Here is a 115,343-nt window from a genome sequence, read left to right as displayed (position 1 = left end):
AGAATGTCCACCCACTTATGGAGTAAGTGATGATATGGTGCAGGGAATGATAGCAGGAGGACAAACAGCCATATTTAAGGCAGTAGAAGGAGCAGAGGATAGTAAAGAGCTTGGGGAAAGGGATTTGATTCAAAATAACTTAACAAGTAAAGATGTAGTTTGTGGAATAGCTGCATCGGGAAGGACACCTTATGTAATAGGTGCTATGGAATATGGGAAAAAAGTTGGTGCGGCAGTGTTATGTGTAACTATGAATCCTGAAAGTGAAATGGCAAATATAGCAGATGTACCTATAGCAGTTGTGGTTGGTCCTGAAGTAATAATGGGTTCTACAAGAATGAAATCTGGTACAGCTCAGAAACTGATACTTAATATGCTCACTACGGGAACTATGATAAAACTCGGTAAAGTATATGAAAATTTGATGGTAAATGTACAGGCAACAAATGAAAAACTTGTAGCAAGGGCAAGAAGAATAGTAAAACTTGCAACTGGTGCAGCATATGAAACCATAGAAAAAGTACTTCAAGCTACTAATAATGATGTGAAGCTCAGTATAGTAATTATAAAAACAGGACTTCAAAAAGAAGATGCAGAAGAACTTTTAAAAAAGGCGAATGGATATGTAAAAAAGGCACTAGATCTAATGTAATACTTCAAGCTGCTGACAAATAATGATGTCAACAGCGTATTTTTTATATAATATTTTTAGATTGAGAGTGATATATATGTTAAGAAAAGATAGAATATATGAACATTTAAAAAAACTCTGCACTAATCTAAAATTCTTAGAAAATAATATGGAAGATGATATAAAAGATGTTGGGTTTTCTGCAAGTAAGATAGCAGCAGATCTTAATATTATAAGAAGTAATGTTTCAGCAGATTTGAACAAATTGTATAAAGAAGGTAGTGTATTTAAAATTGAGGGGAGACCTACTTTGTATGTAGATAAAGAGTGGGCATTAAATAATAATTTTTATAACAAAAAGCTGGATTTTAAGGAAAACAATTATAGAAAAACAAAAAGAATTGCTAATTGTTTTATATCGCTTATTGGTTATGATGGTTCCTTAAATTCTCAAGTAAAACAGGCTCAGGCAGCTATTTTATATCCTCCTCATGGATTATCCACATTGATATTAGGAGAAACAGGCACTGGTAAAACTATGTTTGTAGACTATATGTATAAATTTGCTCTAGAAAATAAAGTTTTAAAGGAAAAGGCACCTTTAGTGTCTTTTAACTGTGCTGATTATTCTAATAACCCGGAACTTCTTATGTCAATTTTATTTGGAAGTGTGAAAGGGGCTTATACAGGAAGTGATACAAGCAGATGTGGATTAGTTGAAAAAGCTGATGGTGGCATCTTATTTTTAGATGAAGTTCATAGGCTTCCGCCAGAAGGTCAGGAAATGTTATTTACACTTTTGGACAAAGGTAAGTTTAGAAGACTTGGTGGTACTGAAGAGAAAAGTGTAAATATACTTACAGTAGCCGCTACTACAGAGCCCCCTGAGTCGGTTTTTTTAGGAACGTTTTATAGAAGAATTCCTATTGTAATTAAGATGCCAGGTTTAGGTGAAAGACCTGTAGGAGAAAGGTTGAAGTTAATATCTCACTTTTTCAACAAAGAATCAATGAGAATTCAAATGCCGATAAAGGTAAGTAGTGATGTACTTACAGCTCTGGCAATGTATTTGCCTCCGGCAAATGTAGGAGATATAAAATCTTGTATTGAACTGGCTTCTTCAAGGGGGTATATGGAATATCTTATAAATCAGGACAGTATTAGAATAGTATTAAGCTATTTACCAGAAAATGTTAAAGGTATTTTACTCAACAATAAAGCGAGAAGAGAAGAAATTTTAAAAATTATAGGTTATGAAGATAAAACATTTTTTCAAGGAAAAAAGCAAAGATTCAATATTGATTATAATGAAGATGATTTTTCCAATAATGTATATGTTTATCTTGATGAAAAATTTAATAAATATAAGCACACAAATATGGAAAAAGAAAAACTGAAAGATAATCTATACAAAGATTTAGAAGAATATTTTATTGCATACAATAGGGGATTGATGTCCCGGGGACTTAAAGAATCTGAACTATCTAAATTTATAGATGATAAAATAGTTAGCAACCTCAAGCTATTATGCATGGAAATTAAAACAAAGTTTAAGTTCTATATATCAGAAAATACATTTGTGGCACTGGCTTTTCACATAAATTCCATGTATGAGAGGAGGGCACAGAGCAGTTCTATAAAGATGTTAGATGTAAAGGATAAAAACCCTATTGAATACAAAATAGCTATATATATATATGAGAGGTTATCATCAATAGCTGAATATAAAATACCAAAAAATGAAATAGAATTTATAAGTATGATACTTCATCTTACAGGAGAGGAAAAAAGTGAATTAAAGAAAATTCCAATTGTAGTCATAGCTCATGGTGACAATGTTGCTACAAATATGGTAAGTGTAGTTAATACCTTATGGGATACAAATCATGTAGTGGGTATAGACATGAGTCTCCAGGATGAACCTTCTGATGTATTGAAAAAAGCAATTGGTATATGTAAACATATAGATGAAGGAAAAGGTATACTTCTGATGGTGGATATGGGATCTTTAAAGACATTTGGAAGTGAAATTACAAAAGAGACTGGAATAAGTGTTATAACAATTGATAACTTAAGTATGCCAATTTTAATGGAGGCTTCACATAAATCAATGCTTCCATATTCAACTTTAAAAAATGTGGCATTATCAGTGATTGAGATAGGTAAAAATCTTTTAATTAATACTGAAAATGAAATTACAGATTCTAAGGATAAAGAAAAAGTTATTTTTACTACTTGTAGTACAGGAAAGGGAACTGCAATTTACCTGAAAAAACTTATACTAAAAGCATTCAAAATAAATTACATAAGGAATGTAGAGGTTTTTGAAATAAATATTAGCAATAAAAAAGAAGATGTTGAAAAGATCAAAAGGCTGGCGGGAAATAGAAACATTGCAGCTATAGTTGGAAGTATAAATCCAGGAATGACTGATATACCATTTATAAATCTTATGGATTTTGTAACAGGAAGCGGATTAAAGAAAGTGTTAAGCATTGTAAGTGAAAATCAGATAGTTGACTTTGAAGAAATGGTTAATGATAGAACTGTAGCCTACGGTGCAATAAGCAGTGTGCTAGATGAAAATTTAAAATTTTTTTCTGGTAGCAAAATAATGATATATGTGGATAGATATATAAAAGAAATAGAAGAGGAAAAACGTACTAAGTTTAACAATCAGATATATACTTTACTTGCAATTCATATAGCATATGCAATAGAAAGGCTTAAATTTAACGAGAAGCAAGAAGATAATGTTCATATTATTAAAAGTAAATTTGCTAAAAGTGTCTATAAAGACTTTGGAATAAAACTTAATAATGAAGAAATAAAAAATATAAATCTAATAATAAATGAAAGTTTAGAAAAGTAACTAAGCTATTTTTACATTCATAGTGGAGTTCACAAATAGAATATAGAAGTAGTGACAGCTAAATTAGTGTATTAAAGTGTTTCAAAAGTAAGAATACTATAATGGTTTCATTATTAAAGTGTATTCTTACTTTTTTAAACCCCTGAAAACACTAGTGTATATTGATTAAAAAATTATAAACATCTTTGGTATTAGTTTTGCTATAAACAGTTATACAGGTAATATGAAAGGAGGATTTTATGAAGGACACAGTATTAATACTTACAAGTCATGGCAATATGGCACGTGAAACTTTAAAAAGTGCAGAGATGATTGTTGGCAAGATAAAGAATGCATATGCTTTAAATATGGAAGCTAATGATGGTATGCTGGGGACGAGTACAAAATTAGATGAACTAATGAAAAAAATATCATCAAGATTCAATCATATTGTTGTTATAGCAGATTTATTAGGTGGTACACCTTGTAATGTAGCTGTAGAAAAGTTGATTAAAAGGGATGATGTTACTTTACTTAGTGGGTTAAATTTAATTATGGTGGTAGAATTTGCTATATGCAAGTATGATGACTATGAAAAATTGAAAGAGCATCTTATTGAGGTGGGAAGAGACGGAATTAAGGATATTAAGGATGACATTAAAAATAATTTAGATGAATAATAAAAATAAGGAGTGATTTTAATGCATGGATTAGCTTTATGGCAGATTTTAATACTAACTATATATGCATCTTACTCAATCATTGATGGACTAGGAATTTCCACATCAGCTTCAGCCCCGTTGTTTGCTGGATTTTTTACAGGATTTATTTTAGGAGATATTAAAATGGGACTTGTTGTAGGAGCTACATTACAATTAATGGTTTTAGGTGTTGCAACTTATGGTGGATCATCAGTACCAGATTTTATGTCTGCTGCAATTATTGGAACGGCATTTGCAATTATATCACATCAAAAGGTTGCTTTTGCTATTGGAGTAGCAGTTCCTATAGGATTATTACTTACTCAGATGGATATACTTGCTAGGTTGTCTAACATATTTTTTCAGCATAAAGCAGATAAATATGCTGAGGATGGAAATGTAGATGGAGTATCAAGGATGAATCTTCTATGTATAGCAACATGGGCCATAAGCAGAGGATTACCTGTATTTTTAGGACTTTTCTTTGGTAATGCAGTGGTTAAAGCAATAAATTTATACATTCCAAATTGGCTTATGGGTGGACTTAAAGTATCAGGTGCCATTCTTCCAGCAATGGGTATTGCAATCTTAATGAGATACTTATCACTTAAAAAATATTATCCATTTTATATATTGGGATTTGTTTTAGTAGCTTATGGAAAGATTCCAATGATGGGTGTTGCTCTAGTAGGATTTGCAATTGCAGCAATTTATCTCATGCTTAAAAAGGAAATTAAACCAGTTTTATCTGATGGAGGTGACATAGATGACTGATGAACTTAAAGTTGTAAATCAAAATGAAAGTGATAAAGAGATTCAGGATAGCGGAACTAAAAAAATAGAAAAGAAAGATATAACTAAAGTTTTTTGGAGAGCATTATTTGGATTACAGATTGGATTCAATTATGAAAAAATGCAGGGGCTTGGTTATTGCTTTGCTATTATTCCTGTATTGAAAAAGTTATACAAAAATAAAGATGATATGAAAAAGGCACTAAAGATACACCTACAATATTTTAATACAACTCCAGCCATGTCACATCTTATATTAGGTGCAGATATAGCAATGGAAGAGCAGTACGGATTAAAGGATGAGGATGCAATAAGTTCATTTAAAACAGCTTTAATGGGACCGCTTGCTGGAATTGGTGATACAGTATTTGTTGCTATATATAGAACAATAGTATTTAGTATAGCAGCATATATGGCTATGCAAGGTAGTGTTTTTGGAGTAGTAATACCATTTATTCCTGCCTTTGCGATGTGGTGGGTTAGGTACAAATTTACTCATATAGGTTATAATCAAGGTAAGAAAATAATAACAGGTGTTGGTGGAAGACTCAAGGAATTAACTGAAGGGGCATCCATACTAGGTTTGATAGTAATTGGCGCGTTAGCACCTTCTGTTATAAATGTAAAGGTTCCATATGTGTTCAAGTCAGGAAGTGTAAAACTTGTGGCACAGGATATGCTGGATAAAATAATGCCAGGTCTTATTCCACTTGCCATAGTCCTTTTATCATATTGGCTTCTTGGAAAAAAGAAAATGACTTCTACAAAGCTTATATTATTTTTAATCGCACTGGGAATTGTTTTGTATAACCTTAAGATACTAGGATAATGTTTTTCTATAGGCAGTATTAGTAGTAAAATACTGCTTATGTTATTTATCCGATGACTACTTGCTCTAATACTCCCACTTCTCCAAGTTGGAGTAAAGAGCAGCTACGTCCCTGGATAACGATTTCTAAGCATCAGATGGAGTTTAAAAACTCCATCTGATGCCAAGAACTCTGTTTATTAAGATATATGAAAGAAAGAGGGTAATATTAATGTCAATTATTCATGTGAGAATAGATGAAAGATTAATTCATGGTCAGGTTGCTACTGTTTGGACTAATACACTAGGATGCAGCAGAATAATGGTAGTTAACGATGAAGCTTGCAACAGTGAAACACAAAAATATGTTTTGAAACTTGCAACTCCACCTAGTGTACATCTGTCTGTGCTTACAGTAGAAAAAGCTGCTGTAAGAATTAAAGAAGGAAAGTATGATAATGACAAGGTATTTGTAATTTTCAAAAACCCTAAAGATTGTGTTAGACTTCTGGAAAAAGGAATAGAACTCCCTATGATTAATGTAGGAAATATGGCTCCTAAAGATGAAAGTACAAATGTTAAAAAATCAGTAAATGTATCAAAGGAAGATGTTGAGGCTTTTAAAAAATTGAGTTCTATGGGATTAAAAATTACAGCAAGAATGGTTCCAGATGAACCTGAAAGTAATTTTATGAATTTGATAAAGGATCTGTAGCTGTATGATTGATAAAAATAGATTTAAATATTTAAAACAATATATTAAAAAGTGCGTAAATAATGGAGTATTTCCAGGAGCATGCTTTGGAATAGTAACTAGGGAGGAAAGTCAATTTGGTGCAGAAGGTTATTTGCAATTACTTCCAACAAAAGAGTTGGTAGATATAAATACTATTTATGATTTGGCCTCTTTAAGCAAAGTTATTTCTACCACTACTATTATTTTAAAATTAATAGAAGATGGACAAATTACTTTGTGTACAAATGTATGTGATATTTTACCGAATTTTAAGCATAAGGATGTTACAATATATAACTTATTAACACATACATCTGGGTTACCTGCTGATATAGATGATTATAAGATACTATGTAAAAATAAACAGGATATTATAAAAAGTGTATTTTCTATGGAATTGGAGTATAAAACAGGTCAAAAAGTTCTGTATTCCGATATAGGATATATTTTATTAGGACTTATCATAGAAAGGGTGGCAGGTCCTATTGACGTATATTTTAGCGAAAATATATCTAAACCACTTAATATGAAGGACACTTGTTACAATCCAAAGGATAATTTAAAAAATAGATGTGCAGCTACTGAATATAAGAATTCAAGAGGATATATTAGAGGAACAGTTCACGATGGGAAGGCGCATATTCTTGAAGGAGTAAGCGGTCATGCAGGACTATTTTCTACTGTAAAGGACTTAGGAAAGTTTTGCAGGATGATGTTAAATAAAGGCATACTCAATGATAAGAGGATTCTTAGCGAAAATTCAATAAAGATGATAATGGAATATAATACTGATGGGCTTAATGAAAAACGAGGTTTAGGGTGGCAGGTTAAAAATAATCTAGGATATATAAATAGTATGGGGGACTTATCATCAAGAAAAAGTATATTCCATACAGGATTTACTGGCACTTCAGTGCTTATAGATTTTGAAAACCAGTTTGCGTTTATATTACTTACAAATAGAATTCATCCTTCTAGAGATAATATAGGTCTTATAAAACTTAGGAGAAATATAAATAATATTGCTGAAACTGTAGTTTTTAAGAAGGTATAATTACAAAAATTTATTTGGATGGGGATGAGCATAGATTTGTATAAAAATAAATCTATGTTCATCCCCTAAATTTATGGAGTATTGACTAGTCATTTTAATATATAAAAAGTATATGTCATTTTGAAATATATGAACTGATTTAAACACAGTAAACTTTTGTGACATATCCCAAATTGAAATAAGTTATTTAATATTTCAAGTATGGTATTTCAGTAAAATAGCCATTTCCTTATAATTAATTTTTGGCATGGATATTGCTAAATAGTTATGTGAGAAAACTTTTACAAGTAGTAATAAAAAATTCATAACAAAACATTAATTTTTAGGAGGAAGAAAAAATGGCAGTAAAAGATTTTATAGATACAAATGATTTTACAAAGGAAGAATTAATGGATATTATTAACTTATCCTTAAAGTTGAAAAGATGTATCAAAAATGGATATTATCCACAGTTACTTAAACATAAAACATTAGGAATGATTTTTCAACAGAGTTCAACTAGAACAAGGGTATCTTTTGAAACAGCAATGGAACAACTTGGTGGACATGCCCAGTATTTAGCTCCAGGTCAGATTCAATTGGGAGGACATGAAACTATCGAGGATACAAGCCGTGTTTTATCTAGATTAGTAGATATTCTTATGGCACGTGTAGACAGACATAAAAGCGTAGTTGATCTTGCAAAGAATGCTACAGTACCAGTAATTAATGGTATGTCTGATTACAATCATCCAACTCAGGAAATGGGAGACATTTGTACTATGGTAGAACATTTACCAGAAGGAAAGAAGTTGCAAGATTGTAAAGTTGTATTTGTAGGAGATGCTACTCAGGTATGTGCTTCTTTAATGTTTATTACAACTAAATTAGGAATGCATTTCGTTCAATATGGACCAAAAGGTTATCAGTTAAAGAAAGAACTTACTAAGATTGGAGAAGAGAACTGTAAAGTATCTGGTGGATCATTATTGATTACAGATAATGAAGATGAAGCATTAAAGGATGCAGATTTTGTTTATACTGATGTTTGGTATGGTTTATATGATGCTGAACTTTCTAAAGAAGACAGAATGGCAATATTCTATCCTAAATATCAAGTAACTAAAGAGATGATGGCAAAAGCAAGCCCTAATGTAAAATTTATGCATTGCCTACCTGCAACAAGAGGAGAAGAGGTAGTAGATGAAGTAATAGATGCTGATTATTCTATCGTGTTTGATGAAGGCGAAAACAGATTGACAGCTATGAGAGGATTACTTGTATATTTCTTAAACCAAAATGCAAAAAAAGAAGATAAAGTTGCACAAATGAAGTCTAGAGCTGAATTGGAAGTAGTTCTAAATTCTATTGGCTAATAGGAACAATTATCTATAGAAATTTGTACAAATAAAGGAGAAAGAATATGTCAAGAATTGTAATTGCCCTTGGGGGAAACGCTTTAGGAAAAACTCCAATAGAACAACAAAAAATGATAGATAATGCAGCTCCATCTTTAATTGGGTTAATCAAACAGGGGCATGAAATAATTATAAGTCATGGCAACGGTCCTCAAGTAGGAATGATTAGTCTGGCACTTGATATTGCTTCAGCTAACAATGATAAAGTTGCAAAATTTGAGTTACCAGAGTGTACGGCTATGAGTCAGGGATATATAGGATACCATTTGCAAAAGGGATTAAAAAAAGAACTAAAGAAGCAGGGAATGCCATGGCATGTGGCAACTGTAGTAACACAAATGTTAGTAGATAAGAATGATAATGCTTTTAAATGTCCGACAAAACCAATTGGGGGATTTTATTCAAAAGAAGAAGCATTAAAGATGATGGAAGAAGACCCTAAATTAGTAATGAAAGAAGATGCGGGAAGGGGTTACAGGCAAATGGTTGCATCCCCTAAGCCAGTTGATATTATAGAAAAAGATTCTATATTAAATTTGCTTGACCATGAATTTATAGTAATTGCTTGTGGCGGCGGCGGCATTCCTGTTGTCTTAAATGAAAATGGTGATTATGAAGGAATTCCAGCAGTTGTTGATAAAGATTTTGGTTCTGCGAAATTGGCAGAACTTGTAGATGCAGATTATCTGTTTATTTTAACAGCAGTTGATCGTGTTGCTATCAATTATGGAAAGCCAAATCAGAAGGAACTAAAAGAAATATCCGTAGAAGAGGCAAAAAATTTAGCTAGTAAAGGTCATTTTGCTCCAGGAAGTATGCTCCCTAAAGTAGAGGCTGCAGTTCAGTTTGCGACTAGCAAAGCTGGAAGAAAATCAGTAATCGCTTCTTTAGAAAAGGCACCACTTGCTATGAAAGGCCTTAGTGGTACAGTAATTACTTTATAATAAAACCTATTGAAATATTTGTTAGATTAAAAGTACCATATAAAATTCCAGGTTGGAAATTTATATGGTACTTTTTAATATTATCTAAATATAATTATTAGCTTTTCTTATAGTAGTTAATTTTTTTAAGGTTCTTATTTAAATTATTTGAAATCTCTTTTAAATTTACTATCTCTTCGAGAATTCCTTCAATTGCTTTTGCCTGATCGTTTATGCCATCAGATATATAAACATTAGCACTATTGACTTTGTCAAACTTTTCAATTATTTTATTGTTATAATTAAATAGTTCGTTTTCTGACAATTTATTATTTCTTATATCATTGGCATTTAGTTCATGCAAAACATCTAATGACAGATTAAACATACTATTTATCTCTTCTAATTCGCTATCAAGATTATCCATATACCTTTTAATAAGTTTGGTGTCAGGGTTTTTGGTATTATTTAAGCATACAAGTTTCAACTTATTAAAGTTGTCAGTAACTTTTTTAATTTCTTCATTAAAATTGTCAACTAAATTTTTAAAACCAGTATAAGTTTTTTCAATGTTTGTTGTATAATTAGTTTTATTTTTTCTTATAGTTTCTATAGTAAAGTTTCTTATATTTTCATAGGTATAAACCATTTCTTCAACTATTGATGTAATTACTTGCGCAGATAAATTTACTTTATCTACTAAAGAGTTCAATTTATCAGCTTTTAATTCAATCTCTTTGGAATTTTGAGAAATTATTTTTATTAGAAAGCTTATATTCTTATTCATAGTGTTAATAGTATGAGTAAAATCTTTTATTTCCTTGATTTTAATAATAGATTCATCAAAGTCTAAGGAGAAATCACCCTCTGAAACTTTTAATACAAGCCAATTTAATGATTTTATAACCTTATTTATAGGTTTAACAGAGAAATAACTAATAAGTATTCCAATTAAACAGGTTAGTAAAAACAATAAAATAAATGTTATAAATATTTTATGTTTTAAATTTATTATTTGTTGTGCTGATATATCTACTCCAATTAAAGCTACTACTTTTCCTTTGGAATTATAAAGAGGAGCATATGCTGAATAAAATGTGCCCTCAAGGTCAGTAATAGGAGTATCTAAAACTGTAACTTTCCCATTGTAGTATGCCGACTTCATTTTATCATTAAACATATAGTCTTTCATAAAGGTTGATTGTGCATCATAGGAAGCAAGTATGAACTTTGTATGGGAGTCATCTGATTTTATCATAGTATATACATCAGACACATTACTTTTACGTCTAAATTCTGTAAGAATATTACACATGTCTTTATATTGCTTTGAGGTATCAGTAGTTATTTTTTCGTGTTCGTCTCCATTTATAATATATTGAGATGCTACTGCAACCTTTTTTAGGGCATCTTTTGTATCATTTATCATTATGTTTGTACAATATACATAATAAATTACTGATGTCAATGCTACACATAAAATTGTTATTAATAAGAATCTTTTCATTATGTATTCATAAAATGTTATTACTTTATCAGATTTTAACTTTGATTTTTTCATTCTATCCCTCCGGATCCTCTAGTGTATTTAATATTGTGATACTCTTATAATAATGTTAAATGTAGTTATTTTCAATAAGAATATAGTCCCATTAAGAATAGAATAAGTAAATGTTATGAGTTAAATACTCATAACATTTACTTAAAAAAGGTATTCAATTTAGGAAATACTTTTAAAGCGTTTTTATAAAAAATATACTCATAAAATTTTTCATCAAAAAGGGACTTTATAAGTTCAATATAACTTTTTATAGGTACTAACGGCCAGTCTGTTCCAAATAGAAATTTTTCATACCAATTTGGAATAACTTTAATAAATGTAATTCCTCTTTGAATATGCTGGATAAAATATTTATCGTTTTTAAATCCATCAATATCATTTTTATTGCCTACTAGAAGTCCTGAAAGATCAGTGTAAACATTGGAATTTTTATATATCACTTCAGCAGCACTCATTATCCAGGGGTTTCCAAAGTGAGCAATAACGAAGTTTATGTTTCTATGTTTTACTGCAAGCTCATCTATGTGTATGGGATGAGAATATTTTACAAGGGCTTTGCTTGAATAGGGATCACCACCATGGATGACAACGGGTATTTTATAAGATGAAGCTAATTTATATATAGGGTCGTATATTTTATTCCAAACATAATAAGGGTAATACCCCGGATAAATTTTTAATCCTACTACTTTACTATTTTTAATTCTTTCTTCAATTCTTGATAGTTCTTCATCATTCAATTTTTGTGGATTAATTCCTAAACAGTAAACTAGATTATCAGGTACTTTTTCCTCAAGATCTAAATCCATAGGATTATGAGAATTTGAATCAGGAAATCCTCCAATTTGTTTTTCTGTTAATCCCATACCTATGCCCATGATTATGTGGTTTTTTTCAAATTCCTCCTTTAATCCTGTACTGGAGTAGTTTACTTTTGATAAATTTAAAGCTGCTTCTTTAAAACTATTAATATTTGAAAAATGTAAATGTGAATCAATTATTTCCATTTAAATCACTCCTTCAAATTAAATAGTGAAGCATAAATTATACCAAATGATTAAGTAAGATATAATTAAAAATTCAATTTTAATATTTGTAGAAGTTTGTAGAAATTTATGATATTATAAAGCTAATTATAAGAAAAGAGTGATTGTATATGTTTATTTTGAAGTATTATGATGAAAACAATGCGTTTAATAACAGTATTCTTGATAAATATATCAATATCATGAATATGTATGATAAAGGCGTAATATTTTTTGATTTAATTAAAAATACAGCTTACTTCAATGAAAAATGCAAGAATATTTTTAATACTGATAGTGATATGAGTGAAATTGAAAAGTTTATAAATGGTATAGAAAAAGATTTTTGTGAAGGTGATAGAGAAAATAAAGAAGTAAGTTTGATAGGTCTAGAAGCTGATATTACATATACAATTAAACATTTAATAGAAGGAAAAAAAGTAAAGTATGTTTTATGTACTATTGAAAGGAAATCCAATAAAAGAAACATCGGAAAAAGTGCTTATATTTCTGAAATCATTGGTGAAAGCGATGTCATGTTAAATCTCAAGGCAAAGATTAAAATAGTTGGAAGATACGATTCTACCATTCTTTTATTAGGAGAGACAGGTACGGGAAAAGAACTGTTTGCAAGAGCTATTCATGATATTTCACCAAGGAGGAATAAGAAGTTTATAGTAGTTAACTGTGGGGCTATACCTGATTCACTTCTTGAGAGTGAACTCTTTGGTTATGAAAGGGGAGCCTTTACAGGTGCAAACTCCAATGGAAAAGTTGGAAAGTTTGAAGAAGCTGATGGAGGAACAATTTTTTTAGATGAAATAGAAAATATGACCCAGTTTATGCAAAATAAAATATTAAGAATTATTGAAGATAGAAAAATATGCAGAATAGGCTCAAATAAAGAAGTTAATGTAAACGTTAGAATAATAGGGGCAACAAATATAGAGCTTAAAAAGATGGTAGAGGAAGGTAACTTTAGAAAAGACCTATATTATAGGCTAAATGTAATATGTTTTAAAGTTCCCAGCTTGATAGAGAGGAAAGATGATATTTTTCTTATAAGTAATTATTTAATTGAAAAGTATTGTAAGATGTTTGAAAAAGATATAATTGATTTAAGCGATGAAGTTAAAAAGTTATTTAAAACTCATAAGTGGGATGGTAATGTAAGGGAACTTAGAAATGTAATTGAATATGCAATGAATTTTGAAAACAGCAATTACATAACTGAGGCAAGTTTGCCAAATGAGTTTATAGGAGAAAATGAAGTAAAAATAGAGCCAAAAGATATTATATCAATTGAAGAAATGGAAAAAGAAACACTTAGAAAGACGCTAGACTGGTTTGGATGGGATGAAGCTGGAAAGATTAAAGCCGCAGAAGCTCTTGGAATAAGCAGGTCATCAGTTTACAGAAAAGTTGTAAAGTATGGTCTTGAATACAGTGTAAACGATATTTCAAATTGAGATGTCAAATTGAGATGAATTTATAATTTAATATAATGAAAAACCCTTTAAATCATATATTTATAGGGTTTTTTTATTTGGTATAAATGTTGCTTATAAAAAGTATTATTAGTTTACAAATTGAAAAAATTAAGTTAAAAAAGGGATGTTGTATATGGTCATTTTGAAATATTATGATGAAAAAAATACTTTTGGTAACAGTATTCTTGATAAGTATATCAATATCATGAATATGTATGATAAAGGCGTAATATTTTTTGATTTAATTAAAAATACAGCTTACTTCAATGAAAAATGCAGAAATATTTTTAATACTGATAGTGATATGAGCAAAATTGAAAAATTTATAGATGGTATAGAAAAGGATTTTTGTAAAGATGACGGAAAAAATAAAGAAGTAAAGTTGACTGATCTAGAAGATAATATTACATATACAATTAAACATCTAACAGAAGAAAGAAAAATAAAGTATGTTTTATGCACTGTTGAAAAGAAACCAAGTGTAGGAAATAGTAAAGAGAGAGAGTATCTTTCTAGAATTATTGGTGAAAGTGATGTTATGCTAAATCTCAAGGAAAAAATTAAAATAGTTGGAAGATACGATTCTACCATTCTTTTATTAGGAGAGACAGGTACGGGAAAAGAACTGTTTGCAAGAGCTATTCATGATATTTCACCAAGGAGGAATAAGAAGTTTATAGTAGTTAACTGTGGGGCTATACCTGATTCACTTCTTGAAAGTGAGCTCTTTGGTTATGAAAGGGGAGCCTTTACAGGTGCAAACTCCAATGGAAAAGTTGGAAAGTTTGAAGAAGCTGATGGAGGAACAATTTTTTTAGATGAAATAGAAAATATGAGCCAATTTATGCAAAATAAAATATTAAGAGCTATAGAAGATAGAAAAATATGCAGAATAGGTTCAAATAAAGAAGTTGGTGTAAATGTTAGGATAATAGGGGCAACAAATATAGAGCTTAAAAAGATGGTGGAGGAAGGTAAATTCAGAAAAGATCTATATTATAGACTAAATGTAATATGTTTTAAAATTCCCAGCTTGATAGAAAGAAAAGATGATATTTTTCTCATAAGTGATTATTTAATTGAAAAGTATTGCAAGGTGTTTAGAAAAAATATAATTGGTTTAAGTCCTAAAGTTAAAAAATTATTTAAAATTCATAAGTGGGAAGGGAATGTAAGGGAACTTAGAAATGTAATTGAATATGCAATGAATTTTGAAAATAGCAATTGTATAACTGAGGCAAGTTTGCCAAAGGAATTTAAAGAAGAAGATAAAGTAAAAATAAAGCCAGAGGGTATTGTGCCAATTGAGGAAATGGAGAAGGAGGTGCTTATAAAAACACTAGATTGGTTTGGATGGGATGAAGCTGGAAAGATTAGAGTTGCAGAGGCTCTTGGAATAAGCAGGTCATCAGTTTATAGAAAAATTGCTAAATATCACCTCGAGCCCCCCGACATGATTAATATTTCCTGATAAAGATTAGTATGTTATTATATTTAAAATTAGCATGAAAAATATAATAACATACTAATTTTAATTTTTTGTACAGTAAAATACAATTAGATGATATTGCATTTTATATTTAAAGTATATAGTTTTATCATATATTTCAATATGAAATATATTTTTGATTCCAGAAACCTAGATATAATATGATGTTTATATATTTTTATGTCACTTTGACATAATTTTTTAAATTAGTATAAAAAAAAGCCTTGAATTGGCACAATTCAAGGCTTTTTTTTATTGGCACAAGGATTGCTTAATAAAAATATTGTAAACATTTAAATGTAGTAATATGGAAAATAAAATTTAGGCCCTAAAAATAATCTAAATTATGCTATTTCCGGAATGTAGTGTAATGAATAAAGGTTATATAAGACAACATGTAAACAATTTATAAGAACAAGAAGTGAAAAGAAAATTAAAAAATTAAAGTAGGAAAGGAGAAATTTAAAATGGATAGTGATAAAAAAAAGTTTAGGATGTTTGATGTAATTTTAACAGTTATATGTGTAGTATTTGTAGCAGAAGCAGCTGCTCCTGTAGCTGCAATTGGAAATCAGCAGTTTTTTTGGTGGATATTACTTATAGTGGCATTTTTATTACCTTATGGATTAATAGCAGTAGAACTTGGTACGACTTATGAGGGACAAGGAGGTATGTATGATTGGGTAAAGAGAGCTTTTGGAAATAGAATGGCATCTAGGACAGCCTGGTATTACTGGCTCAATTTTCCACTATGGATGGCTTCTTTGGCCGTTATGATACCTCAAATTTTACAAATAATTACAGGTGCTGCAATACCAACATTGCCAACAATTATAATAGAACTTGCATTTATTTGGATTGTTGTATTTATTAGCTTTTATCCAGTAAGTGATAGTGTATGGATTCTTAATGGAGCAGCAGTTCTAAAAATGCTTTTGGCACTCACACTTGGAGGTCTAGGAATTTATGGCGCTATGACACATGGTGTGGCTAATCCATTCACTGTAAGGTCCTTTTTACCAACTTTGGATATGAAGAGTATATCACTTATTTCAGTAATAATATTCAATATGTTGGGATTTGAGGTTGTATGTACTTTTACAGATAGCATGGAAAACCCAAAAAAGCAAATTCCACAGGCAATTATTATCGGTGGTATTGTTATAGCTGCAATTTATATATTTTCAAGTTTTGGTATTAGTGCTGCAATACCTACATCTCAAATTAGCACAAGCAGTGGAATGATTGATGCTCTCCAGATATTGACAGGTCAAAAAACTGGGATGTTTATTGGAGTTATGGCTTTTATATTTATGCTTACATTGTTCGGAAATATGATTTCATGGTCATTAGGTGTTAATAATGTAGTTCAATATGCGGCAGAAGATGGAAATATGCCAAAAGTATTTATTGGAAAAAGTAAAAAAAATGGTATGCCTATAGGAGTATCTATAATGAATGGTATTGTTGCAACTGTTGTTGTTGTAATTGCACCATTTATACCTAATCAAGATTTATTTTGGAGCTTCTTTGCTTTAAATTTAGTTATGTTTTTGTCAAGCTATGTACCAATGTTTCCAGCTTTCTTAAAGCTTCGTAAAATTGATCCTGATAAAGAGAGGCCGTTTAAGGTTGGTGGAAGTAATTTTGTTATTAAACTAGCAGCATATGCTCCAATGACAATAGCTATAATAGCTATCATCTTGACTGCTGTGCCATTATCTGCAGATGATATTGGAGCGAAATTGCCAATTACAGTAGGAGCTATTATAGGTTATGGAGTTGAAGAAATTTTTATAAGAGTGAAAAAAATTAAAAATGAAGAACTAGTAAAGCAAAATCAATAATTAACATTAACATAAAATATTGATCTAAAATTAGGAGGGTTATAATTATGACAAAAAGAATTGAAGGAACAACACCAAAACAGGATGGATACAGAATGCCTGGAGAATTTGAAAAACATACAAGGACTTGGATGTTATGGCCAGAAAGACCAGATAACTGGAGAGATGGAGCAAAACCTGCACAGAAAGCATACGCTGAAGTAGCAAAAGCTATCAATAAGTTTGAACCAGTTACTATGTGTGTTTCTAAAGAACAATATGCAAATTGCCGTGAGCAGTTACCATCAGAAATTAGAGTAGTTGAAATAGCAAGTAATGATTCTTGGATTCGTGATTGCGGTCCTTCTTTTATAATTAATGATAAGGGTGGAATTAGAGGATGTGACTGGGAATTCAATGCATGGGGTGGCCTTGTAGATGGACTTTATTTCCCTTGGGACCAGGATGATTTAGTAGCACGTAAGGTATGTGAAATTGAAGGAATTGATACATACAGGACTACAGGTTTTGTATTAGAAGGAGGTTCAATTCATATAGATGGAGAAGGTACAGTAATAACAACTGAAATGTGTTTATTAAGTGAAGGTCGTAACCCTCATATGAGTAAAGAAGAAATAGAGAAAAAGCTTTGCGATTATTTGAATTGTGAAAAAGTAATTTGGGTTAAAGATGGCATTGACCCAGAAGAAACTAATGGACACATTGATGATGTAGCTTGTTTCATACGTCCTGGAGAAGTAGCCTGTATTTACACAGATGATAAGAAAAATCCATTCTACGAAGAGGCACAGGCAGCATACAAGACTTTATGTGAAGCAACAGATGCAAAGGGACGTAAATTAAAGGTTCACAAATTGTGTTTACCAGAGAAACCAGTTACAATTTCAGGTGATTTTGCTATAGATGCCATTGAAGGAACTATGCCAAGGGAAGACGGAGACATTTGTATTGCTTCATATATGAATTTCTTAATTGTAAATGGTGGGGTTATTGTTCCTCAGTATGAAGATGAAAATGATGCATTAGCATTGAAACAGGTTCAAGCTATGTTCCCAGAACGTAAGGTAGTTGGAGTTAATACTCGAGAAGTAGTATATGGTGGAGGAAATATTCACTGTATTACACAACAACAACCAGCAGTTTAAAATGTATTAAGAGTTTATGATACTACAATCACAAATGTAGAAAAAATGTAAAATAGAATATAGTCTTTTGGAATTGACCCAGTGAAATGATTTAGATTTAAAGTTTCACTGGGTATTAATTTAAAAAAGTACATGAAATGAACTTAGTCCGTTAAGGAGGAAGGTCTTGAGTTGAAGAATAAAATCATAACAAAAATAGTTTCTACTATAGTAGTTTGTTTTATTTTAGTTGCTATTATAGTAGGCGGTGTTAGCATTATAAAATCAACGCAGGTAATTAAATCGGAAGCAATTGACAAACTGTTGAATATAGCATCCAGTAAAGGAAATGAGTATTCTATACAACCTGCCAAAATGGAGAATACAGTTAGTGAATTGTCAAAAGCAATTCTGCAGAGTATTGACGTTTCAAAAATTAATGATACAAATTATATGAATAAATATGAAAATAATATAGGGTTACTAATGAAAAGCCTAGGTGAAAATAATAAAAATATCGTAGATTTATATATAAATTTTGATCCGAAATTTACAGGAGGACATGAAACTTATGATATAGGGTATGAATATGACGATGTGAAAAATCAAGGTAATGTTAAATTTAATTTATACACACTTGCAGACTATAAAAAAGGCGATAGTAAAATGTCCTGGTATTATGATCCTATTAAGTTAAGAAAAGGACTCTGGTCTAAACCCTATGTTGATTCTTTAAGAAATATAAATGTGATATCATATACTGCACCTATATATCTTAATAATGTACTAGTAGGGGTAGTAGGAGCAGATATGTCTTTTGAGGATTTAAAAAGCTTGATATTAAATACAAGAGTGTATGATACTGGCAGGGCATTTTTGTTAAGCAGCGACTATACTTTTATAGTTGATAAAAGCATAACATCTAAATATAATTTAGGTACTATGAATGGTGGAAAATATAAAAATGTAATAAGTAAAATAAAAAATAATAAGTCATCAGTTATTGAAATAAACTTTGAAGGGCAAAAAATGTTATTTGCATATTATACCGCATATAATGGGCAAATTGTGGGGATTATTGTTCCTAGTAAAGAAGTACTTAAGAGTTTAAATAATACAATATATACAATTTTAGGAGCTATTATAATAGGAATAATATTTTCAACAGTTGCTGCATTATGTATGGGAAAAAGAATATCTAAACCAATAGAAGTGGCAACTGATTTTATTACTAAAATGGCCAAGTTAGATTTAACAAAAAATGATTGTTCTAATTTAAATATTATAATATCTAATAAAAATGAAATAGGTATTATGGGAGGTAGTTTGGAGTTACTTAGGAAGGAACTATTAGAAACAGTTCAAACGATAAAGCAACATTCCACAGAAATTGTACAATATTTGGATTGTATGGCTGTGTCTTCATCACAGACAACGTCTTCTATTGCTGTTATTACGAAAACTATTAATGAACTGGCCAAAGGAACTAGAGAACAAGTAGATAAAATACAAAATAGCTTTTCCAAACTAAATTTACTTGCTAGTGATATAGAAAAATCCGTTTTAAGTATTTCTAATCTTGGAAAGTATTCAAAGGAAATGAAAAAAATGCAGGGGCAAGGTTGTGAATCTATTGAAGTACTTAATGAGAATTTGAACAAAAATGATAAGATCTCAAAAAATTTAGGTGATAATATAGATAAGTTATGCAAAAAATCAAATTTGATAGGTGAAATTATGTCTACAATTAATTCTATTGCGGAGCAAACAAATCTCTTAGCTTTAAATGCGTCTATTGAGTCATCTAGGGCTGGAGAAAGTGGTAAAGGGTTTGCGGTTGTTGCAGATGAAATTAAGAAACTTGCAGACAGTTCTCTTGATGAAACTCGTAAAATAGGTAAGATATTGAACGAAATACAAGAAGAAATAGCTTTAAATAAGGATAATATGGATGAAGCTAAAATTACCGGTAAGGAAGTGAATAAGTCAATGGTATTATGCATGAAATCATTTCAATTTATCGGTAAATCAAATTCTAATACTATGCTTCAAATTGAAGATTTAGAATGCAATATTAATGAGGTTAATGAAAGCAAGGATCATTTGATTAGGTCTAATGAAGAAATATCTACAATAATAGAAAAATCATCATCATCAACAGAAGAAGTTGCAGCAATAATGGAGGAGCAAGAATCAGCTGTTGAGAATGTAGTTGAATCTATAGAGAAAATAAATACATTGGCAGTGACTTTAGATGGAATAGTTCAGAGGTTTAAAATCGTTTAAAAAATTAAATGTGCAACCTTATAAGATTTTTAATGTAAAGTTAGGTGTTAATTTGACAGAGAAAAATTACAGGTTTTAAATATAGAAACATCCACTTGTCTATTGTAGCAATATTTACAGTAGACTAGGGATGTTTTTTGTGTCACAAAAAGTAATAAGAAGAAATTAAATAGAACAAACTAGTATATGGACTTATACATGAGAGGTGTTTTGTTTGAAATATAAAAAGAACAAGATAATCCATTTTTTTATATTTGGAAGCATTTATTTAAATGTAGAGATAATTTCTAGAGCATGCTGCGGTGCATTAACAGGTTTTAGTGGTATCTGTAAATGGAGTTTATGTGGGTGGACTTCCCTTTGGATGTTTCCTATAGGAGGATTATGTGCTGCATTAATTGGAAGTTTGAATGATAGACCTGAATATTATAATTTGAAAATGTGGCAGCAGGTTATAATGGGAGGTTCCTTAATTTGTATAGTGGAGCTACTTACAGGAGTATTTTTTAACCTATATTTGCATTTTAATTTGTGGGACTATTCACAAGAGAAATTTAACTTTATGGGACAAATATGCTTAAAAAACAGTATTTACTGGTATGTATTAAGTATTGTAATAATATGGTTTGACGATGTTCTATCTTACTATTTTTATGAAGGAGAAAAACCATCCAGCTTACTAAGTTATTTTGTTAAGTTGGTTAAGTTGCAATAAAACAAATTTATCAAGGTTTTTGCAAATGAAATTAATTTATTAGAATTAAACGTATTTATAGAGGAACTTAATTCTAATGCTGAAGAATTATTACAAACTGATAAGGAGATAATTATATAAAAAATATTTATATAGGATTTTTAACTTAATATATATAATATCAGAGAAGAATTTTCACTTTGTATATAATCAAAATCTCAAATCTTCAATATATTTTTAACATTTCTTATGCATTTTTTAAATTGCATAAGTTTAATTACTTTTTTAAGGATTTCTATTGCTTCAGAGGAATATATTGGTTTAACAATGTAATATTCAATTCCAAGAGAATATGATTTGGCAATAACTTCTTTATCCTTTATTTGTGAAACTATGATGATTTCCCCGCTAAATAAATTAGTTAATTTGTGCAATCTTCTAAGGCTGCGATTAGCAGGTTTTGCTAGTTCCATAATAAGTATATCTGCTTTTTCGTAGTCCAACAAATGATTGCTTTGAATAATTTTACCTAAGTCATTATTCTCAATAATTTTAGCTAATGTACAATAAGTTTCTTTATCATTACTTATAATAAGAAAATTCATAGTAACACCTTCTATATTACCATATTATAAAGCAGTTTAACCGCTACAGATAGGGACATGGTAACAAATATAGGTTTTATAAGCCTAGAGCCCTTTATTAGAGCCATTCTTGTCCCAATATTTGCACCTACTATCATACATATCGCTATTGGAATACCTATCTTATAGTTAATTTCTCCTCGCATTGCAAATATAAGTACAGAAGCAATGTTACCTACAAAATTCATTACTTTACAATTTCCGCTGGCTCTTACAAAATCAAATTTGTATATGCTTACAAGTCCGAAAATTAGGAAAGTACCTACACCGGCACCTAGAAAACCATCGTAAAATCCTAAAGATAAAGCAAGAATAATGCCTAAACATATATTCTTTGATGAGATATGCTGAAATTTATCTTCAAGCCCTATATTTTTAGAAAATAAGCTATACAATCCTACAAATAATAATAATATAAGCACGATTACATTAAGGTAACTTGATTTTATGCTAAGTACAACATTTACACCTAAAGTAGCTCCGATAAAACTAAAGGGAAGTAAATACTTTAGTATTTTAAAGTCTACTTTTTTAGAGCGAGCAAATTTAATTGAGCTAGAAAGTGTTGAGCAGCAAGAAGTAAATTTATTTGTCCCTAATGCTAGGTGAGGAGGAATACCTATTAGTAAAAAGGCAGGCAAACTTATTATTCCACCGCCGCCGGATATAGAATCTACAATAGCTGAAAAAAAACAGGCTATACATAAAAAGGTTAAGTTGTTAGTCATAGATACCCTCCTTAGAATGAATAAATGGTAGTTTAGTTTTAGATTTTTTACAAAGTAATATGGTTAAATCTTCATGTACAATTATAACAGAGAAGATTACATATAAAAAATATATAAAAAGTATTACAATTATATTAATAAAATATAACTGTAATTTGGGAAGTGATTATTTATATGGATATCAAACAACTTAAATATTTTCTTGCAATTGCAAAAGAGAAAAATATAACGAAAGCTGCTGAAAAACTATATATGGCTCAACCTCCACTTAGCTATCAATTGAAATTACTTGAGGAGGAGTTGGGTGTTAAGCTTATAGAGAGAAATACTCATAAAATACAGTTAACAGATGTGGGTAAGAGATTGCAATACCGTGCTGAGCAGATGTTAAAATTAATGGAAACTACTGAAAAAGAATTAAAAGATATAAATGAAGGTCTCCAAGGAACATTATCAATTGGTACAGTACCATCTTCAGGAGCAGCCCTTTTGCCAGATAGAATTCAGAAGTTTTATAAAAAATATCCAGATATTGATTTTCAAATATGGGATGGAAATACTCATAGAGTATTAGAACTACTAAAGAGTGGGATAATAGAAATTGGAATTATACGGACACCATTTAATGGAGAAATTTTTGAATCTATATGTTTACCAAAGGAGTCAATGGTAGCTGCTAGCAGCAATTTGAATTGGAATGAAAAACAGAATTATATAGGGATGACTGAACTTGCAAACAAATCTCTAGTAATAGACAGGAGATTTGAAGATGTCATAGTTAAGGCATGCCGTAAGGAAGGATTTGAACCTAAGATTATTTGCAGAGGAGACGATGTCAGGTCAATATTATTGTGGGCGAGTACCGGAATAGGAACAGCTATTGTACCTGAGGCTGCTATTGGGCTTATTCCTAATTCAAATTTAAATTATAAGAAAATTAAATTAGTTTCTGTGGAAACACAGACAGCTATAATATGGATGAAAAATCAGTATTTGTCCTCAGCAGCCAGACACTTTTTAAAAACTTTTAAAGTAATTTAATGTTTTACTACAGTTAAAAGCATTTTAAATTTTTCTACAGCTTTTAATCCGTGGGGAATATCAGAAGGCATTATTATAGTTTCACCTGATTTTAAAATAAAAACGTTATCGCCTATTGTAATTTCAGTCGTGCCATCTAATATCTGAACCATAGCGTCACCGGAAGTTACATGTGTGCTTATACCTTCACCTTTGTCTAGTGAAAATAAAGTAATATTTGAAGTAGGTATTTGTGCTATAGTTTTGCTTATAACTTGACCTTCTTGGTAAGAGATAAGATCTTTCAAATTAAGCACCTTTGAAAATTCTATGTTCTTCATTAAATTGTTCATAACGTTACCTCCTAGAAATTTTAATTATAGTATAAGCTTGTTTTTGGTAAAAATACGTACCATAAGATACCATATATAATAATTATTTTTTAAGAGATTATTAAGATTAATAGACTAAAATCATCTATAATCAATACTTATTTTGTTTGAAAATTAAACAATAATGAATATGGTAGGGGTATAAGATGATTTTAAATTTATTAGGTAGGAAAAAACAATTTATAAAATATGCTGCTTCAGGAACCTTAAATACGATTATAACATTGGTTATTTATAATTTACTCATTAGGGTTAAGGTTGACTATATAATTTCAAACACCATGGCGTATATTTTTGGAGTTGCCAATGGATTTGTCTTAAATAAGATATGGGTATTTAAAGCCGATGGAAGAGTAAGTTCTTTACTTACGAAATTTATTATTGTAAATTCAATTTCACTTATTTTTAGTACTGCAATTTTATTTTGTCTGGTAAACAATTTATATCTCAATGAAATATTAGCTCAGATGATGGCAACTATTATTACTGGAATAGTTAACTATATATTAAATAAGTTATGGACATTTTCTTAAGCACATATTAATAATTTGCTCATTTTAATGAGCAGATAAGTAAATTTAAATGTTAAAATAAATTATATAAAAAAGGTTTTTGGAAAATCCAAAAACCTTTTTAGCTAGATAAAGTATTATAGATCATAAAATTTATTAAAGGATTCTAGAGCATACACATAATCTTTTATGCCGCCTAATTCTCTTACAGAATGCATGGATAATATAGCTAAGCCCATGTCTAAGGATGTCATGTTTATATGACTTGAAGATATTGGACCTATAGTTGAACCTCCTCTTTCATCTGATCGGTTTACAAATACTTGAACAGGAACATTAGCTTCTTTACATATATTTTTATATATGGCACTGGATACAGCATCTGTGGTATAACTCTGGCTGGCACTTATTTTTATAATAGGACCTTTATTTATAATAGGTCTATTTACAGGATCAGATTTCTCTTCATAGTTTGGGTGCAGTGCATGGCCTAAATCACAGGATATTATAAATGATTTTGATATAGCTCTGTAAAAATCATCCTTGTTTTTACCAAGATTGAAAGCTATTCTTTCTAATATAGACAAAAGCATAGGTGAATTTGCACCTTGTTTTGTGGTGCTCCCTACTTCTTCATTGTCAAAGCATACCATTACATTTGTAGTATTTTTAATCTTGCTATTTGAAATTGCTTTTATACCTGAATAAACCATACTTAAATCATCTAGTCTCCCTGAGGATATAAATTCCTGGTCAGCTCCTATTATGCTGCCTTTTTCAAATTCATATAGGAATAAGTCAAAATCTAATATGTCTTCTTCGGATACTGAAAGTTCTTCACTTATAATTTGAGTAAGGTAATGTCCCTGTTTCAATTTATCATTTACTAGTGCTAAAAGAGGGAGCATATGCTTTTGTCTGTTTAGTTCAATACCTGAATTTATATTCCTATTCATATGTATTGCTAAATTTGGTATTATCATGAGAGGTCTTTTTATATTTAAAAGTTTTATCTCAGGATGAAAGGAGTCTTTGCCTTTTAAAACGATTCTTCCTGCTAGTGAAAGAGGTCTGTCCATCCATGTATTTAATATTGGTCCACCATATACTTCTGTATTTAACTTTACATAAGCACCTTCTACTTCTATGTCTGAATTTGGTTTTACTCTAAAGCTGGGTGAATCAGTATGAGCTCCTATTATTCTGAATCCTTCTTTTTCAAGTTCACCTTTTCCAACTGTAAAAGCAATAAGGGCAGATTGATTTTTAGTTATAAAATATTTACCACATTTTTTTATTTTTAAAGCGTCTCCCTCTTTAATTTCTACAAATCCAAATTTTTTAAGTTCAGATACAGCATTTTTTACTGCATGAAAGGAAGTTGGACTTTCATAAATATAATTTATAAGTTCCTCTGCCTGTTCAATTTCATAATTTTTCATAATGTCCTCCTTAAAATTCAATAGATAATTTATCTATGCTAGTTTGCCATTTTAAAATTTTTATTTAAATCAGAAAATTTATCTTTAAACTTTGATGATGTGTAAACCTTATTATCTTTAGTAGTAACTTCGCAAGATATACCAGGTGTTTTGTTTACAAAATCAATACCTTCCTTAGGGCCTAATTCAAATACAAGTAGAGACATGATGTCGGCTATAGTATTACTATCAGAGACATTATTGTCAACTATGACAGTTACACTCATAACTCCATTATCTACAGGATATCCTGTTGCAGGATCGAGTATATGGTGATATCTTTTACCATTTTTTATAAAATATCTTTCATAATCACCTGAGGTAGATAATCCTTCGTTTGATAGTTTAACTGTACCTAACATATCATCGCCTCTAGGGTTCTTAATTCCTATTCCCCAAGGGGAATTACTTTCATTTTTACCAACTGCATATATAGAGCTTGAGCCTAAATCTATAAGACCGTTTTTTATATTATATTTTTTGTAAATCTTTAATACTTCATCAGCAGCGAAACCTTTGGCAATGCCGCCTAAATCTAAGGCCATGCCGGGCTGCATTAGCATAACACTGCTATTTTTTTCATCAATTTTGATCTTATCATATCCCACCAGTGGCAATTTAGATTTAATTTCTGAATCAGATGGCAGTCTTGCTTTGTCAGTACCTATTCCCCATAGGTTTACTATAGGACCTACTGTAATATCCCACTTACCATTACTTATTTTTGAATATTTTTGTGAGAGTTTTATCATTTTAATTATTTCAGGATTAACCTTTACATAATTTTTGCCTGAAGCATTGTTAATTTTCATAATATCGCTGCTATTTACAGTAGTACTTGCCATATCATTTAGTTGATATAATTCTTTAACACTTTCGTCTACTGCTTTCTGAGCATTAGGCCCATAGGCTTTTAAATCCATTGGTGTATCCATCGTTATTATATTTTTTTCATAAAGCTTATTATTAGAAGTATTATTGTAAGAACATGAACTAAGTAGTAAAATGAATGACAAACAAACTATTAGTTTTAAAACATGGAATTTTATTTGTGAACTGTATTTTTCACCATTTCTTAACATTTTACATCACCTCATATGTTATATTATATATGACTCACGTTTGTGCAGCAACTAAAGTGAAAACTGTATAAATAAATGTGGTGTATATATAAAAATAGGAGAATAAAAATATGAAAAAGAAGAATAAGTTTCTATTGATATTGAGCATAATTGGTCCTGGATTAATTACTGTAAATGCAGGGAATGATGCAGGTGGTATTACTACTTATGCGACTGTTGGAGCATCTTATGGTTACAGCATGCTGTGGGGACTGTTATTAATAACAGTCAGCTTATCTGTTATACAGGAAATGAATGCTAGAATGGCTGTTGTGACAGGGAAGGGGCTTTCTGATTTAATTAGAGAAAATTTTAGCGTTAAGCTTGCTTTTTTTGCAATGATAATTTTATTTGTTGCTAATTTTGGTGTTTGTGTAGGTGATTTTGCTGGTATAGCTGCTAGCATGGATATGTTTGGCATAAATAAATATATTTCGGTTCCTGTAATGGCATTTGTTGTTTGGTTCCTTATTACAAAAGGTTCTTATTCAAATATAGAAAAGATATTTTTAGCTTTTACATTTGTGTTTTTTTCTTATATAATAACTTGTTTCATAGAAAAACCAGATTGGAATCATGTAATAAGAGCAACTTTTACTCCTACTTTAAAATTTGACAGTGGATTTATTTTGGCATTTATAGGAATGATAGGTACTACAATTACTCCATATATGCAATTTTATCTTCAATCCTCTGTAGTAGATAAGGGACTACAAATAAAAGACTATAAATATGAAAAATTGGATGTATATTTAGGCTCTATATGGGGAAATTTGGTTGCATTTTTTATAATAATATGTACTGCTGTTACTTTATACAAAGCAGGGATAAAGATAGATAGTGCCAGCCAAGCTGCACAGGCACTTAAGCCGCTAGCAGGAAACTATGCGTCGATCCTCTTTGGAGTTGGACTTTTTGGAGCATCTGTGCTTGCATGTATGGTTATTCCATTGTCTACCTCATATGCAATATGCGAATGCTTTGGACTTGAAAGCGGATTAGACCATAAGTATAAGGAATCGCCTGCTTTTTATGGTATTTTTACTTTTATGATAATATTTAGTTCAATAATAGTATTGATACCTAATGTGTCATTAGTAGGGGTTATGCTTGTTACCCAACAGCTTGCAGGAATTTTATGTCCTATTATATTAATATTTATGGTATTACTTACTAATAATAAAGAACTTATGGGAGAATATGTTAACAATGGATTACAAAATGTTATCATATGGGTAACTGTAATATTTATAATTGTTCTTTCATTAATTCTTTTTGTTTCACCCTTTATTAAAATCTAGTATATAAACAGAGTTCTTGGCATCAGATGGAGTTTTGACTCCACCTGATGGTTATTAACAGGATTCTTAGTGCTTCAGCACTTAGAAGGCGTTATCCTTTAGGGGAAATCGTTATCTAGGGACGTAGCTGCTCTTTACTCCAACTTGGAGAAGTTAGAGTATTAGAGCAGGTAGTCATCGGATAAAAGAAATTGGCAAGAAAAAATCAGCGGGGAAATTACAGCCGCTGATTTTTTTAGGTCAATTTTCATCATCCCATGCCATTTTAGCTAGTGGAAATGGTTTTAAAGCTCTATCTAGTATACCTTGGACATATGCAATAAGTATGCCGTAGTTTACAATAGGGACATTAAATTCTTTTGCAGTATTTATTCTATAAAGCATTGCGGCTCTATTTAACATGCAAGCACCGCAGTGAACTACTAAGGCATATTTTTTGATTTCTTCCGTAAAGGAAACGCCAGATGAAAATTCAAAATCTATTTTTTTACCTGTAATCTGTCGTATCCATCTAGGAATTTTTACTTTGCCTATATCATCAGATTGTCTGTGGTGAGTACACCCTTCTGCAATAAGCACTTTGTCTCCATCTTTTAATTTCTTTACAGCGTTTACTCCTTTTATAAGTTCTACTAGATCTCCTTTACATCTTGCAAATAGTATGGAAAAGGAAGTCATCAATATATCTTTTGGGGTATCTGCTGCTACTTTTAAAAATGCCTGAGAATCTGTAACTACTATTTTAGGTTTTTTCCCTAGGTTTTGTAAGGTTTCTCTAAGCTCAAATTCTTTAGTTACCACCGCAGTAGCATCACTTTCCAGTATATCTCTTATGGTTTGCTGCTGAGGGAGAATAAGTCTTCCTTTAGGAGCTGCTTTATCTATTGGAGTTACAAGAACCACAAAGTCTCCCGGGTTTATTAAATCACCAATTATTTTAAATTTATCTTCACTTTGAGGCTGTGCAGCTATTATTTGATTTTTTAACTCAAGTATACCTTTTCTTTTAAGTGCAGATACTTTTATAATTGGTATTTTAAGTTCTTTTTTCATATGTTCTATGTCTAGATCTTTTATATCAGCAGCATCGATTTTGTTTAAGACTCCTATAAGGGGAATTTTTTTATTTTTTATTTGATTTATTATAGATTCGTCATAATCTGTAATTCCAGCAGTTGAATCTATTACAATTATTGATATGTCAGTTTTATTTAAAACGCTTAACGTTTTTTCTTTTCTAAGTTCGCCGAGCTCGCCTTCGTCATCAAGGCCTGCAGTATCTATTATTACACAGGGTCCTATGGGAAGTATCTCCATAGATTTATAGACTGGATCTGTAGTAGTACCCCTTACATCTGATACAATGGCTATATCTTGTCCTGTTAAGGCATTTATAATACTTGATTTGCCTGCATTCCTTTTGCCAAAGAGAGCTATATGTGTTCTTACTGAGCGAGGTGTTTCATTTAAACTCATAAGTAATCTCCTCCAATATTTATTTGCCAGGTATACCTGGTTTTGTCAGCTGATATGGATTTATTATTTCATCTATTTTTTCCTTAGGCAGTATTTTTCCTTCATATAGAATTTCTCTTATAGTTTTATGATTTTTCAAGGCTTTCCTTGCAAGTTCACTAGCCTTATCATAACCTATGTAATGTACTAATGCAGTTACCAGTGCTGTGGAATTTTCAAGATTTTTTTTACAATTTTCTTCGTTTACTTTGATTCCGCTAATGCACTTTTCCCTAAATAGTGTAACTGTTCTTTCTAAAAGTTCTAGTGATTCAAGTAGACATTCTGCAATGAGCGGAGTGAATGCATTTAACTCCAATTGACCTGAACTGCTGGCCATAGTAATTGCTGTGTCGTTTGATATTACTCTCATACTTACCTGTGCCACCATTTCAGCTATGACTGGATTAACTTTTCCTGGCATAATAGTTGAACCTGCTTGTACCTTTGGAAGAATGATTTCTCCTATTCCTCCCCGGGGTCCCGAATTTAAAAGCCTTAAATCATTTGAGATTTTTAAGAGATTGCAGGCTAGGGACTTTAAAAGTCCTGAGACCTCAACAAATACGTCGCAATTTTGAGTAACGTCCATAGGGTAATCGGAACGGGCAATTCCAAGGCCGGTTAAGTCTTGAAGTATATCGGTTATCCTATATATAAATTTATTAGTTGCATTAAGACCTGTACCTATAGCGGTACCGCCTATGTTGATTTCCCTGAGTCTTTCTTCTACTTTATATATTCTCCATCTGTCTCGGGCGATTGCCTTTGCGTAAGCCCCAAAACCTTGTCCTACCATCATGGGAAGTGCATCCATTAGCTGGGTTCTACCTAATTTCAATATATCTGAAAAATCGTTTTCTTTAATTTGAAGCTCTTCTTGAAGATCGGACAGACAACTGCTTAACTTTCTTATGCGTCGTATAGCTGCAATTCTAAGAGCAGTAGGATAAACGTCATTTGTGGATTGAGACATATTAATGTCATTTAAAGGATGTACTAATGAATAGTCTCCCTTTTCGCCCCCTAGTATTTCTATAGCTCTATTTGCTATGACTTCATTTACATTCATATTTGTGGATGTGCCGGCTCCACCTTGAAATGCACTTAATTTAAATTGATCGTCAAATTTGCCGTCGATAACTTCTTCACTAGCTTTAATTATGGCATCAGCCTTTTCAATTTTAAGTTCTCCTAAATCTTTATTGACTAGGGCAGCTGCTTTTTTTATGAGTGCAATTTCTTTAACTAAATTTAAATTAATAGTTTTGCCCTGTAAATTAAAATTTTCTAAAGCTCTTTCAGTATTAATACCAAAATAGGAAGAGGTTTTAATTTCCTTTTCTCCAAGTAAATCTTTTTCTACTCTAAAGTTCACATTTTACCCCCCTTAAATAAGTTACTAACTAAAATTTAACTTATTAATATTTTATAACAAAAAAGGTAAAAATAAAATAGAATGCAATTTTGAAGGAAAATATAAAAATAAGCACTTAAATTTAACTAAGTACTTATTTTCAAGAGGTATAGAAGTATTAAGATTTACTAATCCCAGTCGTCAAAATCAATTGGAAATACAATCGGGAATATGAATGGAGAAAATGGGAATCCGTGTCTACGTCTGCGTCTACGTCTTCTTCTCCTTCTCCTTCTTCCACGTTGCCTGTATAGATCATCTCCTGATTCAGCAAAATCATCCTCTTCGTCCATGATTTCTGGATTGTAGGGGCAGTCATATACGGGGCAGTAATAATTAGGAGAAGCATAAGTATCTTCATCAGCACGATCATAATACTGGATGTTTTCTTCCTTATCCTTTGCGTTATTTTGACTGGTATTCATTTAATGCCTCCATAAGATTTATTATATTATCATAGTATGATGGAATAAAAAATTTGTTACCAAAAGTTTTATTATAGAGTTTTACGAATTTTATTATTATATTAATAAAAATTATTCGTACTTTTCTGTTGACTGTAACATGCAATTTTGATACCATATTGTAGGAGGGATGCTACTTGAAAGAAAAATATGATGTAATAATAGTTGGAGCTGGTCCTGCGGGAATATTTACTGCTTTAGAAATTACAAAGCTTAACAAAAATCTAAGTGTACTTATAATTGATAAAGGCAGAAATATAGAGGATAGAAAGTGTCCGGCTAGGATAAATGGAAAGTGTGTAAATTGCAATCCATGTGGTATCACTTCCGGCTGGTCAGGTGCAGGGGCTTTTTCTGATGGAAAGCTTTCTTTAAGCCCAGAGGTCGGAGGTAGAATTTTAGAGTATTTTTCAGAAGATGAATGTAAAAAATTAATAAAATATTGTGATGATATATATTTAAATTTTGGAGCTAACAAGGTTGTATATGGATTAAACAATGAAAATATAGATAAGGTAAAGTATGAAGCAAGCAAATATAATATTCGTCTTATACAGTGTCCTGTTAGGCATCTGGGAACAGAGTTAGCCTATGAAGTACTGAAAAAAATGTATTATCATCTTTTGGATAACACAAACACTGAATTTAGTGAACTTACTACAGTAGATGAGATATTAGTAGAAGGTGATAGTGTAATTGGAGTTTGTGTGGAAAACAAGGATGGTAAGAAAAAGGTTTTAGCGGATCATGTAGTAGTTGCTCCAGGCAGGGGCGGTGCAGAATGGTTTTCAAATCAATCCCAAAAGTTAAAATTAAAAACTACAAATAATGCTGTAGACATAGGTGTTCGAGTTGAGGTGCCAAATTCAATAATGGATCACTTGACTAAAGACTTATATGAAGCGAAACTTGTATATTACTCTGATACTTTTGATAATAAGGTTAGAACTTTTTGCATGAATCCAGGTGGTGTAGTATCAGAAGAACATTATGATGGTACCATAGCAGTTGTAAATGGACATAGTTATGAAGAAAAAGAATTGAGAACAGAAAATACAAACTTTGCAATGCTCGTTTCTACATCCTTTACGGAGCCCTTCAACCAACCTATAACTTATGGTAAGTATATTGCAAAGCTTGGAAATATGCTTACTGGAAATGGCATAATGGTGCAAAGACTGGGTGATTTATTAAATGGAAGAAGAACTGATTATTCAAGACTTAAAAAATCCACTACTATTCCAACTTTGAAATCAGCAGTACCTGGAGATTTAAGTTATGTTTTACCTCAGAGATATCTTACATCTATAGTTGAGGCACTAAAAGCTTTTAACAATGTAGCACCAGGACTTTATAGCAAAAATACACTTTTATATGGCGTGGAGGTAAAATTCTATTCTAGTAAATGTGACACAAATGATAAGTTTGAAACTTCTATAAAGAATCTATATGCCATAGGAGATGGTGCAGGTATTACAAGAGGACTTATGCAGGCCTCAGTAACAGGTGTAGTAGTTGGAAGGGATATAGTTAGCAAATAATTGTAAATTATTATATATTATTTTGAAAGATTTGGGTTATACAAAAAAAGGGGAGGAAATTCTCATGTCAGCATTTATTGTTTTAGGATCCCAATGGGGTGATGAAGGAAAAGGGAAGATGACAGATTATCTTGCAAAAGAGGCAGATGTTGTTGTTAGGTTTCAAGGAGGAAATAATGCAGGTCATACAGTTGAAGTAGGTGATAAGCAATATAAACTTCATCTTGTACCATCTGGAATATTGTATAAAGATAAGGTGAATGTAATAGGAAATGGAGTAGTGCTTGATCCAAAAGCATTATTTGAAGAAATGGATTATTTGAAAGACCTAGGAGTAGACATATCACCTGAAAATTTAATAATAAGTGATAGGGCTCAACTTATTATGCCGTACCATAAGGTATTAGACGGTATAAAAGAGAGAGCAAGAGGTAAAAAAGATATAGGAACTACAGGAAAAGGAATTGGACCGTGCTATACGGATAAAATGGAAAGAAGCGGCATAAGAGTTTGTGACCTTATGCACCAGAATATATTTGAAGAAAATCTAAAAGAAAATTTAAAAATAAAGAATGACATAATAACTAAGGTTTATGGAGAAAAGGCTCTTGACTTTGATACTATATACAATGAATATATTGATTATGCAAAGAAATTAGCTCCTTATGTTAAAGATATATCTGTAGAAGTATATAATAGTATAAAAGGTGGAAAAAAAGTATTATTTGAAGGTGCACAGGGTACTTTGCTGGATATAGATTATGGTACTTACCCTTATGTTACATCTTCAAGCACTATTGCTGGTGGAGTATGTATTGGTTCAGGAATAGGACCTACTATGATAACAGGAGCAGTAGGTATTGCAAAGGCCTATACTACAAGAGTTGGAAAAGGACCTTTCCCTACAGAGCTTTTTGACAAAACAGGAGAATGGATTAGGGAAAATGGGCATGAATATGGAGTTACTACAGGAAGAGCTAGAAGATGTGGATGGCTAGATCTAGTAATACTTAAGACTAGCAGCAGGGTTTCTGGACTTACAAGCTTTGCTATCACAAAAATAGATACTTTAGCAGGACTTGAAAAGGTAAAAGCATGCGTAGGATATAAATTTAATGGAAAAGTTATAGACTATGTACCTGCAAGCTTAGAGGATTTAGCTAAGTGTGAACCTGTATATGAAGAATTTGAAGGCTGGGGCAGAGAAATAGAAAATGCCAAAACTTATGACGAGTTACCACAGAATGCTAAAAAATATTTAAGTAGAGTAGAAGAATTTACGGGAACAAAAGTATCTATAGTATCTGTTGGACCAAGAAGAGATCAGACAATAGATGTAAGTGAAATATAGGGTTTCCAAACGAAAAATCAATTTATACTCCGGATATTTTTTACAACATTCAGCTCGTTAAATATTTTGATAAGGCTAAGCAAAAAATTTTGAAAAAATACTGAGAACTTTTGAAAACTCGTGCCTCAAACAATTCAAAAGTTCTAGATTTTTCAAAAATTTTTCCCTAAGCCTTATATACAAAATATTTAAAAGAGCTTCACTATTGTAAAAATATGCCTGCGTATAAGTCGATTTTTAAGTTAGAAAACCTATATAAAATAGATAATTGAAGTTATCACCCTTAAATAAATTTATTAAATTAAGTTTATTTAAAGGTGAATTTTTTATGTTTGGCAATTTTATTATACAGAAAAATGAAAATTATATTATAATATAGATGTGGTGAAAATACATAAGGTAAGGAGGGTAAATAAAATTGGAAAAGTTAGTTACTGAAAAAGAATACGAAGTCCAATACTATGAAATAGATTTTAGAAAGAAATTGCTTGTAACAAGTCTTATGAACTATTTTGAAGATGTATCTACAAAACAATCAGAAGACATAGGAGGAGGACTTGATTACTTAAAACGAAAAGGGGTAGCCTGGGTACTATATAAATGGGATATACATATTAATAGGCATCCTAATTATGGTGAAAAAATAGCAGTTCAAACTAAAGCATATTCCTTTAGAAAGTTCTATGGATATAGGACCTTTAAGGTTTTAGATGATAAGGGAAATGTCATTGCATCAGCCAATTCAATATGGCTTCTTATAGATAAAGAAAAACGTAAAGTAATTAGGATAACTAAAGATATGTATAAAATGTACGGTGTAGCTGAAAATGAGATAAAACCGTTGATTATTAAAAAGATAAAGTTACCAGAACAGTTTGACATAGAAAAGAGTTTTAATGTAAGGTATAGTGACATAGATACTAACAGGCATGTCAATAATGTTAAGTATGTAGATTGGATTGTAGAAACTATACCTCTTGATATAGTACTTAATTTTACTATAAAAAATTTAAATATAACTTATGAAAAAGAAGCGTTATATGGAGAAAAAATAAAAATATATACTGAACTGCAAAAGAAAGATAATAGTTATATATCTCTGCATAAGATAGTGGATCAAGAGGAAAAAGAATTATCAGTAATAGAAGCGGTTTGGAATAAAAATGAAGAATAAAAAGCAGAGAGAAAGGCTGATGAATTATGCTTCAGCAGCACTTTTCCCTGCGGTAAATCCTGAACTCCAGGCCCATTGTAAATTAAAACCACCACAGTCACCATCCACATCCAAAATCTCTCCTGCAAGATATAAGTTTTTTATTTTTTTCGATTCCAAAGTAATGCTGTTTACTTGAGAGGTGTCTACTCCTCCACAGGTAACTTGAGAATTTTTAAAGGAATTAGTATCATATACTGTAAATTCCCAGGATTTGAGCAAGTGGCATATATTCTTTTTCTCCTGCCAGTTTAATTCACTACATGATTTGTGAATATCTTCAACGGAGGATTCCTTTAAAAGTATAGGTATGATTTTTTTATTTATTACTCCTATGAAGGAGTCGAATATACTTCTGTAACCAAAAGTTCCCCAACGATTTTCTAAGAATTCTACTAAATCCTTTTCTTCAAAATCTGGAAGCATGTCAATTTTAATCTTAACGGACTTTTTACTAAATAAATTACAGGAGGCTATACGACTTATATCAAGTATAGGCGGCCCTGATATTCCATAGTCTGTAAATAATATTTCTCCATATTCTCTTTTTTGTATTGTATTATCCACAACTATGTATACATACCCATTGAATTTTACTCCTGATAGGGCTTTTAAATGATTATAGTTTAATTTCAACTGTACAAGGCCAGGAAGGGGAGGTATTATACTGTGGCCAAGGTTTTTACATAGAGTAAATCCTGAACCGTCAGATCCTGTATTAGGGGCAGATTTGCCACCTGTACATAATATTAGTTTATTACATTCATAAATTTGATCATCGCAGTATATTCTAAAGGATTTTTTATTAAAGGATATATTACCGACTTTTGAATTTAAATAAACAGGTATATTTCGATCTTCAATAGCCATTTTTAATATATCTAGTACGGAAGATGATTGAAGAGAGAGGGGATACATCCTTCCGTTTTCCAAAGTTGTAATTGGAAGACCTAGCGAATTAAAAAAGTTTATTGTATCGTCAAGGGAAAAACTATTTAAGACACTTTCAAAAAAATGAGTATTTTTACTGTGATATCTGCAAAAATTTATATTTTTATTAGTTATATTACATCTACCATTTCCAGTTGATAATATTTTATTTCCTATTCTACTTTTAGATTCTAAAATTGCTACGTCTTTTCCTCTGTCTTTTGCCGTAATTGCAGCCATGATACCAGAAGCACCTGCACCAATTACTATGATTTCATGAAACATGTAGACACATCTCCTATTTAACAAAATTCATTTATCCGATCGCTATCATTGCTAACACCCCCATCTTTATCAAAGTGGGGGATAAGCACTGTTACGCGCCTGGATAAGTTTTTCCCCTAAAGGATAACGTATTCTAAGTGCTAAAGACACTAAGAATACTGTTAATAAGGTTCAGCTGGAGAAAGTCATCCTTATAAGCAAGCTCCATCCGAACCTAAGAATCACTTGATAGTTATATTTTAACTTACTTGTACTTTTTTTAATACAGTTTGCAAAAAAATATATATTTAACTGCAGTTTGTAATATAATAAAGACAACATTATAAATATGAACGAGGTAAAATTTAATTTCTATAACCTTATATATTTTGTAAAAAGGAGTGTTGTCCAAATGGAAGCTGCTAATTTTCTATACTATAAGAACTGGGTGGTAGTTGGTGATGTGTCTAATGAAGAAAAATATGCTTTTAAAATATTAAGTTCTCTTAAGGGTGCAATGTATAATGCAGAGGGAGTGAATCCTAGAGATGCTAGTGGGAAGGTATACAGATCTTTAAGTGAAATACCTTTTAAAGTAGATGTACTTGATTTGTGCATAAATCCTAAGACTGGCATTGATATAGTTAAAAAAGCTTTTGAGATTGGCATAGACAAAATATTAATACAGCCAGGTGCAGAAAGTGAGGAAATATTAAATTTCTGCAGTAACAATGCAATTGATGCAGTAAAAGGATGTGCACTTGTAGAGCTTACGAAAAAACATAAAGCTTAGGGGGTTTTTTATGCTTAAAATATATGCAGTTTCTGACTCTATAGGTGAGACCGCAGAACTTGTTGCTAAAGGTGCTGCTAGTCAATTTTATTCAGAGATAGAAGTACACAGGGTACCTTATATAAAGAGTTATGAGGATGTAAATGAATTTATAAATGGGTTAGAAAGCAAAGAAAATATAATGGTTATATCTACAATAGTCCTTGTAGAAGTAAGAGAATTTCTGGTTCAAAGGTGTGTAGAATGTGGTATTCCTATAAATAATATTTTAGGACCTTGTATAAGTATGGTATCAAGGATACTAAATAAAATACCTGAATATAGGCCAGGTGCTGTATGGGAAATAGATTCTGAGTATTATAAAAAGGTAGAGGCAGTAGAATTTGCAATAAAGTATGATGATAGCAAGGATAATTCAGGAATAAAATATGCGGATGTTGTTCTTTTAGGTCTTTCTAGAACTTCTAAAACGCCACTTTGTATGTACCTTGCAAATAAGGGAATAAAAGCTTTGAACATACCGCTTATGCCAGAGGTGCCTGTGCCAGAGGAGCTGTTTGACATTGATAGAAAAAAGATTGTAGCCCTTACTATAGATCCAGTGCACTTAATAGAAGTAAGAAAACATAGAATAGATAGATATAATACTACATCTAATAGGTTTAAGTACGCAAATGAAGAAAGGGTTCTTCAGGAGCTGGAATTTTCAGATAAGATTATAAGAAGATTAAAGTGTAAGGTAATAGATGTGACAAAAAGGGCAATAGAGGATACAGCATTAATTGTAATGGAATATATAGGATACATGGAATCAAAAGGTTATTAAAGTACAAATTTTATTATAAGAAAGCTGTTTTTTGCTTTTAGATTCAAAATTATATAAGAAATTTAAAATTGTAAAATTGACCTAATGCGTTGATACATAAGGAATTGTGAAGAAAAGCTTAAAGATGTCCAATAAAATATCACAAAAAAGTATTGACACTTTATAAAAAATTTTGTATTATAGTGTATGTCAGGTCGTCAGGTACGACTTAATAAAACAGTATAAGGCCCCTTGGTCAAGTGGTTAAGACACCACCCTTTCACGGTGGTAACAGCAGTTCAAGTCTGCTAGGGGTCACCAAGAGTAAGTATATGTGGGCGCATAGCTCAGCTGGGAGAGCATCTGCCTTACAAGCAGAGGGTCACAGGTTCGAGCCCTGTTGTGCCCACCACATATGGCTCAGTAGCTCAGCTGGTTAGAGTGCCGGCCTGTCACGCCGGAGGTCAAGGGTTCGATCCCCTCCTGAGTCGCCATATGTGCTGGCATGGCTCAGCAGGTAGAGCAACTGACTTGTAATCAGTAGGTCGTGGGTTCGATTCCTACTGCCAGCACCAAAAATAAGAATGTATTTTTAAATACATTCTTATTTTTTTATTTAGATATTTTATTTGAAATTTTTATTTTGTATATTTTGTTTTATTCTTATGTCCTCTCCGAAAAACTTATATAAGGTAAATTCTCCAAGCAATCTAGATGAAATTCTCTCTGAATAGCATTTTAAAATTTCTTCTAAGTCATAATTTGTTGATACAAGCATTTTGCTTTGTTTCAATAGCTTTTTGTTTAAAAAGTTAAACAATTCAGTTTTAGAAAAATCGGTTATTTGTTCAGATCCTAAATCATCTATTATAAGTAAATCACAATTCATTAAAATATCTTCTAATTCTATGCTATTATTGAACCTTATATCCCTTAGGTCTTTAATCAAGGATTCAGAGGTTCTATAAATTACTAAAAAACCTCTGTCTATCAATTCTTTTGCTATACAATTTGATAAGAAGGTCTTTCCAGTTCCGGCAGATCCATAAAATAATAAATTTTCACTGCAGTTAGAAAAGTTTTCTATGTATTTCCACGATGTGGATGCTATTATTTCTATATTTTTTCTAGGACTTGTAGGGTTTCCCTCATTTTTGGTGGAGGAATATAGCTGGAAGTTAAAGTTATCGAAGTTATTCTTAGCTAACATATTTTTGAAGTCAGAATTACTGTAGTAAAGTTCAATAAGTTTTTGTTTGTAGCAGTCGCATTTTTTGTTCCCAATGAATCCAGTATCTTTGCATTTATCACATTTATATGACATATCTAAATAATTTACAGGATAATTATTAGATGTTAAAATATGAGCTTTTTTTATCCTTAAATCTGAAATTTTTTGGTGAAGTTCTTTTAAGTAAATATCCTTGTTTGAGACATTATTTAATATATTTATTGATAATTTTAAGGAAAGTCTACCTATTTGATTTTGTATGCTTAATACTTCAGGTAGTTTTTTTTTAATTTCTTCCTTTCGAAAGCCTAAAGCTTTTCTATCATCGTCTCTTATTTTTTCATATATTTTCATTATATTAGAGTGATAGCTCTTAATCATTCTTATCCCATCCTAGTAGTTTTTTCTCTAAGTCTTTAAAGTCATAGTTTCTCTGTTTAAAATTGTTGAAAGTTCCTTTTGAACTTTTATTTTCTGTAATGCTTTTTACATTTTTAAAATTGCCTTTGTTTACTTTCTTTAAATCCTTTTTTTCTATATCTTCTAATGTTTTAATTTTATCTTTATTCCAGCTTGTTAATATTCCGTCAATATATTTAAAGTCAGCCTTATTTATTCTTTGAAAGCATATGTCACAAGCCTTATATATAATCTCAACTGAGAAATTGTAAGCTTGAATCCATTTAGAAAGTAAATCCTCTTGAGGCTTCATTATTTCTCCATCTTTTATACCAAGATATCCTAAAATTTTTCTTATTTTAATCCATTTATCTTCATGTTTTTTTATAAAAGCCTGGGCATCATTTATATCTTTTATTTTAGCGTCAAACCAAGATATTGCAGTTTTTTCTATATATCTGCTGTTGGTTTTTCCCTTTAAAGCACAATATTGAACTAAAAGTAGTATAATCTCTGGAGAAAAATTAAAATCATTTAACCAACTTATGTACATAGTCATTTCTTTTGAAGATAAGGTCCTACCTAAGGATTTTTCTATATCTTCAAGCATATCTTTAATAGAAGTTTTATTTAATTCTTCAAGTAAATTTATATCATCTTCTTTTTCATTGTCTCTATCTGATAAATCTAAGAATTCTATATTATAGTTTCCCATATTGTCAATGGGTACCATTTTAATAACATTTTCGTCATTCCAGTAGTTCCAAGCGTTTAATACATCCGTTTCTAAAAGATGCAAAGCACTTGCAACAATTTGAGAGCTAACTCCTAATTCGCCTGATTTGCAATATTTTAGCCCAAGCAGGTATACTTTAACAAATTCCCCTCGGGCTTTAGGCATAAACTTATCTATAAAAACGTTGCTTACAGGAGTATAATTAGCTTCAGAAGTCTTAAATACAAAAGTACTCATACATTTTTTACCTACCTTTATAAGCTTTGTTTTAAAAAGCTATCATATAAATATTATAACAAAATATAAAAAGTATAACAATGTAATACTTTTGGAATTATTTTCTATATTTAAGTTTACTAACTTTTCAATTTATTATATTATAAAGATTAAAGGCATAGTTTTAAACTATTTTGTTTTAATATTATATCAAAATTACTTGATTATACTAAGGCAAATAGGATAAAATTAGGTTTTAGGATATAGTAGTCTTTAATCTTAAAATTTTAAGATGCTGGACAGTTAAAAGTTTTTAATATATACTTTGAATATCAAAATATTCGAGTATCAAAAATTATTTGAAGGAGGGGGTCACATGAAATTACCTCCATTAATCATAGGAGATCTAAAAGCTAAAATACCTATTATACAAGGTGGAATGGGTGTAGGAATTTCCCTACATAATTTAGCACAGGCAGTAGCAAATGAAGGTGGTATAGGTATAATTTCTACAGTACAGATAGGATATAGAGAACCAGATTTTGAAACTAGCCCAACGGAGGCTAACCTTAGAGCATTGAGAAAGGAAATACAAAAAGCTAAAGAATTAAGCCCCAAAGGTATAATTGGAGCAAATATTATGGTGGCTATAAATGATTATAATGATATGGTAAAGACTTGTATCGAGGAAAAAGCTGATATTATAATATCCGGAGCAGGACTTCCACTTAATTTACCTAAACTTGTTGAGGGAAGCAGCATAAAGATAGCACCTATAGTTTCTTCAGGAAAAGCAGCTTCTCTTATAATTAGACACTGGTTGAAAAAATATTCTAGACTTCCGGATTTAGTAGTAGTAGAAGGACCTAAAGCTGGGGGACATTTGGGATTTCATTTAGAACAATTGCAAGAAGGAAAAGAATGCTTAGAAGATATAGTGTGTGAAGTAATCAAAGTAGTTAAATATTTTAGAGAAAAATATAATAAAAATATTCCTGTAGCAGCAGCTGGTGGAATATATACAGGAGCGGATATTGCAAAATTCTTCAAATTAGGTGCAGATGCAGTACAGATGGGAACACGTTTTGTGGCAACTGAAGAATGTGATGCTAGTATAAACTTTAAAAAGGCATACATAGATTCAAAAAAAGAGGATATAAAAATAATAAAAAGTCCTGTAGGGCTTCCTGGAAGAGCTTTAAGAAATAAGCTTATAAGGCAAGCTGAAGAAGGAAGAATTGCGCCTAAAAGGTGTTACAATTGCTTGAAGAAGTGTAATCCTAAGGAAACTCCTTATTGTATATCCAGAGCACTGATCAATGCTGCTAAAGGAAATATAGATGAAGGGCTTATTTTTGTTGGAAGTAACGCTTATAGGGTAAACAAAATTGTAAAGGTTAAGGAACTTATAAAAGAGCTAGTTTTAGAAGCAGAAAGTATTTGATATAAGTGGCTTAAATTAATTGTCAAAGTGGTGATCTAGTGAACAAAGGTATAAATGTTATAAATGAATTGTTAGTAGATCTTTTTAACGATATTCTAGTAATAGAACAAAAATCCCTTCAATATGCAACATTTAAAGATTTATCTGTTACGGAGGTACACACTATAGAAGCTATAGGCATGTATAAACCAAATAGAATGAAAGATGTTGCCTGTCAACTAGATATAACTCTGGGAACCTTAACTACGGCCATAAATCGTTTAGAAAAAAACAATATGTTACACGAATAAGGAGTAAAGAAGATAGAAGAATTGTATACATACAGTTGACCCAAAAAGGGAAACTTGCATTTAGAGTTCACCATAGATTTCATTCTAATATGGTTGAAGAAATCTTAGGAGAGTTAACGGAAGGAGAAGAAGAGGTTTTAATTAAATCACTGGAGAAACTCAATAATTTCTTCAGATCAAAGTATAATCTAAAAATTGGATCAAAGGAGAAGAATAATGAATAAAGTAGAAATTACAGGTACAGGAAGCTATGTTCCTCCCAAGATTGTGGATAATAATGATCTGTCTCTCATAGTAGATACCAGTGATGAATGGATAACAAGCAGAACAGGGATAAAGGAGAGAAGGATATCTCAAGGAGAAGATACCTCAGATATGGCAACAAAAGCAGCTATAGAGGCAATTAAAGATGCTAAAATAAGTGTAGAAGATATTGAACTTATAGTACTTGCAACTGTTACTCCAGACAGCTTTATGCCTTCTACCGCTTGTATAGTTCAGAAAAATATAAAGGCAGTAAATGCCACATGTTTTGATGTATCGGCAGCTTGTTCAGGTTTTGCATATGCAATGGATATTGCAGTTCAATTTATAAGGGCTGGAAGGTTTAAAAATGTTCTTGTCATAGGAGCAGATACATTTTCTAAAATACTTGACTGGAAAGATAGAAGCACTTGTATATTATTTGGTGATGGTGCGTCAGCTGCATTTTTGCAAAGTGGAGAAGAAGATCAGATACTTTCAACTTATACTGGATCAGATGGAAGTAAGGGAGATTCATTAACATGTCCTGCGGTAGCTGTAAACAATCCTTATGTTGATGGTGTTATAAGCCCTGTTAAGAGTGTAGTTGGAATGGAAGGAAGAGAAATATTTAAATTTGGAGTAAAAGTTTTAGAAAAATCAGTTAAAGCTCTGCTTCAACAGGCTGATTGTACTTTAGAAGAAATTAAATATATAATTCCTCACCAGGCAAATTATAGGATAATAGAATGTGCAGCAAAAAAACTTCAAATAGGTATGGATAGGTTTTACATAAATTTAGATGCTTATGGCAATACTTCCGCTGCAAGTATAGGGATAGCTCTAGATGAAGTTCGCAAAAAAAACTTAGTTAAAAAAGGAGACAAAATACTTATTGTAGGTTTTGGAGGAGGATTAACCTATGGAGGATTTATATTAAAGGTAAATTCATGATTGATATAAAACTCTGGAGGTTAAGAATGATATTAGGAAAAATTAAAGAGGATAAAGGGAGGTTAATTTATGATTAATTCTGTATTTTCAAATATGGTAGGAATAAAGTACCCAATTATTCAAGGAGCAATGGCTTGGATTGCAGACAGCTCTCTAGCAGCTGCGGTGTCAAATGCAGGAGGACTTGGAATAATTACTGGAAATGCACCACTTGAATGGGTAAGAGATGAAATACGAAAGGCGAAAAAACTTACAGATAAACCTTTTGGCGTAAATATAATGCTTTTATCAGAAACAGCTGAAGCAGTAGCTAAGATGGCATGTGAAGAAAAGGTTAAAGTTGTAACTACTGGAGCAGGAAATCCAGGAAAGTACATAGATATGTGGAAGGAAAATGATATAAAGGTTATACCTGTTGTGGCATCTGTAGCATTAGCTAAAAGAATGGAAAGGGCAGGAGTGGATGCAGTTATTGCAGAAGGTTGTGAATCTGGGGGACACGTAGGAGAGCTTACTACTATGGCATTAGTACCTCAAGTAGTAGATGCTGTAAGTATTCCTGTAATTGCAGCAGGTGGTATTGGAGACGGAAGAGGTGCAGCAGCTGCTTTTATGTTGGGGGCTCAGGGGATACAGCTTGGAACTAGATTTTTAGTTGCAAATGAATGTACAGTCCATAAAAATTATAAAGAGAAAGTTTTGAAAGCAAAAGACATAGATACTCAAGTTACAGGCAGAGCTACAGGTCACCCTGTTCGTGTTCTTAGAAACAAACTAGTTAGAAAATTTCAGCTTTTAGAAAAAAATGGGGCATCTATGGAAGAATATGAGAAATTAGGAAGAGGAGCTTTATCAAGAGCAGTTCGTGAAGGAGACGTAGATAACGGTTCTGTTATGGCAGGTCAGATAGCAGGACTTGTATTTAAAGAACAAAGCTGTGATGAGATTATTCAGGAAATATTTAAAGAAACTCAAGAGAACTTAAAAAGAGTTCAAAATATGTTTTAAAAATAATATTTGGAGGTATATATGGGTAAAATAGCTTTCTTATTTTCGGGACAGGGAGCCCAGTACGTAGGTATGGGAAAAGACCTTTTTGAAAATATAGATGTATGTAAAAATGTGTTTAAAGATGCGGATGAGGTATTGGATTTTTCAATAAGTAATCTGTGCTTTGAAGGTCCGGAAGAAAATCTAAACAAAACTGAAAATACCCAACCTGCAATTTTAGCTACAAGTATAGCAGCTTTAAGAGCATTGGAGGACTTTGGAATTAAGCCTGATATAGCAGCAGGTTTAAGTCTTGGTGAGTATTCAGCTCTTGTATGCAGTGGTGTTATGGGATTTAAAGAAGCAGTTTCCCTAGTTAAAAAGAGAGGAAAGTATATGCAGGAGGCAGTGCCTGAAGGTATTGGTACAATGGCTGCAATACTAGGATTAGATTATGCAAAAGTGGAAAAAATATGTGAGGATAGTTCTACTTTTGGTATAGTTGAAACTTCAAATATGAACTGCCCGGGTCAGGTAGTAATTGGAGGAGAAATAGAAGCGGTAAAAGCTGCTTGCAAGCTAGCAAAAGAGCAAGGAGCTCGCAGAGCTATAGAGCTTTCAGTTAGCGGACCTTTTCATACTTCTATGTTGAAGCCAGCAGCAGAAAAGTTAGAAGGAGAATTAAGTAAATTATCCCTTAAGGAATTTTCTATTCCAGTTGTAACAAATGTTACAGGGGAGGTAATTGAAAAACTAGATAAGGTAAAACCTTATTTGAAAAGGCAGGTTATGAGTACCGTACTCTTTGAAAAAAGTATAAATACTATGCTTGAAGCAGGGGTAGATACTTTTGTAGAAATAGGGCCTGGAAAAGTTTTGAGTGGATTTGTAAGAAAAATAGACAGAAAAGCCCTTATATTAAATGTTCAGGATATTAAATCATTAAATTCTACTGTGGAAGAATTAAAAAATAGATAGGAGAACTAAAATGGATATTGTTAGTAAAAAGGTAGCGGTAGTCACAGGTGGAGCTAAAGGCATTGGAAGAGCCATTGCACTTAAATTAGCAGAAGACGGATTTAATATAGTAGTTAATTATAGAAGCAGCTTAAATTCAGTAGAAGAAGTAATAGGTGAAATTAAGGAAAGAGGTTCTGAAGCTATTGCAGTGCAGGGTGATGTAAGTATATTTGAAGATGCAAAAAATATTATGAAGCAAGCAGTAGATACTTTTGGTAGAATAGATGTACTCGTAAACAATGCAGGAATAACTAGAGACGGACTGATACTTAGAATGAAAGAAGAAGACTTTGATAAGGTAATAGAGGTAAATTTAAAAGGAGCCTTTAATTGTATAAGACATGTAAGTCCTATAATGGTTAAACAGAGAAGTGGTAAAATAATAAGTATATCTTCAGTAGTAGGAGTTACAGGGAATGCTGGCCAAGTAAACTATTCTGCAGCAAAAGCTGGAATAATAGGTATTACAAAATCTACAGCTAGAGAATTAGCATCAAGAGGAATAAATGTGAATGCTGTAGCACCTGGTTTTATAAAAACCGATATGACAGAAGTTCTTTCAGATAAAGTTAAAGATACTACATTGAATAATATACCTTTAAAAAAATTTGGAAGTGCTGAAAATGTAGCAAACGTAGTAGCTTTTTTAGCATCCCCTAGTGCAGATTATGTAACAGGTCAGGTAATAAACGTAGACGGTGGAATGGTAATGTAAAAAATTTTTAAGGGTTGGTGAAAGATATGAAAAAAAGAGTAGTAATTACAGGGCTCGGGGCAATTACACCAGTAGGAAATGATACCGATACATTTTGGAATAATATAAAAAATGGAGTTTGTGGAATAGATTTTATTAAGGCTTTTGATGCAGAAAATTATAAAGCAAAAGTTGCAGCTGAAGTTAAAGGATTTGATCCACATGAACATTTAGACAGAAAAGAATCAAAAAGGTTTGACAGATTTTGTCAATTTGCTATGGTTTCAGCAATGGAAGCTGTAGAAGATTCTAAACTTGATATTGAAAGCGTAGAGAAAGAAAGATTTGGAGTAGTTATTGGTTCAGGTATAGGTGGAATAGGAACTATAGAAAAACAACATTCTGTGTTAGAGGAAAAAGGACCTAATAGAATAACTCCTTTATTTATACCGATGATTATAAGCAATATGGCTGCTGGAAATATAGCTATAAAATTTGGAGCTAAGGGACCATGCAGCAATATAGTTACAGCTTGTGCCACAGGTACAAATTGTATTGGTGAAGCTTTTAGAATGATTAAAAATAATCTTGCGGATGTAATGATAGCAGGTGGAACTGAAGCATGCATTACACCATTGTCTATGGCTGGATTTGCTGCAGCAACTACTTTAACTAAGAGCACAGATCCTAAAAGAGCATCTGTTCCTTTTGATAAGGAAAGGGATGGATTTGTAATGGGAGAAGGTTCTGGTATATTGATATTGGAGTCATTAGAACATGCTCAAAAAAGAGGAGCTAAAATATATGCGGAATTAGTTGGATATGGTTTTACATGTGATGCATATCATATGACATCACCAGCACCAGGTGGTGAAGGTGCAGCAAGAGCTATGAGCCTTGCTATAGAAGAAGCTGAAATTGAAAAAGAAGAAGTATCTTATATAAATGCTCATGGAACAAGTACAAAGATAAATGATAAAGTTGAAACAGAGGCAATTAAAAAAGCTTTTGGAGATTATGCTAAGAATATACCTATAAGCTCTACAAAATCAATGACTGGACATTTGCTTGGAGCTGCAGGAGCAATAGAGGCTATAATAAGTGTTAAGGCTTTAGAAGAAGGAATTATACCTCCTACAGTAGGATATAAAGTTCAGGATGAGGAATGTGACTTAGATTATGTTCCAAACAAGGCAAGAGAAGCTGAGCTTAAATATGTTATGTCTAATTCTTTAGGATTTGGTGGACATAATGCAGTGATTTTATTAAAAAAGTGGAGTGAGTAAATATGGACTTTAAAGCAATTGAAAATATGATAAAAACTATGGATGATTCAAAGCTTGGATATCTAGAAGTTAATTGGGATAACGTATCTATAATTATGAAAAAGCAGGGCGAAGAAGGAAACATAAAACAGGTAAACATAGTAAAAGAAAATGGAGAAAATGTAAAACCTGTTTTTGAAAAACAAAGTGACAAAATTGAAATAAAAGAAGATAATATAGATAAGGTTAAAAAAGCTGAGGAAAAAAAAGATGACAATATAGAAGATAACAGTATAAAAGAAGTAAAGTCACCTATAGTAGGTACTTTTTATAATTCGTCAGGACCTGAAAAACCTGTTTTTGTAAATGTAGGATCTAAAGTAAAAAAAGGAGACACTCTGTGTATAATAGAAGCTATGAAACTTATGAATGAGATTCAAAGCGAGGTAGATGGAGAAGTAGTGGATATTTTAGCTAAGAATGAACAGATGGTAGAGTATGGTCAGCCACTATTTAAAATAAAAACTGAAGCTTAATAGATGAGGGAGGAGAATACTTATGGAACAAGATGAGTTTAATGTGAATTTTGGAATAAATGAAATAAAACAAATTATTCCTCATAGATATCCATTTCTTTTGTTAGATAAGGTAACATATATGGAGCCAGGTAAAAAAGTTATAGCATATAAGAATGTTACTGCTAATGAATATTTTTTTCAGGGACATTTTCCAGAAGAACCTGTAATGCCTGGAGTACTTATAATAGAAGCATTAGCTCAGGCTGGAGCTGTAGCTATTTTAAGCAAAGAAGAATTTAAAGGAAAAATAGCTTTCTTTGGAGGAATAAATAAGGCAAAATTCAGAAGAAAGGTAGTGCCTGGGGATACACTTAAATTAGAAGCAGAGATTGTAAAAATTAAAGGACCTGCAGGAATTGGAAAGGCAGTAGCCTATGTGGAAGGTAAAAAAGCTGCTGAAGGTGAATTGTTGTTTATGATAGGAGACAAAAATTAAATTGTCAGGAGTTGAATTTTAAAAGTGTTTAATAAGATTTTGATTGCCAATAGAGGAGAAATAGCAGTTAGGATAATTAGAGCTTGCAGGGAAATGGGAATAGAAACTGTAGCAGTGTATTCAGAAGCAGATAGGGATGCACTTCACACTCAGATGGCAGATGAAGCCATATGTATAGGACCGGCGTCTCCTAAAGAAAGTTATTTAAACGTACAAAATATAATAAGTGCCACAGTTTTATCAGGAGCGCAAGCAATTCATCCTGGATTTGGTTTTTTATCTGAAAACAGTAAGTTTGCAAGCATATGTGAACAGTGTAATATTACTTTTATAGGACCTACTCCGGAATGCATTGACAATATGGGCAATAAGTCTAATGCCAGAGATATAATGGGAAAGGCAGGAGTTCCTATCGTTCCAGGGTCAGATGGTGCTATAAAAACAAATGAAGAACTTTTGGAAACTGCAAGAAAAATAGGATATCCTGTTATGATAAAAGCCTCTGCAGGCGGTGGTGGACGTGGTATAAGAGTTGTATATGATGAATCCGAGATTATAAAAAATTATGAAAATGCTAAAGCTGAAGCTAGTGCAGCCTTTGGAGATGATACTATATACTTGGAAAAGTTTATAGAAAGGCCAAAGCATGTAGAAATTCAGATACTTGGAGATAATTTTGAAAATGTAGTTTATCTGGGAGAAAGAGACTGTTCCATGCAGAGAAGAAATCAAAAAGTAATGGAAGAAGCACCCAGCAAGGTAGTTACGGAAGAACTTAGAAAATCCATGGGAGAAACAGCTGTAAGGGCAGCAAAGGCTGTACATTATAATAATGCTGGAACTGTAGAATTTCTTTTAGACAAAAATAATAATTACTATTTCATGGAGATGAATACTCGTATTCAAGTAGAACATGCTATAACAGAAATGGTAACAGGTATAGATCTTGTAAAAGAACAGATAAAAATTGCAGCAGGTGAAAAGTTGGATTTTTCTCAAGAGGATGTGAAAATAACCGGCCATTCTATAGAATGCAGAATAAATGCAGAAGATGTAAAAAGAGGTTTTATGCCTTCTCCAGGAAAGATAAAAGACTTATATGTACCTGGAGGTTTTAATGTAAGAGTAGATAGTGCAGTGTACTCGGGATATAATATTCCTCCCTATTATGATTCTATGATAGCAAAGCTCATTGTATATGGAAAAGATAGAGATGAGGCTATATGTAGAATGAGGAGAGCCCTGGGAGAATTTATTATAGAAGGAGTTAGTACCAATATAGACTTCCAATTTGAACTCATAGATAGTAAGGAATTTATAGAAGGAACTTATGATACAAAGTTTATAGAAAATAATTTCAAGTATTAATTCCTTCCTTTATTTGTAGTAAAATAGTTATATTGCTTTACTATAAAATAAATTGACTATTTACGATTTGGTGGTCAATCTTATAAGAGAGGTGATAAAGCTTGTTAAATAAATTCTTTAAAAAAACAAAATATATTACAGTTAGTCAGAGGGCTTTAAATAATATCCATGAAGATTTAGATTCAAAGCCAAGTATACCAAATGGAATGTGGGTAAAATGTGATGGATGTGGTAAGGTACTGTATAAGCAAGATTTGGAAAAAAATAATAGAGTATGCCAGTATTGCAAGCATCATTTTAGGATGAATGCTAAAGAAAGAATAGATCTTATAACAGATAAGGATAGCTTTTGCCAATTTGATGAAAACATGACATCTACTAATCCTATAGGATTTAAAGGATATGAAGATAAAATCAGCAATATGCAGAAAAAGACTAATCTCAAAGAAGCTGTAATTACAGGAAAGGGTACCATAGGAGGAGAGTCTGCAGTAATTTGTGTTATGGATAGTAATTTTATGATGGGAAGTATGGGTTCTGTAGTAGGAGAGAAAATTACCAGAGCTGTAGAAAAAGCTATTGAGTTAAAAATACCTCTAATTATTTTTACAGCTTCTGGAGGAGCCAGAATGCAGGAAGGTATTTTTTCATTAATGCAGATGGCAAAGATAAGTGGAGCTATAAACAGGTTGAATGATGCAGGACTTTTATATATATCGGTTCTTACAGATCCTACTACTGGTGGAGTTACAGCAAGTTTTGCTATGCTTGGCGATATAATTTTAGCAGAACCTGGAGCACTTGTGGGATTTGCAGGAAAGAGAGTAATAGAGCAGACCATAAAGCAAAAACTTCCTGAGGGATTTCAAAGTGCAGAATTTCTATTAAAACATGGATTTGTAGATAGTATAGTTTCAAGGGAAAATTTAAAGAGTACCTTGAAGAAGATATTGTATATTCATAATAGGAATAGGTAAATTTTCTAAATGAAAGGAAGCTCTTATATGGAAAAATTGGAAAAGGTTCAAAAAATTTTTAATAAAAAATTTGAGAGTAAAAATGCGTGGGATAGAGTTACTTTAGCTAGAATGATAGAAAGGCCAACTTCACTTGATTATATAAATAGAATATTTGACTCTTTTATGGAGCTTCATGGAGATAGATATTTTAATGATGATCCTTCTGTAGTAGGAGGCATTGGATTGTTAAATGGTGAGCCTGTAACCATTGTGGCCCAGCAAAAAGGTAGGAATACACAGGAGAATATAAAGAGAAATTTTGGTATGCCGGAGCCTGACGGATATAGAAAAGGATTAAGACTCATGAAACAGGCAGATAAGTTTGATAGGCCTATTATATGCTTTGTAGATACGCCTGGAGCCTTTTGCGGCATGGAAGCAGAGGAAAGAGGACAGGGAGAGGCAATAGCCAAAAATCTGATGGAGATGTTTAATTTAAAAGTACCTATAATATCTATAATAGTTGGAGAAGGTGGAAGCGGAGGTGCTCTTGCTTTTGCTGTAGCGGATTCAGTTTGGATGCTGGAGAATTCTATATATTCTATTTTAACCCCGGAAGGTTTTGCAGGTATACTATGGAAAGATGCTTCCAAAGCTAAGGAAGCAGCTGAGATTATGAAAATTACAGCTCAAGATTTAAAAAAATACGGTATAATAGATAAAATATTAAAGGAACCTGCAGGAGGGGCACAAAAAGATGTAGATAAAATGTCCGACACCATAAAAGAAGAACTTATAGAAAAAATAGGTATACTTAGGAAAAGATCTAAAGAAGAGTTACTCGAGGAAAGGTACAATAAATTTAGAAAAATGGGTAAGTTTATGGAATAAGTGGATTTTAGCTATTTAATTTTATAGGGGTGAGTCTTATGGAAATTAAATTACTGTGTACTCGTGATTTTGGAAATAAAAGTATCAGCGGCATACAAAGATTGGGATATGACATAGAAGTAGTTGAAGATGACAATTTGTATTATAAGGATGAATTTAAGGATGCAGAGGTTTTGTTATGCTATGATCCTTTTAAAACTTTAGATATAGGTAAAATGAACAAGCTAAAATGGATACAGCTTTTTAGTGTTGGAATAGATCAGGTTCCCAAGGATGATATTAGGAAGAAAAATATAATTTTGACTAATAATAAGGGTGGATATAGCATACCTATGGGAGAATGGATAGTATTAAAGATATTAGAAATGCTAAAGCACAGTCAGAAGTTCTATGAAAAGCAAAAAAATAAGATCTGGAAAATGGATATGGGAATATTGGAATTGTGGGACAAAACGGTAGGATTTATAGGTACAGGTAGTATAGCTAAAGAAGCGGCAAGTAGATTGAAATCATTTGGTGTAAAAATTTTAGGCTTAAATACAAAGGGCAGTGATGTGGAACATTTTGATAAGTGTTTCTCTTTGGAAAATGTAGAAGATATGTTAAAGTTATCTGATATAGTAGTAGTGTCTATTCCCTATACTAAGAAAACCAATCATTTAGTAAATGAAAACTTATTTAAAAGTATGAAAAATGGAGTTTACATAGTGAACATTGCTAGAGGATCTATATTAGATGAAAAGGCTTTACTAGAGAACATAAAAAATGGGAAAATAGCAGGAGCCGCTTTAGATGTGGTAGAAAATGAGCCTTTAGATGAAAGTAGTCCTTTTTGGAAATTTGAAAATGTAACTATAACGCCTCATAATTCTTGGGTATCGGATCAAGTGGACGCTAGGAGATTTAATATGATATATGATAATCTAAAAAGGTATGCATCAGGAGACAAGTTAGTAAACATAGTAGATATAAATAAGGGTTATTAGAATTAAATTATATTTTGTTAAATGATAAACTACAAAGAATAGATCAAACTATTCATTTGTAGTTATTTTATATTTAAGGCAATAATTTATTTAAATCCAACATACCAGAACCTTGACACCATTTTGGTACGTTGAGCAGGCTGCAGGATATTTTTAAAAGAGAACTTAGATCATTGAAAGTGAGGTCAGGATTATTTTCATACATTAAGGCACATACACCACTTATATAGGCTGCGGCGCAGGAGGTGCCAGTATAATATACATATGGATTTTCAAGTGGTTTTGGATATAGTTTCGCTCCATTTCGCTGGGGTATATATTGTGTATTTGAATTTATAGAACATATATTTACGCAAGCAGCGCTCAGGTCAGGTTTTTGAATTTTATTAATAGGACCGCAGGAAGAGTATTTATAGGGCTTAAGATCTTTAAGAGTTGTATCAATACCTGCAGCAGTTATACAATTGTTTAAAGTGGCAATGCCTTTTATGCTACCTTGAAGGTTACCTCGGTGACCAGCCGGCACTATAATTGTTATGTTTAATTTAACAGCTATTTCAAACATTTTTTCAAATAAGGATAGTATGAAATGATTATCCATATCTAGTTCAAAGGGAAGGCAAATTATTTTTATTTTTTCATCTGAGCTTTCATTCAATAATAGCTGAAGTGAAAATAATATATCTGATACATAGCCTTTACCTAGAGCATTAAAGGCTTTTATAGAGTAAATACTGCTGTTTTCTGCAATACCTTTATATAGCCCTTTGGACTCAATACCGCTGCCGCACATAATTCCACTCATAAAAGTACCATGTCCATTGTCATCATAGGGATATTTATATGAGTTTATTAAATCCACAAATTTTGTTATCTTATTTTTAGGATTCAAAAGATCTGGGTGAGGGTAAGAACCTGAGTCTATTAACCCTATACATACATTTTTACCTGTGAGCTTGTAGTTATCCTCAAATACTATACCATTTGAAGCAAGTACGCTATTATTACCGCATAGTAGAGCACAGCAGTCATTTGTCACGTAACGTACTTGAGGAAATTCTATTATCCTGTTTATAGAACGAGAGGTTAAGGTGGCACATATGCAATTTATAATTGGAATTGAACGTATTATTTTACCGTTGTACAGCTTTACTTTTTTTTCTATAGTTTCCACAAGAGAATTACATTTTATTATAACTCTGTAGGTTTTATACAATCCCTTGTCCATTGATAATTTTAGGTTAAGTTCCAATTTGCTTTTTATGGAAAACATATTATTCTCCTTAAAATTTATTACAATATATTATAATGCTTATTACAGTATATGTGCTATAGTTAAAATTTTATGTATAAGTTAATTTACGGAAAAAAACCCCTATAGCATACTAATCTATCTTAAAACATTTTTTACAAAAGTTAAAAAATGATTTTGATGTTGGAGTAAGAGATCTTTTAGAACTTATAATAAGATATATGGATCTAGTTAGTGGAATATCCTTTATAGTACTTTCCTTTATAAGTCCCAGGGATATATAATTTTTAAGTACTTGCTTTGAAACTACAGCTATACCAAATCCCTTTCTTACAAATTGTATAAGAGTGCTTATATTATTTACTTCTAAACATGAAGTTATGTGGGAAGTGCTATATCCATTTTTTATTAAGGCATCTTCAAAGGTCTTTCTTGTAGCAGAACCTTTTTCCCGTAATATAAAATTGTATTTAAAAAGGGAAGGCATGTCTATAATATCAGGAAAGTTAAAGGAAGGATGAGATATAATCACTAGCTCATCTTTAGTTAATTCATAACTTTCAATTTTTTCATCGTCTATAGGTTCTCCTATTAATCCAATTTCAAAATTAAATTTTATTATGTTATCAATTATTTTTGAAGAGTTTAATTCTAATACATCGAAGGTTACATCAGGATGTATATTATGAAATTTTTCTATTAGGGAAGGAACTAAGGTGTTACAGGGAGTAGTACTAGAAGCTAATTTTAAATTACCAGTTATAGTTTCATTAAAATTAGTTAACGTATATATGGCGTTGTCACGGATTTCTAAAAGTTCTAATGCAAAGTTTAGAAAAGATTCTCCTGCAGGAGTAAGACGTATCTCTTTAGAAGTCCTGTCAAATAAGTATACTTTTAATTCTTTTTCTAAAATAGAAATGTGAGAACTAATGGCAGGCTGAGATAAAAAACTGAAATTTGCAGCCTTTGAAAAGCTTTTAAATTTAGCTACATTTATAAAAGCCTCTATTTGTTTAAAATCCATTAAAAATTCCCCCTCAAAATGGTAACTTTAATCTTTTAACATATCCTGTATTAATTATATATTTATTTAATTAATTAGTCTAATATATTAGAAATGACTAGCCCCTCCATTTAAGTATTATTATACCTAAAACCATCATAATTAATCCTACTATTTTATTTGTCGTAAAACTTATTTTCTGGGAATCAAACAGTCCCCAAAAATCAATTAAGGCTGCAGTAGCAAGTTGAGCAACTAAAATTATTGCAATAGAATGAGTTGGTCCTAGAAATTTAATGCCTTGTATTACAGTTACTGTTATGATTATACCTAAAATACCACCTAAAAGGTATAACTTTTTACAGCAGCCTATGTTTTGTAAGGTGTTTTTTTTGCTAAAAAAAGTTAACAGGAGCGCTATTACAAACCCAGTACCTTGAACTATTGTAGTTGTGATCCATAGTCCTAATTTATCGCTTAATCTAGTATTAAATACACCCTGAATGCTCATGCTTACTCCTGCTAATATTGAATAAAGTATACCAAACAATTTGTATCGCCTCCTACAGTAGTTTAACCATAGGAGATCTATATTATTAAAACTTTGTTTGTAAAAAATATTCTCAAGGCTATGCACTTGAGAATATTAGAAGTTAAGTTTATTTACATAAGAACAGAATGTTTAGAATAGTAAGCATTTTCTATAGTTTTAGTGGAAAATCCTAGGCTGTATCCTAAACTCAAAAAATCTTCGAATAAAGTTATGTAATGATCTTTAGATGAACAGACGATAAAGTCGTTTATATCAATATATAAATTTAAGAATTGAGATGTAATATCTCCATCGTTGGTTTTTACGTTTATTTTAATATCAGTAAATTTTTTTTCAAGTCCTAGAGTCAGTATAAAATTTAAAGAATTTATATACTCCTTTAAAATTAAATCATTGTTTGCAGTTACATCATTACTCCAAAAATTAAAACACTGGGTTTGATTAGCCAGTTCAGCCATCTTTACTTGAAGTGCAAGAGTTTCCTTTGAAATTAAAGAATCTTTTTTTATAGAAATGTTATTTCTAATTCTGCTATTTAAATTTTCTTGTAATTCAAATAATTTTACTATATTCATGCATAGGCCGCCTTTCTCTATATATAATTATTATAAAATTTTTTTACAATGACTTTTCCTACATATTATATTTTAGCGAAATTTAATAAATATTGAAACAATGTGCAACCGGTTACAATGAAAAAAACTATAAAAATTTATAAATTTTTATAATTTTTCGTATAAGGTAATTTTGATGTCAAAAATAAAAGGTTTACAAAGTAATTCTATTATGTAAGGATATTTTGAACACAAAAATAAGACTTCCTTAATTTTATGTAAATTTTAGAAGTCTTATTCTTATTTAATAAAATTATTTTTTGGTTATAGCAGTTTTTACCGTTATTCCATCTAGCTTACCTAACTTCCCAGTCATGGAACTTATTTCATCTGAGGTACCGTCTACTATTACTGATATAACTGAAACGTTTTTTTCTCTGTATGGAATACCTAATCTTCCTACTATGATATTTGAAAAAGAATGAAGTATAGTATTTACTTTTGGAGAGTTTTCAAGGTCGTTTACTACTATACCAACTACGCCTATTCTTTTTTCCATACAATATTACCCCCTTAAGAATTAGTGCATTAAAATTCAGCAGAACCAGTTGTTCTAGGAAATGGAATTACATCTCGTATATTAGACATACCAGTTATATACATTAGTATTCTTTCAAACCCAAGGCCAAAACCGGAATGTTTAGTTTCTCCATATTTTCTAAGTTCCAAGTACCACCAATAATCCTTTTTATTAAGTCCAAGCTCTTCTATTCTTTTTTCAAGAACTTTATATCGTTCTTCTCTTTGGCTTCCTCCAATTATCTCTCCTACTCCTGGTACTAAAAGATCTGCAGCTGCAACTGTTTTACCATCTTCATTTTCCCTCATATAGAATGCTTTTATGGCTTTTGGATAATCGGTAACAAATATAGGCTTTTTAAATACTTTTTCAGTTAGATATCTTTCGTGTTCTGTTTGAAGGTCAATACCCCACTCTACTGGATATTCAAATGATGCTCCACTTTTCTTTAATATATCCACAGCCTCAGTGTAAGTTATTCTACCAAATTCTGAATTAGCTACATTATCTAATCTATTGAATAAAGTTTTATCTATGAAAGAATTGAAAAAGGCCATTTCTTCTGGTGCATTTTCAAGCACGTAATTTATTACATATTTTACTAGTTCTTCTGCCACATCCATATAATCTTTCAATTCAGCAAAGGCCATTTCAGGTTCTATCATCCAAAATTCAGCAGCATGTCTAGCTGTATTTGAATCCTCTGCTCTAAAAGTAGGACCAAAAGTATATACATTTCTAAAAGCAAGAGCCATAGTTTCTGCGGACAATTGACCACTTACAGTTAAATTTGTTTCTTTACCAAAGAAATCTTTTGAATAGTCTACGCTGCCATCTTCCTTTTTAGGAATGTTATTTAAATCCATGGAAGTTACTTTAAACATTTCTCCAGCACCTTCACAGTCACTTCCAGTTATTAAAGGTGTGTTTGCATATACAAATCCCCTTTCCTGGAAGAATTTATGAACTGCATAGGCTGCTATAGAACGAACTCTAAATACTGCAGAAAAAGTATTGCTTCTTGATCTCAAGTGAGCGATGGTTCTAAGATATTCTAAAGTATGTCTTTTCTTTTGAAGAGGGTAGTCTGAAGATGAATTACCTTCTAATGTTATTTTCTTGGCCTGTATTTCAAAAGGCTGTTTTGCATTAGGTGTAAGAACCAAGGTGCCCTCTATAGATAATGATGAGCTGATAGCTAATTTTGTTAGCTCTTTAAAGTTAGTCAATTTTTCATCAAAAACTATTTGAATGTTTTTGAAAAATGATCCATCATTTAATTCTATAAAGCCGAATGATTTAGAATCTCTTAGGGTTCTAATCCAGCCTGAAATTTTAACATCTTTGTCTACAAATTTTTCAGTTTCTCTATAAAGAGATTTTATCAATGTGCTTTCCATAATTTTCCTCCATAGGTACGTTGTATTTTAAATTTTGATAACTGCTTTAAAATATTGAATTAACTGAATACACAGTTTTTAAGATTAGCATGAACTTTATAAATAGGTTCTTGGTATCAGAGGGAGTTTTAACTCTATCTGATGCTTAGGAATCGTTATTTAGTCACATTCTATTATATTATACAATAATATAATAGGTATGCAAACGAAAAATTTACATTAAACATATGTACAGCGGTGTTTTTAGTTACTTCGCACTTCAACTTCATCTATAAAAGTATAATAATTAGGTTTAGTAACAGAAGTTAGTTTTACATATCTTGCATTTATAGGCCTGGACAAAGTTAAATATAGTGGATATTTGGAACCATATCTATCCGAAAAAGGTACAGAAGGAATCCTAAAAAGTCCTACAGGGGTAAAATTTACACCATCTTCAGATACGGCAATAGAAGCTCTATCGGGAAGTTCAGCCCAAGAAATTGTGTCTCTAAAATAACTTACCATGAATTGTTCCACTTGTTTTGAACTTCCTAGATCTATAGTTATATCTATGGGTTTAGTGTACCAACCTACCAAAGCTTTGTCTTTTACTGAATTTACAGAAGCAAACTTTCCGTCAGTAAGTTTTTTAAGCATTGTATCATTGTAATTTTCGTGGGGCATAGGAAGCAAGGTGTAAGTACAATTTCTTGAAAGCAAGTTTGGAAGCTTTTTTATAGAATCCACTGCAGCTACTGCAGACTTTGAAGGTTTTGATACATTGCCCGAAAAACCTAGAGATCTTACTTCATAAGTACAATGTTTTGTATCTCCCCGTAGTAAAGGTATATCTGTAATGGCTTTAGTAAAAGATTGAGGATTACCTCCATATTTCCTTTGGGTCATAATACGAGAAATTAGGGTACCGTTTCTGTAAACTTCATAGCCGCAAATATTATTAGAGTTTTTAGGTGCCGACCAGGCTATTTTAAACTTATTTTTTTCTATAGTTGATACAGTTAAATTTTGAGGAATATCTAATTTTTTTATAGGAAGCTTGCCTTTTTTTACATAATAAGAATATGCCTCATTAAAGCCACTGTCTATATTATTTGGACTATAATAATGGCTGTAAGAAAAACATATTATATTATCCACGCAGGGCTGTTCCAAAGTGAGTTGTTTTAAAAACCTGTCTAAAGGTGCACTGGAGTTATTGGCATAATCAAAGTTTTCAACGTTGGCCCAAAATAACATGCCAGGTTTGCTATCTACAGCTTTTCTAAGGGCAGTATACCATGAATTAACTTCTTCTAGTTTTAGTCTGCCACTTCCTACGCAATCTTGAGGGCAAAATATATCTCCTTTTCTAAAATTTGTTTTTGAAAAAACATATTTCCAATCTGCTTCATATTCTTTGGCAGTACCTGCAGATGAATTCATGAAAGGGGATAATAAAATAGGAAGACGCTCTTTTCTTTCACTAAGAGTTTTAAGGTGAACATTTATAGCGTTTATTAGATAGTCATATTTATTGAACTTATTAAATTTAGCATTATCTACTTCATAGGGAAAGTACCATCCATAAAAGGCATTAGGATATTTACGGTGATAGTTCTTATATAAATCATCAGCTATAAGACTGCTTCTTTCCATTTGAGAATTTAACCAGACGGAGTTTTCCGGAGATACTTGCCACCACTCATTGTTATAGTTGGTATCCACAAAAACTTTTATGTTTAATTTTTCAGCATTTTTTAAGCATAAATCCACAGGATCAACGTTAGGATATAACTTCGGGTAGTTTGTGTTTGAATTTTTATATGAAATCTTAGTAACGTTGCCATTAGTTTGGGAGACACCAGATAGCACCAAATACTTCATTTTGTCTTGCTTTAGATATGTTAGTTCCTTCTTCCAATCACTATCTGACCAATTTTGAGTTAGATCTAACTGGATAAATGACCCGGTGACTATGGGGTGATTTTTATTAGACTTGAGTGGGCTATTAAAATAAATAAACGTAAAAAGAGCAATTGCTAAAATTGAAACTATTAGTATAGCTTTTTTATTTTTCATATTTATAAAATCCCTCCTTTATGAAAACTTAAGTTTCATTTGATAATAATACATACAATATAATAATAAAAATGGAGCAAACTTTAAAAAGCTTACTCCAAATTAAACATGAAAATCATATGCTTATTTTTTGCCACAGCACTGTTTATACTTTTTACCGCTGCCGCATGGACAAGGATCATTTCTACCAACCTTAGTTTTATTTACTATGGTTTTAGAAGAAACCCATTGTTTATGTATTTCTCTTCTTTTTTGATTTGAAAATATAGACTCCCACTGAGGAAGATCATACAGATAATCAGCTTTGGCATCTAACATGTTAAAGTACAATTTTTCAAAATTAATTTCTATAGCAATTTTTGAATCTACCTTTAAGTCTTCAAGAACTAAAGGTTTTTCAAGACTGTCATTTATTCCATCTAAAAATCCCATAAAAAATACTTCTGAAGTTTCAAATTTTTTTGCTAAATTTTTTATAGCTCCATCTATAGTGCCCTCATGTTCAGATAAAATTTTTGTATAAATATTTTTTTCAATTGAGCCATATTCTTTCCAAAAGGCAGCCTCACCTTTTGCCTTTACAAAATTTACAACCATATTTGTCCAATCTTCATACAAACTCATAATTTATCCTGCTGTATACATTTTTTTTACAGCAGTACCTCCCTTCAAACTACAGATAAATATATAGGTGTTCTAACTTAAGGGCTGATTTGTATTAATACAATGCCAGCCTTTGTCTAAAGTCACCACATTTATCTTCTATTTTAAATATTTTGTCTAAGTTAAAAATCTTTTTAATAAAAAACCTATACTGACGTATTATAATAAAAATTATTATATTTTGCAATTCCTTTTTAAGGTTTTGATTTTAAGGCGTAAGTGGCTTCTCTGCTGCAATAAGTACACTTATGACCTGTTATATTTACCAAATAGGGAAAAGTTTCATTATCCACCAAAAAGTCATCAAAAGCTATGTCAATATGATGATCACAGCAATATGTAGTTTCTCTTTCCATCTTATATCACTCCTGACAGTTTTCACAAGGCAAAATTAACTGTATAAAATCTTCCCATACTTTTAAAAGCTTATATAATTGCTGGGTTGATCACGTCTTGCCATGGATATGCTTACATCAGTATTTAATTTAATTCCACATTCTCTTAAACTATTTGTTACAGTTTCATAGGCCAATTCAGGATAATTATTTATTTTACTTAAATGTCCTAAAATAATTTTTTTGAATTTTCCATTTAAAATGTCTGGGATGACCATTCCACAGTCATCATTAGATAAGTGACCTACTTTACTTAGAATTCTCCTTTTTAAATCATAGGGATAAGGTCCAAACTTTAACATTTCTACATCGTGGTTACTTTCTAAAAGAATTAAATCTGAATCTTTTAATATATCCTTGATGTCATCTGATATAAATCCTAAGTCTGTTGCTACACATGCTTTCTTGTTCTCACAGTTAATTGCATATCCATAAGGATCTGCAGCATCATGGGATATACTATAACTTACTATGTCCATGTCTTTTATGTTTATATAATTGTCATAGATTATTTTAATATTATGCTCTTTTATCTTGCCTATAGATTTTAACATGGCTTTCCAGGTAAGGTTATTTGCATATATAGGTATATCATATTTCCTAGATAACACACCTACACCTTTAATATGGTCACTGTGTTCATGGGTAACTAGTATGGCGTCTATATCATTTGGCTTATGTCCAATTTTTAAAAGAGCATTTTCTATACTTTTACCAGAAAGTCCTGCATCTATCAGAATTTTAGCATTATCAGATGCTATAAATATGGAATTTCCACTGCTGCCGCTGTATAAAGGACAAAAAATCATAATAAATCTCCCTATTAATAATATTTGTATTACTCAGAATAAGATACTCTCTTTATATCGGCACCTAGAGCTCTAAATTTATCTTCTATATTGGGGTATCCTCTATCAATGTGCTTAATACTCAAAACTTCAGTAGTACCCTCGGCAATAAGGCCAGCTATAACCATTGCAGCACCAGCTCTCAAGTCTGTTGCTTTTACAATAGCTCCACTGAGCTTACTTACGCCATCTATAATAGCGGTTCTACCTTCTACTTTAATATTAGCACCCATTTTTTTGAGCTCATCTACATGCTTAAATCTACTTTCCCATATACTTTCATTTATAATGCTTCTTCCTTCCGCTACGGTTAAAAGAGTACTTAAAGGTTGTTGTACATCTGTAGGAAATCCAGGGTAAGGTTGGGTTTTTATATTTACGCCCTTTAATTTTCCACTTGATTTTACAGTAACAGAATCACCATCTTCTATTACCTCAGCTCCCATTTCTATAAGTTTTGCTGATATAGACTCCAGGTGCTTAGGTATAACATTTTGGACAACTACTTCTCCACCGCAGGCTGCGGCTGCAATCATATATGTACCAGCCTCTATTTGATCTGGTATAACACTATAGGAGCAGCCTTTTAGTTCTTTAACCCCTACTATTCTTATTATATCAGTGCCTGCACCTTTTATATTTGCTCCCATGCTATTTAAGAAATTTGCTACATCTACTACGTGGGGTTCCTTTGCTACATTCTCTAAAGTAGTTACGCCTTCTGCAAGGGCAGCAGCTAACATTACATTTATAGTGGCCCCTACGCTTACTACGTCAAAAAATATACTTGTTCCAATCAACTTTTTAGCTTCTACTAGTACACAACCGTGTTTAATTTTAACTTGAGCACCCAAAGCTTCAAATCCTTTTATATGCTGATCTATAGGTCTAACCCCTATAGGGCATCCTCCTGGTAGTTCAACCCTGGCTTTTTTAAATCTGCCCAGCAGTGCGCCTATTAGATAATAAGAAGCCCTCATTTTTCGTACATCATCAGTGTTTGCATCTATACTATTTATAGTAGTACTATTAATTACTACTGAATTTTTACCTGTTTTTATTTCGCAGCCTAAACTTTCAAGAATTCTTTCTATGCAGTGGACGTCTTCTATATTAGGTATATTATCAATTGAGCATAATCCTTTACTGGCCATTATTGATGCCGGTAATATTGCTACAGCAGCATTTTTTGCACCGTTAATTTCTATAGAACCGGAAAGAGGCCTTCCACCATTAATTACCAATTTATCCATTCACGTATCCATCCTTATCACAAATTTATATTTATATAAAGTTTAGAAAATCTCAAATTTAATTCATATTACACAAAATTTATTATATCATAATTTTGTGTTATTTTAACATAAAATTTGAAAATATGAATGATACTCTTAAATTATAATACAAATGAAATTAATTATTTTTTAAATTAAAGCCCAGCTTTAATGACAAAGCTGGGCTGGTGGAATTGTTTTAAGTTTTTATTGTTTCAGGTAGATACTGTGGAGAATAATTATTCTTGTTTCATAAAACTACCACAGTCAGTACATTGTACGTCTTTAGCCATAGATTCATGCTTTGTAACTTCTATTTTGTCGAGAGTGCAATAATTTGTATTCTTTGCATGAAATCTGCATTCGTTTACTATACATCCAATACTATTATTTTCAGTATTATTCATAATATACCTGCTTTTAAAAGATAAATATATTTTAAAGCAGGATTTCACCTCTTTCTTTTTGTAAATTTTATAACATTAGTATTTTTACACTTAGACATATTTTATATACCTATAATTACTGGTAATTTTTAATGCTATAAGAATAATAATTATGTGATATAATGTTAGTTACATACTATACATTTTTGTAAAATTAATTTGGGGGATTGAGAAAATAATGAAATATTATTTAGTAGCTTTGTTTGATAAGGATTCCTATTCTTATATTGAGCATATACAAAGGAATATATGTAGAAAGTATAGATTGTATAAGAATATACCACCTTTACATATAACTCTTGGAGCTGTGGAAAATCCAGATATAGAGAAATTTACTAAGATTGTTTCTGATATATTAAAACCTTATAAGAAGTTTAAAGTAAAAGTGAATGAAGCTATTTGTTTTAATCAATCTTATAAGTCTGTTAATTTAAAGGTAGAAAATAAAGGATATGTAATAAGGCTTGCAAGACAGATAAATGAAACTTTAAAACTTTATAAGTTTGATGTTAGAGAGAATGGAAACGATTGGGGCTTACATACTGTACTTGCAAATACGAATTACTCCATTAAGGAATTGGCATCCAAAGAGTATGTTTCAGCTTGTAATAATGGAAAAAAAGATGAAATTTATAAAATGGCTCGAATAGATAGAATAGCACTTTGGAAGCCTATAAGCAATAGAAAGGAAACACTTATAAAAAATTTCCCTTTAAGGGATTTTTAATATAATTTGATTAAAAAGGTAGTAAACTTTAAGCTTACTACCTTCTTTATCTGATGGCTACCTACTATAACACTCCCACTAAGTAAGATTCATTGATATTTAGATATCCAATAAATTTTTCTTATAACTTGAGTATAAATCTTTGAGTTCACTAATTTTTTCTTCAGCTTCTATTTGAAGTTTAGATACTTCTTCGTAATCTCCAGCTTCTGATGCAAGTTTTATTCTAGTGAATAAGCTTTTTTTAGAATATGAATCTTTCATTAAGTAATATCTTAAGTCATTTATTTTTTGCCAATTAGCTACATCTAGGTCTAAAGCTTTATCTATGGAATGTAACATCTTACAATCTCTTATTTCATTGGAGTAATCATTTAATATTCTATGATTTAGTTCTATTAGCCATCTAGTTGTAGCTCCTAATCTAAAGCTGTTTATTAATTTATCGTCCAATACACCTTCTGCAGTTAGGACAGCTTTTTTCTCTGGGTATTTATCAAGAGCACTGAGATTTTCATATACAGTTGCAGGGGCTGTACCAAATAATCTTACTCTTTCTTCATCAGTAAAGGATTCAAATACATTTTCCTCACTTCTATATGCCCTTCCCTTTTCCAAATAATCTGCATCATCTTCAGCTTTCTTTGAAAGTTCCTTTAATAAGTCATCTTCTGTTTTTTCATTTGTAACCGCATATTTTATTCCGTCCATCATAGCTAAATATAATGTAGTTACAGCTAAATAGGTATTTGTATGAGGATTTGGAGCTCTTAATTCAAATCTTGTAGCTAAAGGATTTGCAGAATCTCTTATAACTCCTATAAGTACAGTTCTGTTTCTTGAAGGAATCTCTGCAGAATGACCTAGGGAAGTTACTATACATATAGGTGCTTCAAATCCAGGTTTTAATCTTCTGAGGGAATCAGTAGTGTTAGAAACAAAAGGATTTATAACTTCGTAGTTTTTAAGTATTCCCATTACAGAAGCATATCCAAAAATACTTAAGAAGTGTTCTTTAGTAGAAGAAAATAGATTTATAACTTTACCATCTTTAAGTTTTAATGCTATTCCTATATGGGTATGTTCTCCGCTGCCAGCTACCCCTTCAATAGGCTTAGCAAGGAAAGTAACATCTAATCCATTGCTTCTAAAAGTTTCTTCAACTATATTCTTTACAAGTAATTCATTATCTGCTGCTTGAACAGCAGTACAGTATTTCCAGTCTATTTCTAATTGTTCCATTACATGATTGAAGCTTCCTGATTTATCTACTTTAGCTTTTACACCGCCGACTTCTTTATGTCCCATTTCAGGCTTTAAACCGTATAAGTTCATATTTAATAGAGTTTCTTCTAAGGCTGTTTTTACTATACCTTTTGTTCTAGTCCAATATTGTTCTTGAAGTTCCTGAGATGTGAATAATTCTTCAGTGTGTGCTTTATCGTTAGGTGTCATTACCCAAAATTCTAGTTCTGTAGCACAAGTAGCAATTACATCATCTATATCCTCGTATTTTATTCCAAAAGATGATATGGTACTAGGGTATTTTTTAAATAAGTCTAAGAGATTTGATGTGAAATGTTCTACACAATTTTTTAAAGCATATCTAGAATCTACTGCTTTGTTTTCATGATATAGGAAACAAGGAATTCTCAGTGTTCCAACAGGCTTATTTGTTTCAAGGTCAACATTTTCTTCATTGTATTCTATATACCAATTTACATCAAGATCAGGCAACATATCTACTTTTGCATTGTTTAGTGTTGCTATTCCTGGAAGAACTACAGATGAACCGTCAGTTTGAATTGCTCCATTTAAAAAGCCATTTATATCTTTCAAAAAGACCTCAATAGGGATTTTCTCATCAGTGTTGTTACCAGAAAGATCTATACCTATAAGGGACACAAATTTTATTTCTGAATGTGCAGTTAGCATTTTCTTTAAATTTTCCTCTGAGTGCGTTTCTTTAGGCACTACATACACTAGATCTTTTAACATAATTCCATTCCTCCTATAAATAATTAGAAGAGTATCTCATTTTTAATACTCTAATATTTTTACACCTAATAAATTGCTACTTTCGTTATTTTAATAACTTAATTTTATATATCTATGATTTTATAATTAATATTGATATATGTCAATAGAATTTTGAAGGAATTTATAATTGTAATTGCAATATTAATAAGAAAGCAAGAAATTTATAACATACTTATGTTGTAGATTTAAACGATTAATTATACTCATAATTTGGTTTTTTAGATTTTTTTTGTATAGTTTAAATGTATAATATATAATAAACATAGAAAGTTTTTTGATTAGAATAATGAGGTGATAGAGTGGATTTAGAAGATAGACCTATCGGTTTTTTTGATTCTGGAATAGGTGGAATAAGTGTTTTAAAAGAAGCAGTTAAAATCTTATCAAATGAAGATTTTGTGTATTTTGGAGATTCTAAAATGGCTCCTTATGGGGTAAAAACTGCAGAAGAGGTAAAAAGACTTACTTTTAATGCAGTAGAGCTTCTATTAACAAAGAATATAAAGGCATTGGTTGTGGCCTGTAATACTGCAACTAGTGCAGCAATAATAGATTTGAGGAAAAAATATAGCAAATCTATGCCTATAATTGGCATAGAACCAGCTTTAAAACCTGCAGTAGAATTTAATAGAAAAGGTAAGATAGTAATAATGGCAACTACTATGACCCTTTCAGAAAGAAAGTTTAGTAATCTTATGAAAAAGTATGAAAGTAGATCATCGATAGAACCACTGCCATGTCCTGGCTTAGTAGAACTTATTGAGCAGGGTAAGATAGAAGGAGAGGAAGTAGAAGGCTATTTAAAGGAAAAACTAAATTCACTGAAAGATGAAGGAATTGCAGCAGTGGTATTAGGATGTACTCATTACCCGTTTGTAAAGAAAAGCATACGTAAAATTTTAAATGAGGACATCCCTATAATAGACGGAAGTAAAGGTACTGTAGAACAACTTAAAAGACAGCTTGTTAAATACCATATAAAAAACAATAAAAATAAAGCAGGGAAAGTAACAATATTTAATTCCATGGACAGTGAATCTATAATACAATTGAGTTATAAACTTTTAAAAGAGGAAAGCGTATAGAAAGTTTAAAGTTAAAATATCAAAGTTCAAATAATGACTTCCTTCTTGCATTAGGAAATTTATAATTTTAATATTTTCTGACGTTAGGAGAAAAATTATCATTATCTATTAAATTAGGAGGAGAAAATGAATAGAGTAGGACAAAAAATAAAATTAGCAAGAACTGAATTGGGTATTAGTCAGAAGCAGTTAGCTAAAAAGTTAGGAGTTTCAGAGGGATTTATAAATGAAGCGGAATCTGGAAAGAGAATAGTAAATCAAAATATAATTGATAAACTTTCCAAAATATTAGGTAAAAGTATAAATGATATAACTATGTCTTTTGAAGAGGAAGTATATAAAGAAGATAAAACTCCAAAATCTTCTCCAATAGCTAAGAAGGAGAAAGTACAAGACGTTTGGAGTGAAGCTTTTGGATCTGTTTTAAAAAAGGTACCTGTTTATAAATATGATATGAGAACAGCAGTAGGATTTAGGCAGCTTCCGTTGATTGATAATAAAATAGAAGGATATGCTCAGGATAAAGTTATGTATTTGCAAGTAGAAAGTGATGATATGGAGGGATTTAGAATACAAAGGGGAGATTTAGTTTTTGTACATAGTACAGGAGAAATTTATAATAACTCCATATATCTAGTAGAGTATAATGGGAAAAGGGAATTGAGACAAATAAAGAAGCTGGATAGTAATAAGGTGCTTCTTATTAGTAGTAGAAGTGGTATAAGAACAGAAACTATTGAGATTAAAAGTTTAAAGATAATTGCTAAATTAGATAGACTTGAAATAAAACTTTAATTTGGAATTAAAGATGAATATTTAGGATATAACTAGGCAAATAAAAGATGTGGTGAAATTGGCTGGGATAGGAACAGGAATTCTATTCTAGCCAATTTTTAATTTAAATTCCTTCTAAGTTGAAGTCAGGTACAAAACTTTTAGAAGAACTTGTACTTTCTTGAATAAATGCGTTTTTTATTCCTAGAGATAGGCAATAATTTATAAATGAATCATAGTGCTTGGGGCTTAAAGGCCTATTTATTTCAGGAAACTTATAAGAATTATACATAGGTGTATACTGATTCATTATGCTTATGTAAACTGAATCTCCAAAGGTATTATATATATAATCTATTATTTTTTTTGAGTCAAATAATAAACCGGGCAGCATGAGGTGCCGTATTATAACGCCTTTTGTTACCATGCCGTTTTTATCAAATTTTATAGTGCCTACTTGGTTAAACATTTTTTCTATGGCTTTTGAAGCATAGCTAAAATAGTCGGGGGCATGAGAATACTTAACTGCATATTTGTTATTAAAATATTTTAAATCAGGAAGATACACATCTATATATCCTTTCAGGTCTTTTAAAGTAGCTGCATTTATATAGCTGTTAGTATTGAATAATACTGGTAGCTGAAGACCTTTTGATTTAGCTATATCCAGGGCTTCAATTATTTGTGGAATATAATGGGTTGGAGTAACTAAATTTATGTTGTGAGCATTTCTATCTTGTTGCTCTAGAAAAATTTCACTAAGTCTTTTTATGGATACTTCTTTTCCTATGTTTTCAGCACTTATAGTGTGATTCTGGCAAAAAACACATCTTAGATTACAATTAGAAAAAAATATAGTTCCTGAACCATTAATACCAGAAATGCAGGGTTCTTCCCACTTATGTAAGGATACTTTGGCTATTTTTATATTTTTGCCAGCATTACAAAAGCCAGTTGAGCCTTTTAATCTGTTTGTTTTGCAGGATCTAGGACATAAGATGCAATTTTCCAAATAGTTTTGCATAAAAGCACTTCCTTTAAAGTTTAGATAATTAAAAATTAATATGAGTACAGCTTTTTAATTATAACATAAGGAAGTAATTCATTTATTATAATTTCTAAGATAAAAAACAATACATTGTACTATAAATATAAGACTTACTAAACCAAAAGCGGGATATAAAAATGAAATTAGTTTTACAAAACCAATTTGTGATACAGGAATTGTAATTAATATTATTATAATTACTGATGTTTTATAGGATATATTAAATACTTCTTCAAAATTCTTTCCCACACTATATATATTAGATACTTCTGTAGAAAACATCTCCAACCAAATTATAGCAAGCAGTATTATTTCTAATATTTTCCCAAAACGATTTGCTATGTAGAGGAGAGGAATTTCATATTTGAATATATAGGGTATATTCAAAATTAGCATGAAGTTTATTATAAAAACCAGTATTGTAAGGATTAAGGAGCCGATAATAGAACCTGCAATAAGACTTTTCTTCTTGTTTATGGAAAGACTTAAAGGTACTAAAACGCCACTGCAAGATAACACATTAAAACTGGAGTACATTAATGAAGAAAAAAACCAGCTCTGTTTACAGCAGTTTATGTTTTTTAAGCTAGATATATTTAGATTTTTATAAAAAGCTAAATACAATATAAATAAGGTTACTATTACTAGTATAAGTGAAGGAACTATGACTGAATTTATTTCAAGTAGCCCTTTAGTATCTCTAAATAATATAATTATAGCTATAAATATCATAAATATTATACCTATCCACCGTGATATTCCAAAGTATTGATGAATTAGGGCACCACTTCCAGCAAGTATTATAGCTGATCCGCCAATTAAGAAAAAAGTAGTTAGGGAATTGGTAACTATACCCAAAAACCCAGGGCTTACTAAGGATATGAGTCCATCATAAGAGTTTAAGTTATATTTTTTGCTTATGTTAATTATTATAATTGACATTACTATGTATATAATGCAGCAGATCAATATGCCTATGAAGCTTTTGTAACCATATTGGGTAAAAAATTGGCTTATTTCTTGCCCTGATGCTAAGCCAGCACCAACTATTGTACCTATAAATACAGCGGCTACTTGGAAAATCAAAACAATCTCTTTACTCAAAAATATCCCTCCAGTAATATAATTTTTAATTTTACTTATGTCCACTTTTCCGAAAAGGCAGCCATCGGCTAAATATGTCCTATATATAAATATATAAATAACATATAAAAATAATGAATTATAAATTAAAATTTTATTTACGGGAAAAATAAAGTTTAAGTGAATTAATTAAGGCATTTGAAAGAAAATAGGTTGGCATGCTGACTAGTTATTTCTTTGAAAATGACTTAACTTAGTAGAAGGAGGTGGATTTCTACTACAGAGTAAAAACTGGGAGTAGGAAGTATATGAGAAAAAGAAGTATAATTTGTACCATATTATTTATAATTTTTTCGTGTAGTTTAATATGCGGGTGCAGTTTGAATAAAAAAGAAGATACTAAAGAGTCAAATGAAAGTTTCGATATGAAAGCAGCAGGTAATACGGTAGATACTTATATGAAATATCTCATGAAAAGCGATGTTGAGAATATTAAAAAATTATATTCCAAGGAACTCCTGAAAAGTCCTATAAAGAGTGAAAATCAAAATTTAAAAATTGTTGGATATAGTTTAAGTGATAGCAGTGAAATTGGAAAGTCGGGGCAATTTAAGGTAAAGGTGGCAAGAGTAGATTTAAGCAAACCTTTTGCAGTGTTAGATGAATATTCTATAAAAATAGTAAAGGAAGGTAATGACTATAAGATTGATAAGACTAGTGATGTTGTGGATAGGGAAGCATTTATTGAAAAAGATAAAATAAAAATGAGAAATAAAAATGATGTAAAGACAAATATAGTAATAGACATAACAAATGTACCTAATTATGTATTCCCAAAAGATGATAAGGTAAATATAGATAAGGCTGCTGTACCCAAAAATAACTTTGGTATAATTGATTTTTCCTATACGGGAGATAACATGGCAATGGTTACTTATAACAAAGATTCGTATATAGGTGTAATAAAAATAGATGAAAGCATGTCAACACAATCCCAGGATTCTGATGGACAGCAGGGCGATGGCGGTGACAGCAAGGATGGAGGAGAAGGCGGTAAAAAGGGTGAAGTCGAGAAAACAGTAGGTAAAAATATAACTAATTTAGATCTTCTAAAGGATTCTAAAGTAGAATTTGTAACATTTTCTCAAGATGAAAAATTTGTTATGGCACAATATACAAATGAAAATATAGGTCATTGTATAAGGCTCTATAAGGCAAATTCAGGAGATATAGTGGATTACAAGTTTGAAGAAAAATTTCCTCTTGATAAAGTGGATGTAGTTTTTTCCTCTTTTGATGAGGATATATTAAACTTTGATGTTATATCAAAAAATAATAGTAGTGAATCACTTTCTAAACTAACTGGTAAGTGGAAGTTAAGTCTAAAAAATTTTAAAGCAGTGAAAATGTAATATTGTGATATAATGACAATGTATTATTTATTGGGAGATTGAGAGGATGAAGGGTTAGGATGTTGTGGGGAGACAAAACATACTATAGTTTGAATTATTATTTGAGGAGAAAATTTGGATGTAAAGTATTTAAAATATCTTTGGATGGAGGATTTTCTTGTCCTAATAGAGACGGTACTATAAGTACAGGTGGATGTATATTTTGCAGTGAAAAAGGATCTGGGGATTTTGCAGGAAATAGGAATGTATCTATATCAAGTCAGTTTCAGGGTATAAAGCAAATGATGAACAAGAAGTGGAAAGATGGAAAGTATATAGCCTATTTTCAAGCATATACAAATACTTATGCTCCTGTAGAAATACTAAAGCATAAGTATGAGGAAGCTATAAATCAAGAAGGTGTAGTTGGCCTTGCAATAGCTACTAGACCTGATTGCCTTGAAGATGATGTGCTGGAATTACTTGAGAAATTTAATAATAAAATTTATACTTGGGTAGAGCTTGGCCTGCAAAGTTCTGATGATTTTACAGCAGAAAAAATAAACAGGGGATATAAATTAGAAACGTTTGAAAGATCTGTAAAAAATTTGAGAAAAATAGGAATTGAAGTGGTAGTTCATTTAATAATGGGACTGCCCTATGAAAATAAAGACATTATGATGAATACAGTAAAATATGTATCAAGTCAGGATATACAGGGAGTAAAGTTCCATTTGCTTCACTTAATGGAACATACTCCTCTTGTAAAATTGTATAACGAAGGACAGTTGAAGCTTATGAGTCAAGAAGGCTATGTAGATGTAATATGCTCAGCACTGTCAAATACCCGGCCAGATATTGTAATTCACAGGTTAACTGGAGATGCACCTAGAAATTTACTTATAGGACCTAAATGGAGTCTTAAAAAGTGGGAAGTTCTAAATGACATAGATAAAACTATGAAGGATAGGAACATCTATCAGGGAATATATTGTGAGAATAATATGAAATAGTTAATTCATAATTGTTGAGATATAAATAATATGTGATTACTTTTAGAGGGGGAAATTGAAAATTGAAGATAGATGTAATAATATCAGCAGATGATATAAAAGATGAGAAAATTGCGGACAAGTCTGTGGTAATAGTGGATATGCTTAGGGCAACTTCAGTAATTACTACCGCTATGGACAATGGATGTAAGGCAGTGATACCTGTTCTAACTGTAGAAGAAGCTCTAGAAATAGCAGGGAGAGATAGGAAAAAATATATACTTGGAGGCGAGAGAAATGCCTTAAAAATACCAGAATTTGATTGCTCGAATTCTCCACTTGAGTATACTAGAGAAGTTGTAAAAAATAAAATTCTTATAATGACTACAACTAATGGAACTAGAGCAATAAAAAGAAGTGTTACAGCAAAAAATATGCTAATAGGAGCCCTTATAAATGGAGCTAAGGTGGCAGATAAGATAGTAAGCTTAAGAAATGATGTAACGATAGTTAATTCTGGAACAAGTGGACAATTTTCTATGGACGATTTTATATGCAGCGGATATATAATAAAGTGCATCTTGGAAAAGACAGAGGTAGAACTTACAGATATATCCAAAACTGCATTATATGTTTATGAAAAGAATCCAGATATTGTAGGATTTATACAAAATGCATCTCACTATAAAAGGATACAACAGCTAGATTTATATGATGATTTAAAATACTGCTGCAAAAAAGATATAATAAAAGGCGTTCCCGAATATTTAGATGGAGTTATCAAATTATTATAGAAATGTTAAAAAGCCCTAGTTTTAAGTAATAAAGGGCTTTATTCAATTATCCTTATATAATTAGATTTTATCCATCCTTTAGAATTCAACCTGTTGTCTCCAGGCAAAAAAACTTCATACCAAAGTTGACTTTGAATTTGAGCACTATCTTGAATTTTTAAAGAAGTATTTTCTTTTAAAGTATTAACTATGCTGGAGTTTGAAATAGGTGAAAGATGAAGAGTTCCACTTATAGTAACTACTGCATTTAAAAATTGAGGAGTGACGTATTTGATGTCTATTTTCTTAGGAGTTTGTTTTGATAATTTTGATTTCAAATCATCATTTTCATACTTTAAAGAAAGTATTTGTCTTCTCTGAACTGAGACCTTATCGTTGAATTTGTATAGAATAACAGCATTTCCTGCTATAATTAGAAGGAATAAAAAAGCTAGCATTTTAAATCTCCTCATTTAAGTACTTTTATATTAGTATATTCAATAAGGTGCTTAAAAATGAAAATTATATTGCCTTCATTAATTCGTTATAATTAGATATATGCATGTCCGAATAATTTATTATTTCATTCCATTGGTACTCAGAATATAGGTCATGTACACCTATCACAGTCATACCTGCTGATTTTGCACCTTTAACGGCACACAGCATATCTTCAAAAACTACACAATCCTTTGAATTTAAATTTAACTTTTGGGCAGCACAAATATATATATCGGGGAAAGCCTTACTTTTTGAAATTTCATCACCTGTAATTATTGAGTCAAATAAATCATATATCTTATTCTTTTTGAGACATGCGTTTGTTATTTCTCTATAATTGCTTGTGGCTAAAGCTATTTTAATACCCTTTTTCTTTAATAAAAGTAAAAACTCTTTAGCTCCTGGTTTAAGTGAAATATTATGAGAATATTCATAAATGGCCATATCGTACCATTCTTTTTGAATTTCTTCTATACTATCATGAATATTAAATTTATTTTTAAAATACTCGGCAGTTTCATAAAAATTCATATGTTCTATATCACTTTTTAAGTTTGCGGGAACCGTTAGCTTTTTTCTTGCCAAATAGTTTTCATCAATGTTTTCCCACATCCACATGGAGTCAATAAGAGTGCCATCCATATCAAAAATAGCACCTTTAATGTTTTTAAGCATTTATATATCACCTCATTTTAAGTATAACATCAAAATGATTTTAGATAAATGTTCTAAGTATATTCAGATTAATTGGGATTAATAGTTAAAAACTTCAGCCTAAAATTAAGCTGGAGTTTTTTATTTTCATAAACTTTATATAAATTTGAGAAAAGGTGGACGAAAGGTGGGTATTACTAAAATATTAATAAGCTTAAATCATATTTAGTCCATTTATATCAATGGTCGGAGTGACAGGATTTGAACCTGCGGCCTCTTGCTCCCGAAGCAAGCGCGCTACCATCTGCGCTACACCCCGCTCATATGCTATTTTATACCATATATAAAAAAAAGACAAGATACTTGTAAACTGCAGTGCACAATGCAGGATAATTTAAGTTAAGAATTAATAATGAAAAATTAATAGTGAAGGATGATTTTTAGCTATCGCAAAAAATCTTTAAATTTATATGAGTCACCTCTTAGTAATGTTTTGCTTTAGCAAGACGAGTGGTAAAAACTTAATTAAAGATTTTTTGTAGTGTAACGAAAAAAAATCCACATTAACTATTAATTCTTCATTCTTAACTATTAATTAAAAATAAAATATCATATGCTCATTTTATCCTCATTATCGCCTTCGCCTCTTGTAGGAACTGTAGACATGAGAAATCCAACTAGTACTGATACTAGGGCTGGTGATATTATATTTATATAAGCTATGTAAGAGGTTCTATATAATATTAGTGCAGTTATGCCTGTTAAAAGTATGCTGATTATAAAAATATAAATTACAAATTTAGCAAAAGAACTAAAGAACTTTTTATATAGTTTGTGTCTTGTAGGGCCACTTATTATTTTTTGAAACAAAAAATATGATAATAGAATTAAGATTACATCTACTGAAGCAGATATTAAAAAATTTTTCAAATAAAACACCTCCAATAGGTTTATTAATCTATAGTATTACCTTATTGGAGGCATTTTACACTCAAATTATTCGCTTAAATACATTTCGCCTACTTTAAATACATCTCCTGCACCTACAGTTAGAAGGAGGTCTCCATCTTTTAAATCGGTTCTTAAATAATCTACTATGGATTTAAAATCTGGAATATTAGTGCACTTTATACCGCGCTTTGCAATTTCTTCAGCTAGCATAGCAGAACTTACCTTGCCGGTGTCTTTTTCTCTTGCAGGATATATATTTGCCAAAATTAGCTCATCTACGTTGTCGAAAGCCTCAGTAAATTCTTTAAATAAGCTTATAGTTCGTGAAAAAGTATGGGGCTGGAATACACAAATTATTCTCTTATGAGGGTAATTTATAGCAGCATTTAAAGTTGCTTTTATCTCAGTAGGATGATGAGCATAATCGTCTATTACTGTTATGCCTTCTTTTTTACCCTTCAACTCAAATCTTCTGTGAGTACCTTTAAAGTTTTCCAATCCCATTTTTATGTTATCAGTGGATATATCTAAGATTAAAGATACAGCTGTACTTGCCAGTGCATTTAATATATTGTGTTTACCTGGAACATTTAAATGTAAAGATGAGATTTTAACATCATTTTTATATATATCAAAGGATGCACAACTTTTTTCATCAAAACGTATATTTTTAGCTGTAATGTCACCAGTATTAATTCCATAAGTTAATACGCTGCAGTTAACGTTTGATATAACATTTTTCATCCTTGCATCGTCTGCACAACCAACTAAATATCCTTCTTTTGGAATTAGATTTGCAAATTTTATAAAGGCATTTTGTATATCTTCTATGTCTTTATAATAATCAAGATGATCAGCATCTATATTTAAAATTACGCCTATGGATGGGAAAAATTTCAGAAAAGATCCTTTGTATTCACAAGCTTCAGTAATGAAATAAGGACTGTTTCCTATTCTTACATTACCATTTATATTGTCCAAGTTTCCCCCTACTAATATGGTAGGATCTAAATCTGCTTTAAGGGTAATACATGACAGCATGGATGTAGTTGTGGTTTTACCATGGGTACCTGCTACAGCTACATTATACTTATGACCTTTCATTATATGACCTAAAAGCTCAGCTCTGGACATTAGAGGAAGGTTCAAGGTTTTAGCTTTTAAAAATTCCTCATTATTTTTTTGGATTGCGGCAGTATATATAACTAAATCTATATCTGGTTTTATATTTTCACTGATTTGTCCTATATAAATTGTAGCTCCTTTTGATTTTAATTTTTCTGTTGCAGGAGAAGTTTTTATATCTGAACCAGATACTTTAGAACCCTTTTCTAATAAAATTTCAGCTAAAGCACTCATGCTTACTCCACCTATACCTATAAAATGTACTCTCTTATTTTTTATAAAATCAAATGACAACTAAATCACTCCTTTAATTTAACTAACTCATCTAATAATTATATACAAAAATTGATTAAAAAACATAACTTTATAGATATAATTTTTAATCTGCAATATTTGAACTTTAAACTTTTTAAAAACTTTGAAGCGATAAATTCTTAAGTTACTAGTTGAGCTTGTAGTAAATAGGTGTTGATAAATAACATTTTTTAGAATACAATATGAATAATAGAATAAAATAATAACATATTATTCGTAAAATTATATAGATGGGTGATAGAATGCAAAAGTTTAGTAGAAATCAGAGAATAGCTGCAGTAACAAAAATCTTACTTGAAAATCCTAATAAAATAATGGGTTTGAATAACTTCACAGAAATGTTTAATACTGCAAAGTCTACTGTGAGTGAAGATATTGTAGTAGTGAAGGATACTTTAAATAAATTGGACATGGGAAAAATAAATACTGTATCAGGAGCAGCAGGGGGAATTAAATATGTATGTGGTATGTCCAATGAAAAGAAAAGGGAATTTGCTGAAAAATTATGTATTATTTTGAAAGATAGAGAAAGAATAATACCAGGGAATTTTTTATATATGACAGATATAATGTTTAACCCTAAGATAATATACACTGCCGGATTGATATTGGCATCTATTTTTATAGAAAAGGATATTGATTGTGTAGTTACTGTTGAGACAAAGGGAATTCCACTAGCTTATGAAGTAGCTAGAATGCTCGGAGTCCAACTTGTAGTTGTAAGAAGGGAAACGAAATTTACTGAAGGCTCTACTTTAACTATAAATTATGTATCAGGTTCTACAGGAAGAATTCAAAATATGTCTTTGTCTAAGAAAGCATTGAAGAAAGGAAGTAAGTGTATTTTTATTGATGACTTTATGAAAGCAGGAGGAACTGCTAAAGGTATAGTAGATCTTTTGAAGGAATTTGAAAGTGAACTTTTAGGAATAGGAATTTTAATAGACAATATAGGAATATCTAACAAATTGGTTGAAGACTATGTGTCACTAGTTGATTTTAAAGGCATTGATGAAAGTGGGAATGCAATTCTATTTCCTTCTGAAATGTTTAACTAATAAAATTTTCAAAAAATTTTATTTATTTTTAATAAAATAGGAAGGAAAAATACAAAATATAGAGAATAGTATATACATAAGCATCTTGGAGGTGGATTTATATGCAAATTACAGACGTTAGGGTAAGAAAAATTGCAGCAGAGGGTAAGATGAAAGCTATTGTTTCAGTAACCTTTGATAACGAATTCGTAGTTCACGATATAAAAGTTATAGAAGGTCAAAATGGTCTTTTTATAGCAATGCCAAGTAGAAAGACTCCTGATGGAGAGTTTAAAGACATTGCTCACCCTATAAATACTCAAACAAGGGAGAAAATACAAAAGGCAATTCTTGATGAGTATGAAAAAGTAAAAAGTGAAGAAACTGTTACCGAAGAAAAGGTTAAGGAATAATAAAAGGGAGTATTTATACTCCCTTTTATTATTCCTTAATTATTTCTATTTCAAGATACATTTAAAAATTATTATCCGAAAGTTATTTATAAGGTTGCAAATAATTTTCATATAAAATATAATATTATAGGATGTTTTAATAATATAATGTATAAAATTGAAGCTTATAACCATAAAGAGGTGTTAAAATGTATAATTGTGCTATAATATTGGCGGCTGGAGAAGGAAAAAGGATGAAATCATCTAATCCTAAAGTACTCCATAAGGTTTGCGGAAGAGAAATGGTGAATATAGTTATTGATACTGTAAAGAAAGCACAAATAGAAAATATAGATGTGGTAATCGGCAAAGGTTCGGATGAGGTAAAAAAACATACTGAAAGCAGGAATGTAAGTTATTCTTTTCAGAAAAAACAATTGGGTACAGGAAATGCAGTTTTATGTTCGACAAGTTTTTTAAAGGATAAAAAGGGAACTGTAGCTATATTTACAGGAGATGCACCTTTAATAAAAGAGGATACTATAAAAAAGATGCTAAGTTTTCATAATGAAGGTGGATATAAAGCTACTATACTAACTTCTTTAGTGAAAGATCCTTCTGGATATGGAAGAATTATTAGAGAAAAAAATGGAGAAGTATCTAAAATAGTTGAGCATAAAGATTGCTCAGAGGAAGAGCTTAGAGTAAATGAGATAAATTCAGGAATGTACTGTTTTGATATAGAGAGCTTAACGGAAAGCTTAGATAAAATACATAATGATAATGCTCAAGGAGAATATTATTTGACTGATGTTATAGAAATATTGAAAGGTCAAGAAAAAAAAGTTGGAGCATTACCAATTCCATTTGAGGAGACTATGGGAGTTAACTCAAGGGTTCAGCTTTCAGAAGCTGAAAGAATTATGAGAAGAAGAATAAATAGAAAACATATGGAAAATGGCGTTACTCTTATTGACGCTGATAATACTTACATAGAGTTAGACGTTAAAATAGGTAAAGATACTATATTATATCCTGGGAATGTACTTCAGGGTAATACTGTAGTGGGCGAAAATTGTACATTGTATCCTAATTCTAGAATACAAAATAGTATAATACAAAATAATGTAACAATTCAAAGTTCAGTAATACTAGACAGTACTATAGGGGAAAGTACTACTGTAGGACCTTTTGCATACATAAGGCCTGAAAGTACAATAGGTAAGTCTGTAAGAATAGGTGATTTTGTGGAAGTAAAGAAGTCAACTATAGGGGACAAGACAAAAGTGTCTCATTTGACATATATAGGAGATGCTGAAGTTGGAAGTGGATGCAATTTTGGCTGTGGAACTGTAGTAGTAAATTATGATGGAAAGAAAAAGAATAAGACGTTAATTGGAAACAATTCATTTATAGGATGCAATACAAATTTGATCTCTCCAGTTAAAGTTAATGACGATACTTATATAGCAGCAGGTTCTACAATAACAGATGAAGTTCCAGAAGGAGCGTTAGCAGTAGCTAGGGCACGACAAATAAATAAGGAAAATTGGGTATATAAAAAAGGATTAAAGAAATAAAATTTTAGGAGGGCTTTACATAATGATAACCCATGGTAAAAACATTAAAATTTTTGCAGGCAATTCTCATCCTGAATTAGCTAAGCAAATAGCGGATATTTTAGGAACTAAAGTTGGAAATTCTAAAGTTTCTACATTTAGTGACGGAGAAATATCTGTAGATATTAATGAGACAGTTAGAGGAATGGACGTATTTATAGTTCAATCAACAAATGACCCTGTAAATGATAATTTGATGGAACTTTTAATTATGATTGATGCATTTAAAAGAGCATCAGCAGGGAGAATAACTGCAGTAATGCCTTATTACGGATATGCTAGACAGGACAGAAAAGCTAAGGCAAGAGATCCAATTACAGCAAAACTTGTAGCAGATATATTAACTGCTGCTGGAGCAGACAGAGTACTTACAATGGATTTACATGCAGCACAAATTCAAGGATATTTCAATATACCTTTAGATCATCTTTTGGGAGCACCTATTCTTGCAAAGTATTTTATACAAAAGGAATTTGACAAGAGAGATGATATAGTTGTAGTTTCACCGGACCTTGGAAGTGTAACAAGGGCAAGAAAATTTGCCGACAAGTTAAATGCAAGTATAGCTATTATTGATAAGAGAAGACCAAAAGCTAATGTATCAGAAGTAATGAATATAATTGGAGATATAGAAGGAAAAACAGTTATATTAGTGGATGATATGATAGATACAGCTGGAACAATAACAAATGGTGCCAATGCTCTCATGAAACGTGGAGCAAAAGAAGTTTATGCTTGCTGCACACATGCAGTATTATCAGGGCCAGCAATAGAGAGAATAAAAGATTCTGTTATAAAAGAACTAGTAATGTTGAATACTATAAACTTACCTGACAGCAAAATGTTGGATAAATTTAAGATACTATCTATAGCTCCAGTATTTGCGGAAGCTATAAAAAGAATATATGAAGATGTTTCTGTAAGTAAATTATTTGAAGATTAGAATTAAAAGGCATGTAGAAAATGTATTCTACATGCCTTTTAATTGGAAATATTAAAGTGTACTTAGTATTTATGACTTATTTGTAACTTTTGATAATATATTATTATTTATACAAAAATATGTGATAAATTTAATATAGGAAATCTGTTTATTACAGATAAGATGATTGATGAGGTATTCATATATCAATATTTATTTAGGAGGGTAAAATTATGGAAGGGTCTATAGGTAAAATTTTAATAGTAGATGATGATGAAAATATATGTGAAGTAATAAAAATGTACGTAGAAAGTGCAGGATATGAGACAAAGGTGGTTAATGATGGTAGGACAGCGGAAGCTATGTTTTTAGAATATAAACCAGATTTAGTACTTTTAGATATAATGCTTCCCAATATAGATGGAATAGATGTACTTAAGTGGATAAGAAAAGAATATGAAACTCCTGTAATTATGCTTACTGCAAAAGGAGAAACTTTTGATAAGGTTTTAGGCCTTGAATTGGGAGCAGATGACTATATAGTTAAGCCTTTTGAAGCCAAAGAAATGCTAGCTAGAATTAAGGCGGTACTTAGAAGGTATAGTGTGGATAACGAAAACAAGGAAGTACTAAAATTTAATCAGCTAACTATTGATATAAATTCATATACAGTAGTTTATAAAGATGATGAAATAAAAATGCCACCTAAAGAGTTTGAATTACTACATTATCTTGCAAGTAATAAAAACAGAGTATTTACTAGAGAACAACTTTTATGTGAAGTTTGGGGTTACGATTATCCAGGAGATTCTAGAACTGTAGATGTACATGTTAAGAGATTAAGGGAAAAGCTTCAAGGAGGACCAAATTGGCAAATAGAAACTGTGTGGGGTGTAGGATATAAATTTGAGGTGAAGTAAATGAAAAAGGGGTTATTTTCAAAACTTATGGTTGCATTTACTGGAATCATTATAGTTAGTTTTGTAATGACATCAGGTTTTTTATCCTATTGGTTTGAAGGTTATTATTTTCAACAGAGAAAAGTAGAGATGCTTAGAGAATCTCAGCTTATAGAATATAAAGCTATACAGTATTTAAATGGGAATTTGACTTCAGATAATATAAATGAAACTTTAAGTTACATAGGAAAGTATTTATCAGCAGATATATGGTTAGTGGATAATTATGGATATATCTATTCTGTATCAAAAAGTGAGCATAAAAAACTGATAGCTACTTCTAGACAAATAGTTACTAAAGATTTACAAGATCTTAGAGAGAACAAAACAGTTAATAAGATACAAAATTACCCAGGCATATTTACAACTCCAGTTCATACATTTGAAATACCTATTTTTTCAAATGGAGTTTTCAGAGGTGCTATAATGATGCATACTTCTATAAGTGAATTAAAGAGCCCTCTAAAGAGAGTGTATGAAATTATATGGATATCAGCTGTTTTGGCCATTATAATATGTTGCATTGTAATTTACTATTTATCACAAAAAATAATAATAAATCCCCTTAAAAAAATAAATTATGTAGCAGATAAGATCTCTAAAGGAGAAGTTGAAAAGAGAGTTCATATAGAATCCAAAGATGAAATTGGAGAACTTGCGAAATCCTTTAACATTATGGCAGATTCATTAGAAAAAGTAGAAAAGCATAGAAGAGAGTTTATATCCAATGTATCTCATGAGATAAGGTCTCCAATAACTTCTATAAAAGGATTTATTGGGGGAATGATTGATGGAGTTATTCCAGCGGAAAAACAGAACTATTATCTATCAGTTACTTATTCAGAGATACAAAGACTTACAAGGCTTGTAAATGATCTTTTGGATTTGTCTGCAATTGAAGCCGGTGAATTTAAACTTAGAATAGAAGAAGTAGATATAAATGAGATTATAAGATTATGTGTTATAAAATTTGAAACTAAAATAAATAATAAGAAATTAAAAGTAGATGTATTGCTGGAAGATAATAAGTTGTATGTAGCTGCAGATAAAGACAGAATAACTCAAGTGGTTACAAATTTAGTGGATAATGCTATAAAATATTCAGATATTGGTGGAAATATAAAAGTTTCAACTAAAGTTAAAGGTGAAAAGGCAGTTGTATCTGTTTATAATGATGGACCAGGTATACCGGATTCAGATTTAAAACATATATGGGATAGGTTTTATAAGGTTGACAAATCCAGAACTTCAAAAGTGAGTACAGGGCTTGGACTTTCTATTGTAAGAAGTATACTTACTCAATTAGGTGAAGATATATGGGTTGAAAATAAGGAGCCTAAGGGAATTGTATTTACTTTCACTTTAAAGAGGGTTTAAGGAATCATTACATTCTGTTCATATTTGTGTAAAACTTTTTTATTATAATTACTCTAAGTTTAGAGATTATGAGGTGTAATTAATGAATGATGATAACATAAAAGATGCTAATTGGGAAAATGTAAAAGATGATCAGGCAAAAATAAAGTTTGTAAATAGTAAGAAAAGGTCAAATATAAAAAAAATAGCCAGTTTATTTTGTGTTATACTAGTAGCTGCAGTTTCTGGAGGTATATCTGGAGCATATGTAATTAATAAAAAACAAGCCTCTAAAATGTATACACCTGATAATCAAATGTTAGTTGAACCAAAGCAAGATAAAAGTGAAGTAAAAGATAAATCTGAAAACACGAAAGAAAATTCTATAACAGAAGTAGCTGAAACTGTTGGGCCTGCAGTAGTAGGAATAAGTAATAAATCAGAAGGGTATTTTGGACTGCAGGATGCAGGAAGTGGATCTGGAGTAATAATTGATTCCAATGGATATATAGTTACTAATTATCATGTAGTGCAGGGAGCAGATAAAATTACTGTTAAGCTTTCAAGTAATAAGATATTAAATGCTTCTGTGTTAGGAACAGATCAAAGATCCGATTTAGCTGTAATAAAAGTAGATGCAAAAAACCTTCCCGTAGTTAGGCTTGGAGATTCTTCAAAAGTGAAGGTTGGCGATACTGCGATTGCCATAGGAAATTCATTAGGAGAGCAGTTTGCGGGATCTGTTACAGCAGGAATAATAAGTGCATTAAACAGGAAAATAGAGTACAATGGATCGATATATAAAGTTATTCAGACAGATGCAGCTATAAATCCAGGAAACAGTGGCGGACCTCTTTGTGATTTACAAGGTAATGTTATAGGTATAAATAGTTTAAAAATAGGTGCCAATTTAAATGCAGAAGGAATGGGCTTTGCTATAGATATAAATGAAGCAAAGGGTATAATAAAATCACTTATGAACAGTGGAAAAGTATCGAGGCCTTATCTAGGTATATCTGGAGAAAGTGTAGTGTCAGAGGATGATAAGATTCAGGGCGTTTATATTGAACAGGTAGAAAAAAGTAGTGGGGCTGCTGTTGCTGGTATAAAGCCTACGGATATAATAATGCAGGTAGATGGTAAAAAGGTAAGGGATGCATCAGATATAGAAGAAATAATAGAAAGTCATAAAGTTGGAGAAAAGGTTGAGGCTCAAATTTGGAGAGACGGTAAGACTATAAAAGTGGAAGTAGTTCTCTCTGAATTTAATGGAAATAAATAAAGAGACTTTTGGTCTCTTTATTATTTATGTCTTTTAGTATAATATATATTATGTAATGGATTTAACATAGTATTGAGATTGGAGTGAAATAATGTTTTTAATAGTTGGATTGGGAAATATAGGAACTAAGTATCAGCATACAAGACACAATATAGGATTTGATGCTGTAGATTTAATAAGTAGTAAGTATAATATTCCTATAAATAGGGAAAAATTTAAAGGAACTTATGGAGAAGGCATAATAGCAGATAATAAAGTAATGTTATTAAAACCGAGTACTTATATGAATTTGAGTGGAGAAAGTGTAATAGAGGCTGCAAATTTTTTTAAGATAAAAAGCAGCAATATAATAATTATATACGATGATATAGATCTTGAAATTGGAAGGATTAGAATAAAAAAACATGGAAGTGCTGGAGGACATAATGGCATAAAGAGCGTAATAGCAAATTTAGGTACAGATGTATTCCCAAGAATAAAAGTAGGGATTGGACAGCCTAAAGGGGATCTTGTATCTCATGTTTTGGGAAAATTTGACAAAAATGAAAGAAATGATATAGAAAAAGTTTTAGAAACTAGCGCAGGTGTATTGGAATGTCTCATAAATTGTGGAGTAGAAGAAGCTATGAATAAGTTCAATGGATTAAGAATATAAAGCTTATACAAAATAATTCAATTGATACCGTATAATCTCTTTAAACAAAGAGATTAACGGTTGTTGTGCGTTAAATTAAAAAACTTAAGTGAAATATTTATCTAGAGTCAGATGAATAAAATTTATAGGGTGGTTGTTAAAATGAGATTAGATGGACTTATAAAACCTATGAGGGAAAGCAGAGAATTTAGAAATATTATTGATGGAATAAGCAAAAAAAAATTCCCTATAGGGGTATTTGGACTTTCAGAGTCAGCTAAAAGTTACTTAATATATGGAGTGTATAACGAAATAGACAAGCCTTTCCTAATTGTTACTCATAGTGATGTAGAAGCCAGAAAACTATATGAAGATCTATCCCTTTATTTAGCAGAAGTATATTACTTTCCTACTAAAGAGATGGTATTTTATAATATAGATGCCATATCGGGAGACCTGAGGTGGGAAAGGTTAAAAGTAATAAGGAAAATGATAGATACAGGTAGAAAAATTATAATAACTTGTGTGGAATCTCTAGCATCTACATATATACCTGTAGAGTTATATGAAAATTATATAATTAACATATCTGTAGGCAACGTTTTAAATTTAAAAGATATAAGTGAGAAATTGGTTCAAGGTGGTTATGAAAAAAATGAAATTGTGGATTCAAAAGGCCAATTTTCCATAAGAGGTGACATAATGGATGTATACTCACCAATAGCTGCAGAAGCATATAGAATAGAGCTATTTGGGGATGAAGTAGAATCTATTAGAACTTTAAATTTAGAATCGCAGAGAAGTATTGATAAAATAGACAGTATAGAAATATTTCCTGCTAAAGAGATTATACTTGATAAGGATAAGATTCAAAAGGGAAGAAAAAGTATAGAAGATGACGCAGCTCTAGTAGAAAAGAAATTAAAAAAAAGCAAGAATAAGGAAGCATTAGATAGAATAGATGAGTTAACAAAGAAAAACTTAGAGAATTTAGAGGAGAACTGGAGTTTCGAAAATATTGATAGTTTTCTTCCATATTTTTATGATAAGCCTGCTTCTTTCCTTGATTATGCTAAGGACTATTTTATAGTTATGGATGATGTACAGAGGTGCTCTGGGAAATTAAATAGTGTATATTTTGAATTTGAAGAAAATTATAAAAGCCTTTTAGAAAAGGGAAATATACTTCCCAAACAGAGTAAAATGTTATGTGCAAAATCTGATTTACTTGAAGAACTTAAAAATAAGGAAATTATGACATTAGATGCTATTGCTAAGTCCTCTAAAGTTATTCAACCTAAAACTATAACTAATTTTTCTCAGATAACTTTAAATAGTTACCAAGGACAGATGGATCTACTTATTGAGGATATAAAGGATAAGAAGTCTAGAGGTTATAAAATTTTGATTTTATCTGGAACAAGACCTAGAGGAGAAAGATTGGCAGACACTTTACGGGAAAGAGGCATAGAAAGTAGCTATAGAGATGTTATTCATGAGATTAAATCAGGGGAAGTTGTTATAACTTTTGGAAGTCAACTCAAAGGCTTTGAATATCCAGATTTTAAAGTAGGAGTTATATCAGATAAAGAAGTTTTTGGTAAAGCAAAAAAGAAGAATACAAGGAAGGCTCTCAAAAAGGGAGTAAGCAAAATAAAAAGTTTTACAGAACTTAAGCCCGGGGATTTTGTAGTACATGTAAATCATGGTATAGGAATATACAAAGGAATAAAGCAGCTGGAAGTTCAAGGTCACAAGAAGGATTATTTGGAACTCATATATGACTCTGAAGATAAACTGTATGTACCTGTAGAACAATTGGATATGGTACAAAAATATATAGGTTCTGAAGGAAAGAGTCCCAAAATAAGTAAATTGGGAGGATCAGATTGGGCTAAAGCTAAGAAAAAAGTAAAGAAATCAATAGAGGAAATAGCTGAAGATTTAGTAAAATTATATGCAATTAGGTCTACTTTAAAAGGTTATAAGTATTCAAAGGATACAGTATGGCAAAAACAGTTTGAGGATGAGTTCCCCTATGAAGAGACACCAGATCAACTTACAACCATACAGGATATAAAGCAAGATATGGAATCAGATAAGGTAATGGACAGATTACTTTGTGGGGATGTAGGATATGGGAAAACAGAAGTAGCAGTAAGAGCTGCTTTTAAGGCTGTTATGGATGGAAAACAAGTTGCATTTTTAGTTCCAACTACAATACTTGCACAACAACATTATAATAATTTTGTTCAAAGGTTTTCTGACTTTCCTGTAAAAATAGATATGATAAGCAGGTTTAGAACAACAGCACAGCAAAAAGCATCCATAAAGGCAGTTAAAGTAGGAGACGTTGATATATTAATTGGTACTCACAGAATATTACAAAAGGATGTACAATTTAAAGATTTGGGGCTTCTTATAATAGATGAGGAACAGAGGTTTGGAGTAAGTCATAAGGAAAAAATCAAAAAGATTAGAAAAAATGTAGATGTACTTACGTTAAGTGCTACACCGATACCTAGGACCCTGCATATGTCTCTCGTAGGGGCTAGGGATATAAGTGTTATAGAGACACCTCCAGAGGAAAGATATCCAATTCAAACTTATGTAGTGGAATATAATGATCAATTAATAAGAGACGCCATATTAAGAGAAATAAATAGAGGAGGACAGGTTTATTTTGTCTATAATAGAGTTGAGAGCATAAAAGAAATGGCTTCTTATATAGCCAAACTAATTCCAGAAGCAAAAGTGGCTGTAGCTCACGGACAAATGCAAGAAAGGGAACTTGAAAATATAATAGTTGATTTTATGAAAAATGAGTATAATATTTTAGTGGCAACTACTATTATAGAAACCGGTATGGATATACAGAATGTAAATACAATGATAATATATGATGCTGATAAAATGGGCTTATCACAACTATATCAACTAAGAGGAAGAGTTGGAAGAACTAATAGAATGGCTTACTGTTACTTGAGTTATAGAAGAGATAAGGTTCTTACGGAAGTAGCAGAAAAAAGGCTTAAAGCTATTAAAGAATTTACTGAACTTGGATCTGGGTTTAAAATAGCACTAAAAGATTTGGAAATAAGAGGTGCAGGTAACATGATGGGAGCATCACAGCATGGTCATATGGCTGCCGTAGGATATGATCTCTATTGTAGAATGCTGGAAGATACTATAAAGCTTATAAAAGGAGATATAGACAAAGAACCTGTAGAAACTACCGTAGAATTGAAAATAGATGCATATATACCTGATAATTATATAAAGAGTGAAGTTCAGAAAATAGAAATATATAAGAAAATAGCAGCTATAAGTTCCTATGATGATATGCTTGATATAAAAGAGGAATTGGAAGATAGATTCTCTGATATACCAACTTCAGTATACAACCTGATGGATATAGCCTATATAAGAAGTATGAGTAAGAAAATTGGAATAGAGGAGATAAAAGAAGTAAAGGACGAAGTTGTTTTTTCATTTCAAGATCAGGATAGGGTTGACAAAAATGTGCTTAGGGAACTGTTTAAAACTTATCCACATGAGTTTATGCTGAAGATGAATAAAAAACCTGGGTTTGGATATAAATTAAAAAATGTAAAGAGAGAAGATATTTTGCATCATATTAAGGAAATTGTGAAATATATGCTAAAAATATATGAACAAAAATAGCTTTGTAGTAAAAATAGTTTTGTGTTAAAATTAATTTATATTTTGTAAAACACAAAAAGAGTGGGGGAATAAACCGTGAAGAATATAAAAAGGTTGGTGGCTGCTGCATTTGTAACAGTGTTCGCATTTTCAACTGTAGGATGTAATATGATAGAAAAAACACCAGAAGCTATAGCCAATAGTACTGTGGCAACAGTTAATGGAGAAAAAATCACAAGAGGTGATTTAGATAAAGATCCAAATACAATTCAATTGCTAAGTCAAGCTAAACAACAATATGGTTCAGACTATGCAAAAAATGATGAAGCTACTAGTGCTATTAAAACCCAAAAAGAACAGATACTGGACAATATGATTACTACTAAAGTAATTGAACAAAAAGCTAAAGAGTTAAAGCTTCTGCCAGATGAAGGTAAATTAAAATCAGACATGGATAAAAAGATTGATGATATTAAAAAGCAGAACTTTAAAGGTGATACAAGTCAATTTGATGCAGCATTAAAAGCACAGGGATTTACTGAGGAATCATTTAAGACTATGTTTTTAGCACAATTGAAAACTCAAGCGATAGAAACAAACATAAGTAATTACCTTGCAAAAAGTGTAAAGATAACAGACAAACAGGTTAAAGACTATTACAATGCAAATAAGGATAAGTATACAGAGCAGCCTGATAAAATGCATTTAGCTCATATACTTGTAAAGACAAAAGATGAAGCACAAAAAGTGAAGGCAAGATTAGATAAGGGAGAGGATTTTGCAAAGGTTGCAAAAGAAGTTTCTCAGGATGCCGCTACTAAAGATAAAGGTGGAGACTTAGGATTTGTAAATTATAACGATTCAGGATATGATGCTCAATTTATGGCAGGAGCAAAAGCATTAAAAGAAGATGCTATATCAGATCCAGTTCAAAGTAGTTTCGGGTATCATATAATCAAGTGCATAAAAAAGCAAGAATATCCAGTTAAGGATTTTAACAAAGTTAAAGATGATATAAAGAAGCAGCTGGAAAGTGATCAAAAGAGTAAACTAGTTTCTCAAAAAGTTCAAGAATGGAAAAAGGCCGCAAGTATAACTAAAAAAGAAAATAATATTATGTAAATTAATTTTTATTTAAATAGGTATAAAAGAACTGTAGCAATTGTGCTGCAGTTTTTTTATTTTTTCTAATTTAAATAACAATTGTGTATAAAATTGCATATTTAGAAAAATAATAATAATACAAGTTATATATTATATTTTATAGGAGGAATTATAGTATGAAAGCAACAGGAATTGTTAGACGTATAGATGACTTAGGTAGAGTTGTCATACCAAAAGAAATAAGAAGAACTCTTAGAATAAGAGAAGGAGATCCTCTTGAAATATTTACTGATAGAGAAGGTGGGGTTATATTAAAAAAATATTCCCCTATTGGAGAACTTAGTGATGTTTCAAAAGGGTATACAGAATCACTTCAACAAACTATAGGAAATATAATTATGATATGTGATAAAGACAGCATGGTGTCAATTAGCGGCATACCTAAAAAAGAATATATGGGAAAAAAGATAAGTAATGAACTAGAAAAATTAATAGATAATAGAAAAACGGTTTCCATAGCTGGGGATAAGGAGGAAGATGGAATTATTCCTTTGTATGATGATGAGGATGTACAGGGTAAATACTCAGCCCAAATTATATGTCCTATAATAGCAGGAGGTGATGCAATTGGAGCTGTAATGATAGTATCTAAAGAAAAAGCTAATTTTGGAGATATGGAAATAAAGCTAGCTGAAACTGCATCATCATTTTTAGGTAAACAAATGGAACAATAGATAATGGCAGCATTAGCTGCCATTTATATTCTGTTGACATTATTGACTATAATTTAAAAAATATTCATTTAAAGTAATAATACCTTCGAGTTTTAAATAATTATAAACATGGAACAAATTGTTTGCAATTATAGCATTCGGAGGTATTTTTATGAAAAAACAATCTCTTATAAAAGGCACTTTTGTATTAGGGGCAGCGGGTATACTATCAAAATTTTTAGGACTATTTTTTAGATGGCCACTTCAAATGCTCATTGGAGATGAGGGAGTGGGTTACTATCAAATGTCATTTCCACTTTATATGTTCTTTATTGCTGCAGCTTCAGGTATACCTGTAGCGGTGTCAAAGATGGTATCAGAGAGAAATGCCGTTGGAGATCATGAAGGGGTAATTCAAGTACTTAGAAAATCTATACTCTTAATGGTTATTTTGGGAACAGGTTTTACAGCTATACTACTTATATTTTCAAATCCAATTATACATTTTTTGAAATGGGATAGAAAATCCTACTATTCTTTAATTGCCATTGCATTTGCACCTATATTTATATCCATAATGAGCGCTTTCAGAGGATTTTTTCAAGGCCTTCAAAATATGAATTATACAGCTGTATCTCAAATTATAGAACAAATAGGCAGAGTAATAGTAGGAGTGGGACTTGCATATTTGCTATTGCCTAAAGGTATAGAGTATTCTGCAGGAGGGGCAGCATTAGGGGCGGCAGCAGGAGGACTATTTGGAGGAATATATTTAATAGCAAAGTATATGTATGTAAGAAAAGAAATAAGCGTATTTAAAGTTGCAGATAATAAGGATGTACTGAGCAAACTGCTTTATATAGCTATTCCAGTATCTTTAGGAGCAGCAGTTAGCAGTATAATGAGTCTTATAGATTCGGCTTTGGTGCCTCAGAAGTTATTGGAGGCTGGATTTACATATAGGGAAGCTGCTATATTATATGGACAGCTTACTGGAAAAGCATTTGTGCTTATAAATATACCACTAACAATATCTTCAGCACTATGTGCTTCTTTGATGCCAATAATTGCAGAATCGTATATATTAAATAGAAAAGTTGATGTCATAAATAAGGTGGATTTGTCTTTTAAAATTTCTATGGTTATTGCAATTCCATCTACCATTGGATTATATGTTCTAGCACACCCTATTCTGGATTTAATTTTTCCAGGTCAATCTGCAGGATTTGATATACTTCAATATTCAGCATTGTCTATTCCTTTTATCGTACTTGTTCAGACATCTACAGCTGTGCTGCAGGGCATTGGACATTATATTAGGCCTGTAGCTAATTTGGCGTTAGGATGCATCATAAAGATAGTTATAACCCTATTTCTTGTGCCAATACCTTATATAAATATTTATGGAGCTGTTTTAGGAAGTATAGGAGGATATATTGCAACCTGTATTTTAAACATAATATTTTTAAGCAGGAAATTAAAAATTCGTGTAAATTATTTTGAAACTATGGTTAAACCCGCATTTGCATCCATTTTTATGATGGCAGCTGTTGTAATTATATATTTATATGTCTATAATTATAGCATGAATAGTAGAATAGCTTGTTTTTTAGCTGTAATTGCCGGTGTGATTATATATGTACCAATCATAGTTATATTTGGAATATTCAAATACAGTTATATAAAAAGGAGATTCTTAAAAAAATAAGGCATTTGAAAGAAAATAACAAGTCAAAGATGCGACGGGTATTTTTTATCAGACAAGGAGGCAGGTTCCGCAGATAGTGAATCCTATCTAAGGGTTCTACCGACACAGTATGATAAAAAATATCCTAGCATACTGACTAGTTATTTCTTTGAAAATGCCTAAAGGAGGATTTACAAATGATTAAGGTAGTAGGTCTGGGACCAGGATCCATAGAATCCCTTACAATAGGTGCCGTTAATGCACTGAAGGATGTGAGCAAAGTATATTTGAGGACGGAGAAACATCCTACTGTGGATTACTTAAGAAAATTGGGTATAAGTTTTGAAACCTATGATCATCTATATGAAAAAAAACAGAAATTTGAAGATGTATATAGATCCATAGCAGAAGATTTAATATTAAAAGAAAAAAGTTTTCATCAAATAATTTATGCAGTACCAGGACATCCTCTGGTAGCAGAAAAATCTGTAAAATTATTGTTAAAATTGTGTGAACAAAATTCCGTAGATGTGGATATAATACCATCGGTTAGCTTTATAGATGTTATTGCAGAAAAATTAAATATAGATGTTATTGAAGGAATAAAGATAATAGATGCTTTTGATATAAAACACGAAACATTAGATAAAAGGGTAGGTACTATAATAACTCAAGTATATGATAGGCTAATTGCATCTGAAGTAAAATTAAGTCTTATGGATTATTATGGAGACGATGCAGACATATATTTTATAAGAGCTGCGGGAATTAAGGACAGGGAAAGCATAAGAAAAATAAAATTGTATGAGTTGGACAGACAAGAGGATATAGACTATTTGACATCAATTTATATACCTAAAAATTTAGAGTGCAAATATGATTTAAAAGATTTATTAGATGTAATGGAGAAATTAAGAAGTCAAGAAGGCTGTCCTTGGGATAAAGAGCAAAGCCATGAGAGTCTAAAAAAATATCTTATAGAAGAGAGCTATGAAGTACTGGAAGCTATAAATAAAAAAGATGATGTTGAACTTGTGGAGGAACTGGGAGATGTGTTATTTCAAATAGTTTTCCATTCTCAAATAGGAAAAGAAGAAGGATTTTTTAATATTAATGATGTAATTAATGGTGTATGTGATAAAATGATAAAGAGACATCCACATGTATTTGGAGATATAGAGGTAAATAATTCAGAGGAGGTGCTAACAAACTGGGATGCTTTAAAGAAAAAGGAGCAAGGACTTAAAACTCATACAGATGAACTTAGACATGTTGCACAAGCTTTACCTGCTTTGATGAGGGCTTCTAAAGTTCAAAAAAAAGCTGCTAAGGTTGGATTTGACTGGGACAAAGTTGAATGTGCATTAGATAAAGTATTAGAGGAATATTATGAAGTAAAGGATGTATATAAAAGCAAGGAAAGGGTAAAAATAGTAGAAGAAATAGGAGATTTAATATTTGCTTGTGTAAATGTAGCCAGATTCCTTGACATTGACCCTGAATTTGCATTAAATTATACTATAGAGAAATTTATAAATCGTTTTGCATATATAGAGAAAGGCGCCAGAGAAAAAGGACTGGATATGGAAGACATGACATTAAATGAAATGGATGAACTCTGGGAAAAGGCTAAAAATATATAAATTTAATTTTTTATATGCAAAAAGAAGGAATTTTTTAATTAATGCAGAATATGCTACTATATCCATGTAAGTATATTCAATAGATTAGAAAGTGATGAATACTTTTAAGTACATATAAATTACATAGTAAGTTGCTAAATATTTTTGTATAGTATACAATATTTATTGCTTTCAAAAGCTTAATTAGAAAAAATTGGTTAATGATGACCGAAAATTAGCCGTAAAGATATTTGTGAATATTTTTACACATTTATCTATGAAAATAAGAGGAGGTAAAAAAAGTGAATAAATCAGAATTAATAGCAGGTATAGCAGAAAAGTCAAAATTAACAAAAAAAGATGTAGAGGCAGCTCTTAAAGGGTTTATAGAAAGTGTAGAAGAAACATTAGAAAAGGGAGATAAAGTTCAATTAGTAGGGTTTGGAACCTTTGAAACAAGAAAAAGAGCTGAAAGAATTGGAAGAAATCCTAGAACTAAGGAAGAAATAAAAATACCTGAATCAACAGTTCCTGTATTTAAAGCTGGTAAAGAATTTAAAGATAGAGTAAATAAATAATGTATTTTTCAGAAAGCCTGGGTGAAAATCTAGGTTTTCTGTTTTAAAGGGGAGTTTGTATGAGATTAGATAAATACCTTAAAGTATCTAGAATAATAAAAAGAAGAACTGTAGCAAAAGAAGCATGTGAAGGTGGAAGGGTTTCTATAAATGGAAAAGTGGCCAAACCTAGTGTTGAAGTCAAAGAAGGGGATATAATAGAAATCAAATATGCTAATAAATGTTTAAAGGCAGAAATCTTAAATATTGCAGCTCATGTTACAAAAGAGAACGTTCAAAGTATGTATAGGATAATTTCAACTGAATAAGATTTAAAATAGAAAGTAATATAATCCCCAATGGCTACATATATTTATTATAGGTGGAGGGGATGTTTTATGGAAAAAAAAGAAATAAGTGTAGAAGATAAGAAAAGCTTATTAAGTCTTGAAAATAGAAAAAAGTTAATGTTAACTGGTGTTATTGAAGTAGTAAGTTTTAATGAAGATCAAATAGTTTTAAATACTAATCTTGGAACCCTCAATATTAAAGGCAAAAGTTTAAAGATGAATAAGTTAGATGTACAAAATGGAGATGTAATTATAGTGGGTATGGTAAATTCTTGTGTATATACTAATAATAAGTCGAAAAAAAAGAACCAAAGTTTAATATCAAAAATGTTTAAATAAAATCACGTTATCATGAAAGGATTAGTATGATTATATCAATAAGTACTCAAATTCGACTTATAATATTTAGCCTTACAGCAGGAATAATAACGGGAATATTATTTGATTTTTACAGACTAATAAGAGGGTTTAAAGATTTAAATAAAATAATAACGTTTATCGAGGATACCCTGTTTTGGGTATTTACAGCCATAATTGTATTTATATTTTTAATGTATACAAACTATGCCTATATGGGAATGTATGTGTATATTCTATTGGGTATAGGTATATGTTTATATTTGAAGTTTTTCAGCAATTTGCTTATAGAATTACATAATAAATTCTTCAGAGCATTGGGAAGATTATTTAGGGTATTTATATATATAATAATATATCCTTTTCAATACCTTATTTATAGTATTAAAAGAAAAAATAAAAAAAAGTATAAAAATTAGCTTGAAGAAAATCAAAAATCAAATTACAATATAAGTGAGATATGATATGATAAATCGAGGAAGGTAATAGTTAATAAAATAAGTATATAGAAACCTAAATCATTAGCGGGAGAATCGGTGATTATTAATGAAAATAAAAATCAAGTGGAAAAATATAATCTTTTTATTAATAGTTCTATATATAGGCTATATTTTTATAAGCCAGCAATTAACTATGCAGAACATAAAAAAACAGATAAGCGAGAAGAAAATGGAAGAGCAGAGGGGTAAATATAAAAATCAAAAATTACAGGAAGAGGTTAAAATGTCTAATTCTAGTGCGTATATAGAAAAATTAGCTAGAGAAAAATTAGGTCTTATTAAGCAAGGTGAAACTCCTGTAATAGACAATAAAAACTAATTACCAGTTATGCTGTAATAGAAAACTATAACAGGTTTTTTGAAATTATACCTGTTGAGATTATGGAGGATAAGTGGTTGTGGATGTAGCAAAGATTTTTGGGCAAGATCCAAGAAGTCCTACTCTGTTAAAAGAGAAGAAGTTTATATTATATAGTATTATTTTTTAAGGAGGAGTTTTTTTAATATGACCTTAAAGGCAGGAAGCATACTAGAGGGTACAGTAGTTAACATTACTAGTTTTGGAGCTTTTGTAGATGTTGAAGGTAAAACTGGGTTAGTGCATATATCTGAGGTGTCAGACACTTATGTTAAGAATATACGAGACTATTTAAAGGAAAAGGACAAAGTAAAAGTTAAGGTAATTTCTATTGATGACAATGGAAAAATTAGTTTATCTATAAAGCAGGCTGGACTTGATAAAAAAAGTGTTAGACCTATGGAAATAGATTGGCAAAAAGAAAAAACTAGGCAGAATCAAGGTAATTTTGAAGATAGATTATCTAAATTTTTAAAAGATAGTGAAGAAAGATTCCAAGATATAAAGAAACATCAAGATGCAAAAGGCAAAGGCTATAAAAAATCTTCTAATTACTAGTAGGATTACCTAAGGAGGCTATTTAGCCTCTTTTTAAATTTTATTTATAGAAATTTTTAAAAATTAGTTGACAATATAGTTAGTACCATATATAATAATATATGTCGTCAATTTGTTGTGTATATATTTTGCTGGAGTGGCGGAACAGGCAGACGCACAGGACTTAAAATCCTGCGGGCTTTAAAACCCGTACCGGTTCGATTCCGGTCTTCAGCACCAATTAATGCCGCGGGGTGGAGCAGCTGGTAGCTCGTCGGGCTCATAACCCGAAGGTCGGAGGTTCAAGTCCTTCCCCCGCAACCACAGAAATATATAACATGGCGGAATAGCTCAGCTGGCTAGAGCATTCGGTTCATACCCGAAGTGTCGTAGGTTCAAGTCCTATTTCCGCTACCAATTGATGATGTGCTGGAGTGGCGGAACAGGCAGACGCACAGGACTTAAAATCCTGCGGGCTTTAAAACCCGTACCGGTTCGATTCCGGTCTTCAGCACCAATTAATGCCGCGGGGTGGAGCAGCTGGTAGCTCGTCGGGCTCATAACCCGAAGGTCGGAGGTTCAAGTCCTTCCCCCGCAACCAAAAAACTTGCATATATTGCAAGTTTTTTTAGTTTCTAATTTACTTGCCTTTAAAGTTCTTAATAATGAACAAAGTTTGATCAGGTTACAGCATACCTTTCTAAAATTATTAAAATCACAAACTTATTAACACTGTGGATAAAATAGGATAATTAGTTTTTAGTAAGTATTTAAAATAAGAATTATGAAAAAAATATAAAATTAATGTCCTAAAAAAAATATAGGGGTATCTCACGTTATGACATTTATTTCCAGAAATTACTGCTATAATGTAAGCAGTAATTTTATAAGGTGGGTGGTATTATATGCAATATGGAGCAGAGGTATTTCCTTATCAAAGGACAGAAAAGCTAAAGAATGAAGAAAAAAACCATGAGGCTAGGGATTTGACAAAGACAGTTCAAATAATATTTTATTTCCTGGCAGGTTTTTTAGTTGGAAGGGTTATGATGGTAAATCTTATGGCACCCTTTGGAATAGCCTTTTTTATATCAATAGCAGAATGTGAAAAGCGAAAACCTTCCCTGATTGCTGCGGTGGGAACACTACTAGGGTACATTTCAATGTATGGAAATATTAAATATCTTCCTGTATATTGTATAGTAATTGTAACATTAGCAACTTTAAATCATATATTAAATAATATTAGTGCAAAAAAGAAGTTAGTATTATTATTTTCTGCTGCATTAATAGAGTTTTTTGCCTATAAGTTTTTAATATTGAAATTAACTGTTGGGGTAGCTGCTTTTAATTCTGTTTTTGAAGTTATGTGTATCTTTCCAATATATTTTATTATTAATTATTCTATAGTATGCTTAAAAAAATTAAAAACTAGACATTTATACAGTAGTGAGGAAATAATTAGTATGTCTATAACTGCATCTTTGATTATAGCAGGGACTTGGGGAATGAATATATATGGAGTATCTTTTAGAAATATAATAGCACTAGGCTTTATACTTATATTAGGCTATGTAAAGGGAAGCCCATCGGGGGCAGCAGCTGGTGTAGCTATGGGAACTATAATAGGAGTTACTTCTAGTGATATGATGATATATATTTCAGTTTATGGATTATGCGGGCTTATATCAGGTGTGTTTAGGGAAACGGGTAAGTGGATGAGCGGAAGCGCTTATATTATAGGATTTATGGTGCTAAAGATGTATTCTAATATAGGAACAGAATTCAAAATAATAGAAATAATTATAAGTTGCTGTATATTTTTTGTAATACCTGAAAAAGTATACAAAAAAATAGAAATGGAATTGGATTGGGAAAAAAAGCAGGAGCATTTAAAAGAGAATTATGCAGGTAAAATAAAATCTATTTTTTCACATAAATTTGATAGTTTTTCTAAAGTACTTAATAATATGTCAGTTGTTTTGGCTAAATTAGCAGATAATGATAAACTTGCTTTGAAAAATAAAAGTAGTGCACTTATAGAAAACTTGGCAGATAGAGTGTGTTCTGATTGTGATATGAAGCACATGTGTTGGAACAGAGAAGCTTTTTATACTTATAATGCTTTTGCAGAATTAATACAAAATTACGAAGATAATAAAAAACATATGCCAGGGGAACTTCAAAGAAAGTGCACTAAAAGAACGGTACTTATAAAAAATACGGAAGAGATTGTAAATAATTATATTGTAAGTGAAATGAGAAAGAACAGACTTAGTGAATGTAGAGAATTACTAGCATCTCAAATAAAGAATATGGGAAAAACTATAGGGGATATAGTAGAAGATTTTAATTTAAATATGAAGTTTAATCCTGAAATGGAAAATGATATACGAAGAATTTTAAACAAAAGCAACATACATTATAAAGATGTATTTTGTTTTAATAATAAAAAAGGACACTTAGTTGTAAACTTATCTAGGGAAGCTTGTGGTGGCAAACAGGAATGTGTTAAAAATATACTTCCACTTATAAACAATGTAACTAAAAAATTAATGTGCGTAAGTGAAGATGGATGTAATATAAACTCTTCTATGGATAGCTGCAGTATAACTTTTGAAGAAACTCCTAAATATCATATAGCAGCTTATGTGAGTAGAGTTTGTAAAGATGGTGAAAAGTGCAATGGTGATAGTTATAGCTTTGGGAAATTGCCAGATGGAACATATATGACTATTATAAGTGATGGAATGGGTTCAGGCCCTCAAGCAGGACAGGAAAGTAGTGCATCTGTTGAACTTATAAAGGAATTTACAAGTGCGGGTTTCAATAAGATGACAGCTATAAATACGGTAAATTCTATAATGGGTATAAAATTTACTGAGGATGAGAAGTTTTCTACATTAGATTTAAGCAGTGTGGATTTATACAAAGGTGAAGTAGATTTTATGAAAGTAGGAGCAGCGGCTAGTTTTATAAAAAGAGGGGAGGATGTTATAGTAGTAAAATCAAAAACACTTCCTATAGGAATATTAGATAAAGTGGATGTGGATATTAGTAATAACAAAATAATGAATGGAGATTTCCTAATAATGGTGAGCGATGGGGTTATTGATTATGAAAGTGAGGCAGCAGGAAATTTATATTGGATGATAGAATTCCTAAAAGAATTAGATTGTACTGATCCTAAGGAAATGTGCAAGAAGATTACGGATAAAGCAAAAGAACTTTCTGGAGGAAAGGCAAAAGATGATATGACAGCAATAGTAGAAAAGGTATACAGCCTTTATTAATAGAGATAAGTGTTATTTTTTAAGTATTCAACTTTCACAGCTTAAAAATAATGCGAAGCAACTTTTTCAAGAGGACAATTGACAGAGTACAGAGGACAATGAAGGTGAGTTTTCCTCCTTACGTCAGAAAACTAATTTATTTTTAAGCTTGTTTTGCCAATGCAAAACATCGCTTAAGCAGGCTTTAAAATATGTGATTTTCAGATAATTGCTTGTTCATAAAGTACTTCTTAGAAACAAAAAAACGTGAGTTTTTTAAAATTAAAGATTTTTTGTAGTGCAACGGAGAAAAATCCTCCTTAATTGTCCTCTATCAATTGTCATCTGTCCTCTCAAAAATATTGCGACGCAATTTTTTTAGTTTACACCACTTAGTTTTTAGATTTTTTATAATACTGGCGGATAAAAATCTACCGTAATTGTGCATTGTGAACTGTGTGTTGTAAATTATGAATTGGTGTTGTAGGCAGTCTAAATATAGCTTTTATGTCATTCTTGCACAAAAAATAATTCATTTATGTTATAATAAATTAGCGTATTGTTTCTAAAATAATAATTTTTAGGAAGTGTTTGTTTTGATAGAATCTGTATTAGATACCATCACAAAAAATAAAATGTTTGATAGAGGAGATAAAGTAATAGTAGCTGTATCGGGAGGTCCAGATTCGATATGTCTATTACACATATTGTATATTTTGAGAGAAAAATTAGGTATAACTTTATGTGTAGCTCATGTAAATCACTGTTTGAGAGAAAAAGATGCAGATAGAGACGAAGAATATGTAAAAAAGTTTTGTGAAAATTTGAAAATACAATTTAAAAGTTTAAAAATAGATGTAAATCATGTTTCGCAGGAGGAAGGTATATCTTGTGAGAGTGCAGGAAGAAAAGTAAGATATAGTTTTTTTGAAGAACTTAAAGATGAGTTAAAAGCTGAAAAAATAGCTATAGCCCATAATGCTAACGATCAGGCTGAAACAATTTTAATGAGAATTATGCGGGGCGCAGGATTAGACGGTTTAGTAGGAATAAGACCCGTAAGAGACAATATATATGTTAGGCCTCTGATATCCAGCACTAGAGATGAAATTGAAAAATATTGCAGCTTAAATAATCTTAATCCTAGAATTGATAAAACTAATTTAGAAACTTTATATTCTAGGAATAAAATAAGGTTACAACTTATACCATATATACAGGAGAACTTTAATAAAGATATAATTAAAGTATTAAATAGATTTTCTGATACAATAAAAATAGATAATGAATATTTAAGTTATATTTCACAAGAAAAATTTAAAAAATATTGTGACATAAAGGGAGAAAAGGTTATAATATCTAAAGAGGCATTCTTAGAAAAGGAAGCAATATTAAGTAGGATAATAAGAATGTCCTTAAAAACGGTAACTGGAAATTTAAAAGATTTTGAAAGAGTTCATATTCTAAATATAATAGAAGTTCAGAAACATTCTACAGGGAAGGAACAGATGCTTCCCAATAATGTATTGGTTTTGAACGACTATGGAAATATTATAATAAGTAAAAATACAAAAAAAGCCGTATCAGATCATAAAAAACAGTATATACTGCAAGTTGGATGTAATAATATCTCCCCAATTAAATCTACTGTGTACATAGAGATAGTTGAAGCTAAAGGATATATACATTGTAAGAAAAATAAGTTTATACAGTATTTTGATTACGATAAGATAGAAGGAGATGTTATATTACGAAACAGGAGAGAAGGGGATAAGTTTATACCACTCGGAATGGTTGGAAGTAAAAAATTAAAAGACCTGTTCATAGATTTAAAAGTATCTAAAGATAAGAGGAATGATGTTCCTATCATATGTTTTGGAGACAAAATTGGATGGATTGTTGGATATAGAATAAGCGAACTTTTTAAAGTTGATAAGAATACTAGAAATATTTTAGCTATAAAATTTGAAAGTGAGGAACTAGGAAAGTATGGCCAACATTAGCGATGATATCAAGGAAGTACTACTTGATGAAGGTAAAATTAAAAAGAAAGTTAAGGAAATAGGAAAAAGAATAAGTCAGGATTATGATGGAAAGGATTTGCTCCTTGTAGGCATTTTGAAAGGATCTGTCCCATTTATGGCAGATTTGCTTAGAGAAATAACTATTCCATGTAGCATGGATTTTATGGCAGTTTCAAGTTATGGAAATTCTACGAAAAGCTCAGGTGTTGTTAGAATTTTAAAAGATTTAGATTTTGAAATAGAGAATAAGCACATATTAATAGTAGAAGACATTATAGATTCAGGTATAACCTTAGCCTATCTTGTAGATTACTTGAAAGGAAGAAAGGCTAAGAGTGTAGAAATAGCATGTCTTTTAAATAAAGCCGATAGAAGAAAGGTTAGCGTTAATGCAAAATACATAGGATTTGAAGTGCCTGATTATTTTCTAGTAGGATATGGCTTGGACTATGCAGAAAAGTATAGAAATTTCCCATATGTTGGGATATTAAAAGAGGAAATTTACAAATAATTAGTAATAAATTTTATTGTAAAGGAATTTTAATTATGATACAATTTTACAGTATAAAACTAGAAAGAGAGGGGGGCCTTTAATGAAAAAATTTTCAAGTGCAACGGCCTGGGCAGTAGTTTTTATATTAGTGATAGTTGCAGCATTGTTGCTGGTAAGAACTAATGAAAGTTCAACATCAATTAGTTTTAATGATTTTCAGAAGTACTGGTTAAGTAATGATGTAAAAAGTTTTCAGCTTAGAGAAGATAAAATGACAGTTCAAGGTAGCTTAAAAAATGGAACAGCATATGAGACTGTAGTCCCATCTGAAAGATTATTTCAATTTATAGGTCAGCATCCTAAAGATGGTGAAGTTCAAGAAATGTATGCTAAACCTGCAACAATACCTATGTGGGTACAATATTTGCCGACTGTCCTTTTAATACTTATGCTTGTAGCATTTTGGTTTATGTTTATGCAGCAATCGCAAGGTGGCGGTGGAAATCGTAATGTGATGAATTTTGGAAAGAGCAGAGCTAAAATGGCCACGCCAGACAATAATAAGAAGAAAGTTACTTTTGCAGATGTTGCAGGAGCAGAAGAGGAAAAAGCAGAACTAGCAGAGATAGTAGACTTTTTAAAACAACCTAAAAGATATATAGAAATGGGAGCTAGGATACCTAAAGGGGTTTTACTTGTAGGACCTCCAGGAACAGGAAAAACTCTTCTTGCTAAAGCTATATCTGGTGAAGCTGGAGTACCGTTTTTTAGTATATCTGGTTCAGATTTTGTGGAAATGTTTGTTGGTGTAGGAGCTTCTAGAGTTAGGGACTTATTTGATCAAGCCAAAAAAAATTCACCTTGTATAGTTTTTATAGATGAAATAGATGCAGTTGGAAGACAAAGAGGCGCTGGACTTGGCGGAGGACATGATGAAAGAGAACAGACTTTAAATCAACTCTTAGTCGAAATGGATGGATTTGGAGTAAATGAAGGAATAATCATGATAGCTGCTACAAATAGACCTGATATATTAGACCCTGCACTTTTAAGACCTGGAAGATTTGATAGGCAAATACTTGTAGGTGCACCTGATGTTAAGGGAAGAGAAGAAATACTTAAAGTTCACTCTAAAAATAAGCATTTATCAGATGAAGTTAAGTTAGATGTATTAGCTAAAAGGACACCTGGATTTACAGGTGCAGATCTGGAAAATCTTATGAATGAATCTGCGCTTTTAGCAGTTAGAAAAAGTAAAACATTAATTGGTATGGATGAGTTAGAAGAAGCAGTAACTAGAGTAATAGCAGGACCTGAAAAAAAGAGCAGGGTAATTGACGAGGAAGATAGAAAGCTTACAGCATATCATGAGGCAGGTCACGCTGTTGTTATGAAACTTTTACCTAATTCGGATCCTGTTCATCAGATAAGTATAATACCTAGAGGAATGGCAGGAGGATATACAATGCACCTTCCTGAGAAGGACAGTTCTTATATGTCAAAGTCAAAACTAGAAGATGAAATTGTGGGTCTTCTAGGAGGAAGAGTAGCAGAGAAATTGATTATAGGTGATATAAGTACTGGAGCTAAAAATGATATTGAAAGAGCTACAACTATAGCTAAAAAAATGGTAATGGATTATGGTATGAGTGATTTAGGTCCTATTGCATTTGGATCAGGACATGATGAGGTATTCTTAGGTAGAGATTTAGGCAAGGGCAGAAACTTTAGTGAAGAAGTAGCTTTTGAGATAGATAAGGAAATAAGGAAATTAATAGATGAAAGTTATGATAAAGCGGAAAAGCTTCTTTCAGATAACTTAAATAAGCTTCATGCAGTAGCAAAACAGCTTTTAGAAAAAGAAAAACTTGAAGCAAATGAATTCGAAGAAATATTTGCCCAGGCTTAATAGAATATGTTTAAGTAGAAAGTCCCTGTGATAGTATGCAGGGACTTTTTCTATCTTACCACTACTTATGCTAATGTGCCTATATATACTATGAAAGTGACTATCACAAAATTGTAGGACCTTTGGAGTATCTGATTTTCTTTAAAGTGGATGATGGCAATTTAATCTTGACAAATAAAATTTTATTGATACAATTAAATTATTATTTTGACTTAAGTTGATGGTTTTTAGGGGGCAGCTACAAAGCTGCTCCTTAATTGTGTATATCATGTAAGTAATCATTATTATTTCAATTTAGAAGGGTGGTGTTGTTTAATGATTCTAGTTCTAGATGCAGGAAATACTAACATTGTTTTAGGAGTATATGATGAAAGTAAACTTATTTCAGTATGTAGATTGTCTACAGATTCTAAAAGGACAGCAGATGAATATGGAATTCAAGTAATGGAGCTTTTCTCACACGAAAAATTAGATGCTTCAGATATAAAAGGAGTTATAATATCATCTGTAGTTCCAAATATAATGTACTCATTAGAGCATATGATAATGATATATTTTGGGATAGTTCCAATTATAGTTGGACCTGGAGTAAAAACTGGAATAAATGTGAAGTATGATAACCCAAGAGAAGTAGGGGCAGATAGAATAGTGAATGCTGTAGCAGCTCATGAAATGTATAATAGATCTATAATTATAATAGATTTTGGTACAGCTACTACATTCTGTGCAGTTACTGCAAAGGGGGATTATTTAGGGGGAGTAATATGCCCGGGAATAAAAATATCTGCAGATGCTTTAGTTGAAAAGGCAGCTAAGCTTCCAAGAGTAGAAATAACCAAGCCTCAAAAAGTAATATGCAAAAACACAGTTGCTAGTATGCAATCTGGCATAGTGTATGGTTATATTGGTCAGGTGGATTATATAGTTGGAAAAATGAAAAAAGAAATGATGGATTTAGGAGAAGATGAACCTTTTGTAATAGCTACAGGTGGTCTTGCTAAACTGATAAATGAGGAGTCAAAGTCTATAGATACAATAGATTCTATATTGACATTAACGGGACTTAAGATAATCTATGACAAAAATAAAGAGTAGGTGCTTTAATGAAAATAGGAAATTTTGAATTGAAAGACAATGTAGTTTTGGCTCCTATGGCTGGAGTTACAGATATGGCTTTTAGAGAATTGTGCATAGAGATGAAGTGCGGATTTACCTATACAGAAATGATAAGTGCCAAAGCTCTTTTCTATGACAGTGATAGAACTAAGCAGATGCTCAAAGTGTCTTCTATAGAAAAGCCTTTAGGTGTTCAGATATTTGGAAGTGATCCACTTATAATGGCTAAAGTTTGTGATTCTTTTAATTGCAATGAAGATATTGCCATTATAGATATAAATATGGGGTGCCCTGCTCCTAAAATAGTAAAAAATGGAGAAGGCTCTGCGCTTATGAAAAATCCTTCTCTTGCTTCTCAAATAGTAAAAGAAGTGAAAAAAGCTTCTGTAAAACCAGTTACTGTAAAAATGAGAATAGGATTTGATTTTGATAATATAAATGTAGTGGACTTTGCCCAAGTTATGGAACAATCAGGAGCTGATGCTGTGACTGTTCATGGTAGAACTAGCATACAGATGTATAATGGCAGTGCAAATTGGGATATAATAAGTCGAGTGAAGAAAAAAGTGAACATTCCTGTAATCGGAAATGGAGATGTATTTACAGCAGAAGATGCAGTTAGACTGTTTAATAGTACCGGATGTGATGGGATAATGATTGGAAGAAGTTCTATGGGAAATCCATGGATATTTAAACAAATATATGAAATTAGAAATCATCAACCTGTTATATTCCCAAGTCCTTCAGAAAAAATAAATTTGTGTATGGAACACTATAGAAGGGCAATATATTATAATGGTGAGGATAGAGCTGTAAGAGAAATGAGAAAGCACATAGCATGGTATATAAAAGGACTAAAAAATAGTAAAGAGATAAAAGATAAAATAAATTGTGAAAAAAAGAGTGAAAATGTATTTAAAATTTTAAATGAATACAAATCTTTGCTGTAATTTTTAATAGAATAGGGGAATAGGATATTACTGTAAGCAATGTAGCAGGAAGAAAAGTGTGAAATCCATTTTATATACTACGTCGCAAAAAACTGGATTCTATAATGACAGTAGCTTTTGGGGAAAAATTAAAGATAGATTTAGGCTAAAATTGAAGGAAAAAATCTTTATAAAAGAACTAAAATTAGAAATAAAAAATGTTAGGTTTCCGCCAAATATTAATATAGAGTCTTATAATAGTAACATTCTAAGAGCAAAAAAGATATCGGGGATAAGAGATATGGAACTAGCTCCTAAAGTATATAGATATTTAGATTATAACTTATACAATAAATTTCAAAGAGAGCTAATGGCTTTTAGTATTATAAAGAGTTTAAAAATTATACTTAGGATTAAGAAAAAAAGTATAAGACATAGTTGTATAGTTGTCTATGATGCTTCAGAGAAAATTTTATTTGATACTATATGCTATTTGGCTAGAGAAGCTAAAGATATAATATTACTTTCTAGAGATATTATGAAAACTAACAATATTGGACAATATATTATTGCTAATTATGGAGTAACTCCCATAATTACATCTGATATGAAGTTTTCTTTTAAAAATGCAGATTTTGTAATAAGTTCTAAGAATATCATTGTAAAAAGTGATGCATATGTATGGTATATAGATAATAGTTATATACCTAGTGATAAAAGTGTAATAGTAAACGATGTTAGTTATAAAGTCCCATGGAATTTTAAGTACAGTGAAGTATCTTTTGAACTTTTAGGGTCTATACTTTGTCAAATGAATGAAAAAAATGTGGAAAAATCTTTATCCTATAATGGCATATTCCTTGATAAAATAAAATTTAATGAGGATATGATAGTTTTATGATTTAAAAGAAATTGTAATATAAAAATTCAATTTCAAAATGTTGACATTATAATAGTGCTGTTTTATAATTACTTAAATAATAATTAGTATGAGTAAAAGTGAGCACATTGATGGCTGATAGGGTTATCTACAAGAATTTTAGATAAATTGTTAAAAGGGGATAGTTAAATGAGTGGATCAAAAAAATATGTAATGACCTATGAAGGTATAACAAAACTTGAGGATGAATTAGAATATTTAAAAACAGCTAAAAGAAGAGAAATTATGGAAAAAATTAAAGTAGCACTTTCTTTCGGAGATTTAAGTGAAAATTCAGAGTATGATAGTGCTAAAAATGAACAAGCATTTGTAGAAGGAAGAATAGTACAACTTGAAAATATGCTAAAAAATGCTACTATAGTAGATGAAGAAGAAATTCCGCCAGGAGTAGTAGGCATAGGATCTATTGTAAAAGTTAGGGATTATGATTTTAATGAGGAAGTAGAATATTTGATTGTAGGTTCTGCAGAAGCAGATCCAATTAACAATAAAATATCCAATGAATCTCCAGTAGGTAAAGGGCTTGTAGGTAAAAAAGCTGGAGATGTAGTTGAAGTACAGGTTCCAGATGGAGTTAGTAAGTATGAGATACTTAATATAAGAAGATAATTGGAGGGTAACATTGATGTCAAAAGACGAAAAGAAATTACATGCACTAGAAGAAAAGTCTAATGAGCTCATTAGGGAGAGACTGCAAAAATTTGAAGAACTTAAAGAAACAGGAAAAGATCCCTTTGACGTATATAAAGTAGAAAGGACACATACTTCAAAAGAAGTAAAGGACAATTACGATACTTTAGAAGGTAAAGATGTAACTGTAGCAGGAAGGCTTATTTCGAAAAGAGTTCATGGAAAAGCTGGATTTTCCGATTTATATGATAGATATGGAAAGATCCAGCTATATATAAGGATAAATGATGTAGGTGAAGAGAAATTAAAGGAGTACAAATCCTATGACATTGGTGATATTTTATCTGTAACTGGTAGGGTGTTTAAAACTAAAACAGAAGAGATATCAATTCATATTACAGATTTTGAACTGGTAGCTAAGTCTCTCAAACCGCTTCCAGAAAAATGGCATGGATTAAAGGATCCAGATTTAAGATATAGACAGAGGTATGTGGATTTAATAATAAACAGTGATGTTAGAGATACTTTTTTGAAGAGAACTGCCATAATAAAGTCAATAAGAGAGTTCTTAGATAACAGGGATTACATAGAAGTGGAGACACCAATACTTTCGTCAATAGCTGGAGGAGCTGCAGCAAAACCTTTTACAACCCATCATAATGCACTTGATATAGATATGTATTTGAGAATTGCTACAGAACTGTATCTTAAAAGACTTATAGTTGGTGGATTTGAAAAGGTATATGAAATAGGTAAATGTTTTAGAAATGAAGGTATGGATATAAGGCACAATCCAGAATATACATCAATTGAATTATATGAAGCCTTTGCAGATTATAACGATATGATGGAAATTACTGAAAATATGATAGCTTATGTATGTGAGAAAGTCCTTGGTACTACAAAGGTAGTTTATGAAGATACAGAAATAGACTTTAAGCCACCGTGGAATAGAATTACTATGGTAGAGGCAGTTAAGAAGTTTGCAAGTGTGGATTTTGACGAAGTGAAAGACGATGAGGAAGCTAGAGAAATTGCTAAAGAAAAACATATTGAATTAAAGAAGGAATTAAAGGATTGTTCAAAGGGTGATATATTGGATGCTATGTTTGAAGAATTTTGTGAAGAACAATTCATTCAACCTACTTTTGTAATGGATTATCCTGTCGAAATATCACCTCTTACTAAAAAGAAAAGAGGAAATCCTAAGTTTACGGAAAGATTTGAAGGATTTATATTTGGAAGAGAGATATGTAATGCATATTCAGAATTAAATGATCCTATAGTACAGAGAGAAAGATTTATGCAGCAGCTAAAAGAGAGAGAATTAGGTGATGATGAGGCATATATGATGGATGAAGATTTCTTAAATGCACTTGAGATAGGTATGCCTCCAACTGGAGGTTTGGGAATAGGAGTAGATAGACTTGTAATGTTTCTTACAAATTCTCCTTCAATAAGGGATGTTATATTATTTCCTACAATGAAGCCAAATCAACAGCAGTAAGTATGTAGCTTGTCTGAAGACCTAAGGAGATTGCAGTTAAAATCCATAGGTCTTCAAAATGTTTCTACATAAAAAATAAAAAAATGTTGCATTTTTAAAATCCCATGATATAATATTATATGTAAGTTATTCCGTGGTAGCTCAATGGTTGAGCATTCGGCTGTTAACCGAAGGGTTGGAGGTTCGAGCCCTCTCCACGGAGCCATTTCATTTTTTGTAATATTTAAAGACTTGTTATTTACATTTAAAGATAATAGGATAAAATGAAAATTATATAGAAAAATTAATATATGCTGTGATAAAGAATAGTATTAATGTAAATCTCTACAGAGAAGTTGTGGATGGTGTAAATAACTGGGATTTTATTTATGAAGGAACTTTTGAGCTAACTATGTATTTAAAGATGAGCTTGTGCTAAAAAGGGTGGAACCGCGGAAATAAAATTCGTCCCTTATGTGGCAGGTTCTTTTTTTATATTTGAAAATCCAAATTTAATGTTTAATAATAAGTAATGAATTAAAATAGAAAGGGGAAAAAATAATGTCTTTTGAAAAAACTATGGATAAAGTAGTAGCTTTAGCTAAAAGTAGGGGATTTGTATATCCTGGATCGGATATATATGGGGGTCTTGCTAATACATGGGATTATGGTCCTGTTGGAGTAGAACTAAAAAATAATGTAAAGAAAGTTTGGTGGCAAAAGTTTGTTCATGAAAGTGAACATAATGTAGGAATAGATTGCGCCATACTTATGAATAATGAAGTTTGGGTAGCTTCAGGTCATGTAGGAAACTTTTCTGATCCACTTATGGATTGTAAAGAATGTAAGGCTAGGTTTAGAGCTGATAAATTGGTAGAAGAACATATGACAGCACAGGGAATAGAAAAGGCTAGCGCTGATGGATGGAGCAATGAAAAACTAAAGAAATACATAGATGACAACAATATTGTTTGCCCTAGCTGTGGAAAGAAGAATTTTACTGATATTAGACAATTTAATCTTATGTTTAAAACATTTCAAGGAGTTACAGAGGATTCAAAATCAGAAATATATCTGAGACCTGAAACTGCACAGGGGATATTTGTAAATTTTAAAAATGTTCAAAGAACAAGTAGAAAAAAGATACCTTTTGGAATAGCACAAATAGGTAAATCCTTTAGGAATGAAATAACTCCAGGAAACTTTACTTTTAGAACTAGAGAATTTGAACAGATGGAACTTGAATTTTTCTGTAAACCAGGAACTGATTTAGAATGGCATGATTATTGGAAAAAGTATTGCTGGAATTTCTTATTGAGTCTTGGAATAAAAGAAGAAAATATAAGATTTAGAGATCATGATAAGGAAGAACTTTCCCATTATAGTAATGCCACTTCTGATATTGAATATTTATTTCCATTTGGATGGGGCGAGCTTTGGGGTGTAGCAGATAGAACGGATTATGATTTAAAACAGCATCAAGAGCATTCTGGTAAGGACATGACTTATTTAGATACAGCAACTAAGGAAAAATATATACCATACTGCATAGAACCTTCTGTAGGAGCTGATAGAGCTGTACTTGCATTTTTAGTTGATGCATACGATGAAGAAGAATTAGAAGGAGGAGATGTGAGAACAGTACTACATTTTCACCCTGCTATAGCTCCGTTTAAAGCAGCTATCTTACCTCTTAGTAAAAAATTATCAGAAAAAGCTTTAGAAGTATACAACATTTTAAGAAAAGATTTTAATGTGGAGTATGATGATGCAGGAAGTATAGGTAAGAGATATAGAAGAGAAGATGAAATTGGAACGCCTTATTGTATAACAGTAGATTTTGATACAATGGATGACAATACTGTTACTGTAAGAGATAGGGATACCATGGAGCAGTTTAGAATAAAAATAGAAGAATTATCGGCATTTATGCAAGAAAAAGTACAGTTTTAGTAAAAAGGTGTCATATAAATTTGAGAAAACTTATATGACACCTTTGCTATTCTACGATTATTTATCTGGGATAGTAGTCATCTATATTTTTATAAAAAAAATTTACCGAATCAAAAGATTCGGTAAATTAGGGTTTAATCATGGGGATATGTTATATGTTTAATTAAAACTTGGGGAATTATATTAATGTTTCCTTACGGCACAAACATAGTATAACATAACACAATAATAATTTTCAATAGAGTCATATAAAGTCATTAAATTAAATATTTTCTCACAATTTAGACTTTAATAGCATATTAGGACGAACAAGCTAAATGCTGTCAAATATTATTTAAGATATATACCGGTGGGGTTATTTTAGTACGATATATCTGCTTCATACAAATTTATAGAAAATTATGTTATGATATAATCGTAATTATAATTAGCAGATTTATTTTTGGAGGTTTTTTTAATGAAGGAAGATTTTGATAACTTTAAAAAGTTTATAAAAAATAAAAAGACGGCAGTAGTTGGAATAGGAATAAGTAATAGACCTTTAATTAATTTTTTACTGGGACTAGGTGCACAGGTAAGTGCTTTTGATAAAAAAGATGAAGGGGAACTTGGTGAAGTTGCTAAGGAATTAAAAAAGCGAGGAGTGGGTTTAGTATTAGGCAAAAATTATCTCGAACATTTAGATGATTTTGATGTAATATTTAAGACTCCTTCTATGAGAATAGATAGTCCTGCACTTGTAAAAGCTAAGCAAAATGGGGCATATGTAACTTCAGAAATGGAGGAGTTTATTAAATATTGTCCTGCTAAGATATATGGAGTGACTGGCAGTGATGGAAAAACTACAACTACTACGCTTATATATAATATGTTAAAGGAACAGGGATATAAAAGTTGGGTTGGGGGAAATATAGGCACCCCATTATTTTCTAGGATAGAGGAAATAAGTCCTAAGGATAAAGTGGTTCTTGAACTTTCAAGTTTTCAACTTATGGGTATGGATGTATCACCGGAAGTAGCTGTGATTACTAATATAAGTCCAAACCATCTTGATATTCACAAGGATATGGAAGAGTATGTGAATGCAAAAAAAAGTATATTTAAGTATCAAGGAAATCAGGATATGGTCATTCTTAATAGAGATAATGAGTGCACTAATGCTATGGTAAAAGAAGCTAAAGGAAAAGTAAGACAGTTTAGTATTGAAGAAGAATTAACTTCTGGTGGATATTTAAAGGGAGATATTTTATGTATTGACGGGAAAAAAGTATGCAAAATAAGTGAAATTAAACTTAGAGGAATGCATAATGTTGCAAATTTACTTACTGCATTTTCTGCAATTAAAGAGGATGTTTCTGTAGATAATATGAAAAAAGTTGCTACTACATTTGAGGGAGTAGAGCATAGGTGTGAATTTGTAAGAGAATTAGATGGAGTTAAATATTATAATGATTCTATTGCTTCTAGTCCTACAAGAACATTGGCAGGATTGAGGGCTTTTGAGAAACCTGTAATATTAATAGCAGGTGGATATGATAAAAAGATACCTTTTGATGTTTTGGCAGAGGAAGGATATTCAAAAATAAAAACTTTAATACTTATGGGAGCTACAAAAGATAAAATTAAAAAATCATTTGAGAAACTTAAGTGTGAAAAGGGAATTGACGTGCCTATAGTATCTGTAGATTCACTAACAGACGCAGTAAATACTGCTAAAGAGTTATCAACTAGTGGTGATATTGTGACTTTTTCACCTGCATGTGCTAGTTTTGATATGTTCCCTAATTTTGAAGTTAGGGGCAATGCGTTTAAGAATATAATAAATAATTTTTAAAATATATGAGAAGAGAAGTTGTTTTAAAGAAGCAATTTCTCTTTTTTGCCAAATTTATTGTAATAACGTTTCCTCGTGTATCGGTATGTGAATATTAAAGATTTTTATAGAAATTTATAGTATTATTTAGATAAATGATGCATATAATATATAAGTATATAAAAGAAAATTGTAGGTATGGTATTATATCAACTGTTGTCACGTAAATAAGTCACACAGTTTCTTAAAAATAAATTAAAAAAATGTGTTGACAAAGAAAAAAATACATGATAAACTATAAAAGCTGTCGAAGTGAGACAGCAAAATGATCCTTGAAAATTAAACAGAGGAAGATATAAGTACAACTTATTTAGAATAAACCAGCAATTCTTTTGAGCTGCGAGAGCAGCTAAAAAAGTAATTTCGTAATTTGGTGTATTACATTTAGTAATATACTAAAATTGATAGTAACGAGTACAGCGAGGAAAATGCTGAACGAGGAGCGGAACTTACTAACGTAATTGAGCACCACAGTGAAGTATTTGAGGTCGCAGGGCGAAGTTAATATCAATTTTCTAAAATCAATAATAACGAGTAGTTCAAGGAAAACCTTGAGTGAGGAGCGGAGTTTACTTAAGTAAATGAGCACCACAGCGAAAGGTTTGACGCAGAAATGTGAAGTTAGTATTGATTTTCAACAGAGCCATATAAACTTTTAAATTAAGAGTTTGATCCTGGCTCAGGACGAACGCTGGCGGCGTGCTTAACACATGCAAGTCGAGCGATAAAGCTCCTTCGGGAGTGGATTAGCGGCGGACGGGTGAGTAACACGTGGGTAACCTACCTCAAAGAGGGGGATAGCCTCCCGAAAGGGAGATTAATACCGCATAATAATCAGTTTTCACATGGAAATTGATTTAAAGGAGTAATCCGCTTTGAGATGGACCCGCGGCGCATTAGCTAGTTGGTAGGGTAACGGCCTACCAAGGCGACGATGCGTAGCCGACCTGAGAGGGTGATCGGCCACATTGGAACTG

General features: G+C 31.1%; 103 protein-coding genes, 11 tRNA genes, 1 rRNA gene, 1 pseudogene and 1 other annotated feature (1 of these 117 running past the window's edge). Of the genes and pseudogenes, 83 read left to right on the top strand and 33 right to left on the bottom strand.

What is annotated here, in order from left to right:
* The 9 genes from murQ to arcC form a co-directional block, all read left to right on the top strand.
* Positions 1-652, top strand: the 3' portion of a protein-coding gene (gene murQ, locus WY13_RS18680) for an N-acetylmuramic acid 6-phosphate etherase (protein ID WP_063557080.1). 254 nt of this gene lie to the left of the window's left edge; 652 of the gene's 906 nt are visible here — the last part of the coding sequence; its start codon lies beyond the left edge, outside the window; the stop codon is at positions 650-652.
* Between the two features lie 76 nt (positions 653-728).
* The gene (locus WY13_RS18675) at positions 729-3,503 is read left to right on the top strand and encodes a sigma-54-dependent transcriptional regulator (RefSeq protein ID WP_063557079.1); all 2,775 of its coding nucleotides are present in this window, start codon (positions 729-731) and stop codon (positions 3,501-3,503) included.
* Between the two features lie 239 nt (positions 3,504-3,742).
* Positions 3,743-4,162 (top strand): PTS sugar transporter subunit IIA, encoded by a 420-nt coding sequence (locus tag WY13_RS18670; RefSeq protein WP_063557078.1) that lies wholly within the window; start codon positions 3,743-3,745, stop codon positions 4,160-4,162.
* A 21-nt stretch (positions 4,163-4,183) separates the two neighbouring features.
* Entirely contained in the window at positions 4,184-4,957 is a 774-nt protein-coding gene (locus WY13_RS18665; RefSeq protein ID WP_063557077.1) for a PTS mannose/fructose/sorbose/N-acetylgalactosamine transporter subunit IIC, read from the top strand.
* On the top strand, positions 4,950-5,804 hold the full coding sequence (locus WY13_RS18660) for a PTS system mannose/fructose/sorbose family transporter subunit IID (RefSeq protein ID WP_082848570.1): 855 nt from the start codon (positions 4,950-4,952) through the stop codon (positions 5,802-5,804). Before WY13_RS18665 ends, WY13_RS18660 begins: the two co-directional genes overlap by 8 nt.
* 211 nt (positions 5,805-6,015) lie before the next feature.
* Positions 6,016-6,498, top strand: coding sequence for a PTS system mannose/fructose/N-acetylgalactosamine-transporter subunit IIB (locus tag WY13_RS18655; protein WP_063557076.1), 483 nt, complete (start codon positions 6,016-6,018; stop codon positions 6,496-6,498).
* 4 nt (positions 6,499-6,502) lie between these two features.
* Positions 6,503-7,573 carry a serine hydrolase domain-containing protein gene (locus WY13_RS18650; RefSeq protein ID WP_063557075.1) on the top strand — a complete coding sequence of 357 codons (1,071 nt, stop codon included), beginning with the start codon at positions 6,503-6,505 and terminating at the stop codon, positions 7,571-7,573.
* Positions 7,574-7,911: 338 nt separating this feature from the next.
* Positions 7,912-8,928, top strand: a complete 1,017-nt coding sequence (gene ptcA, locus WY13_RS18645) for a putrescine carbamoyltransferase (RefSeq protein WP_063557074.1) — start codon at positions 7,912-7,914, stop codon at positions 8,926-8,928.
* A gap of 47 nt (positions 8,929-8,975) precedes the next feature.
* Positions 8,976-9,914 (top strand): carbamate kinase, encoded by a 939-nt coding sequence (gene arcC, locus WY13_RS18640; RefSeq protein WP_063557073.1) that lies wholly within the window; start codon positions 8,976-8,978, stop codon positions 9,912-9,914.
* 97 nt (positions 9,915-10,011) lie between these two features.
* On the opposite strand, the gene WY13_RS18635 is transcribed toward arcC, so the two are convergent.
* Both WY13_RS18635 and WY13_RS18630 read right to left on the bottom strand, forming a co-directional pair.
* On the bottom strand, positions 10,012-11,454 hold the full coding sequence (locus WY13_RS18635) for a methyl-accepting chemotaxis protein (protein ID WP_063557072.1): 1,443 nt from the start codon (positions 11,452-11,454) through the stop codon (positions 10,012-10,014).
* Positions 11,455-11,591: 137 nt separating this feature from the next.
* Entirely contained in the window at positions 11,592-12,461 is an 870-nt protein-coding gene (locus tag WY13_RS18630) for an amidohydrolase family protein (RefSeq protein ID WP_063557071.1), read from the bottom strand.
* A 149-nt stretch (positions 12,462-12,610) separates the two neighbouring features.
* Here WY13_RS18630 and WY13_RS18625 point away from each other — a divergent pair, with 149 nt between their 5' ends.
* The 6 genes from WY13_RS18625 to WY13_RS18600 all read left to right on the top strand — a co-directional run bounded on the left by WY13_RS18625 (position 12,611) and on the right by WY13_RS18600 (position 21,430).
* Positions 12,611-13,948 carry a sigma-54 interaction domain-containing protein gene (locus WY13_RS18625; RefSeq protein ID WP_063557070.1) on the top strand — a complete coding sequence of 446 codons (1,338 nt, stop codon included), beginning with the start codon at positions 12,611-12,613 and terminating at the stop codon, positions 13,946-13,948.
* A gap of 154 nt (positions 13,949-14,102) precedes the next feature.
* Positions 14,103-15,440, top strand: a complete 1,338-nt coding sequence (locus tag WY13_RS18620) for a sigma-54 interaction domain-containing protein (protein WP_063557069.1) — start codon at positions 14,103-14,105, stop codon at positions 15,438-15,440.
* A gap of 485 nt (positions 15,441-15,925) precedes the next feature.
* Positions 15,926-17,305, top strand: coding sequence for an APC family permease (locus WY13_RS18615; RefSeq protein WP_063557068.1), 1,380 nt, complete (start codon positions 15,926-15,928; stop codon positions 17,303-17,305).
* Positions 17,306-17,352: 47 nt separating this feature from the next.
* On the top strand, positions 17,353-18,450 hold the full coding sequence (gene aguA / locus WY13_RS18610; protein ID WP_063557067.1) for an agmatine deiminase: 1,098 nt from the start codon (positions 17,353-17,355) through the stop codon (positions 18,448-18,450).
* Positions 18,451-18,621: 171 nt separating this feature from the next.
* Entirely contained in the window at positions 18,622-20,715 is a 2,094-nt protein-coding gene (locus tag WY13_RS18605) for a methyl-accepting chemotaxis protein (protein WP_063557066.1), read from the top strand.
* 214 nt (positions 20,716-20,929) lie between these two features.
* Positions 20,930-21,430, top strand: a complete 501-nt coding sequence (locus WY13_RS18600) for a putative ABC transporter permease (protein WP_063557065.1) — start codon at positions 20,930-20,932, stop codon at positions 21,428-21,430.
* Between the two features lie 197 nt (positions 21,431-21,627).
* Here WY13_RS18600 and WY13_RS18595 read toward each other — a convergent pair whose 3' ends face one another.
* Both WY13_RS18595 and WY13_RS18590 read right to left on the bottom strand, forming a co-directional pair.
* Complete coding sequence (locus WY13_RS18595; protein ID WP_063557064.1) at positions 21,628-22,014, bottom strand: response regulator; 387 nt, start codon at positions 22,012-22,014, stop codon at positions 21,628-21,630.
* An 11-nt stretch (positions 22,015-22,025) separates the two neighbouring features.
* Positions 22,026-22,781 carry a sulfite exporter TauE/SafE family protein gene (locus WY13_RS18590; protein WP_063557063.1) on the bottom strand — a complete coding sequence of 252 codons (756 nt, stop codon included), beginning with the start codon at positions 22,779-22,781 and terminating at the stop codon, positions 22,026-22,028.
* Between the two features lie 174 nt (positions 22,782-22,955).
* Between WY13_RS18590 and WY13_RS18585 the strand changes: the two genes are divergently transcribed.
* Positions 22,956-23,822, top strand: coding sequence for a LysR family transcriptional regulator (locus WY13_RS18585; protein ID WP_063557062.1), 867 nt, complete (start codon positions 22,956-22,958; stop codon positions 23,820-23,822).
* On the opposite strand, the gene WY13_RS18580 is transcribed toward WY13_RS18585, so the two are convergent.
* Positions 23,819-24,154 (bottom strand): cupin domain-containing protein, encoded by a 336-nt coding sequence (locus WY13_RS18580; protein WP_063557061.1) that lies wholly within the window; start codon positions 24,152-24,154, stop codon positions 23,819-23,821. The two genes, WY13_RS18585 and WY13_RS18580, sit on opposite strands and share 4 nt — an antisense overlap.
* A 185-nt stretch (positions 24,155-24,339) precedes the next feature.
* On the opposite strand from WY13_RS18580, the gene WY13_RS18575 reads away from it, so the two are divergent.
* Positions 24,340-24,726 (top strand): GtrA family protein, encoded by a 387-nt coding sequence (locus tag WY13_RS18575; protein WP_063557060.1) that lies wholly within the window; start codon positions 24,340-24,342, stop codon positions 24,724-24,726.
* Between the two features lie 116 nt (positions 24,727-24,842).
* Here WY13_RS18575 and WY13_RS18570 read toward each other — a convergent pair whose 3' ends face one another.
* On the bottom strand, positions 24,843-26,147 hold the full coding sequence (locus WY13_RS18570; protein WP_063557059.1) for a M18 family aminopeptidase: 1,305 nt from the start codon (positions 26,145-26,147) through the stop codon (positions 24,843-24,845).
* A 38-nt stretch (positions 26,148-26,185) separates the two neighbouring features.
* Positions 26,186-27,268 carry an FAD:protein FMN transferase gene (locus tag WY13_RS18565; RefSeq protein ID WP_063557058.1) on the bottom strand — a complete coding sequence of 361 codons (1,083 nt, stop codon included), beginning with the start codon at positions 27,266-27,268 and terminating at the stop codon, positions 26,186-26,188.
* Positions 27,269-27,378: 110 nt separating this feature from the next.
* Between WY13_RS18565 and WY13_RS18560 the strand changes: the two genes are divergently transcribed.
* Positions 27,379-28,608, top strand: coding sequence for an Nramp family divalent metal transporter (locus WY13_RS18560; RefSeq protein ID WP_063557057.1), 1,230 nt, complete (start codon positions 27,379-27,381; stop codon positions 28,606-28,608).
* A 240-nt stretch (positions 28,609-28,848) separates the two neighbouring features.
* Here WY13_RS18560 and hydF read toward each other — a convergent pair whose 3' ends face one another.
* From hydF to WY13_RS18545, 3 genes are all read right to left on the bottom strand, one after another.
* Positions 28,849-30,084, bottom strand: coding sequence for a [FeFe] hydrogenase H-cluster maturation GTPase HydF (gene hydF, locus WY13_RS18555; RefSeq protein ID WP_063557056.1), 1,236 nt, complete (start codon positions 30,082-30,084; stop codon positions 28,849-28,851).
* Between the two features lie 19 nt (positions 30,085-30,103).
* Positions 30,104-31,501 (bottom strand): aspartate ammonia-lyase, encoded by a 1,398-nt coding sequence (locus tag WY13_RS18550; RefSeq protein ID WP_063557055.1) that lies wholly within the window; start codon positions 31,499-31,501, stop codon positions 30,104-30,106.
* A gap of 167 nt (positions 31,502-31,668) precedes the next feature.
* A complete protein-coding gene (locus WY13_RS18545) occupies positions 31,669-31,965 on the bottom strand; it encodes a hypothetical protein (protein ID WP_063557054.1) in 297 nt (98 codons plus the stop codon).
* A 176-nt stretch (positions 31,966-32,141) separates the two neighbouring features.
* Here WY13_RS18545 and WY13_RS18540 point away from each other — a divergent pair, with 176 nt between their 5' ends.
* From WY13_RS18540 to WY13_RS18530, 3 genes are all read left to right on the top strand, one after another.
* Complete coding sequence (locus WY13_RS18540; protein WP_063557053.1) at positions 32,142-33,545, top strand: NAD(P)/FAD-dependent oxidoreductase; 1,404 nt, start codon at positions 32,142-32,144, stop codon at positions 33,543-33,545.
* A 64-nt stretch (positions 33,546-33,609) separates the two neighbouring features.
* Positions 33,610-34,896, top strand: a complete 1,287-nt coding sequence (locus WY13_RS18535; RefSeq protein WP_063557052.1) for an adenylosuccinate synthase — start codon at positions 33,610-33,612, stop codon at positions 34,894-34,896.
* A gap of 418 nt (positions 34,897-35,314) precedes the next feature.
* A complete protein-coding gene (locus WY13_RS18530; protein WP_063557051.1) occupies positions 35,315-36,070 on the top strand; it encodes an acyl-[acyl-carrier-protein] thioesterase in 756 nt (251 codons plus the stop codon).
* 24 nt (positions 36,071-36,094) lie between these two features.
* On the opposite strand, the gene WY13_RS18525 is transcribed toward WY13_RS18530, so the two are convergent.
* Complete coding sequence (locus WY13_RS18525; protein WP_063557050.1) at positions 36,095-37,324, bottom strand: NAD(P)/FAD-dependent oxidoreductase; 1,230 nt, start codon at positions 37,322-37,324, stop codon at positions 36,095-36,097.
* Between the two features lie 391 nt (positions 37,325-37,715).
* Between WY13_RS18525 and WY13_RS18520 the strand changes: the two genes are divergently transcribed.
* From WY13_RS18520 to WY13_RS18495, 6 genes are all read left to right on the top strand, one after another.
* The gene (locus tag WY13_RS18520; protein ID WP_063557049.1) at positions 37,716-38,096 is read left to right on the top strand and encodes a CoA-binding protein; all 381 of its coding nucleotides are present in this window, start codon (positions 37,716-37,718) and stop codon (positions 38,094-38,096) included.
* Between the two features lie 10 nt (positions 38,097-38,106).
* Positions 38,107-38,922, top strand: a complete 816-nt coding sequence (locus WY13_RS18515) for a pyruvate, water dikinase regulatory protein (protein ID WP_063557048.1) — start codon at positions 38,107-38,109, stop codon at positions 38,920-38,922.
* 225 nt (positions 38,923-39,147) lie between these two features.
* Positions 39,148-39,222, top strand: a tRNA-Glu gene (locus WY13_RS18510).
* 15 nt (positions 39,223-39,237) lie between these two features.
* Positions 39,238-39,313 (top strand) — tRNA-Val (locus tag WY13_RS18505).
* 5 nt (positions 39,314-39,318) lie between these two features.
* Positions 39,319-39,395: transfer RNA gene (locus WY13_RS18500), tRNA-Asp, on the top strand.
* A 5-nt stretch (positions 39,396-39,400) separates the two neighbouring features.
* Positions 39,401-39,476 (top strand) — tRNA-Thr (locus WY13_RS18495).
* A 50-nt stretch (positions 39,477-39,526) separates the two neighbouring features.
* Here the strand turns inward: WY13_RS18495 and WY13_RS18490 are convergent.
* Entirely contained in the window at positions 39,527-40,513 is a 987-nt protein-coding gene (locus tag WY13_RS18490; protein WP_063557047.1) for an ATP-binding protein, read from the bottom strand.
* The gene (locus WY13_RS18485; RefSeq protein WP_063557046.1) at positions 40,506-41,504 is read right to left on the bottom strand and encodes a DnaD domain protein; all 999 of its coding nucleotides are present in this window, start codon (positions 41,502-41,504) and stop codon (positions 40,506-40,508) included. The genes WY13_RS18490 and WY13_RS18485 overlap by 8 nt, the downstream gene beginning before the upstream one ends.
* 355 nt (positions 41,505-41,859) lie before the next feature.
* Between WY13_RS18485 and WY13_RS18480 the strand changes: the two genes are divergently transcribed.
* From WY13_RS18480 to WY13_RS18420, 13 genes and pseudogenes are all read left to right on the top strand, one after another.
* Positions 41,860-42,927, top strand: coding sequence for an NAD(P)H-dependent flavin oxidoreductase (locus WY13_RS18480; protein WP_063557045.1), 1,068 nt, complete (start codon positions 41,860-41,862; stop codon positions 42,925-42,927).
* A 38-nt stretch (positions 42,928-42,965) separates the two neighbouring features.
* Positions 42,966-43,441, top strand: a pseudogene (locus WY13_RS18475) (MarR family winged helix-turn-helix transcriptional regulator).
* Positions 43,434-44,414, top strand: a complete 981-nt coding sequence (locus tag WY13_RS18470) for a beta-ketoacyl-ACP synthase III (protein ID WP_063557044.1) — start codon at positions 43,434-43,436, stop codon at positions 44,412-44,414. Before WY13_RS18475 ends, WY13_RS18470 begins: the two are co-directional and overlap by 8 nt.
* Positions 44,415-44,483: 69 nt before the next feature.
* Positions 44,484-45,422, top strand: coding sequence for an enoyl-[acyl-carrier-protein] reductase FabK (gene fabK / locus WY13_RS18465; protein ID WP_063557043.1), 939 nt, complete (start codon positions 44,484-44,486; stop codon positions 45,420-45,422).
* 21 nt (positions 45,423-45,443) lie between these two features.
* The gene (gene fabD, locus WY13_RS18460) at positions 45,444-46,382 is read left to right on the top strand and encodes an ACP S-malonyltransferase (protein WP_063557042.1); all 939 of its coding nucleotides are present in this window, start codon (positions 45,444-45,446) and stop codon (positions 46,380-46,382) included.
* 10 nt (positions 46,383-46,392) lie between these two features.
* Positions 46,393-47,139 carry a 3-oxoacyl-[acyl-carrier-protein] reductase gene (gene fabG / locus WY13_RS18455; protein ID WP_063557041.1) on the top strand — a complete coding sequence of 249 codons (747 nt, stop codon included), beginning with the start codon at positions 46,393-46,395 and terminating at the stop codon, positions 47,137-47,139.
* 26 nt (positions 47,140-47,165) lie between these two features.
* Complete coding sequence (gene fabF / locus WY13_RS18450; RefSeq protein WP_063557040.1) at positions 47,166-48,404, top strand: beta-ketoacyl-ACP synthase II; 1,239 nt, start codon at positions 47,166-47,168, stop codon at positions 48,402-48,404.
* Between the two features lie 2 nt (positions 48,405-48,406).
* Positions 48,407-48,919 (top strand): acetyl-CoA carboxylase biotin carboxyl carrier protein, encoded by a 513-nt coding sequence (gene accB / locus WY13_RS18445; RefSeq protein WP_063557039.1) that lies wholly within the window; start codon positions 48,407-48,409, stop codon positions 48,917-48,919.
* 22 nt (positions 48,920-48,941) lie between these two features.
* The gene (gene fabZ / locus WY13_RS18440; RefSeq protein ID WP_013240784.1) at positions 48,942-49,397 is read left to right on the top strand and encodes a 3-hydroxyacyl-ACP dehydratase FabZ; all 456 of its coding nucleotides are present in this window, start codon (positions 48,942-48,944) and stop codon (positions 49,395-49,397) included.
* Positions 49,398-49,421: 24 nt separating this feature from the next.
* Positions 49,422-50,765, top strand: a complete 1,344-nt coding sequence (locus WY13_RS18435; protein WP_063557038.1) for an acetyl-CoA carboxylase biotin carboxylase subunit — start codon at positions 49,422-49,424, stop codon at positions 50,763-50,765.
* A gap of 101 nt (positions 50,766-50,866) precedes the next feature.
* Positions 50,867-51,742: an acetyl-CoA carboxylase, carboxyltransferase subunit beta gene (gene accD / locus WY13_RS21415; RefSeq protein ID WP_063557037.1), complete on the top strand. Its 876-nt coding sequence runs from the start codon at positions 50,867-50,869 to the stop codon at positions 51,740-51,742.
* Between the two features lie 27 nt (positions 51,743-51,769).
* Positions 51,770-52,615 carry an acetyl-CoA carboxylase carboxyltransferase subunit alpha gene (locus tag WY13_RS21410; RefSeq protein ID WP_063557036.1) on the top strand — a complete coding sequence of 282 codons (846 nt, stop codon included), beginning with the start codon at positions 51,770-51,772 and terminating at the stop codon, positions 52,613-52,615.
* Between the two features lie 38 nt (positions 52,616-52,653).
* Positions 52,654-53,601 (top strand): phosphoglycerate dehydrogenase, encoded by a 948-nt coding sequence (locus WY13_RS18420; protein WP_063557035.1) that lies wholly within the window; start codon positions 52,654-52,656, stop codon positions 53,599-53,601.
* 73 nt (positions 53,602-53,674) lie between these two features.
* Here the strand turns inward: WY13_RS18420 and WY13_RS18415 are convergent, their stop codons facing one another.
* From WY13_RS18415 to WY13_RS20735, 12 genes are all read right to left on the bottom strand, one after another.
* Positions 53,675-54,874: a S8 family serine peptidase gene (locus WY13_RS18415; protein ID WP_063557034.1), complete on the bottom strand. Its 1,200-nt coding sequence runs from the start codon at positions 54,872-54,874 to the stop codon at positions 53,675-53,677.
* A 112-nt stretch (positions 54,875-54,986) separates the two neighbouring features.
* Positions 54,987-55,880: a selenium metabolism-associated LysR family transcriptional regulator gene (locus tag WY13_RS18410; RefSeq protein WP_063557033.1), complete on the bottom strand. Its 894-nt coding sequence runs from the start codon at positions 55,878-55,880 to the stop codon at positions 54,987-54,989.
* A 97-nt stretch (positions 55,881-55,977) separates the two neighbouring features.
* Positions 55,978-56,409 carry a DMT family transporter gene (locus tag WY13_RS18405; protein ID WP_063557032.1) on the bottom strand — a complete coding sequence of 144 codons (432 nt, stop codon included), beginning with the start codon at positions 56,407-56,409 and terminating at the stop codon, positions 55,978-55,980.
* Between the two features lie 113 nt (positions 56,410-56,522).
* Positions 56,523-56,987, bottom strand: coding sequence for a dUTP diphosphatase (locus tag WY13_RS18400; protein ID WP_063557031.1), 465 nt, complete (start codon positions 56,985-56,987; stop codon positions 56,523-56,525).
* A gap of 292 nt (positions 56,988-57,279) precedes the next feature.
* A complete protein-coding gene (locus WY13_RS18395) occupies positions 57,280-57,525 on the bottom strand; it encodes a TM1266 family iron-only hydrogenase system putative regulator (RefSeq protein ID WP_063557030.1) in 246 nt (81 codons plus the stop codon).
* 29 nt (positions 57,526-57,554) lie between these two features.
* Complete coding sequence (gene asnS, locus WY13_RS18390) at positions 57,555-58,946, bottom strand: asparagine--tRNA ligase (protein ID WP_063557029.1); 1,392 nt, start codon at positions 58,944-58,946, stop codon at positions 57,555-57,557.
* Positions 58,947-59,189: 243 nt separating this feature from the next.
* The gene (locus WY13_RS18385; protein WP_063557028.1) at positions 59,190-61,007 is read right to left on the bottom strand and encodes a DUF4434 domain-containing protein; all 1,818 of its coding nucleotides are present in this window, start codon (positions 61,005-61,007) and stop codon (positions 59,190-59,192) included.
* A 123-nt stretch (positions 61,008-61,130) separates the two neighbouring features.
* Complete coding sequence (locus WY13_RS18380) at positions 61,131-61,631, bottom strand: SEC-C metal-binding domain-containing protein (protein WP_063557027.1); 501 nt, start codon at positions 61,629-61,631, stop codon at positions 61,131-61,133.
* Positions 61,632-61,864: 233 nt separating this feature from the next.
* Positions 61,865-62,026: a CxxH/CxxC protein gene (locus WY13_RS20740; RefSeq protein WP_082848569.1), complete on the bottom strand. Its 162-nt coding sequence runs from the start codon at positions 62,024-62,026 to the stop codon at positions 61,865-61,867.
* 62 nt (positions 62,027-62,088) lie between these two features.
* Positions 62,089-62,874, bottom strand: a complete 786-nt coding sequence (locus WY13_RS18375) for an MBL fold metallo-hydrolase (RefSeq protein ID WP_063557026.1) — start codon at positions 62,872-62,874, stop codon at positions 62,089-62,091.
* A 29-nt stretch (positions 62,875-62,903) separates the two neighbouring features.
* Positions 62,904-64,166, bottom strand: a complete 1,263-nt coding sequence (locus tag WY13_RS18370; RefSeq protein ID WP_063557025.1) for a UDP-N-acetylglucosamine 1-carboxyvinyltransferase — start codon at positions 64,164-64,166, stop codon at positions 62,904-62,906.
* 260 nt (positions 64,167-64,426) lie between these two features.
* Complete coding sequence (locus WY13_RS20735) at positions 64,427-64,594, bottom strand: DUF1540 domain-containing protein (protein WP_082848568.1); 168 nt, start codon at positions 64,592-64,594, stop codon at positions 64,427-64,429.
* A 217-nt stretch (positions 64,595-64,811) separates the two neighbouring features.
* Between WY13_RS20735 and WY13_RS18365 the strand changes: the two genes are divergently transcribed.
* A complete protein-coding gene (locus WY13_RS18365) occupies positions 64,812-65,360 on the top strand; it encodes a 2'-5' RNA ligase family protein (protein WP_063557024.1) in 549 nt (182 codons plus the stop codon).
* 99 nt (positions 65,361-65,459) lie between these two features.
* Here the strand turns inward: WY13_RS18365 and WY13_RS18360 are convergent, their stop codons facing one another.
* The gene (locus WY13_RS18360) at positions 65,460-67,358 is read right to left on the bottom strand and encodes a glutamine synthetase (protein ID WP_063557023.1); all 1,899 of its coding nucleotides are present in this window, start codon (positions 67,356-67,358) and stop codon (positions 65,460-65,462) included.
* A gap of 341 nt (positions 67,359-67,699) precedes the next feature.
* Here WY13_RS18360 and murI point away from each other — a divergent pair, with 341 nt between their 5' ends.
* Together murI and WY13_RS18350 are read left to right on the top strand one after the other, a co-directional pair.
* Positions 67,700-68,485, top strand: coding sequence for a glutamate racemase (gene murI, locus WY13_RS18355; RefSeq protein ID WP_063557022.1), 786 nt, complete (start codon positions 67,700-67,702; stop codon positions 68,483-68,485).
* A gap of 126 nt (positions 68,486-68,611) precedes the next feature.
* A complete protein-coding gene (locus WY13_RS18350; protein WP_063557021.1) occupies positions 68,612-69,280 on the top strand; it encodes an XRE family transcriptional regulator in 669 nt (222 codons plus the stop codon).
* Between the two features lie 103 nt (positions 69,281-69,383).
* Here the strand turns inward: WY13_RS18350 and WY13_RS18345 are convergent, their stop codons facing one another.
* Both WY13_RS18345 and WY13_RS18340 read right to left on the bottom strand, forming a co-directional pair.
* Positions 69,384-70,283 (bottom strand): radical SAM protein, encoded by a 900-nt coding sequence (locus WY13_RS18345; protein ID WP_063557020.1) that lies wholly within the window; start codon positions 70,281-70,283, stop codon positions 69,384-69,386.
* A gap of 78 nt (positions 70,284-70,361) precedes the next feature.
* Positions 70,362-71,411 carry a YkvI family membrane protein gene (locus WY13_RS18340; RefSeq protein ID WP_063557019.1) on the bottom strand — a complete coding sequence of 350 codons (1,050 nt, stop codon included), beginning with the start codon at positions 71,409-71,411 and terminating at the stop codon, positions 70,362-70,364.
* Positions 71,412-71,770: 359 nt separating this feature from the next.
* Between WY13_RS18340 and WY13_RS18335 the strand changes: the two genes are divergently transcribed.
* From WY13_RS18335 to WY13_RS18325, 3 genes are all read left to right on the top strand, one after another.
* Positions 71,771-72,802 carry a hypothetical protein gene (locus WY13_RS18335; protein ID WP_242866546.1) on the top strand — a complete coding sequence of 344 codons (1,032 nt, stop codon included), beginning with the start codon at positions 71,771-71,773 and terminating at the stop codon, positions 72,800-72,802.
* A gap of 59 nt (positions 72,803-72,861) precedes the next feature.
* Positions 72,862-73,794, top strand: a complete 933-nt coding sequence (locus tag WY13_RS18330) for a TIGR01212 family radical SAM protein (protein ID WP_063557017.1) — start codon at positions 72,862-72,864, stop codon at positions 73,792-73,794.
* 62 nt (positions 73,795-73,856) lie between these two features.
* On the top strand, positions 73,857-74,567 hold the full coding sequence (locus WY13_RS18325; RefSeq protein ID WP_063557016.1) for a 2-phosphosulfolactate phosphatase family protein: 711 nt from the start codon (positions 73,857-73,859) through the stop codon (positions 74,565-74,567).
* 38 nt (positions 74,568-74,605) lie between these two features.
* Here WY13_RS18325 and WY13_RS18320 read toward each other — a convergent pair whose 3' ends face one another.
* From WY13_RS18320 to murC, 5 genes are all read right to left on the bottom strand, one after another.
* The gene (locus WY13_RS18320) at positions 74,606-75,004 is read right to left on the bottom strand and encodes a hypothetical protein (RefSeq protein ID WP_013240758.1); all 399 of its coding nucleotides are present in this window, start codon (positions 75,002-75,004) and stop codon (positions 74,606-74,608) included.
* 64 nt (positions 75,005-75,068) lie between these two features.
* Positions 75,069-75,722, bottom strand: a complete 654-nt coding sequence (locus WY13_RS18315; protein ID WP_063557015.1) for an HAD family hydrolase — start codon at positions 75,720-75,722, stop codon at positions 75,069-75,071.
* Positions 75,723-75,944: 222 nt separating this feature from the next.
* A tRNA-Pro gene (locus WY13_RS18310) sits at positions 75,945-76,020 on the bottom strand.
* A gap of 290 nt (positions 76,021-76,310) precedes the next feature.
* On the bottom strand, positions 76,311-76,631 hold the full coding sequence (locus WY13_RS18305; RefSeq protein ID WP_063557014.1) for a hypothetical protein: 321 nt from the start codon (positions 76,629-76,631) through the stop codon (positions 76,311-76,313).
* A 66-nt stretch (positions 76,632-76,697) separates the two neighbouring features.
* Entirely contained in the window at positions 76,698-78,071 is a 1,374-nt protein-coding gene (gene murC / locus WY13_RS18300) for a UDP-N-acetylmuramate--L-alanine ligase (RefSeq protein WP_063557013.1), read from the bottom strand.
* A gap of 263 nt (positions 78,072-78,334) precedes the next feature.
* Here murC and purR point away from each other — a divergent pair, with 263 nt between their 5' ends.
* From purR to WY13_RS18115, 37 genes are all read left to right on the top strand, one after another.
* A complete protein-coding gene (purR, locus tag WY13_RS18295) occupies positions 78,335-79,150 on the top strand; it encodes a pur operon repressor (RefSeq protein ID WP_063557012.1) in 816 nt (271 codons plus the stop codon).
* A 101-nt stretch (positions 79,151-79,251) separates the two neighbouring features.
* On the top strand, positions 79,252-79,542 hold the full coding sequence (gene spoVG / locus WY13_RS18290; RefSeq protein ID WP_013240751.1) for a septation regulator SpoVG: 291 nt from the start codon (positions 79,252-79,254) through the stop codon (positions 79,540-79,542).
* A 188-nt stretch (positions 79,543-79,730) separates the two neighbouring features.
* Positions 79,731-81,101 (top strand): bifunctional UDP-N-acetylglucosamine diphosphorylase/glucosamine-1-phosphate N-acetyltransferase GlmU, encoded by a 1,371-nt coding sequence (glmU, locus tag WY13_RS18285; protein ID WP_063557011.1) that lies wholly within the window; start codon positions 79,731-79,733, stop codon positions 81,099-81,101.
* A 22-nt stretch (positions 81,102-81,123) separates the two neighbouring features.
* Positions 81,124-82,083, top strand: a complete 960-nt coding sequence (locus WY13_RS18280) for a ribose-phosphate diphosphokinase (RefSeq protein WP_063557010.1) — start codon at positions 81,124-81,126, stop codon at positions 82,081-82,083.
* A 212-nt stretch (positions 82,084-82,295) separates the two neighbouring features.
* Positions 82,296-82,982 (top strand): response regulator transcription factor, encoded by a 687-nt coding sequence (locus WY13_RS18275; protein WP_063557009.1) that lies wholly within the window; start codon positions 82,296-82,298, stop codon positions 82,980-82,982.
* The gene (locus WY13_RS18270) at positions 82,983-84,398 is read left to right on the top strand and encodes a sensor histidine kinase (protein ID WP_063557008.1); all 1,416 of its coding nucleotides are present in this window, start codon (positions 82,983-82,985) and stop codon (positions 84,396-84,398) included.
* Positions 84,399-84,480: 82 nt separating this feature from the next.
* Complete coding sequence (locus WY13_RS18265; RefSeq protein ID WP_063557007.1) at positions 84,481-85,659, top strand: S1C family serine protease; 1,179 nt, start codon at positions 84,481-84,483, stop codon at positions 85,657-85,659.
* A 91-nt stretch (positions 85,660-85,750) separates the two neighbouring features.
* Entirely contained in the window at positions 85,751-86,314 is a 564-nt protein-coding gene (gene pth, locus WY13_RS18260; protein ID WP_063557006.1) for an aminoacyl-tRNA hydrolase, read from the top strand.
* 141 nt (positions 86,315-86,455) lie between these two features.
* Complete coding sequence (gene mfd, locus WY13_RS18255) at positions 86,456-89,977, top strand: transcription-repair coupling factor (protein ID WP_063557005.1); 3,522 nt, start codon at positions 86,456-86,458, stop codon at positions 89,975-89,977.
* Positions 89,978-90,052: 75 nt separating this feature from the next.
* Complete coding sequence (locus tag WY13_RS18250; RefSeq protein ID WP_063557004.1) at positions 90,053-91,078, top strand: peptidylprolyl isomerase; 1,026 nt, start codon at positions 90,053-90,055, stop codon at positions 91,076-91,078.
* Positions 91,079-91,236: 158 nt separating this feature from the next.
* Positions 91,237-91,794 carry a stage V sporulation protein T gene (gene spoVT, locus WY13_RS18245; RefSeq protein ID WP_063557003.1) on the top strand — a complete coding sequence of 186 codons (558 nt, stop codon included), beginning with the start codon at positions 91,237-91,239 and terminating at the stop codon, positions 91,792-91,794.
* Between the two features lie 151 nt (positions 91,795-91,945).
* Positions 91,946-93,481 (top strand): putative polysaccharide biosynthesis protein, encoded by a 1,536-nt coding sequence (locus WY13_RS18240; protein WP_063557002.1) that lies wholly within the window; start codon positions 91,946-91,948, stop codon positions 93,479-93,481.
* Between the two features lie 176 nt (positions 93,482-93,657).
* Positions 93,658-95,103: a nucleoside triphosphate pyrophosphohydrolase gene (mazG, locus tag WY13_RS18235; RefSeq protein WP_063557001.1), complete on the top strand. Its 1,446-nt coding sequence runs from the start codon at positions 93,658-93,660 to the stop codon at positions 95,101-95,103.
* Positions 95,104-95,384: 281 nt separating this feature from the next.
* A complete protein-coding gene (locus WY13_RS18230; protein ID WP_013240739.1) occupies positions 95,385-95,660 on the top strand; it encodes an HU family DNA-binding protein in 276 nt (91 codons plus the stop codon).
* 59 nt (positions 95,661-95,719) lie between these two features.
* Positions 95,720-95,968 carry an RNA-binding S4 domain-containing protein gene (locus WY13_RS18225; RefSeq protein ID WP_063557000.1) on the top strand — a complete coding sequence of 83 codons (249 nt, stop codon included), beginning with the start codon at positions 95,720-95,722 and terminating at the stop codon, positions 95,966-95,968.
* A gap of 69 nt (positions 95,969-96,037) precedes the next feature.
* Complete coding sequence (gene yabP, locus WY13_RS18220) at positions 96,038-96,328, top strand: sporulation protein YabP (RefSeq protein WP_063556999.1); 291 nt, start codon at positions 96,038-96,040, stop codon at positions 96,326-96,328.
* A 26-nt stretch (positions 96,329-96,354) separates the two neighbouring features.
* Entirely contained in the window at positions 96,355-96,765 is a 411-nt protein-coding gene (gene yabQ / locus WY13_RS18215; RefSeq protein WP_063556998.1) for a spore cortex biosynthesis protein YabQ, read from the top strand.
* A 127-nt stretch (positions 96,766-96,892) separates the two neighbouring features.
* Positions 96,893-97,165 (top strand): FtsB family cell division protein, encoded by a 273-nt coding sequence (locus WY13_RS18210; RefSeq protein WP_063556997.1) that lies wholly within the window; start codon positions 96,893-96,895, stop codon positions 97,163-97,165.
* A 186-nt stretch (positions 97,166-97,351) separates the two neighbouring features.
* Positions 97,352-97,762, top strand: a complete 411-nt coding sequence (locus tag WY13_RS18205; RefSeq protein WP_063556996.1) for a S1 domain-containing RNA-binding protein — start codon at positions 97,352-97,354, stop codon at positions 97,760-97,762.
* A gap of 130 nt (positions 97,763-97,892) precedes the next feature.
* Positions 97,893-97,981 (top strand) — tRNA-Leu (locus WY13_RS18200).
* An 8-nt stretch (positions 97,982-97,989) separates the two neighbouring features.
* A tRNA-Met gene (locus WY13_RS18195) sits at positions 97,990-98,065 on the top strand.
* 16 nt (positions 98,066-98,081) lie between these two features.
* A tRNA-Met gene (locus WY13_RS18190) sits at positions 98,082-98,158 on the top strand.
* Between the two features lie 11 nt (positions 98,159-98,169).
* Positions 98,170-98,258: transfer RNA gene (locus WY13_RS18185), tRNA-Leu, on the top strand.
* 8 nt (positions 98,259-98,266) lie between these two features.
* Positions 98,267-98,342, top strand: a tRNA-Met gene (locus tag WY13_RS18180).
* A gap of 304 nt (positions 98,343-98,646) precedes the next feature.
* Entirely contained in the window at positions 98,647-101,034 is a 2,388-nt protein-coding gene (spoIIE, locus tag WY13_RS18175; protein ID WP_063556995.1) for a stage II sporulation protein E, read from the top strand.
* A 575-nt stretch (positions 101,035-101,609) separates the two neighbouring features.
* Complete coding sequence (tilS, locus tag WY13_RS18170) at positions 101,610-103,016, top strand: tRNA lysidine(34) synthetase TilS (RefSeq protein WP_063556994.1); 1,407 nt, start codon at positions 101,610-101,612, stop codon at positions 103,014-103,016.
* Positions 103,003-103,548 carry a hypoxanthine phosphoribosyltransferase gene (gene hpt / locus WY13_RS18165; protein ID WP_063556993.1) on the top strand — a complete coding sequence of 182 codons (546 nt, stop codon included), beginning with the start codon at positions 103,003-103,005 and terminating at the stop codon, positions 103,546-103,548. The genes tilS and hpt overlap by 14 nt, the downstream gene beginning before the upstream one ends.
* 82 nt (positions 103,549-103,630) lie before the next feature.
* Positions 103,631-105,439: an ATP-dependent zinc metalloprotease FtsH gene (ftsH, locus tag WY13_RS18160; RefSeq protein ID WP_063556992.1), complete on the top strand. Its 1,809-nt coding sequence runs from the start codon at positions 103,631-103,633 to the stop codon at positions 105,437-105,439.
* 315 nt (positions 105,440-105,754) lie between these two features.
* Positions 105,755-106,534: a type III pantothenate kinase gene (locus WY13_RS18155; RefSeq protein ID WP_063556991.1), complete on the top strand. Its 780-nt coding sequence runs from the start codon at positions 105,755-105,757 to the stop codon at positions 106,532-106,534.
* An 8-nt stretch (positions 106,535-106,542) separates the two neighbouring features.
* Complete coding sequence (gene dusB, locus WY13_RS18150; protein WP_063556990.1) at positions 106,543-107,505, top strand: tRNA dihydrouridine synthase DusB; 963 nt, start codon at positions 106,543-106,545, stop codon at positions 107,503-107,505.
* A gap of 58 nt (positions 107,506-107,563) precedes the next feature.
* On the top strand, positions 107,564-108,385 hold the full coding sequence (locus WY13_RS18145) for a hypothetical protein (RefSeq protein ID WP_063556989.1): 822 nt from the start codon (positions 107,564-107,566) through the stop codon (positions 108,383-108,385).
* 168 nt (positions 108,386-108,553) lie between these two features.
* On the top strand, positions 108,554-109,033 hold the full coding sequence (greA, locus tag WY13_RS18140) for a transcription elongation factor GreA (protein ID WP_063556988.1): 480 nt from the start codon (positions 108,554-108,556) through the stop codon (positions 109,031-109,033).
* A gap of 16 nt (positions 109,034-109,049) precedes the next feature.
* Positions 109,050-110,561, top strand: coding sequence for a lysine--tRNA ligase (lysS, locus tag WY13_RS18135; protein WP_063556987.1), 1,512 nt, complete (start codon positions 109,050-109,052; stop codon positions 110,559-110,561).
* A 130-nt stretch (positions 110,562-110,691) separates the two neighbouring features.
* Positions 110,692-110,766, top strand: a tRNA-Asn gene (locus WY13_RS18130).
* 81 nt (positions 110,767-110,847) lie between these two features.
* Positions 110,848-111,016, top strand: a binding site (T-box leader).
* 85 nt (positions 111,017-111,101) lie between these two features.
* Positions 111,102-112,493: a glycine--tRNA ligase gene (locus WY13_RS18125; protein ID WP_063556986.1), complete on the top strand. Its 1,392-nt coding sequence runs from the start codon at positions 111,102-111,104 to the stop codon at positions 112,491-112,493.
* 457 nt (positions 112,494-112,950) lie between these two features.
* Positions 112,951-114,327 (top strand): UDP-N-acetylmuramoyl-L-alanine--D-glutamate ligase, encoded by a 1,377-nt coding sequence (gene murD, locus WY13_RS18120; protein ID WP_063556985.1) that lies wholly within the window; start codon positions 112,951-112,953, stop codon positions 114,325-114,327.
* A 695-nt stretch (positions 114,328-115,022) separates the two neighbouring features.
* Positions 115,023-115,343: ribosomal RNA gene (locus WY13_RS18115) — 16S ribosomal RNA — on the top strand; the annotation flags it as partial.

Source organism: Clostridium ljungdahlii (genome assembly GCF_001636845.1).
Taxonomy (GTDB): Bacteria; Bacillota; Clostridia; order Clostridiales; family Clostridiaceae; genus Clostridium_B; species Clostridium_B ljungdahlii_A.
Note: the sequence above shows the minus strand (reverse complement) of the source record. Positions and strands in the feature narration are given on the sequence as shown.

Bases quoted from the DNA above. Each gene is read 5' to 3' on its own strand.
- WY13_RS18560 (WP_063557057.1), top strand. From the start codon at position 27,379: ATGAAAAAGAAGAATAAGTTTCTATTGATATTGAGCATAATTGGTCCT.
- WY13_RS18665 (WP_063557077.1), top strand. From the start codon at position 4,184: ATGCATGGATTAGCTTTATGGCAGATTTTAATACTAACTATATATGCA.
- asnS (WP_063557029.1), bottom strand. From the start codon at position 58,946: ATGGAAAGCACATTGATAAAATCTCTTTATAGAGAAACTGAAAAATTT.
- WY13_RS18205 (WP_063556996.1), top strand. From the start codon at position 97,352: ATGACCTTAAAGGCAGGAAGCATACTAGAGGGTACAGTAGTTAACATT.
- WY13_RS18595 (WP_063557064.1), bottom strand. From the start codon at position 22,014: ATGAATTTTCTTATTATAAGTAATGATAAAGAAACTTATTGTACATTA.
- greA (WP_063556988.1), top strand. From the start codon at position 108,554: ATGAGTGGATCAAAAAAATATGTAATGACCTATGAAGGTATAACAAAA.
- WY13_RS18350 (WP_063557021.1), top strand. From the start codon at position 68,612: ATGAATAGAGTAGGACAAAAAATAAAATTAGCAAGAACTGAATTGGGT.
- WY13_RS18520 (WP_063557049.1), top strand. From the start codon at position 37,716: ATGGAAGCTGCTAATTTTCTATACTATAAGAACTGGGTGGTAGTTGGT.
- WY13_RS18480 (WP_063557045.1), top strand. From the start codon at position 41,860: ATGAAATTACCTCCATTAATCATAGGAGATCTAAAAGCTAAAATACCT.
- WY13_RS18155 (WP_063556991.1), top strand. From the start codon at position 105,755: ATGATTCTAGTTCTAGATGCAGGAAATACTAACATTGTTTTAGGAGTA.
- WY13_RS18625 (WP_063557070.1), top strand. From the start codon at position 12,611: ATGTTTATTTTGAAGTATTATGATGAAAACAATGCGTTTAATAACAGT.
- WY13_RS18380 (WP_063557027.1), bottom strand. From the start codon at position 61,631: ATGAGTTTGTATGAAGATTGGACAAATATGGTTGTAAATTTTGTAAAG.
- WY13_RS18345 (WP_063557020.1), bottom strand. From the start codon at position 70,283: ATGCAAAACTATTTGGAAAATTGCATCTTATGTCCTAGATCCTGCAAA.
- WY13_RS18545 (WP_063557054.1), bottom strand. From the start codon at position 31,965: ATGAATACCAGTCAAAATAACGCAAAGGATAAGGAAGAAAACATCCAG.
- WY13_RS18515 (WP_063557048.1), top strand. From the start codon at position 38,107: ATGCTTAAAATATATGCAGTTTCTGACTCTATAGGTGAGACCGCAGAA.
- WY13_RS18620 (WP_063557069.1), top strand. From the start codon at position 14,103: ATGGTCATTTTGAAATATTATGATGAAAAAAATACTTTTGGTAACAGT.
- spoVT (WP_063557003.1), top strand. From the start codon at position 91,237: ATGAAAGCAACAGGAATTGTTAGACGTATAGATGACTTAGGTAGAGTT.
- arcC (WP_063557073.1), top strand. From the start codon at position 8,976: ATGTCAAGAATTGTAATTGCCCTTGGGGGAAACGCTTTAGGAAAAACT.
- WY13_RS18395 (WP_063557030.1), bottom strand. From the start codon at position 57,525: ATGGAAAAAAGAATAGGCGTAGTTGGTATAGTAGTAAACGACCTTGAA.
- WY13_RS18535 (WP_063557052.1), top strand. From the start codon at position 33,610: ATGTCAGCATTTATTGTTTTAGGATCCCAATGGGGTGATGAAGGAAAA.
- glmU (WP_063557011.1), top strand. From the start codon at position 79,731: ATGTATAATTGTGCTATAATATTGGCGGCTGGAGAAGGAAAAAGGATG.
- purR (WP_063557012.1), top strand. From the start codon at position 78,335: ATGCAAAAGTTTAGTAGAAATCAGAGAATAGCTGCAGTAACAAAAATC.
- hpt (WP_063556993.1), top strand. From the start codon at position 103,003: ATGGCCAACATTAGCGATGATATCAAGGAAGTACTACTTGATGAAGGT.
- spoIIE (WP_063556995.1), top strand. From the start codon at position 98,647: ATGCAATATGGAGCAGAGGTATTTCCTTATCAAAGGACAGAAAAGCTA.
- aguA (WP_063557067.1), top strand. From the start codon at position 17,353: ATGACAAAAAGAATTGAAGGAACAACACCAAAACAGGATGGATACAGA.
- WY13_RS18470 (WP_063557044.1), top strand. From the start codon at position 43,434: ATGAATAAAGTAGAAATTACAGGTACAGGAAGCTATGTTCCTCCCAAG.
- WY13_RS18420 (WP_063557035.1), top strand. From the start codon at position 52,654: ATGGAAATTAAATTACTGTGTACTCGTGATTTTGGAAATAAAAGTATC.
- fabZ (WP_013240784.1), top strand. From the start codon at position 48,942: ATGGAACAAGATGAGTTTAATGTGAATTTTGGAATAAATGAAATAAAA.
- WY13_RS20735 (WP_082848568.1), bottom strand. From the start codon at position 64,594: ATGAATAATACTGAAAATAATAGTATTGGATGTATAGTAAACGAATGC.
- WY13_RS18270 (WP_063557008.1), top strand. From the start codon at position 82,983: ATGAAAAAGGGGTTATTTTCAAAACTTATGGTTGCATTTACTGGAATC.
- pth (WP_063557006.1), top strand. From the start codon at position 85,751: ATGTTTTTAATAGTTGGATTGGGAAATATAGGAACTAAGTATCAGCAT.
- WY13_RS18635 (WP_063557072.1), bottom strand. From the start codon at position 11,454: ATGAAAAAATCAAAGTTAAAATCTGATAAAGTAATAACATTTTATGAA.
- WY13_RS18375 (WP_063557026.1), bottom strand. From the start codon at position 62,874: ATGATTTTTTGTCCTTTATACAGCGGCAGCAGTGGAAATTCCATATTT.
- fabF (WP_063557040.1), top strand. From the start codon at position 47,166: ATGAAAAAAAGAGTAGTAATTACAGGGCTCGGGGCAATTACACCAGTA.
- WY13_RS18410 (WP_063557033.1), bottom strand. From the start codon at position 55,880: ATGGATTTTAAACAAATAGAGGCTTTTATAAATGTAGCTAAATTTAAA.
- WY13_RS18670 (WP_063557078.1), top strand. From the start codon at position 3,743: ATGAAGGACACAGTATTAATACTTACAAGTCATGGCAATATGGCACGT.
- WY13_RS18265 (WP_063557007.1), top strand. From the start codon at position 84,481: ATGAATGATGATAACATAAAAGATGCTAATTGGGAAAATGTAAAAGAT.
- WY13_RS18385 (WP_063557028.1), bottom strand. From the start codon at position 61,007: ATGAAAAATAAAAAAGCTATACTAATAGTTTCAATTTTAGCAATTGCT.
- accB (WP_063557039.1), top strand. From the start codon at position 48,407: ATGGACTTTAAAGCAATTGAAAATATGATAAAAACTATGGATGATTCA.
- fabG (WP_063557041.1), top strand. From the start codon at position 46,393: ATGGATATTGTTAGTAAAAAGGTAGCGGTAGTCACAGGTGGAGCTAAA.
- dusB (WP_063556990.1), top strand. From the start codon at position 106,543: ATGAAAATAGGAAATTTTGAATTGAAAGACAATGTAGTTTTGGCTCCT.
- WY13_RS18650 (WP_063557075.1), top strand. From the start codon at position 6,503: ATGATTGATAAAAATAGATTTAAATATTTAAAACAATATATTAAAAAG.
- fabK (WP_063557043.1), top strand. From the start codon at position 44,484: ATGATTAATTCTGTATTTTCAAATATGGTAGGAATAAAGTACCCAATT.
- WY13_RS18365 (WP_063557024.1), top strand. From the start codon at position 64,812: ATGAAATATTATTTAGTAGCTTTGTTTGATAAGGATTCCTATTCTTAT.
- mfd (WP_063557005.1), top strand. From the start codon at position 86,456: ATGAGATTAGATGGACTTATAAAACCTATGAGGGAAAGCAGAGAATTT.
- yabP (WP_063556999.1), top strand. From the start codon at position 96,038: ATGGAAAAAAAAGAAATAAGTGTAGAAGATAAGAAAAGCTTATTAAGT.
- WY13_RS18275 (WP_063557009.1), top strand. From the start codon at position 82,296: ATGGAAGGGTCTATAGGTAAAATTTTAATAGTAGATGATGATGAAAAT.
- WY13_RS18575 (WP_063557060.1), top strand. From the start codon at position 24,340: ATGATTTTAAATTTATTAGGTAGGAAAAAACAATTTATAAAATATGCT.
- WY13_RS18210 (WP_063556997.1), top strand. From the start codon at position 96,893: ATGAAAATAAAAATCAAGTGGAAAAATATAATCTTTTTATTAATAGTT.
- WY13_RS18585 (WP_063557062.1), top strand. From the start codon at position 22,956: ATGGATATCAAACAACTTAAATATTTTCTTGCAATTGCAAAAGAGAAA.
- fabD (WP_063557042.1), top strand. From the start codon at position 45,444: ATGGGTAAAATAGCTTTCTTATTTTCGGGACAGGGAGCCCAGTACGTA.
- spoVG (WP_013240751.1), top strand. From the start codon at position 79,252: ATGCAAATTACAGACGTTAGGGTAAGAAAAATTGCAGCAGAGGGTAAG.
- WY13_RS18315 (WP_063557015.1), bottom strand. From the start codon at position 75,722: ATGCTTAAAAACATTAAAGGTGCTATTTTTGATATGGATGGCACTCTT.
- lysS (WP_063556987.1), top strand. From the start codon at position 109,050: ATGTCAAAAGACGAAAAGAAATTACATGCACTAGAAGAAAAGTCTAAT.
- murD (WP_063556985.1), top strand. From the start codon at position 112,951: ATGAAGGAAGATTTTGATAACTTTAAAAAGTTTATAAAAAATAAAAAG.
- WY13_RS18400 (WP_063557031.1), bottom strand. From the start codon at position 56,987: ATGAATATAGTAAAATTATTTGAATTACAAGAAAATTTAAATAGCAGA.
- WY13_RS18415 (WP_063557034.1), bottom strand. From the start codon at position 54,874: ATGTTTTCCATAAAAAGCAAATTGGAACTTAACCTAAAATTATCAATG.
- WY13_RS18225 (WP_063557000.1), top strand. From the start codon at position 95,720: ATGAGATTAGATAAATACCTTAAAGTATCTAGAATAATAAAAAGAAGA.
- WY13_RS21410 (WP_063557036.1), top strand. From the start codon at position 51,770: ATGGAAAAATTGGAAAAGGTTCAAAAAATTTTTAATAAAAAATTTGAG.
- WY13_RS18630 (WP_063557071.1), bottom strand. From the start codon at position 12,461: ATGGAAATAATTGATTCACATTTACATTTTTCAAATATTAATAGTTTT.
- WY13_RS18485 (WP_063557046.1), bottom strand. From the start codon at position 41,504: ATGAGTACTTTTGTATTTAAGACTTCTGAAGCTAATTATACTCCTGTA.
- ptcA (WP_063557074.1), top strand. From the start codon at position 7,912: ATGGCAGTAAAAGATTTTATAGATACAAATGATTTTACAAAGGAAGAA.
- WY13_RS18675 (WP_063557079.1), top strand. From the start codon at position 729: ATGTTAAGAAAAGATAGAATATATGAACATTTAAAAAAACTCTGCACT.
- WY13_RS18280 (WP_063557010.1), top strand. From the start codon at position 81,124: ATGATAACCCATGGTAAAAACATTAAAATTTTTGCAGGCAATTCTCAT.
- WY13_RS18655 (WP_063557076.1), top strand. From the start codon at position 6,016: ATGTCAATTATTCATGTGAGAATAGATGAAAGATTAATTCATGGTCAG.
- WY13_RS20740 (WP_082848569.1), bottom strand. From the start codon at position 62,026: ATGGAAAGAGAAACTACATATTGCTGTGATCATCATATTGACATAGCT.
- WY13_RS18580 (WP_063557061.1), bottom strand. From the start codon at position 24,154: ATGAACAATTTAATGAAGAACATAGAATTTTCAAAGGTGCTTAATTTG.
- hydF (WP_063557056.1), bottom strand. From the start codon at position 30,084: ATGAGTTTAAATGAAACACCTCGCTCAGTAAGAACACATATAGCTCTC.
- WY13_RS18370 (WP_063557025.1), bottom strand. From the start codon at position 64,166: ATGGATAAATTGGTAATTAATGGTGGAAGGCCTCTTTCCGGTTCTATA.
- WY13_RS18590 (WP_063557063.1), bottom strand. From the start codon at position 22,781: ATGACTAACAACTTAACCTTTTTATGTATAGCCTGTTTTTTTTCAGCT.
- WY13_RS18570 (WP_063557059.1), bottom strand. From the start codon at position 26,147: ATGAAAAATTATGAAATTGAACAGGCAGAGGAACTTATAAATTATATT.
- WY13_RS18360 (WP_063557023.1), bottom strand. From the start codon at position 67,358: ATGTTAAAAGATCTAGTGTATGTAGTGCCTAAAGAAACGCACTCAGAG.
- ftsH (WP_063556992.1), top strand. From the start codon at position 103,631: ATGAAAAAATTTTCAAGTGCAACGGCCTGGGCAGTAGTTTTTATATTA.
- WY13_RS18240 (WP_063557002.1), top strand. From the start codon at position 91,946: ATGAAAAAACAATCTCTTATAAAAGGCACTTTTGTATTAGGGGCAGCG.
- WY13_RS18565 (WP_063557058.1), bottom strand. From the start codon at position 27,268: ATGTTAAGAAATGGTGAAAAATACAGTTCACAAATAAAATTCCATGTT.
- WY13_RS18330 (WP_063557017.1), top strand. From the start codon at position 72,862: ATGTTGTGGGGAGACAAAACATACTATAGTTTGAATTATTATTTGAGG.
- WY13_RS18125 (WP_063556986.1), top strand. From the start codon at position 111,102: ATGTCTTTTGAAAAAACTATGGATAAAGTAGTAGCTTTAGCTAAAAGT.
- mazG (WP_063557001.1), top strand. From the start codon at position 93,658: ATGATTAAGGTAGTAGGTCTGGGACCAGGATCCATAGAATCCCTTACA.
- WY13_RS18615 (WP_063557068.1), top strand. From the start codon at position 15,926: ATGGATAGTGATAAAAAAAAGTTTAGGATGTTTGATGTAATTTTAACA.
- WY13_RS18525 (WP_063557050.1), bottom strand. From the start codon at position 37,324: ATGTTTCATGAAATCATAGTAATTGGTGCAGGTGCTTCTGGTATCATG.
- yabQ (WP_063556998.1), top strand. From the start codon at position 96,355: ATGATTATATCAATAAGTACTCAAATTCGACTTATAATATTTAGCCTT.
- WY13_RS18490 (WP_063557047.1), bottom strand. From the start codon at position 40,513: ATGATTAAGAGCTATCACTCTAATATAATGAAAATATATGAAAAAATA.
- WY13_RS18320 (WP_013240758.1), bottom strand. From the start codon at position 75,004: ATGCTAGCTTTTTTATTCCTTCTAATTATAGCAGGAAATGCTGTTATT.
- WY13_RS18660 (WP_082848570.1), top strand. From the start codon at position 4,950: ATGACTGATGAACTTAAAGTTGTAAATCAAAATGAAAGTGATAAAGAG.